The organism is Pricia antarctica (assembly GCF_900101815.1).
Lineage (GTDB): Bacteria > Bacteroidota > Bacteroidia > Flavobacteriales > Flavobacteriaceae > Pricia > Pricia antarctica.
Map to the genome: position 1 here is coordinate 288,358 of NZ_FNAO01000001.1, position 115,343 is coordinate 403,700.

Sequence of the window (115,343 nt, forward strand, 5' to 3'; positions counted from 1 at the left end):
TGACGATGACGATTTCGAAGGCGCCGGAAATTCCATTGTCGGCTACATCAGTGCCATAAAAAAAGCCGAAATACATGAACTGCCTAAGATCAACGAACTTTTGGTGACCAAGGCCCATTTGGTTTCCAGATACGATACGGGCAGCATGACTATGTGTACCGTTACCTCCTCCACTTTTAGAAATGACGATTTAATCGTAGATTGTACCTTCAATTTTCTGATTCACGAAGTGGAATGAAAAAAAAGGAAGTCCCACAAGACAAGAGCAATCTTGAAAAGGCCAACATCAAGGATATGGTTTACGCCGTCGATGAGAATGGGGAGTATACCACGGCGCTCAGCACCGGATGGGAACCTAAATCCATAGCGCTCGATAATGCAATTAAAGATATTGAAGAACGTACCGCAGCTGCAAAAGCCCGTTTTTTCAATAACGAATCAAGCTCCATCGAATATTATATGGAACTGCATAAAATGGATATTCCTATTTTGGCCAGTTATGTGGGTTTATGGCAATGGCGCGTGAAAAGGCACCTCAAGCCATCCGTTTTTCGTAAACTCAGCACAAAGACCCTTCAAAAATATGCCGATGTTTTTGAAATTTCAATCGACCAGTTAAAAAATATCGACTGAAAAAAGACTAAAGATAAGAATACAACCTCTCTGGACAGGAAAGCACGTAGGCACGCAGGCACGTAGGCTGCGTAAGCACGTAGGCTGCGTAAGCAAAAAAATCATAAATTCAATAAAATCCAATTCCTTGAAAATAGATTTCTCCCATAAACAGGCGGCTCACTGCGAAAATGGCGTGGTATCGAACCTCATGCGGCATAACGGTTTCGATGTCAGTGAACCCATGGTATTTGGCATCGGATCGGGACTGCTGTTCAGCTATCTTCCCTTTATTAAGGTAAACTATGCCCCGGTGTTCACCTACCGCGTTCTGCCCGGCCTGGTCTTCAACCGCTTTGCCAAGAGGGTGGGCGTCAAGGTAAAAAGAGAGAAATTCAGGAATCCTAAAAATGCCAAGGCTAGACTGGACGAAAATTTGAAAAATAACAACCCGGTCGGCCTCCAAGTCGGAGTGTACAACCTTATTTATTTTCCAGACGAGTACCGCTTTCATTTCAATGCCCATAACATGGTGGTCTATGGAAAAAAAGAGGATCGGTATTTGATCAGTGATCCGGTCATGGAGCGCGTGACCTCCTTGACCGAAAAGCAATTGGAAAAAGTCCGTTTTGCCAAAGGAGCGTTCGCACCAAAGGGGCATATGTACTATCCCACCGCCTTTCCCGAAAAATTGGAGCTCGAAAGCGCTATCGTTAAAGGTATCAGACAAACCTGTCGCGACATGACCGCACCCGTTCCGATCGTTGGGGTAAAGGCCATGCGATGGGTCGCTAAGAACATCCGGAAATGGCCTAAAAAAATAGGTCAAAAAAAAACCAATCACTATTTGGGCCAAATAGTTCGTATGCAAGAAGAGATTGGAACGGGCGGCGGTGGCTTTCGCTATATCTACGCGGCGTTTCTGCAGGAAGCCGCAGTCGTGATCAACAACGAAAAACTCAAGGAATTCTCCAAAGAAATGACCGAGATTGGGGATCTATGGCGTGATTTTGCGTTGGATGCCTCTCGTATCTACAAAAACCGTAGCGGCGAAAGTGATGGCTATAATAAAATTGCCGATCAATTGGTAATCATTGCAAATCGGGAAGAAAATTTTTTTAAGCGGTTGAAAAAGGTGGTTTAAAGGGATTAAAATCCTCAAAACTGTAAATTTGTTGAATGGAATCACCATTTTTAAATGAAATTCGGCAATTACCCTCACCGAATTCATCTTTTGCAAGTAGTTATGCCTTTATGATCCAAATCAATAAACTCGCCAAAAAATATAAGTATGCCGAAGGCTATTCGGTCAATCCGTTAGACCTCACTATCGAAGAAGGTGCGGTTTTTGGATTGTTAGGTCCCAATGGAGCCGGTAAAACTACCCTGATTTCTATGTTAAGTTCGCTGCTTAAACCCACGTCAGGTTCGTTCACTATCGACGGACTTAATTATCGGGAACATAAAAACGAACTGAAACAACTCATCGGTATCGTACCCCAAGAATATGCCTTGTACCCTTCGCTGACCGCCTATGAAAACCTGAGCTATTTCGGAAGCATGTACGGATTACAAGGCAACTCATTGAAAAATAAAATTCTTGATCATATAGAAATTTTAGGGCTTTCGAAATTCGCCCATACAAAAATCGTCAACTTTTCGGGAGGCATGAAACGCCGCATCAACCTAATCGCCAGTATTTTACACCGGCCAAAAGTTTTATTCCTTGACGAGCCCACAGTTGGGGTCGATGTACAGTCCAAAAATGTCATCATGGAATATTTAAGGCAGCTTAACGCCGAGGGTACCACCATTCTCTACACCTCCCATCACCTGAATGAAGCGGAACAGTTCTGCACCCGTGTCGCCATTATCGACCAAGGAAGTATTGTCTGTAAAGGCACCCCAAAAACCTTGATAGCACAACAAGAAGGAACAAAGAACCTAGAAGACGTATTTTTGGCACACACCGGCAAAGCCCTACGCGACCATGCATAAACTTTGGGCCTCGACATACAAAGAATTTTTGCTGCTGGTGCGGGATTTTGGAGGCTTGGCCATCCTTTTCTTGATGCCCCTGCTATTGGTCATTACCATAACCCTTGTCCAAAACGATACCTTCAAGACCTTGAGGGAAACAAAAATTACCATTCTTTTAGTAGACAACGACCATGGAAAAGTGTCTAAAAACATCCAGGAAAACCTTAAAAATTCGCCTCTTTTCGAAGTGCAAATGCAAGCTTCAGAAGCGTCGGTAAAAGAATTGGTACAGACCGGAACGTATCAACTGGGCATTGTCATACCTGAAAACCTATCCAAAGACTTAAACCTTAAAGTAGCCGAAAATGTAGAAGGTATCCTAGAAAAATTCGGCGCGGAAGAGGAGCGTATTCCCTTGGTGAAATCAAAATTAGAGCCCAAGGAAATCAAGCTCTATTTTGATCCTGCCACACAATTCGCCTTCCGGAATTCCATAAAAAGTGGCATTGATCAGATGGTATCCAAAATCGAGACCCAGACCATCTACAAGGCTTTTCAGGAAGAACTGACCGACAACCCTTCTGAAGATATCTTCGATACGGAACCCTTTTTGCTTTTTAAGGAAATAGTACCCTCCGATGGTGAAAAGGCAATTATTCCCAATTCCACCCAACACAACATCCCTGCTTGGACGCTCTTTGCCATTTTCTTTATCATCTTGCCCCTTTCAATTAACATGGTCAAAGAAAAAAATCAAGGGACTTTCGTTCGCTTGCGCACCCATCCCGTTTCTTATGCGACTTTTCTAGGTGGGAAAACGCTAGTCTTTTTAGCAGTGGCACTGGTTCAGTTTGCCTTGATGCTGTTGGTCGGTATTTATCTTTTTCCGTTGATCGGCCTTCCAAAACTCGATGTTTCGGGTAAACTGCACCTACTCTTTTTCGTAGCCTTTTTTGTCGGATTGGCCGCGGTAGGACTCGGGCTATTATTGGGCACTATCGCAAAGACACAAGAACAATCCGCGCCGTTTGGCGCTACCTTTGTGGTCATTCTGGCCGCTCTGGGCGGGGTTTGGGTTCCCGTTTTCGCCATGCCAAAATTTATGCAGGTACTCTCGAAAATTTCCCCTATGAACTGGGGCCTCAACGCTTTTTATGACGTTTTCTTGCGGAATGTCGGAATAACGGAGCTGCTGCCCGAAATCGCATTGTTGTTTTTATTTTTTGTGGTTACGGTAGTGCTTTCCGTAATATATAATGAGCGGAAGAATGCGGTTTGAATTTCCAAGGAAGTCTTATTTTTGAACAATGAAAAATGAAATCAGCCACACCAGCGAAATTCGGATACGATTTGCGGAGTGCGACCCTTTGGGTATTGTCTGGCACGGCAACTATATCCAGTTTTTTGAGGATGGCCGCGAAGCTTTCGGCCGTCATCACCACATTTCGTACCTCGACCAAAAGGCAAATAATTTCTCGACACCTATCGTTTCCTCGAAATGTGAACATAAACTACCCCTCCGCTATGGGGATGTCGCTACCATAAAGACGACCTATATCGATTCTCCCGCGGCCAAGATGATTTTTAAATATGAAATATTGAATCCCGATCGGCAAGTGGTATGTACCGGTGAGACCGTTCAGGTCTTTGTGGAATTAGGAGGGGAACTTTCGTTGGTCATGCCCGATTTCTTTAGGCAATGGAAAATAAAAATGGATTTGTTGGATGAATAGCACCTATCTATCACAAAACAATATTATTTCTTCGCTCGGTTTTGACAGCCTCAGTGTTGTTAGTCATATTTCTGATGAAGTTGGTGGGCTACGACTGATAGACGAGCCCAAAATTTTGGACCGTCCTTTTTATTCCTCCATAATTTCCGAGGAAGTCTTGAACGACGCGTTTGACCGGTTGCCTTCGAAATCACCCAAAACCCGATTGGAAAAAATGCTCATAGTATCGCTCAATACGATTCTAAAAGCATCGGAACTAGCACTGAATGATCGGGTCGGACTCCTGATTTCTACGACCAAGGGCAATATCGATGTGCTTGAAAAGGATACTAAATTTCCAAAAGAGCGAGCCTATTTAAGCGCTTTGGGGGCGGAACTACAAAATTATTTCGGCTTCACCACCCAGCCCATCGTAGTATCGAATGCCTGTGTTTCAGGAATTTTAGCGATAGTAACCGCACAAAGATTGATCGATGAAGGTAGATTCGACCATGTTTTCGTCGTGGCAGGCGACCTGGTCACAAAATTCATTATTTCGGGATTTAATTCCTTTCAGGCCTTGAGCGATGTGCCTTGCCGCCCGTATTGCAAGTCCCGCTCCGGCATCAATATCGGGGAGGTTGGGGTGAGCGTTCTGGTCACCAAGGATGAAAACCTGTTGGTCGACGAATCCGTCGAAATTTTAGGAGGGGCGTCGTGCAACGACGCCAACCATATTTCCGGACCCTCCCGTACGGGGGAGGGGTTATTTCGCAGTGTTACTTCAGCTCTAAAGGAAGCCAATCTATCGCCAGGGGAAATCGACTACATTTCAGCCCACGGCACGGCAACGATGTACAACGATGAAATGGAAGCCATTGCCTTTAATCGTGCCGGTTTGGGCGATACCCCTTTGAACAGTCTCAAAGGCTATTTCGGTCACACTCTAGGGGCATCGGGCCTGCTGGAGACTATTATAGGCATGCACTCCTTAAATCAAAACACGTTGTTTGCCTCTAAAGGATTTCAAGAATTGGGAGTTTCACAGCCCTTGAATATCATCGAAAAAACAACATCCAAAAATATCGATACTTTTTTAAAAACGGCTTCGGGTTTTGGGGGTTGTAATACTACGGCGATTTTTAGGAAAGTTTAGTTTAATTATCCCAATCAACCTACAATCCGTAAATTTGTCCCCCAAAAAGAATTGAATCCAAGCATGCCCAAAAAAAAGATAAAAGCCATCGAAGCCTTGGAGGAGGCACAAAAAATTGCCTTTGCCCCTTTTGTGTTCCAAACCACGGTGTCTTTGCGCAAGTTGGGTGTTTTGGATTATCTGTTCGAGAAAGGAAATGACGGCGGAGTACTGCTTGAGAACCTTTCCCAAGCACTTTCCATTAGCGAATACGGTCTAAGTGTGTTGCTTGAAATAGCGGAAAGCTCGGATATCGTCGAGAAAAATGACAAAGGAGGTTATGAGCTGACCAAAACCGGGTATTTTCTCAACTACAACAAGATGACGGAAGCCAATTTGAATTTTACACAGGATGTCTGTTATCAGGGACTCTTTCACTTGCACGAAGCCATTCAAAAAGGCGAACCCAGCGGACTGAAGGAGCTGGGGCCATGGTCAACGGTGTACGAAGGCCTGTCACAATTGCCGACGCATATTCAAAAATCATGGTTCGAGTTCGACCATTTTTATTCCGATGAAATTTTCGGCGAAGCCTTACCGCTCGTATTTCGGCACAAACCCAAAACCCTTTTCGATATTGGGGGAAATACGGGTAAATTCGCGGTACTCTGCAGCAAATACGACCCCGATGTTCAGGTTACCATATTCGATTTGCCGGGCCAATTGAAAAAAGCACTGGCCAATGCGGAGGAAAACGGATTTAAAAGTAGGATATCGGGACAGGAAATCGATTGGCTTTCCGAAAATCCGGAAATTCCTGAAGGGGCCGATACCATATGGATGAGCCAATTTTTGGATTGTTTTTCCAAGGAGGAAATCCTGAAAATATTAAAAACCTGTGTACAATCGATGGACGATTCTACCCAGCTGATTATCATCGAAACCTTTACTGATCGCCAGAAATTCGCCAATGCCCGCTTTACTTTGGAAGCGACATCTTTATATTTTACCGCCCTGGCCAATGGTAATAGCAAAATGTACAAGGCAACTGAGTTCATCGACCTCGTGGAACTAGCAGGCCTGACGCTAGAGGAAGACGTACAGGTAGGCGAATTTCATACCATGTTCGTTTGTAAAAAAACATAAGAGGTTCTGCAGCTTTCCGCCAGTCCCGTTTTGGACTGGGGCCAATGGGCTGCCAATCGCCAATCGCTGACCGACCATCGTCAAACTTTTAAAGTGCATTAGATTACCAACTTATACCTGGTTTTGAACAAAACTTCCCACATATCAACCTATTGCCATATTACGGAAAATGCCGTTTCACTGGATGGGAACCTCCTTTTCAAAAATACTTCCGGCGACTTTGCCATGTTCATGAAATCTGCCTACAAACATTTCGAAATCGATTATCCAAAATTTTTTAAGATGGATCGATTGAGCAAATTGGCGGTTTTGGCAGCGGAAGTGCTGTTAGGGCATCCGAATACATCCAAAGAAAACCGGAATATGGCCGTTGTGCTTTCCAATAAGGCCTCAAGTTTGGATACCGACCGAAAATATCAGGAATCTATCTCCGATGCACACAATTTTTATCCGAGTCCCGCCGTTTTCGTCTATACCTTGCCCAATATATGTATCGGCGAAATTAGCATCCGGCATAATCTGCGTTCCGAAAATAGTTTTTTTATCTTTGACACGTTTAATCCGGGGTTTTTAAAGGATTATTCCGAAAGTTTGTTGCATTCGGATAAAGCGGACGAGGTACTCTGCGGGTGGGTCGATGTAGATGAAGACAGCTACGAAGCGTTTCTATACCTCGTATCGTCGACCGGAAACCACTTGCACAACGAACAACAATTAACCAAATTATACCGTACCCCATGAGCGAATTAAAACAAGAGTTGAAGGAAAAAATAATAGAGCAACTGAACCTTGAAGACGTTGCCATCGAAGAAATCAAAGACACCGACCCGCTCTTCGGTGAAGGCCTGGGTCTAGATTCTATCGACGCATTGGAACTGATCGTAATGCTCGATAAAGATTACGGCATCAAATTGGCAGACCCTAAACAGGGCAAATCGATTTTCGAATCGATTGAGACCATGGCGGGCTATATCAAGGAGCACCGCAGTCGATAGTATTTTTATGACAAAAGGCGTCGCAATAACTGGTATGGGTATCATTTCTGCCATTGGTAACAATGTTGCGGAAAATTATGCGTCGCTTATTGCCGGCAAAAGGGGGATTTCAAGGATTTCACAGATCGAGACTATCCATAAGGATGAGATTATGGTGGGAGAAATCACAGGTACCAACGCCGTTTTGGAAAAGCAGCTTGGATTTACCGAAAACGAGGTTTCCCGCACGGTTTTAATAGGATGTATCGCCGCTGACGAGGCTATCTCAAATGCGGGAATCCTCGATATCAACAACGCCAGAACCGGATTGATTTCCGGCACCACCGTTGGCGGAATGGACAAATCAGAACAATACTTCTACGATTATTTCGACCGGCCAGAGGTCAGACAGCACATTACCGGACTTCACGCCGGTGATTCCACAAAAAAAATTGCGACCCATTTAGGGCTCGAAGAAAGCTTTGTGACCACTATTAGCACCGCCTGTTCCTCATCGGCCAACGCCATCATGTTGGGCGCGCGGATGATTAAATCCGGAAAGCTGGACCGCGCCATTGTCGGTGGCACCGATTGCCTTTCCAAATTTACCATCAACGGCTTTAAGACCCTGTTGATTTTGTCCGACACATACAGTGCCCCTTTCGATGAAGAACGCAAAGGTCTCAATTTAGGGGAAGCCGCCGCCTATCTTGTCTTGGAATCAGACGCGCTCGTGCAAAAAGAGAACAAAAAAGTTCTGGGCTATGTTACCGGCTATGGCAACGCAAACGATGCCTACCACCAAACGGCCTCCTCCGAGCACGGTGATGGGGCGTTACTGGCCATGGAAAAAGCCCTGAAAACGGCTGGAATGCAAGCCTCCGATATCGATTATGTCAACGCACATGGTACGGCAACACCCAATAACGACTTATCCGAAGGTCGGGCACTGATCCGATTATTCGGCGAAAAAGTGCCGGAATTCAGTTCTACCAAAGCCTTTACGGGCCATACTTTAGCAGCTGCGGGTGGGGTCGAAGCGGTATATTCGGTGCTGGCATTGCAAAACGATACGATCTTTCCCAATCTGAACTATACCACTCCCATGAAAGAATTCGCCCTCGACCCAATTACGGAGGTCACTAAAAAACCGCTGCGCAATGTGCTGTCGAATTCCTTTGGTTTTGGGGGGAATTGTTCGACATTGATATTTTCTAAGGATAAATCATAAACTTAAAAATGCCCGTCTACATAAACAGCATAGGATCCGTTTCCGCCCAAAAGACGTTCGACAACTCCCTTTTTTTGGAGGAAATCGTACGCTATAACGATACCGTGCTGGAAATTATCGCTCCAAACTACAAGGATTATATCCCGCCGGCTGCGGCGCGAAGAATGGCTAAGGGTATCAAAATGAGTACCGTCAGCGCCAAGACCGCCATGATCGAAGCCGGTATGGAAGAAGACGAAATCGATGCTATCATCGTAGGTACCGGATTGGGCTGTATCGGTGATTCTGAAAAGTTTGTCAGCGATATTCTTGATAACGACGAGCAGTTTTTGACGCCTACGCGGTTTATTCAATCATCCCACAATACGGTGGCGGGACAGATTGCCTTGGGCATGGGCTGTAAGGGCCATAATTTCACCTATGTACATTCCGCCATTTCGTTCGAATCTGCGGTGATGGATGCCAAGATGCAGTTGGAAAATGAGGAAGCCAAAAATATTCTGGTCGGCGGGGTCGATGAACTGGTCGACCATCATGTCAACACCCATCGACTGATCGGACATATAAAACAAGAACCTGTAGAGACGATGTCCGTCTTGACGTCCGGTACCAAAGGCGCAGTTTTCTCGGAGGGGGCACATTTTTTTACGCTTTCGAATGAAAAACGTTCTTCCTGCTACTCCGAACTTTTGGCGGTCGAGACATTCAATACCTTGGCGGAAGATCAAGTTGCCGCAAAAACGAAATCCTTTTTATCCGAAAATGGGATGGGACCGGATGCCATAGATGTTATAATTCTCGGCTATAATGGTGATGTGGAATTTGACGGCTACTACGATACACTCGCTACCGCCTTATTCAAAGACACAGCGCAAGTGTACTATAAACACCTCTCCGGTGAATTCGATACGGCTTCGGGTTTCGGATTTTGGCTGGGGAACAAACTATTGAAACAGCAGCGCATACCTGATGCGGTTCGGCTGAATTCCGTACCAGCAAATTCGGCACAAAACGCACTGATCTACAACCAATATAGGGGTGAAAATCATAGTCTTACCTTGCTCCGAAAATGTTGACGCGCAGGGTAGTCAATCCCATCGCCCTACTGTTACTTCTGACCTTGACGACACTGGCTTTCTTTTATACCATACCTTGGTGGACGTATACCCTAGTGGTTCTCTCTTGGCTCTTGATTACCCTATGCGGTTCGTTTTTCGTTGGATGGGACTATCATCTAAAGTCCCTGCACAAGAACAAAAAGAGCAGCGGCAATTGGTTGTCCATAACCTTTGACGATGGGCCGAATCTTGAATTTACGCCGAGGGTCTTGAAACTACTAAAAAAACAGGATGCCAAAGCGACATTTTTCTGCATCGGGAAACACGTTGAAAACCATCCGGAAATCCTAATGCAAATTCTTGCCGATGGGCATACCGTTGGAAATCATACCTATTCCCATTCCAACTCTTTCGGTTTTTTTGGATTTGAAAAAGTAAAGGCCGAACTGCAACGGACGAAATCCTTAGTGAATACTTTTACAGGGTTGAAAATGAATCTGTACCGGCCGGCCTTTGGCGTGACCAATCCACAAATCGAAAAAGCGGTTATAGACCTTGGTTTACAATCCATCGGATGGAGTGTTCGTTCATTGGATACTACACCAAGATCCACAAACAGCGTCTTGGACCGAATCACCTCAAAGGTTTCGAAAGGCGATATCATCCTATTACACGATACCAGCGAAAAAACGATAGCGGTTTTGGAACGGTTATTGGTATTTATGCAAGAAAAAAATCTAGAGTCCGTTCCGGTGGAACGGCTGTTGGAAATCGAAGCTTATGAATGACTGGAAAACGAGTTTTATTTTTGCAAACCTTTGCCCTTACGTCAAAGACCTCTGCGCTATTTTTTCCGACTCCTTCGCTTTGTTGGGAGCCAGCAGTAAACTCATGGGGGAAAAACGTAACATTGCCGTTTTACGAAACAGTTTCGTCATCGCAATCATCTTTCTATTTTCCGCGACCCTTTCCGCTCAAACCAAAATGTCAACAACCGAGGCCAACGCCTTAAAGACTTCTGTAAAGCGACAGGCCGATGCCACAACCACGATCACCAGTGATTTCACGCAGTACAAACACCTCGATTTTCTATCCGACGATATTGAATCGAAGGGTAAACTGGCCTTCAAAGTACCTGATTTGGTCAAATGGGAGTATGTTGAACCCTTTTCCTATTCCATAATCTTTAAAGACAATACCTTGTACATCAATGACGACGGCAACAAAAGCAATATGGACGTTGGCGGAAACAAAATCTTTACCCAACTCAACCAATTAATAACGGCAAGCATTCGCGGCGATCTGTTCGATGACGACCAATTTGATATTTCCTATTTCAAAAAAGACCGCAACAGTCTGGTATCTTTCACCCCCAAGGATGCCCAATTCGCTGAGTTTATCAAAACATTCCAAATGATTTTCAACCCAGCGGGGGAAGTAATCCAAGTAAAAATGATCGAACCTTCCGACGATTACACCCAAATCGTCTTTAGCAGCCGAAAAACCAACCAACCCTTATCCGATGCGGATTTTTCTCAGTAGCCTTTTCGCCTTGGTATTTTTAGGATGTGCCTCCTATCCCAGGAAAAATGGATTTGAATCCGTAAAAACCATTCAAGAAGAAACCTTGAATCCCTATTTTTCGGATGTTTCAAAAGATTATATCTACAGGGCAAAAATTGAGGCTTTCGATAAAACCTTCGGTGGCCTTTTTATCGTCAAAAAATTAGGGCCGGCCCAACACCGTATCGTATTCACGACCGAAATGGGTAATACGATTTTCGATTTCACTTTTCAAGGGGATGACTTTAAGGTGAACCGCATTTTGAAGGAAATGGACCGTAAAATACTCCTCAACATCCTAAAAAGAGATTTAAAAGCACTTATTGCCGAACATTCTCCGGTACTGCAAACTTTTAATGATAATGGGGATATCGTTTACGCAACCAAAATCCTTTCCAAAAAACATTATTTTTACCGTACAGAGGGATTACTGAAAAAGATTGTTAGGGTGGGTAACGGAAAGGAAAAGGTAAACTTTATATTTTCCGGAATAGAAGAAGATTTGGCAGGTAAAATCGAAATTTTACACAACATATTCCCCCTGACCCTAACTTTAAAACGAATTTAGCCGTAACACCAACATCATGTTGATAAAAGAATTATATAGCATACAATCCTTTACTGAAACCGATGGAATGGTGCAAGCCTCGGTAAAACTGAACAGAAGTCACGAGGTATTCAAAGGCCATTTTCCCGGGAACCCCATAATGCCAGGGGTCTGCACCATTCAAATCGTCAAGGAACTTACGGAAAAAGCCTTGGATAAGAAATTGTTTTTATCCGTTGTCTCCAATGTAAAGTTTATTTCCATTATCAATCCTGAAAAGAACGAAACGATACAGGTCGTGCTGAATATTTCGGAGGAAGAGGACGCGGTCAAAGTAAAAAATACCGTTTCTTATGAGCATACCTTGGCGTTAAAACTGAACGCAACCTTTAAAGTACTATCTTAATCCATGAAACTGAAATTGCTATTGTTTTTCGTAGGATGGATGACAGCCGGATACGTTTCCCCAGATTTAGAGACCGTGCGGCAAGACTATCGCAAAGCCTCTGAAAATGCGGAGGCCACCAAGAAACTGTTCGAAGGCTTAACGGAAATCGGAAAAAACGATAACGTGGTCTTAGTCGCCTACAAGGGCGCCGTAACCACGATGATGGCAGAATATGCTGAAGGTATCAAGAACAAAAAATCTTTTTTTAAGGAAGGTAGGGATTTGTTGGAATATGCCATCAAAACGGAGCCCGAAAATGTAGAGATCCGCTGTATCCGACTGAGCGTTCAGGAAAATGTCCCAAAAATTACCGGATATCATAAAAATAAGGAAGCGGACAAAGCGTTTATCCTTGCCAATTATGCCTCCATGGAAGAGGCCGGAGCCAAGGAATTCGTAAAAAGGTATACCTCGGCATCGGACAGTTTTACCGAGGCGGAAAGGCAACGTTTCTAGCGTTTGAATTCTTATCTTTGCGGCAAAGAGCCACCCATTGCCAACCCCTGCACCGCACATACAACATACCATGCAACGGCTTAAATGCTGTGTGCTCATCCCTACGTTTAATAATATTGGAACTTTATCAAGAGTGCTGGATGGTGTTTTGGCAATGACACAAAACGTCGTTGTCATTAATGACGGGGCGACCGATGGCACAGCGGAAATCTTGCACGCGTATTCCGAAATACATCAAGTACATCTTCCTAAAAACAAAGGAAAAGGCAACGCCTTAAAGAAAGGATTTCAAGAGGCGCTAAAACTGGGCTATGATTTTGCCGTAACCATAGATTCCGACGGGCAACATTTTCCCGAGGATATTCCCGTTTTTCTCAAAGCTTTACAACAAGAAGAAACCAAAAATGTGCTTTACATCGGGTCTCGCAATATGAAGCAACACGATGTTCCCGGATCCAGTAGTTTCGGCAACCGATTCTCAAATTTCTGGTTCTGGTTCGAAACCGGCACATGGCTTACCGATACCCAATGCGGCTACCGGTTGTATCCGCTCAAGGAAATCAAAAAATTAAACCTCTACACGCCAAAATTCGAGTTTGAGATCGAAATCATTGTCAAGGCTGCCTGGAGCGGCACTTTGGTCAAAAATATTCCCGTAAAAATCTCGTATGATGACGTGGAAAGAGTTTCCCATTTTCGAAAAGGACCCGATTTTGCCCGTATTAGCGTACTGAACACTGTGTTCGTTTTCATAACGCTTTTCTACATCAAACCCCGGGACTTCTTTCGAAAAATCCAGAAAAAAGGAATTCGAAACTTTTTGACCGAAGATATTTTGGGAAGCAAGGATTCTCCTAGAAAAAAAGCTCTTTCCATTGCTTTGGGGTTTTTTATCGGGCTGAGTCCGTTTTGGGGGCTACATACGTTATTGGTGCTCGGGCTGGCTTTTTTGTTCAAGTTGAACAAGGCGATAGCTTTTGCGTTTTCGAATATCAGCCTTCCGCCATTCATTCCTTTTGTACTGTATTTGAGTGTTCAGACGGGTGTTTGGATAACAGGGGAAGAGAATTTCTTTAACCTGGATACCATTATGGACAATCTTTTGGCAGTAAAGGGGTTGAAAACCTATCTTATAGGAAGTTTTGCTTTGGCAACAGTAGTTTCGATACTAACCGGAATTATAGGCTATTTCGCCCTGACCCAAATCGCCAAACGAAAAATAGCCGTGGAAAATGGGTAATTTCTTTTTATGGGCCTACGAGACCATCGCCAAAAAACGATGGGCGGTACTTTTGTGCCTATTGGGGTTTGTCGGCGTACTTCTGGGAATTGCGAGACAGATTGAATTTGATGATGATATATCCTCCCTAATTCCCGCCAACGAAGAAACGCAGCGTACACTGCAAGTTCTGAAATCCATTGCGTTCACGGATAAAATCGTAGTCAATATTCGAAAAGGGGAAAAGGGCACAGTGGATGATCTCACCCATTATGCCTCCGATTTTTTGGATAGCCTAGAAGCAAGCCAAAGCGAATTCATTAAAAATATTCAGGGAAGGGTCGCTTCCGAAGATGTATCCGAGACCCTTGATCTGGTCTACGAAAACCTTCCGCTTTTCTTGGAGGCTTCCGATTATGTGGCCATCCAAAATAAACTATCCCAAGACAGCATTGCAAAGATTACCGCCGAGAACTACCGTACCTTGGTATCCCCGACCGGTATCGTTGCAAAAAAAAGTATCGTACGAGATCCGTTGGGACTATCGTTTATAGCCCTTAAAAAATTACGCCAACTTGGTATTGGGGAAGGTTTCAAACTCAAAAACGGATTTCTTCTCAATGATCGGGAAGAAAACATTCTACTTTTTATCACTCCTACATTCGGTTCCGGCGAAACCAATAAAAACCTGCCCTTTTCAGAAGCGCTCTATTCCCTACAGGATGTTTTGAACGCCGCATATGGAAAAAAGGCCAGCAGTGAATATTTCGGGGCGGCCCTGAGTGCTGTTTCCAACGCTAAGCAAATCGAACGCGACATAAAATTTACCGTGGGCATTGCACTGACCTTACTCATTGTTTTGCTCATCTTGTTCTATCGTAAACTGATCCTGCCGTTGATCCTCTTTTGCCCTACTCTTTTTGGGGGTTTGTTGGCCATCGCTATCCTATGCCTGATCCGTGATAAAATTTCGGCCCTTTCTCTAGGTATCGGTGCCGTATTATTGGGCGTAACTTTGGATTACGGGTTGCACATTTTGACCCACATACGCAATGGAGAGGATATGAAAAGCCTCTTTAAGGAAGTTGCGCCATCGGTAATGATCAGTAGCCTTACGACGGCCAGCGCTTTTCTCTGTTTGCTGTTTTTGGATTCGCAGGCCTTACAGGATCTGGGCCTGTTTGCGGCCATCAGTGTACTGGGTGCATCCGTCTTTGCACTACTTTTTATTCCCCAAGTGTACCAAGGCAAAAAAGCGCTGACGGCCCAGAAAACGATACTGGATCGATGGGCCAATTTTGAATGGCATAAAAGCAAATGGGCTATCTCTGTATTGGCCATTCTTTTTGTCACCAGTATGTTTACCTATAACAAAGTCATCTTTGATCAAGATATTGCCAAGCTCAACTATGAGACCCAAGCCTTATTGGATGCCCGTGAACGCCTTGAAAAGCTGACGGATATCGGCTCGAAATCCCTTTACCTCTCCACCTACGGAGAGAACCTTCAGGAAGTTTTACAACGTAACGATAGTCTTTTCCTGCAACTAGAATATCTGAAAGAACACGGCAAGGTCATTAGTTTCGGATCTGTCGGCACCTTGGTAAAATCAAATCGTACGCAGCAGAAAAAAATCGAGGCTTGGCGACGGTTTTGGGATACGGCGAAAATCGAATCCCTTAAAAACAATTTAACAAAGAGCGGGTCCGAATTGGGTTTTAAACCATCCACCTTTTCCCGGTTCTACTCCCTTTTAAATACCGATTTCGAACCTTTATTGCTTGCCGATCTGGCAGCAATCAAATCGTTTTCGGTCGACGATTATGTAGTCAACGATACAAACGGCACCACCATCACGTCTTTGGTAAAAGTCGATGATAGCAACACATCCGATGTTCGCGAACAGTTTGAAGATGTTCCCAATACCCTGCTTATCGATCGGCAAAACGTTAACGAGACTTTTTTGGGCCATCTCAAAAACGACTTTAACCGGCTGCTGGGCTACTCGCTTATCGTGGTGCTCTTGATTTTGTTCCTCTTTTACCGAAGCTTTACGTTGACGCTGGTTACCAGCATTCCTATTTTCGTTACCTGGTTTCTGACCGTGGGTATCATGGGAGTCTTCCATATCGAATTTAACATCTTCAATATCATCATCTGCAGTTTTATATTTGGACTGGGCGTCGATTACAGCATTTTTATGACCAACGGCCTTTTAACAGAATATCGCGCGGGCGAGAAGACCCTCGTAACCCACAAAACATCGATTATACTCTCCGTGATCACTACCATTGCCGGTATAGGGGTCTTGGTGTTTGCCAAGCATCCGGTGCTGTATACTGTTTCTGTGGTCTCGCTTATCGGTATCGGGTGTGCCCTGTTCGTCGCGTTTACCCTACAACCCCTATTGTTCCGGCTTTTTTTAGGGGATACCCACAAAAGACCCATTCAGCTAAGGGTTTTGATACAATCCCTTTTATCGTTCGCGTATTTTGATTTGGGCGGATTGCTGCTTTCCGTGTATTCATGGATTGTCCTAAAATTAAATCCTAGGGCAAGGGCAAAAAAACAGTTGGGGCTGCACAAGGTGACCTCGAAGTTTATGAAATCGGTGTTGTACACGAATCCTTTTGTAGCCAAAAAAGTAATCAATAACCACAACGAAACTTTTAAAAAGCCAGCGATGCTCATCGCCAACCACACCTCCTTTTTAGATATTTTGGCCATGGGAATGCTGCACCCGAAATGCATCTATCTGGTCAAAGACCATGTTTATAATTCCAAAACGGTAGGCTATGCCGCCAGATTGCATGGGGCCTACCCCGTTTCGGGGGGCATTGAGGGGGGCGAGGCCTTCCTAGCGCAAAAATTGGAACAAGGCTTTTCCATCATTGCGTTTCCGGAAGGTACCCGTTCGGCGACGAACAAGATAGGGCGGTTCCACAAAGGCGCCTTTTATCTGGCGGAACAGCTAAATTTGGATATTTTGCCTATTTTGATACATGGCAGCTCCGAAGTCTCGCCCAAAGGGAGTTTTATCATCCGAAACGGTAGTATAACCGTCGAGATTTTACCAAGAATTTCACCGACTGATCCCCAGTTCGCAACAACCTACTCAAAACGGCCTAAAGAAATCGGCCAGTATTTTAGGTCGGAATTCCGCAGGCTGCGCGGCCAAATCGAAGACAAGACCTATTGGCACCAATTGATTTTGGACAACTATCGATTTAAAGGGGATACTCTTTACAAAGTGATTAAAAAGGACTTAAGGAATAATGCGGAAACCTATAAAAAGATTTTAGAAAATGTAGGCGTCACAGATATTATCGTCCATTTATCCAAAGATTTCGGACAATTAGATCTGCTTTTGGCCTTGGATTCCGTCGACCGGAAAGTCATCAGCTATCTCGAAAATCAGGAAGCTAGAGCAGTGTTGAAGAATAATTATTTGACCTATAATTATAGCAAAATTAAGGTAGTGGATTCGGTGGAAGAGGCTTTGGGAAATACATCAAATGTTCTTATCCTCAATGTGGAGGGGTTTGATGTGAAATCCATTTCAAAGAAAGATTGGGATGAAATCACTATCTTGATTTTGTTGAAAGAAGTTAGAATGTTAGTTAAAGATGCCAAAACATTGGGATTTGAGATTGAAAAGGAAGGCAATCAGTACGTGGTTTTGGTTAAAGCCGCAGGCAAAAAAACAATACCTTAAAAACGGCTTTAGCCAAAAATAGGCATCCCAACTGCTTGACCTTTATGCCTTCGGCCGAAAATCAAACCTTTATCGTTTGCTGCAAGCCCTTTTAATCATTGAGGCCTAGTCAATGAGCTTTTCGAAGTTCAGCACTCGTTTTTTGCATTTCGATTTTAGGTAAACCATCATCGACAAATAAGATGAACGATGTTACCGGCAAAAGCGACGTAACGTACAAATCTTGCCTGCCGTTGACCATCAAGCTGAATTGTCAAAATTATCCTTATTTTGTCAAAGTTTCGAAAACCATGAAAAAACAGTACGACATCGTAATTATAGGCAGCGGAATGGGGGGTCTGGTCGCGGCCAATATTCTGGCGCGCGAGGGGAAGTCCGTGTGTGTGCTCGAAAAGAACAATCAGTTCGGGGGCAACCTGCAGACATTTGTGCGTGAAAGGACCATTTTCGATACTGGGGTTCATTATCTGGGTGGACTTTCGGAAGGCCAAAATCTCTACCGTTACTTCGATTATCTTGATATTTTAGAAGGATTGCATTTTAAAAAGCTCGACGAAGATGGTTTTGACAAGATTACTTTTGATGACGATGATACAGAATATCCCCATGCACAGGGATATGAGAATTTTGCATCCCGCTTAACGTTAAAATTTCCGGAAGATGCTGATGCAATTCAGGCCTATTGCAACAAATTACAGGAAGTCTGCCAAAAATTCCCGCTTTACAACCTTGAAGCCGGCAAGCCCTACCATCAAGATTCTGATCTGTTCGCCCTTGGAGCAAAATCGTATATCGATGCATTGACTGAAAACAAACGTTTACGTGCGGTACTGGCCGGTTCCAACCTCTTGTACGCGGGCGACCCTGATAAAACGCCCTTTTATGTACATGCGCTTTCGGTCAACTCGTTTATAGAAAGCTCCTACCGCTGCGCCGATGGAGGAAGTCAAATCACCAAATTGCTTATCCGTAGGTTAAAGGAAAACGGAGGAAATGCTTTAAAGCACCAAGAAGTCATTAGTATCAATGTAGCCGATAAAAAAGTAGTTTCCGTAACGACCCAAACGGGACAGAAAATCAAAGGCGACCTTTTCATCTCGAATATCGATCCGAAAAATACCCTGAACCTTACCGAAGGCGTACCGTTCAGAAAATCGTTTACCCAACGCATCGAAGAAATGGAAAGCACCATTTCCGCCTTTAGCATTCATATTGTACTAAAACCGAAGTCGTTTAATTACCTGAACCACAATTACTACCACTCCAAAGACCTCGACGCCGTTTGGAACGGCCACAAATACACCCAAGAGAATTGGCCCTTGGGATACATGGTTTCCATGGGCGTCCGTAAAAATCAAGACCAATGGGGCGAACAGTTGACCGCCATAGCCTATATGCGTTTTGAGGAGGTAACCCCGTGGGCGAGAACATTCAATACGGTCGCCAACAAAAATGATCGGGGCGAGACCTATGCGGAGTTCAAAAAGAAAAAGACGGAGGTTTTTTTGAACGAATTGGAGAAGAAATTCCCGAATATCCGGGATTGCATCCAATCCATCCACACGTCGACGCCCTTGTCGTATCGTGATTATATCGGTTGCCACCGGGGTTCAATGTATGGCTATGTAAAAGATGTAGAGAATCCGTTAAAATCCTTCATCGCGCCCCGGACAAAATTAGAAAATCTGTATTTTACCGGACAAAGCCTTAATATGCACGGTATTCTAGGGGTAACCATCAGTGGGGTAGTCACATGCTCGGAAATTTTGGGTGCAGACTATCTGTTGGACAAAATAGTGGCAGGTAGTGAAAAAGTAAGCGGTAAGCGGTAAGCGGTAAGCGGTAAGCGGTAAGCGGTAAGCGGTAAGCGGTAAGCGGTAAGCGGTAAGCGGTAAGCGGTAAGCGGTAAGCAAAAATGAATAACTGAACCTTTTAAAATCTCGTAAATTCATAAAATTATAAACTTTTTTCGATACTTGAACTATGGGACAATTCACAACCACCCCCGTTGACCGGGTAGAAAATATATCAAAAGCAGATTTTGTAAAAAACTATTACAGACCGCAAAAACCTGTTCTGATTACCGGGCTGACCAAAAAATGGCCTGCCTACACGAAGTGGAAGCTCGATTACATTCAAGAACGTGCAGGCGACCAGATCGTACCGCTCTACGACAACGAACCCGCCAAGGACAAAGAAAGTGTGTACGCCCCTAAGAGGGAGATGAAACTCTACGATTACATCGAAATATTAAAAACCCGGCCGACCGACTTGCGAATTTTCTTCTATGAAATCTTAAAGAAAATGCCGGAACTCCTGAACGATTTTGACTACCCCGACATCGGTCTAAAATTCTTTAAAAGACTGCCCGCCCTATTCTTTGGTGGGGGCAGATCAAAAGTCTTTATGCATTACGATATTGACTTGCCCGATAGCATGCATTTCCACTTTGACGGTGACAAGGTTGTCAATCTGTTCTCGCCCGAACAGACGAAATTTTTATATCGGATACCCTTTTCGATTCACAATCTCGAAGATATCGATATGGATAATCCCGATTTTAAAAAATATCCGGCCCTGCAATACGCCCAGTGCGTTCGTGCCGAGATGCAACACGGCGATGCGCTCTATATGCCGAGCGGCTACTGGCACAGCATCCGTTACCTGAACGGTGGCTTTTCGATGACCCTTCGCGCATTACCACGGCATCCCGTACGATTTGCGAATATGCTATACAATGTGGTCATCATGCGAAACTTTGATAACTTTACCCGAAAATACTGGGGCCAAAAATGGTTGGATTATAAGGATGGCCTGGCGGTCAAAAAGACGGAGCGGAATTTAAAAACTAAAGAACATCTGACTTGAAAAGAACCTGCCTTCCGTGGAGACAGGTTTAGGAATTATACATCTATGAGTTTATCCAATCGGTTTTGCCTTGTACAACTAATACCTTTCCCTTCCTTCATCGGGACTAGGCTAGGCTGGTGCACAATCCTTCAAAAAATTCAATTATTTGGAGTACTGCTTTTGATCCTAAGCTCTTGCGGTGTCAAAAAATCCTTGCACGATATACCGAACGTAAGCCAATACGAATCCGAAATCCCTGAGCGAACAAAACGTAACGACTCCACTTTCACATTGGGCAATGATTTTCTGACCAAGAACCGACAGGGTCAATGGGAGTTATATGTCAGCGGTAATCCGTACGAGCTCGGATTAAAAACAGGGAGCCTAACCCAAGAACTCTTTAACCAACAGGAAAAGATTTTTGTCAAGAAAATTGATGAACTTGTTCCGTCTAAAGGCAAACAAAAACTACTCCGAAAGTTTTTGGCCTGGTTCAACCGTAAAATGTATCGCAACATCGACGAGCAATACAAAGCAGAAATCTATGGAATGTCGCAGTATGCCTCAAAAGATTTCGACTATATCGCTAAACCCTATCAAAGGGTCATGTACTTTCACGGGGCACATGACATAGGCCATGCCCTGCAAGACCTAGCCTTGGTCGGCTGTTCCAGTTTCGCCGCATGGGGCGACCATACCGAGGACGGCAAAATGATTATCGGCCGCAACTTCGATTTCTATGTGGGGGATGAATTCGCCAAGAATAAGATTATCACATTTGTCGAACCCGATCAAGGACATAAGTTTATGTCAGTCGCTTGGGGTGGATTTATCGGGGTACTATCGGGAATGAACGACCAGGGCCTGACCGTCACAATCAATGCGGGGAAATCAAAATTTCCGTTGGTCGCCAAAACTCCCATATCACTGGTTACCCGAGAAATCTTACAATACGCGTCGACAATTGAAGAGGCAATAGCCATTGCCAAAAAACGGGAAGTCTTTGTCTCGGAATCCATTTTCGTTGGAAGTGCCAAAGATAAGCGAGCGGCCAGTATCGAGGTATCACCGCATAATTTTGGCGTTTACGAAGTCGAAAGCTCGAACCAATTGATTTGTTCCAACCATTTTCAGAGTGCGGCCTACGTCAACGACAAAAAAAATCAAAAACACATACTCGAAAGTCATTCGCAGTACCGGTACGAGCGGATGGAAGAGCTGCTGGACGAAAAGCCTAAAATAACTCCCAAAATTGCCGTTGACATCCTTCGTGATAAAAAAGGCCTTGATGAAAAGCACATCGGTTACGGTAACGAAAAGGCACTGAACCAATTGTTGGCGCACCACGGCATTGTTTTCCAACCTGAAGACTTGAAAGTGTGGGTATCCAGCAACCCGTATCAATTGGGGGAGTTCGTGGCCTACGACCTTAAAGAAATTTTCGGTAAAAAGGATGGTGATGGTAGGGTAAAATCGATGTCCGAAGACGAATTGAACATTCCTAAAGACCCTTTTGTTAATACTTTGGCCTATCAACACTATATGGATTATCGGAAGCTCCGAAAACAAATTGTAGATGAGATTTCTTCGGATGGACATGTGGGACAAAATCTGCTGCAAAAATTTATCCTCTTAAACCCGGATTTTTGGGAAGCATACTACCTAGTCGGGAAGTACAACTATGAAAAAGGTTATGACCGCTTGGCCCTGAACGCTTTTTTGGAAGCCGAGGCCAAAGAAATCACCACCGTTCCGGACCGGAAAGAAATAGAGCATTATATTCGCAAGTTAAAACGGTGAAAGAAATTAGTAGATATGGATTGTTTCACATGGTTCCAGAGATAGAAAAAGCATCCTTACCAGAAATCAAGACCTTCCAAGAAGAAAAACTGCGGGAGCTTTTGGAATATCTGAATACGAATTCACCGTATTATCAGCGGTTGTTCCGTAAGCATAAAATAAGTTCCAATGCGGTCTCAACTTTAGAAGATCTGAGTCGTATTCCTACTACTTCAAAGGAAGATCTTCAAAAGTATAACGATGACTTTTTGTGCGTTCCGAAAAAAAAAATCGTTGATTTTGTAACCACATCGGGTACACTTGGCGAACCTGTGACCATTGGTTTGACTGATGCCGATCTTGACCGATTGGCCTATAATGAGGCGATTTCGTTTGCCTGCGCCGGGGTGACCGACGAAGACGTTTTACAATTGACCACAACTATCGACCGCCGTTTTATGGCGGGGCTTGCCTATTTTCTCGGCGCCAGAAAGCTGGGGGCAGGAATCATACGCGTCGGGGCAGGCATCCCTGAATTACATTGGGATACCATTCAAAAATTCAGGCCTTCCTATTTAATTGTGGTACCCTCTTTCCTATTAAAATTAATAGAGTACGCCGAACAACATGATATCGATGTGAACGCTTCACAAATAAAAGGAGCGATTTGCATCGGCGAATCGCTGCGCGACCAAGATTTCTCGCTCAACGTCTTGGCCAATAAGATAAAATCGGCTTGGAACATTAAACTATATTCCACCTACGCCTCCACCGAAATGAGCACAGCGTTCACCGAGTGTTCGGAGCAGCAAGGTGGTCACCATCACCCGGAACTGATTATCACGGAAATTTTGGACGATGAAGAGAAACCCGTTCCCGATGGCACCGAAGGCGAGCTGGTCATCACGACTTTGGGGGTTGAGGCCATGCCCCTATTACGGTTTAAGACCGGCGACATGGTTGTAGCCCATACCGCGCCCTGCGATTGCGGAAGGAACACCTTGAGACTGGGCCCCGTTGTAGGCCGTAAAAAACAAATGATCAAATATAAAGGCACCACACTCTATCCGCCCGCCATGCACAATGCATTAAACGGTTTTCCCGAGGTGGACAATTTTGTTATCGAAATCTACCATAATAGCATCGGCACGGATGAAATTCGAATCAAAATCGCTACAAAAACGCCTTCCGAAGAACTTTTGCAAACGATAAAAGATCACTTCCGTTCGAGGCTACGGGTAACACCAGGTATCGAATTTGTTCCAAAGGAAGAAGTGCAAAAACTGCGGATGTCAAAATTAGGGAGAAAGCCTATTAGCGTCATTGATAAGAGAGGCTGAAGCACGAAAGTATTTCCGAAGAGACTAGAAAATTTCTCCGAGTTGTCAAAAATTTATGGCGACATTACCATCTCATTAAGACGCCTTCCCAGTAACCAGATCCCTTCGCCGCATTAAAATTCAGTATTTAATTTTGAGAAATCCACGAGCGTGGCGTAAAGACAACTATTTCAACAAATAAAGCCCCATCTTAATCTTCCAATACGGTATCTTTTCCTCAAAATAGTCAAAGTAGGGGCTCAATCCTTCTGGATCTTTTAGTTTTGATTTCGCGTGTTTGATATTTTCTATTTCTTGGTCGGATATGAATTGATACAAATCGATGGACTTTCCTTCATCGGCCATCTTTAACAAATGACCATAAACGGTATTCTCTGCGATTCCCCTATTCCTAGCAATTTCTTTGACAGAAACGCCTTCATTGAACAAATTCAAGGAAAGTTCATGCGTAGTCACCTCTTTGGATTCCAAAGTTTTTTTATGCCTATTAATTTCCTTAAGAAAAGCGGTGGCATATTTTTCAAGTTTAGCTTCCCCTACTCCCGATATTTCCAAAAAATCAGCCTCGTCGTACGGCATTTTTTCTTCCATATCCCTTAAACTGGCATCGCTGAAGACTACATAGGCGGGTACATTAGCCTCCTGAGCGATCTGCTGTCTGAGCAAGCGCAGTTTTTCGAAAAGTCCAGATGGTTTTGCCGCAGTCTTGCCTTCTTTTTTAGTCTTCAATTTTTCCTTTTCCAAGACGGCCAAGCGGACCTGTTTTCCTTCGAAAAGCACTTGCTTCGCAGAAGAAGTAAGGGCTATTCTAGAACCTTCCCTGAAATTGATTTCCAATATGCCTTGATTCAATAATTGAATGACATATTGCTGTAAATCGAGCCAGGAGACTTCTTTAACCGCTCCGTAAGTTTTTACATTTTGATAGCCGTTATCAAAGACCTGGGCGTTCTGGGCACCCCGCAATACGTCGACGACCATACCCATGGCCTCGTTTTCTTTGAGTCGTGCCACCGCCGAACAGATTTTTTGGGTCAGCAACGTACCGTCGAAGTATTTGGGCGGGCGTTTACAAATATCGCAATTGCCACAATTCTCATAGATTGGCTCGCCAAAATAATTGAGCAAGGCGATGCGGCGACAGCTTAAGGCCTCCGCAAACTGCTGCATACGTTCGAGCTTGGCATATTCCACCTCTGCGTTATCGCTATCGGCAATAAATCTGCGCAACAGGGTGACATCGCCATAACTGTAGAACAACAGCGCATGTGCTGGCAGACCGTCACGGCCGCTACGGCCGATTTCTTGATAATAGCCCTCGACATTTTTCGGAAGGTTATAATGGATTACGAAACGAACGTTGCTTTTATCGATACCCATTCCGAAAGCGATGGTGGCCACGATTATCGGTATTCGATCGGTAATAAAATCCTCTTGCACGGAAGACCGTTCTTCCGAAGTCATACCGGCATGATACGCTTTGGCCTGAAAACCGGAATCACACAAGCGTTCGGCGATCTTTTCGGTATTCTTTCGACTTAGGCAATAGATGATTCCGCTTTCTCCGGGGCGTTGCGCTAAAAAATCGACAATTTTTTTTATCCGGTTTTGAGCGGGGCGTACTTCTAGAAAAAGATTCGGACGGTCGAAAGATGCCAAATGCCGATCCGCATCCGGGATGCTCAATTGATCCACAATATCATCTTGGGTAGTCTTGTCCGCCGTAGCGGTGAGCGCCATAATCGGAACGTTCGGAAAACGTTCTTTCAAAGTTCCCAATTGTGTATATGCAGGTCGAAAATCGTGTCCCCAGGAGGATATACAATGGGCTTCGTCGATCGCGAACAAGCTGATGTGAATATCCTTGAAAACCGAATCAAACTGGTAGAGACTTTCGGGGGCGACATAGAAAAGTTTTAATTCGCCCTGTCTAAGCGATCGCAGTATTTCTTGCTGTACCTCATAGGGCTGGGAACTGTTATAATAAGCTGCGGCTACTCCATTGGCACGTAGCGCATCTACTTGATCTTTCATCAATGCAATCAAAGGCGAAACGACCACGGCCGTGCCCTCGTTCGCCAGAGCAGGGAGTTGAAAACAAAGCGATTTTCCGCCGCCCGTAGGCATAATGGCCATCACATTTTTTTTTGATAGGATATCGCCCATCACCTCCAACTGGTTCGGACGGAAAGAATCGTAACCGAAATGGGTTTTTAATAAGGGCAGGAGTTCTTGTTGTATCGTAGAAGTCATAATCGTAAAAATAAGGATTGTTTTAAAATATTGGAGGACGCAAATTGCGTCCTCCAATTTTCTAATTCCACATAGGGTCAATAAACAGGGTCTACTTCCCCAACATCAAAAGCTCATTACATTTAATTTCGGTGAAGTATTTCTTTTCGCCCTCTTTGGTTTCATAAGTGCGATGGATCAATTTGCCTTCTATGGCCACCTGCTTGCCCTTGGTGAGATAACTCTCCACAATTTCAGCTGTCTTGCCCCAAGCGACAATATTATGCCATTGGGTGTCCTCTACCTTTTCACCATTGGCGTTCTTATAGTAATCGCTCGTTGCAAGTGAAAATTTTGCGAGCTTGCTCCCGCTTTCCAAGGTTACGATTTCTGGGTCTTGGCCCAAATTACCGATCAACTGTACTCTGTTCTTAATTGCGTTCATAATACCTAATTTTAAAGGTTAAACAGTTAATGCAATCAAACGTCTTTCGTTCGACAGGGCAAACATAGAACGCACTCCAAATTTTATTCGGTTGAGAAATAATTACTTTCGTTTGTAAACGTTTGAAAATGGTTTTGTAATTGTAGGTCAGATGTTTAAATAGTCTAGCGTTTTTTGATAATGTGATGAATCAATGTAAAATCTGTAAACCAAAAGATTATTTATCCCTATCTTCGTTGCCATTGCTGCCAAAAGAAACTATGAGACATGTAACGATCATTTTGTTCTTTATTTTATTTAGCTGTAACAGCGAAACAAAACCCTTATTCATCTTCACACAATCTCAAAAACCATGAAAAAAAGACTTGTTTATTTCTGTTTCGCACTCTTCGTTTGTACCTCTTTTCTATTCGCACAAACCACAGATGACGTGGTTGCGGCCATCCAAAAAGAAGCCAATGAAAATTCACAATTGGAACAGCTCGCCTATGAACTTATGGATGTTATCGGACCGCGTTTAGTAGGTACCCCTCAAATGGAAAATGCCCACAAATGGGCCGTCGAGACCTATAAAAAGTGGGGCATAGAAGCCAAAAACGAAGAATGGGGCAAATGGCGCGGCTGGCAAAGGGGCATTACCCATATCGATATGCTCGAACCGCGATTGGTTACCTTAGATGGAATGCAACTGGCCTGGAGCCCTAGTACAGGCAAAAAAGGGGTCACGGCAAATCCAATTGCATTACTGACAGTTTCCGATTCCCTAGCATTTGATAAATGGTTGCCTTCGGTAAAAGGAAAATTCGTGATGGTTTCGATGGAACAGCCAACGGGAAGACCTGATGAAAATTGGGAAGAATACGCCACGGAGACTTCCTTCGAGAAAATGAAAAACGAGCGTCAAGAAAAAGAGGATGCCTGGCAGCAAAATTTTAAAAACATGGGGTATACTTCCAGAAATATTAACGAAGCGCTGGAAAAAGCAGGCGCGGTCGGTATTATCCAATCCCGCTGGTCGGAAGGGTTCGGGGCGAACAAAATTTTTAGCGCCAATACCGATAAAATTCCTGTAGTCGATCTATCCCTCGAGGATTATGGAATGCTTTATCGTATGGTAGAACATGGCGTTACGCCCACGATCAAATTGGTCGCCGAATCAAAGGAATTGGGCGAAGTACCGACTTTCAATACGATAGCTACTATTCCGGGAAAAGAGCTTCCCAATGAATATATCATCCTCTCGGCCCATTTTGATTCTTGGGACGGGGCCACCGGAGCCACCGACAATGGCACGGGTACGATTACCATGTTGGAGGCGGCACGGATTCTTAAAAAAGTATATCCAAATCCAAAACGCACGATTATAATCGGGCATTGGGGCAGCGAAGAACAGGGACTCAACGGATCTCGAGCCTTTGTCGAAGACCATCCTGAAATCGTGAACAATGTACAGGCGCTCTTTAACCAAGACAATGGCACCGGAAGGGTTGTCAGTATCACCGGCCAAGGTTTTTTGAACGCCTACGACTATATCGGACGATGGCTTCAAGCCGTTCCTGACGATATTACGCAACATATCGAAACCTCTTTTCCGGGTTCTCCCGCCCGAGGTGGTTCGGATTATGCTTCTTTCGTAGCCGCAGGAGCTCCTGCTTTTTCACTGAGTTCCCTAAGTTGGGATTATGGGAACTATACGTGGCATACGAATTTGGATACCTACGACAAGATTGTCTTTGACGACGTGCGCAACAATGCCATTCTGACTGCGATTCTGGCTTACAAGGCCAGTGAAGACCCTGAAAAAACATCCCGGGAAAAAGCGGTTCTTGGAAATGATTCGAAAACAGGCGAGATTCGTATTTGGCCCCAGGTGAAGTCGCCCGAACGCGCAGGCATGATTGAGGAATAAAATCAATCTGGACACAGCTATTGCCAGCCTGCCACGGTAGGCCTCTCTGGCAATTCAGAAAAGTAAAATCAATTTTGGCTTGGTGAGTACTAACAAATTCATCTGATAGTACTAATCTGAATGCTCAACGTTCAAATCCAACGGCTTACCGATCAAAAATCCATTTGTAAACGGATAATTGTTATCTTAATCCACGCTAAGAATTCCAACCGATGAAATCAATCGTTATATTTCTCTTTTTTGTTGGACTGAATTCCCATGCCCAAAACACCGTATCTCTTCCCGAAAACGTCAGCGCTACAAAAACAGATATTTCTGAAAACAAGTGGATGGAAGGCCACTGGAAGGGCTTGGAAGAAAAGGCGAGGTACAAAGTTTTAAATTAGTCAAGTCGGACGAAAATCGAATCTATTTCGATGGATTTACTTTTGACAAAATAAACGACAACGAAATCAACATTTATGCCTTGATCGAGAACGAGGGTGGAAGCACGGAGGAAGTAAAATTCAATTATATCCGTTACAAAAAATAGTGAGTTTTGAAAAAAAAATGCGAGGAATGCGGTACCGAGATTATAGGCCGGGTAGACAAGAAATTCTGCTCCGACTACTGCCGCAATGCCTTTCACAACAAGGTCAACAAAGACAGCAAAAATCTAATTCGTAACATCAACAACCGCCTTCGTAAAAATTACCGAATTTTAGATGGCTTCCCTTTACGCGACGGCAAGACCCGAACGACCCGCACCCGGTTAGTGGATAAAGGCTTCGATTTCGAATTTATCACCAATCTCTACACCACCAAAAAGGGAACTATCTATTATTTTGTCTATGATTTAGGCTATTTACCGTTGGATAATGATTATTATATGATCGTAAAGAGGGAGTAAGAAGCCTTGTCTTTCCCTAGTTGCTTGCCCTCGGCGAAAACGCTTCAGTACTAAAAACACCGAAAGTTTCTCAATACACTTGGAACCTTTCTAGGATTTAAATTTTTGACAATCCCTCTCTGTATAGATGTGGGAAGAGACCACAAAAACCCTCCCGTTTTCGGTTGAGATGACTTTATGCCATAGAGCAATAGTCCTTTTCCTCGGATGGAAGTTAGTCGGGGCTTGTCGCCCCTACCAATTCTGCCCGCTCAATCTTAAAGCCGCCACCACAATATCTTTCCGACTGATTTGACCAACTATGAGCCCGTCTTGCATTACCGGAAGTCGTCTTCTATTGTGCTTGTCGAAAACGTTCGCGGCATCGAATATGCTCATATCGTGCGGAATGGTCTCCACCTCTTTGGTCATAAACTTCTCCACACTTTTATCCAATATGGGTTGGTTAAAATAACGGCTTTCCGAAATTGTTTTCATACAATCGGCCTCGGAAATAATCCCTACCAAAAAACCGTTATCGTCCAAAACCGGGCCACCGGATATGTTGTGTTTTGTGAAAAGTTCCATTACGGCCAGAATGGATTGGTCCGGTGTAAAGGTGACCAGTTTTCGGGTCATATAATCGGTTACCAATATCGGAGCCTTATATTCCTTCTTCGTCGTTGTCTTGGCCCTAGGCCCCATAAAACTCTTGATTCCCATATCGATTTGGTTTTTGTGTTAATCACTAAAGATAGATAAATTTTCGTTATGTTTTATAATAATTTAACCTCTTGACTATAAATTTGACACATTTCCTTTAGGTACTATGCTAAATTCTTTGTGCAATAAGGGCCTCGTCACATGCATTACCGACTTGAATTAAGGATGGGTATACCGGCATGTACGCGCTGTTTTCGAAATTTTATACCTTTATCCTTCACCACCGCACATGAAAAAATTAGCTTCCGTCCTATCCCTACTGCTTGTTCTGCTGGCCATTTACTGGAGTTTTCGGGCGTCAATGCCAGTTTACAAAAGCGACGCTGCTCTCTCGGACACCTTGTTTTCAACGGATAGAGCCCTTACACATGTAAAAGCGCTTTCCCAAAAGCCGCACGGGGTGGGTTTTCCGGCACATGAAAAGGTCCGGAAATACCTAATTGACGAATTGAAGAAAATGGGGTTGAAAACTTCGACCCAAGAAGGGTACTCCCTCGGAAAAGGCACCAACCTTAGCAAGGCAAAAAACATTTTGGCCCGAATCGAAGGTACCGGTAACGGCAAAGCCTTGTTATTGCTTTCGCATTACGATAGCAGTCCGCATTCTTCCCTCGGCGCTAGCGATGCGGGTAGCGGGGTCGCTACTATATTGGAGAGTGTGCGGGCATTTCTTTCCACAGGCAAACAACCAAAAAACGACATCATCATCCTAATTTCAGATGCGGAAGAACTAGGGCTGAACGGCGCACAGCTATTTGTCGACAAACATCCGTGGGCCAAGGATGTCGGTCTGGTCTTGAATTTTGAAGCCCGGGGCAGCGGTGGCCCGAGCTATGCCTTTATCGAAACAAATCGCGGCAACCAAAACCTATTGCTGGAATTTATTGAAGCGCATCCCGAATATCCGATGGCGAACTCGCTGTACTACAGTATCTATAAAATGCTGCCCAATGATACCGATCTGACCGTTTTTCGTGAAAATAGGGATATCGATGGCTTTAATTTTGCCTTTATCGACGATCACTACGACTATCATACCGCCCAGGATGCTTACGAACGGCTCGACAAAAACACCTTGGCCCACCAAGGAAGCTATCTGATGCCTTTACTCCACCACTTTGTGAATGCCGATTTGAACCACCTAAAAAGTCTGAACGATTTTGTGTATTTCAACATGCCGTTTTTTGGTATGGTTTCCTACCCATTTGAATGGATATGGCCGATGTTCGGGCTGGCCGTCATCTCGTTTATAGTCCTTATTATATATGGGTTCCGGCGACAAACTTTGAAGGTCCGCGGTATTTTGGGCGGGTTTCTTCCGCTTCTGATCACCTTGGCCATCAATGGAATCGTGGGGTTTTACACATGGCCGATGCTTAAATCGATGTACCCAGGGTACCAAGACATACTGCATGGCTTTACTTATAATGGCCACACCTATATTGCCGCTTTCGTACTGTTCGCAGTATCGGTCTGCTTCGGAACCTACTACAATTTCCGAAGAATAGCCGTCGCCGATCTATTGGTAGCACCCCTGTTACTTTGGATTGTATTGTGTGGACTATTGGCCGTTTACTTAGAAGGCGCAAGCTTTTTCATAGTACCCGTATTCGGCCTATTGGCCGCGTGGTACGTCGCCATGGACCAAAAACGACCGAGCCTGTTTTTGATGGTTTTTTTGGCACTTCCCGCTATATGGCTCTACAGCCCTTTGATTGTTGGGTTTACCGTCGGGCTCGGCCTAAAAATGCTAGTAGCCTCTACCCTATTGACCACCTTGACCTTTTTTCTATTGCTTCCCGTTTTCGGATTTTATAGGAACAAAAAATCCCTCGCCTATATCGGTTTGGTTCTTTTCTTTGGATATTTTGTTTCCGCCCATTTTAATTCCGGTTTCGATGCCGATACCGCCAAACCCAGTAGTCTTGTCTATATTATAAATGAGGATGCCAATTCAGCGCAATGGGCGACCTACGACCAAGTCTTGATTGATTGGAACAACGCATTTTTGGGAAAGGAAAAGCAGTCGGCGGAAACAGGAAGTCTTCCTATCTTGAGTAGCAAATATAATTTAGGATTCAGTTACGTGGCCGATGCCGAAATGAAGGGAATCAAAGGCCCATCCCTAGAAAAAAAAAGGGATACGATTATCGGAGAGGAGCGTCTGCTTGAAATACGGATAGTTCCGCAGCGAAACGTCAATCGCCTCGAGATATTTACGAACAATTCGCCTATTATTTCGGCCTCGGTAAACGGCCTACCGCTCTCTTCCTATGATCTGCCGAACAAAAACACCCATAGATTGGTTACCCATTACATCAGCGACAATGATGCTACGGAGCTGCGATTGACCATTCCCAAAACAGAAAGACTGGTCCTTACCTTTAATGAAGCGTCCAACGACCTTTTACAGCATCCGTTTTTTGAGGTTCCTCAGCGGCCGGCGAACAGTATCCCGATGCCGTTTGTGCTGAACGATGCGATTATAACGGTCAAAACCTTGGTATTTGACATCGGGGAAGAGTAAGATTTAGCGTTGGGTGCCCGGTAAAAATACAAACTGATCGAAAAACGAAATGATATTCTAAAATACAAACAGGGCAATATATGACGAACACAATAGCCATTATGGGCTGCGGATGGCTGGGGCTGCCTTTGGCCAAGGTTTTGATAGCGGATGGATGCCAAATTCACGGCAGTACGACATCCAAAGAAAAAATGGGAAAGTTGGCAGCTGCAAGTATCCATCCTTTTTTGATCTTGCTTTCAGAGGAGGGTATCGAAGGGGATATCGAAGGCTTTCTATCCAATGTGGATGCACTGGTCATCAACGTTCCGCCCAAACTGAGGGGCGGCCATAAAGAAAACTACGTCAAAAAGATGCAACTGCTATATGAGGCAATAAAGGCATCGACAGTAAAAAAAGTCATTTTCGTGAGCAGCACCTCAGTGTATGGGGATATCGATGGCGAGGTGACGGAAGAGACTACACCCGAACCTGTAACGGAATCGGGCAAACAGCTTGTTGTTTCCGAGGATATCTTCCGGAACGACTCTTCGCTCATGGCTACCATAATCCGATTTGGCGGATTGATAGGTCCGGACAGACATCCTGTAAGGATGCTTTCCGGAAGAAAAAATCTATCCAACGGGAACGCCCCGGTCAATCTTATCCAATTGGACGATTGTATCACGATCATCACCGAAATTCTGCAAAAGAATTGGTGGGGCGAAACCTTTAACGGGGTCTATCCGTACCATCCGACGAAACAGGAATACTACACTTCAAAAGCCATCGGAAAAGGATTACAAGCTCCTGATTATAATGCCACTAGCTTAAAAAAAGGTAAGATTGTGTCTTCTTACACACTTACAAATGTTAAGAATTTCGAGTTTACTACACCGTTGTAGTAAACGTACACCACACCTTTTCGCCTTTTTACAACAAAGTCCGCCGATTGTTGTTAACGAAGCCTGTATTTCATCGATTTAGACCTAAATTTGGTTATTAGTTTAAAACTCTTTGCCATGGAAAATTCAAGTTTACGGAGGCGGGTTTTGATGGAAATCGAAAACTTGGTCGCCAGTAGTTGTCCGAAGCAAAAAGTTCCCCAGAAATTTGAAAACTTACATGTAGCGATCTTGAAAAATCACTATAATGCGACGGATGTCATTTTCGATTATCACAGAAAAAGGGTAGTATTGGATATCGTAATGGACGATAGGGATTATGATCCGAAAACAATCAACCTCTATATCCCTACCTTGCATGCCAATCTATGGTTCCGGAACCTCTATGATTTTTTACAGACCTGTATCGACAGGGATTCGAAAAGCGTGGCGTTTTATGCCGGACTTTTACAATCATACCAAAACAACGGGATGCATCTCGTTGTCTGACAAGTAACAACCAAACCTACCTATGAAAAAGGATGTCTTCGGGCATCCTTTTTCTATGGTTATCCAAGTAGATTTGGTATAATACCGGTATGTGCTTTTAATCATTGTTCTTGCCCCTGCTCTCTTACTAGAAACAATATACAGCGCCAATCGAAGGTGGTTTGCTATCCTCTCATAAATTCATCTTTCAGTCTTTGAACTCTTTAACAGATTAACAGCGATAATTATATTAATTTTGCGCACCGAAAATAGAAATAGACATCCTATTAAAATCGAACACATGAAAAAATTAGCAACGCTATTACTTTTTAGTATTTTCTTCACCGCGACCGCCCAGACCACTAACGATCTGCAAAAACACTTTGAGGCCTTTTATCAAGAGATGCGTCAACAAGGCGATGTCGATGGAGTGGTCAATGCGTTGACTCATTTGAACGTACTGTCGCCATCAAAGCAACGCAAAGATACCCTTGCCTATGTTTATGCCAATAATAACCAACACTTACAGGCCCTGAACACCATCGGTATCGAGTTGGACTCCTCAGACTCCGATATGGCGGTGCAGGTCAAGGCGATTTCTCTAAAGGCCTTGAACCAGCCCAAGCGCGCCCTCGAGCAGTTTCAGGAGCTTTTTGATCGACAGCCGAACGTGTATCTGGCCTATGAACTTGCCGACCTTAAGATACAGACTGGCGACAATGCAGGGGCGGTCACCAACATCGAATATGGCATCACCAATGCCAAAGACGATATGAAATACGCGTTTTACGAACGACAGCAGCCCTACGAAGTACCTCTAAAAGCGGCCTTTTTACACCTAAAGGCCTTAACGCAATATAATAAGGACAAAGATAATGTTGATGCCGCCATTGCACTCATCGACGAGGCCCTGGCCATCGACCCGAATTTTAACTTGGCCAGTCTGAGCAAGCAAGCCTTGGTGGCCCGCAAAAATCCGCCTCCCGCTACCCCAGCTCCCGATTCCGTGAAAACTAAGACGAAGGTCGAAGAGCCCACCGTTCCTGGAAAAAAAGCGAAGAAAGACAAAAATAAGAAGGATGGGGATTGAGTAAATGAGTAATAAAAGGCTCATGGCCTTTATAACTGCCCGCTCCGTTTCACTCCTCCAATATCAGATCGGTATCCAAGGTATTGTTCACCACAACGTTGAACTGGTTGCGAAAGGCGTTGTAGGCCTTTATCATTTCGACTACGGATTCTTGGGGGTCAATGCGGTAGTAGATATCGCCCTTGACCTTTAAAATATAGGTCTTGAACACTTTTTGACGGCTTTTTACCTGCGGTTTATCAAACACTTCGGGGTATTTAGACGCTTCTAACGCGTTCTGTTTTTCAATCAAATCCTCGATCGTAAGACTAAGATCATCGCGATTCGCTACATTGTAAAGCGCATCAAAACTGGTTTCAAAAACAGTGAATTCGGGCCAATCTTTTAAGATGTCTCGCGCTTTTGAATCAACCTCCAATTTATCAGGCCATTTTTCGGTGGATAGTTCGTAAGTGGAAGTATCGCTAGAGACCAGGTCCGCTTTCTTATCCTTACACGATGTAAAACCGAAACAAATTAGTATTAAAAGGATGAATCTTACCATAAATCAAAGATATGAATTTTAGGAAACGGTATCTTTGCGCCCCTGAACTTATCTTGGGTTCAAGTTTCATTTAAAGAGATTCCATGCAAAAATCCATTTTAATAGTGGGTGCCTGCGGCCAGATAGGTACCGAACTGACCTACGCACTAAGAGACAAATACGGGAACGAAAACGTCATCGCCAGCGACATACGCGAAGGCAACGATGATCTGATGGGGTCCGGACCTTTTGAGATACTCGACGCGACCGATTACGATGCCTTGGAAGAGGTGGTCGCCTACTACGAAATCGACGAAGTTTATCTGATGGCGGCGATGTTAAGTGCAACGGCGGAGAAATTTCCCATGCGGGCCTGGAACCTTAATATGAATTCCCTATTCAACGTTCTGAATCTGGGCAAGGAGAAGAAAATCGAGAAAATATTCTGGCCATCGAGCATCGCCGTTTTTGGAATGAATACGCCGAAGTCCGATACGCCTCAAAGCACGATTATGGAACCTAGCACGGTATACGGTATCAGCAAACAATCGGGCGAACGCTGGTGCGATTATTACCATCATAAATTCGGTGTAGATGTGCGTAGCGTACGTTATCCGGGACTCATCAGTTGGAAGACCAAGCCTGGAGGCGGTACCACTGATTACGCCGTGGAAATTTATCATAAGGCCTTGGCCGAGGCAAAATATACTTGCTTCCTAAAAGCAGATACCGCCTTGCCCATGATGTTTATGGACGATGCGATCCGCGCCACTTTGCAAATTATGGATACCGATTACGAAAAAGTAAAGATTCGATCCTCGTACAACCTGTCTGCAATGAGTTTTACGCCCTCTGAAATAGCAGAAATTATCAAAAAACATATTCCGGATTTTGAAATTTCTTACGACCCTGATTTTCGGCAAGCCATCGCCAATTCTTGGCCGAGTAGTATTGATGACTCTAGCGCGCAGTTGGATTGGGGCTGGAAAGCGGAATTTGATTTGGAAAAAACTACTGAAGAAATGTTGGGGAATTTAAAGAAATAGGATTTATGGGATTTGCCGCGTCATTTTCACTTAGAGAATTGGGAATACTTTTGCAAAACTTCCTCCTGTGTAAGCTTACCAAGAAGGCATTGCTCAACAGGATTGATCAGATAACGCTTGTTCAAAGCTTCCCGTCCTAAAAGCATTCTGTAGTTCATGGTATCTCTACTGGCGAGGGTCAGTTTAATTAGATACGTATCCTCACCTAAAGTTAGTGCCGTTCGAATCATCAAACGCTCTTCGGAGGCTCCCATACTGCTCTTGATCATTTTACTGCGGAGCAACTTGGCCTCACATTTGATCAAGATACTCGAATCATCCTGGATGGGATCAACTTCGAACCGCACCCAATCAACGCCATCTTTACTGAAAATTTCGATATTGGACGCATGAATAGACGAGGTCTTCGCCCCTGAATCGACCCTTGCCTTGATGGCGGGTATACCCAATTTTTTAAATACACACCATTCGTCACTTCCGATAATCTTTAAATTCTCCAAGCCCTTATCAATTTTCGAATTACCCTTATTTTTCGTCTTTATTCTCTTTTTCCTACAGGCAGGTGTTTTCAAACATCACTTCCTCCGCAACTCATAAATATCCGTCCGTCTATCTTTCAAATTGCGTACGGCGCCGAATTGGTTCAGCTCACGCAACAGGTCGATATCGACATCGGCTATGAGGATCATTTCGGCATTAGGCGTCGCTTCAGCCTTCACACCATTGGTGGGGAAGGAAAAATCACAAGGTGTGAACACCATCGATTGGGCGAATTGTATGTCCATATTATGCACTTTGGGCAGGTTACCTACACTACCGGCTACGGCTACATAACATTCATTTTCGATGGCCCGGGCCTGGGCGCAGTGATGAACCCTTGAAAATCCGTTTTGGGTATCGGTCAGAAAAGGTACGAAGAGAATGTCCATTCCGTCATCGGCCAAGAGTCTGCTCAACTCCGGAAACTCTACATCGTAGCAAATAAGAACGCCAATCTTTCCACAATCCGTATCGAACGTTTTCAAACCTTTACCGCCCTGCATGCCCCAGATTTTCGCTTCGTCGGGGGTAACATGTAATTTTTCGTAGCGTTCTACCGAGCCATCCCTTTTACAGATATGACCGACATTGTAAAGACTTTCGCCCTTCATCTCGGGCATACTCCCGGTGATGATATTAATGTTATAGGATACCGAAAACTCGGAAAATTTCTGAACGATGGCCTCGGTATGTTTCGCAAGTTCACGAATAGCCTCCGCTTCGGGCATGTGATTGTTTTCAGCCATCAAAGGTGCGTTGAAAAATTCGGGGAACAAGGCGAAATCGGACCGGTATCCGGAAACGGAATCAATAAAGAACTCCGCCTGCTGCAAAAGGTCATCCAAATTCTTGTAGGACCGCATCTGCCATTGAATCAATCCCAAACGCACCACCTTTTTCTTGGCGGCCACTTTTTTCGATGGTTTTTGGTAATAGATATTGTCCCATTCCATCAAGACCGCAAAATCGTTGGAGGCTTCGTCGCCTGCTAGATAGTTCTTTAAAATTTTTGCGGGATGAAAATCGTTGTTGATTTGAAAACTAAGTACGGGGTCATGAATTTCTTTCCGCCTTACCTTTTCGATGTACTTTTTGGGTGTTAAGGTATCGGCATATTCATGATAATTCGGAATTCTACCGCCGAATGCGATACTCTTCAAATTCAACTTCTCGCAAAGTTCCTTTCGGTAATCGTAGAGCCTTCTTCCCAACCGCAATCCACGGTATTCCGGCTTAATAAATATATCGATTCCGTAAAGTACGTCACCGTCTTCGGTATGTGTACTGAATGTTTCTTGGCCGGTAATCTCTTGATAGGTATGATTGTCTTCGAAGCGGTCGTAGTCGACGATAATAGAAAGGGAGCAGCCTGCCAATTGCCCGTTTACCTTAATGACCGCTTGACCTTCGGGAAACATTTTGATCAGTGATTTGATTTGTTTTTCTTCCCAGTAGTTGTCAGGTATATTTTTATAAATCTCTTTCATGGCCGTTTTCAGTTCCTGATAATCCTTCAGGTCTAAAAACTTCAGTTCAACATTTTCTATATCCTTTGCAATCATATGGTGTATTTGGTGTTTGAACTATCAGTCCTCATCATCCTCTTCTTCTTCCATGGCCTCTGGATCTGGCTCCAGGATCGCATCCGGATCGTCGTCTTCAAAATCCTCGTAGTCGTCTTCATCGTAGTTTTCCATGGTGTATTCGAGCTTGGCGCTGATTTTTACCAGGTATTTGGTATCCTCGGTAAGCACCTCAACGGCCTCGACGCGTTCGCCTTGGGAATTCTTAAAAGTGATGATATTTCTATCGTCATAACCATCGGGATACCTTTCGACCAAAAGTTTTAGCACTTCTGGCGTCAGTTTTTTGAAGTCGACGATTACACGTTTTAAATTTGTATTGTTCTGTTTACTCATAAGTCTAAAAGATAGGCAAAAATTAAGGGCGCAACAATAGTGGCGTCGCTTTCTATTATAAATTTAGGGGTGTTGATGTCCAGTTTCCCCCACGTGATCTTTTCATTGGGCACAGCACCGGAATAGGAACCGTAACTGGTTGTCGAATCGCTGATTTGGCAGAAATAGTTCCAAAAGGGCGTATCGGTACGTTCCAAATCTTGATAGAGCATGGGTACGACGCAGATGGGAAAATCACCGGCAATGCCTCCACCGATCTGAAAAAATCCTATTCCGTTGTGAGAATTATTGGTGTACCAATCGGCCAAAAATGTCATGTATTCGATTCCAGATTTCATGGTGCTGGCCTTAAGTTCGCCCTTGACCACGTAGGAGGCAAAAATATTGCCCATGGTACTGTCTTCCCAACCGGGACAGATAATAGGCAAGTTTTTTTCGGCCGCGGCGTACATCCAAGAATCCTTGAGGTCAATTTCGTAATGTTCTTCAAGAACTCCCGAAAGCAACAATTTATACATGTACTCATGCGGCAGGTAGCGTTCCCCATTTGCCTCGGCATCCTTCCAAATCTTGACAATATGCTCTTGAATTCTTCGGAAGGCTTCTTCTTCAGGAATGCAAGTATCCGTTACACGGTTCAATCCTTTTTCCAACAAATCCCACTCATCCTGGGGGGTCAGGTCGCGATAGTTCGGAACGCGCTTGTAATGGGAATGCGCCACAAGGTTCATAATATCCTCCTCTAAATTAGCTCCCGTACAAGAAATGATATGTACTTTATCTTGCCGTATGATTTCCGCAAAAATCTTGCCCAGTTCGGCAGTGGACATCGCCCCCGCCAAGGAAACCAACATTTTTCCGCCTTTTTCAAGCTGCGCTTCATAGCCCTTGGCGGCATCGACCAGCGCGGCAGCATTGAAATGCAGATAATACTTTTCAATAAATTTTGATATTTCTCCTTTAGTCTTCGTCATCATCAAATTTTGAAGGGGTGTTGCCCGAACGTTGATCGACATCATAGGTGTTGTCATATTCCACGTCCGCAGCTTCGCCCATAAATTTATAGCTTAACATCTTGTAATACAATTTTGCCGCCAAGAAATCGGAGGATTTGTCGTTCGGATTCGGACAAAGTTCGACAATATCGAAACCGACCACATTTTTCTCTTCAAAGACCTGTTTTAAGAACTCCAAGGTCTCGTACCAGAATAGTCCTCCTGGCTCGGGAGTTCCCGTCGACGGCATGATGGAAGGGTCCAACGCATCGAGGTCAAAAGTGATGAGTACGTTATCGGTCATTGCCTCGATTACCTTATCCATCCAAAATTCATCATTGACCGTGTCATGGGCGAAGAAGGTCTTTTCTTCGTCCATAAAGGTTTTTTCGATAATATCCATGGAGCGGATACCGACCTGAACCAGATTGGTAGTCTGACTGGCCTCATGTACGGCACAGGCGTGATTGTATTTGGAGCCCTCGTACGATTTCCGTAAATCGGCATGGGCATCGATCTGAAGCACGGTCAGGTTATCGAAACACTCGTTAAAAGCGCGGATAGTTCCGATGGAAATGGAATGTTCCCCACCAAAAAGGGTAACGAACTTGTTGCGCTTGATATGTTCCTTCACCGTTTTATGCACCGCATTGACCACGGCTTCCGGAGATTGGTTTTCGGTAATGGCGTCGGCCAAATGGATACCCTGTTCGTAGACCTCGGTATCGGTCTCAATATCATATAGCTCCATATTTTCAGAGGCGTCCAAAAAAGCCTGTGGCCCCTTATCGGCCCCTTTGCCCCAAGTGCTGGTGCCATCGTAAGGCACGGGTATCAAGACTACCTTTGCCGTTTCCAGTTGTGCGAATTCGTCGGGTATGCCCGCGTAATTCTTTGATGTGCTCATTGTAATAAAGTTATAATGGTTATTTCTTTTCTTTTTTACCCGGTTATTTAAATCATTTCTCTATACCTGCCTTCTCCTTTTTATCCTTTACTATTTCTTTTTTCCGATTTTCATCTCCTTCGGCACCATACCCTAATATTCCTAAAAGGTCCTCGGCTTTCTGTTCCGGACTAAAAAGTTCATAGGTGAGGTTACCTTTTTTATCCTTGTCGATCAAAATATGCTTAGGTTGGGGAATCAGGCAATGCTGCAACCCGCCATATCCGCCGATGGTCTCTTGATAGGCACCCGTATTGAAAAATCCTATATATAAAGGCTTGTCCCTTTTATATTTTGGCAAATATATGGCGTTCATATTCTGTTCACTGTTGTAATAATCGTCGCTGTCGCAGGTGAGTCCGCCCAACAGCACCCGCTCGTACTCATCATTCCACCGGTTGATGGGCAGCATGATAAAACGTTTGTTGATGGCCCAGGTGTCGGGCAAGGTGGTGATAAACGACGAATCGATCATGTTCCATTTTTCCCGGTCGTTCTGTTGTTTTTGATAAAGGATTTCGTAGATGGCGCCACCACTTTCCCCGACCGTAAAACTTCCGAATTCGGTGAAGATATGAGGTACCGGCACCTCGGCTTCCGCACAGGCAATATTGATCTGGTTGATGATCTCATCGATCATATATTGGTAATCGTATTCAAAGTGCAACGAATTTTTTATGGGAAATCCACCGCCGATGTTCAGACTATCCAAAGTTGGACATATCTTTTTCAACCGCACGTATACTTTAAGGCATTTTACAAGCTCGTTCCAATAATAGGCATTGTCACGAATTCCCGTATTGATAAAGAAATGCAACATTTTCAGCTCTACCTTATCATTGTCCTTGATTTGATTTTCGTAGAACGGCACGATATTTTTATACCCGATGCCCAAACGCGAGGTATAGAACTCGAATTTCGGCTCCTCTTCGGATGCAATGCGTATTCCTACTTGAAAATCACCTTCGATAGCCTCCGACAATAGCTCTATTTCTTCATAGTTATCGATGATGGGGATGCAATTCTTATGCCCCTCGTTCATCAACCTGGCAATATTCTCGACATATTGGTCCCGCTTAAAACCGTTGCAGATGACATACGTGTCATCTTTGATTTTTCCATCCTTTTTCAGCTTTTCCACAATATTGATATCAAAAGCCGAAGACGTTTCTATATGGATGTCGTTCTTTAAAGCCTCATTCAAAACATGCTTAAAATGGGAGCTCTTGGTACAATAACAGTACTGATACCTGCCCTTGTACGCATGTTTTTCGATAGCTTGGGCGAACCAGTTCTTGGCGCGGCCAATATTATCGGATATCTTTGGCAGATACGTGAACTTTAAGGGACTACCATATTTTTCCACGAGTTCATTTAAGGGGATGTCGTGAAAACGAAGGTATTCGTCGTCAAGGGTAAATTCCTCTTGCGGAAAATAATAGGTCTGATCAATAAGATCAATATATTTGGTGTTCATGCGCTATTTGGATCGTGTGAGATTCTTTATGGAAGGAAAATATAAATATGATTCTTAAAAATGCATAGTACGATTGCTAAAAAAACTGCTTCAATGCGTATGGAATACTAGTTATATGAGTCATTATCGCGCCTCGAATCAAGGTCAGCCCGTTCGGCATAACAAATGAAAACAAAAAATCGCACAAAACAAGGGTTTCGGTAAAATTTACCAAGAATTGACAAGTTTGGGTTTCAATCGGTATTTCATTTATTTCTATATTTAAGGATAAAATCACAACGCATGAAGACCATAAAACACATCCGCATTTTGACTATCGGTTTTTTCTTTGGATGTACCGTCGCAATGAACGCCCAGATCCAGCCCGGCGTCTATATTTCGGATACGGACAACACACGCCACGAACTGAAAATCGATGATGACTACATGGTATATACCGAATATCGGCAATCCCCACCGAAATTCATTAGGACACTCGGAGGATTCTCCCATGTCGAAGAAGCTACGGGAAAACGCTTGGTGGTCGTGCTTGAATTCAATTCGAACTATGAAAAAGATTCGTTGCGCACGCTGAGCATTCCCATGGAAATCAATGGCAAAAACTTGGTGCTGGATTGGAATTTAAAAATGACATTCAAACCTTTGGGGAAAAAGGAGCAAGATTTAGACGGTGCATGGCTTTTCGCCACACGGGGACCGGATGAAGGCCAAGAACGGCGCGGCGAAGAGAACCCCAGAAAGACCTTAAAATATCTTCATGATGGCCGTTTTCAATGGATTGCCTACAACACCGACACCTTCGAGTTCTTCGGTACGGGCGGTGGTTCGTTTTCTTCGGAGGATGGAAAGTACATAGAAAACATCGATTTCTTTTCAAGGGACGATTCCCGCGTGGGGGCGACTTTGGACTTCGGTTACGAAATCAAGGATGACGATTGGCACCATACCGGCAAAAATAGTAAGGGGGAGCCGTTGTATGAGATTTGGGCGCAGCGGGAGTATTAGGCCCCAAAAATTTCGAGGGTGACCGTTGGCCGTCTTGTATGAAATGTCAAATTGTAATACTAAAACCCTCAAATAAAGCGCTCAATCAAAATATGCTCACCGACTTTCGGCCATGACCTTTTGAATTTGGCTGTCATCCATCTTCTTATCCCCTTTATCAGCTTCCATATCCATAATCAAATTCGCGATTAGCGCAGTCCATCCGGTTTGGTGGGAGGCTCCGAGGCCTTTACCGGTATCGCCGTCGAAAAACTCGTAGAAGAAATGCTCGTTCTTGAAATTTGCATCTTTTGAAAACACCTGGTTCGGACCATCGGTATGATAATGGAATTTGCCCGATTTATCCTTCTCAAAAAGTTTTATTAGCCGTTTGGTCAGGGCATTGGCAATCTCACGAAGATTCAGTTTGACGCCCGATCCCGTGGGAAATTCATAAACATATTCCGGCCCGTAGTACGTGTAATACTTGCGGAGGGACTGTACGATCATATAATTCAAGGGCATCCAAATAGGGCCGCGCCAGTTCGAATTACCGCCGAACATGTTCGAACGGCTTTCGCCGGGTTCGTACTGTATCTGATGGTGACCATGGTGTCGGAACACAAAAGGATGCTTTTCATGATATTTCGAAAGGGAGCGAATGCCGTAATCGGATAAAAACTCGTCTTCATCTAACAGTCTCTTCAGTAGATGCTCTAATCGAAAGCCACGCATTATTGAAAACAGATGGTCTCCATTGGCGTTTTTTTCTTCGATTCGGGAAATTAGGGATGCGAGATCAGGTCTTGTCCTGATAATTTCTGCCGCCCTGACCTTAAAATCCTTTAATTCTGCAAACAAGTTACTGGGAATAATTTCAATCGCGAAAAGGGGTATGACCCCCACCAACGATCGTACCTTCAGCCTATCGGTCATACCGTTCGACATTTCGACCACATCATAATAAAAGCTATCGGTATCGTCCCAAAGCGATATATCCTCTTTGCCGATATGATGCATAGCCGAGGCAATATTTAAAAAGTGTCTGAAAAATTTGGATGCGGCCTCTTCGTAGTTTTTATTCGTTTTGGCCAGTTCTAATGACATCCGCAGCATGTTAAGGGTGAACATGGCCATCCAACTGGTTGCGTCGGCCTGTTGCATGCGAGCAATGCCCGAGGGCATGTGGTTGCGGTCGAACACCCCTATGTTATCGAGCCCCAAGAATCCTCCGTCAAATAGATTGGTACCGTGTTTATCCTTTTGGTTCACCCACCAAGTAAAGTTGATCATCAGTTTTTGGAAGGCCCTTTCCAAATAATCGGTATCACCTTTCCCGGTGCGCCCCTTATCCTTTTCATAGACATTCCAAACGGCCCACGAATGTACGGGGGGATTCACATCACTAAAATTCCACTCATAAGCGGGAATTTGTCCGTTCGGATGCATATAATTCTCCCGAAGTACCAACAACAGCTGCTCTTTGGCAAAATACGGATCGATTTCAACGAACGATGCCATGTGAAAGGCCAAATCCCAAGCAGCGTACCAAGGGTATTCCCATTTATCGGGCATGGAGATAATGTGTCGGTTCGTCAGGTGGTGCCAGCTTGCGTTTCGAGAATCTACCCGATAGGGCTTCGCTTCCCCAGAGCCTCCGAAAAGCCATTTATAAACATCGTAATAATAGAATTGCTTCGTCCACAATAGACCGGAGAAGGCTTTTCTTGCAATCTCTTGATGCGCCTCCGGTAAGTCTTTTTGTATAATGTCATCATAAAAATCTTCACATTCCCGGATTCGTTGTTCAAATATACTGTCAAAATTAGCAAAAGGATCTTTCAATTTCTTTTTGCGCAAGCGCACACGTACCGTCTTTTTTTCACCGGCCTGTAGATTGAAAGTATGCCAAATTGCCATCTTTGAGCCTTTCTTATCCGGATTTACAGTTGCTTTTCCGTTTATGACATGATCGTTGATACCATCCTTAACATAATCTACCTCGTTAGGAACGCCATAAATATGTTGGTTGTTGGTCTCGTTTTCACAAAAAAGCTGTTCGCCCTTCTCATGATAGAAATAATATCTTCCGTTGCGTACACTGCGTGAACGCACACAGTCTTCAGACAAGGATTTCATACCCGGTCGCTCGAAACGTTCGTTGTGTTTCCAAAAATTTCGGAACCATAGGTGTGGCAGCACATGTATCTTCGCTTTTCGAGACCCCCTGTTTACTACGGTCACTTTCATGAGAATATCGCCTACGTCAGCTTTGGCATACTCTATAAAGCAGTCGAAATAGGCATTGTTCTTGAACACACCAGTATCGAGTAACTCATACTCCGGTTCGTCTCGGCTTCTTTTGTTTTTCTTAACCAAGTCGGCGTACGGAAATTTCTTGTGCGGATACTTGTACAGATACTTGCAGTAGGAATGAGTCGGGGTAGATACCTGATGGAAGTAGAGTTCTTTGACGTCTTCCCCATGGTTGCCTTGGTCGTTGGTAAGGCCAAACAGGCGCTCCTTTAGAATTCTGTCCTTACCGTTCCAAAAGGCAGGGGCCAGGCAAAGTATCTCCCGCGAGTCGCAAAAACCGCCAATACCCTCTTCCCCCCATCGGTAGGTATTGCTACGCGCTTTTTCATGGTCTACAAAATTCCACGCATGCCCGTGTACGCTGTAATCCTCACGAACAGTACCCCATTGTCTTTCGGCGAGATACGGCCCCCATCTTTTCCAATTTTTATAATTATCGGGAAAGGCCAATCTTTCGGCCTCGGCATTTTTGTTGTTCATATAATGGTCGGTACGGTTTTTTGATTTGGTAGCCTCGGCAAGAATCGAACTTGCATCTAAAGTTTAGGAAACTTCTATTCTATCCATTGAACTACGAGGCCGTATATTAGGGACGGCAAAAATAAAGTTTTTTTCGGGAGCCATGAAAATCCGCCACAACTTATTTAATTCCAGTTAGCAAGTTATCGAAAACTGGGATATCTTGAAATGCTGAAAGCCAACCAAAAGCCTAAAGACCCTTTTCTTTGTTGATATCGTAATCGCATAAGTCGTCGGCGTGCTGGCACTAGATTTGTACCTTTCTGATAAATCATCGAAAAACCTTGAATCATACGGTTTAGTAGGGAACTAACTACCTGATATTAAGTGGCACTCAGCAATGCCTGGGGCATGTTCGATATTTCATGTACGATGCGGTCGGTGAGAATCCTTTTTGTTTATGGCTTAAAAAGTGCTCGGCTACCTTGGCTATGGTCCGTGTGAAACCAGGTTTTGGTCATCGTTTACCTCGCCATTTCGATTCGCCGCTCCAACCTAATGACCGGTGGGGAATCGATTATCTTTTGTTTCGGCGATGGCAAGGGCGCCAAACAGTTCAGATTATTCAGGTGACACACTGGCTGGGATACATGCTAAGGTCTTCGAGCGTTTATTCCATCGGCGGTAACCAAAAAACTCCTCCTCAACATAGCACGAAACTATCTTTTATCAATTTTTGCTATTTTAGGGAGGCGTATCAATAAGATTACACCACAAACGATAGTAAACGACCACAAGAGAAAATCCATAAAATGTTCAAAATAGATGAAAGGCGCATAATTGTGATAATTGTAAACCGGAAGATCGGTAAGAAGTACCGTGATTTTGAAGACTGCCATAATCATCGCCGCATATATAAAATACTTGACCTTGTCAGCGTATGAGTTCCGATATTTTTGGTATAGCAAAGTGAGTACCGGTGAAACCAAAAAAATACCATAGCACAATACGTTCAGGGCAAAACTTAGATTGAGGACCAATAGGTTCGTTAGGTGAAAAATACTGGCCACGGTCAGATAGAACAGCCAGTACTTTCGTCCCTTCAACAAGAAGAAAAAACCGGAAACTTCGAAGAGCGCGGCCAAATAATCGAGCGGCTCGAACAGATAACCGGGTACTTTTAAAACATAGGGCGCTAAAAGATACTGGTTTTCACTATTGAAAAAACAATAGTAGACCCAATCTAAAAAACCACTGGTGTTCGAATCAAAATCGATCCAGCTAAGGCATTTCGCCAGTCCGGCATTAAAATAACCGAAAGCGATGATGATGCCCATAACGATAAGCGAAATTGTTTGTGTTCTGGCGGGTAATGCCTGATCCTTTCGCAATGCAAATTGTGTTCCCGAATTGGTAAAGCCCAAAACAGGATAGGTGAACAAAAATAAATTGGTGTAGTGATCGACCTTTCCAAAACTAAACGAATAGGAATAGAGCATACTGCTTAAAAGGAAAAGTAGCAAAAGACAGCTTCGCGTATAAATTCCTAACGTAATAAGGAGCAAGAGAATGATGACGACCACATCAAAGAAAACATACACGGAGCCCGGTAGAAAGTCGTCGGTGAGGTAGGCAAAACTCAGAAACTGTGGATCGAAAAAACCAGGGGGCACCTCGTTCAACCAAGACCAGGAAGGTAAAAAATAGGATAATAAGAGTGCCCCAAAAAAAATACGGAACAAGGCCAGCTGCCGAGTGCTGACACGGGTGGACAACTCCACACGATCGAAAAAACGTTTTAAGGCTAAATCAATAGAGGTCAAGAATCGTATCATTCATTAGTGTTGTTTCCTCGTAATAGGTCCCATTCCTTGGGATGACAATTAGGTCTTTTTTCAATATCAATACCGAGTCGGTGCAACCTTGCTCCAGTAATCGTTGCCTTATCCAAATTTTTGTAGCTTGTATGTCCGTTTCCGATATTTTCGATTTTAGCTTTACGGGTATGCCCAGTCTGGTAGTTCTAAAGGAATGTCCGTTGAAATCACGTAACCCAAAACGGTCTTCATACAAATAATCGAAATACCCCACGCGTATATTTTGGAGAAATCGGGACTTTTCCAACTTTTTAAGCTGCCCATCCATCGTGTATCCATAGATTTCATTGGATGGTAATCGGACTTCATCGCCCAAAGCAGTTTTATTGGAACCAAAAGGAAGAATGATTGAGGGGAAGGGTTCCAAGCGATAGTCGATCAGCCTTAACGTATAGGGTATGCCCAAGATTACGATCAGAAAAATAAGAAGACGAATATGTTGGAATTTGGATAACACTAAAACTTATATTTTTTGCATGCCCATTCTTGGGAATTAGCAAGTGTGGGATCGCCTAGAACCGATGGATCAAGGCCACATTCTTGCTGTTTCCCTGCAATATTCAGATTAAAATTGGCCACTATTTACATATAACTTGGATGAATATGTTGAAATTACGAAATTTAGTGGTGTGCAAAACGAACGGAGCCTTATTAACCTTAACTGAAAAAACATAGTGAAGCTCACATTTGAAATAGCTAAAAAGACGTGAACATAAAAAGTAAGTCCCTTGCAAAAACAAATCGATTTTCAAGGTAGCTGAAAAGAAAAGTCGTTTTAAAAGAATATTCCTATCGTCCGTTAACATAACAAAATCATATCTTGTAAGCAGAAAAAAATCAATACCATGAACGATAAGTTAAATCAGTCCGCCGGTGGAGCAACAACGTCTTCTGAAAAGGGAGACCTTTCTGCCGGCGAGGCAAGTTCCAGAAGAAACTTTGTAAAAAAAAGCGCCTTGGCTTTTATGGCCGGTAGTATTTTACCACAATTCAGCGCAAAGAGCTACGCGAATATTTTAGGGTCAAACGAGATGATCAACGTTTCCGTGATGGGCGTAAACAGCCGTGGCAAAGCCCTGGCACAGAATTTTGCGGCGCAGAACAACTCCAATGTAATACACATTTGCGATGTAGATAGTAGGGCAATTACGAACTGCCTGACTGCGCTAAAGGAACGCCAAACAGTGGAAGCCAAGGCCTATACTGATTTCCGGAAATCTTTAGAAAGTAAGGATGTCGATGTACTGGTCGTTGCAGCCCCCGATCATTGGCACGCGCCGGCATCGCTAATCGCCCTGGAAGCCGGTAAGCATGTCTATGTCGAAAAACCTTGTAGCCATAACCCGAGCGAGGGCGAAATTTTGGTCAAGGCAGCCGCAAAATATGGTAAAATAGTACAAATGGGCAATCAGCGGCGTTCGTGGCCTAACGTTATGGAAAGCATTCAAGCGGTAAAGGATGGGGCTATCGGTCGTGTGTATTTTGGCAAGGGATGGTACACTAATAATCGTCCCTCGATAGGCATCGGTAAAGAGACGGCGGTTCCCGAATGGCTCAATTGGGACCTGTGGCAAGGGCCGGCTCCCCGAAAAAAGTTCAAGGACAATATTGTGCATTACAATTGGCACTGGTTTTGGCATTGGGGAACCGGGGAAGCCCTGAATAATGGCACCCATATGGTAGATCTCTTGCGCTGGGGAATGGAAGTCGACTACCCCACCCAAGTAAGTTCGAACGGCGGCAGGTACCGCTATCAAGATGATTGGGAAACCCCCGATACGCAAATCATCAACCTCAATTTCGATGATAGCAAAACTATGTCCTGGGAAGGCAGAAGTTGCAATGGCAAACCCATCGAGGGAAGTTCCGTAGGAGTAGTTTTTTATGGGGAAAATGGAAGCCTGCTCATTCCCGCCGGAAATAGCTATACCCAGTTCGACCTCGACGGAAAAATCGTCAAAGAGGTAGAGAACACCGAAGTGATCGATGCGCGCAACAAGAGCAATCCCGCAGAAAAATTGGATGCCTTACACATCCAGAACATGTTCGACGCCATAAAAAATGGAGGAAGTTTACATTCCAATGTGGATTCCGGACATAAAAGCACCCTTTTGGTACAACTGGGAAATATTTCTCAAAGAGTCGGGCGGTCTTTAGAAATCAATCCAAAAAATGGACATATTAGTAAAGACAAGGATGCGCAAAAATTATGGAGCCGGAATTATGAGAAGGGCTGGGAGATGAAACTTTAACCAAACTAGTAAACCCATGAATTCCAGAAGAAAATTTATAGAAAAACTCGGAAAAGGTACAGCTTTCTCCACTTTGGCAATGGCGACGCCCCTGGACGCTACTTCGCAATGGTTCGCCAAAAAAGACAACGAAATGAAACCCTTTACAATCGGTATCATCGGTGCAGAAAACTCGCATACTGCCGGTTTTGGCCAGCTTTTTAATGTGGAAAAGGCATTTCCTAACATGCAGGTGAAATATGTCTGGGGAGAGACCCAATCCTTTGCCGAAAAAGCGATGCAAGAGGGAAAAATACCAAACCGGGTCGATGATCCGAAAGATATGCTCGGTAAAATCGACGGACTCATCGTAGACCATCGGCACGGCAAGTTTCATCTTGAGCCCGCTATACCGTTTATCGAAGCCGGGGTGCCGACCTTTATCGACAAGCCATTTTGCTACCGTGCGAAAGAGGGCAAGTCCTTTTTGGAATTGGCCAAAAAGCATGGTACTCCCGTGACCTCCTTCAGTTCGGTTGCGAATAGCTATGAGACCTTTGATATCATGGAACAACTAAAAAATTGGGGCCCTATCAACCAAGTGGTGCGCTATGGCCCAGTCAGTCTGGGTTCTGAATACGGCGGCGTTTTCTTTTATGGCCCTCATATTATTCAGCCCCTGCTCTATATGTTCGGTGATACCGTTGAAAAAGTAAGAATCCAAAAAAATGGGGAAAACAGTAGTGCCAGTCTTATTTTCGAAAACGGCATGATGGCGAGCTTGGTCTTTACCACCAAAAAATATGGATGGCAAACCTTTGTGGAAACTGAGGAGGGTGTTGTCGAACTCAAATCGAAGTTGGAAGAAAAGACACCGGGCAAAAATTATGTCGATATGGTACACATGTTCAAAACGGGCGAAACTTCAAGGAGCAATGAAAGTATAATCCATTGCGTTGCCGTGCTCGAGGCCCTTGAGAAATCGACTGCCACTGAGCAATGGGAAAAAGTGGCGAAATACGACGAAATCTAAAAAATGATCATGAAATCATCTAGCACATACCTATCTGTTGTTCTTATTTTTACCCTCTCCATACCATCCAATGCACAAACGATAGAAGGTCTATTATATTCCGATGGAAATCCGGTTTCGCTTTCTTTGGATAAGGGAAGAATTACGAAAGTGTCTCCCTTGAAAATGGGTAGTAATGTTACCAAAACCCATATCGCCCCAGGATTGATCGACATACAGATCAACGGCTATGTCGGGGTGGATTTTTCCGGCCCCGATCTTACCGTGGAAGGGGTGAAAAAAGCAACCAAGGCATTGTGGAAGGCCGGGGTAACCTCCTATTATCCCACGGTCATCACCAGTGATATCGAGCGTATCAAGACCAATTTCGCCATCCTTGCCAAGGCGAAGGAAGACCCCGAAATCGGCCCGTCCATTCCGGGGTTCCATTTAGAGGGTCCTTATATTTCGCCTATCGCAGGCTTCCGTGGCGCCCATTTGGAAAAATACATCAAGGTCCCCGATTGGGCCGAATTTCAGGAATTCCAGAAAGCTGCCAACGGCGGTATCAAACTGATAACCCTTGCGCCCGAACTGGAAGGTGCCATCCCGTTTATCCGTAAACTTGTCGAAAGCGGCGTTACCGTATCCCTGGGCCACCACAACGGTTCGGCCGAAGACATTGCCCTTGCCGTAGAGGCCGGCGCCAAATTGTCCACCCATTTGGGTAACGGCTGCGCCAATGAGATCAATAGGCATAACAATCCGCTTTGGCCGCAGCTGTCGAACGATGCGCTGAGCATATCAATTATTGCAGATGGGTTTCACTTGACCCGTGAGGAGGTACGCACCTTTTACAAGACAAAAGGTGTCGAAAAGACTATTCTGGTGTCGGACGCCCTTGATCTTGCGGGACTCCCCCCTGGGGAATACACCCGTGGCGAGCGTACCTTGTTGCTGACCCCGAACGTGGTAAAACTTCCTAAGGAAAACGTATTGGCCGGGGCTGCATCCCCTATCAGCAAGTGCGTTGGCCAGATTATGGAATTCACGGAATGCTCCTTGAAGGATGCCATACAGATGGCCAGCACCAACCCGGCCGAGTTTTTTGTCTTAAAAGAACTGGGCGCGATCGAAATAGGCAAACGTGCAGACCTTATCCTCTTTACTATGGAAAATAATGAAATGGTTATTGAACAAACCTATGTGAACGGAGAATTGGTTTACACCATTAAATAATCCTTTAATTTTATCCTATAGCTAATAATTGGAAAAGTTGATTTTTATAAAATAACATAAGACAAAAATAGAGGCTGTCCAACTAGTGACCATATCATAGGCGAACGTCAAATGAATAACCAACCACTCACAAAAAAAATACTCCTAGCCCTTAGTGCCGTAGGCCCCGGACTTTTCCTTATCGGTTACAACATCGGTACGGGCAGCGTGACCACTATGGCCAAAACAGGGGCCGAACATGGTATGGGCCTGTTCTGGGCACTTATACTTTCGTGTATTTTCACCTACATCTTAATGGTGGCCTATGGTAAAGTTACCTTGGTGACCGGCAAGACCGCGCTCTTCAATATCAGATCGGAATTCAAATATGGTTGGGTGCTGTCCCTTTATATCATCATTGCGCTAATAATCGGAGAACTGCTGGCGCTCATAGGTGTGATGGGCATCGTCGCCGACCTAATCCAGGAAGGTATCCGGCTTGCGTTCGACGGTGAAATCGTCAACACCTTTTGGATCATCCTGTTCTTTGTGGTCAATCTTTTTTTCCTTCTTTGGTACGGACGTTACCGGACCTTTGAAAAAATACTGACCGTTCTGGTAGTCTTGATGGGGCTTTCATTTCTGGTCGTTTTCTTTATGGTAAAGCCCAGCTTCTCGTCTTTAGTGGAAGGTATCGTACCCAGTATCCCCGATACGCCCGGGGCATTCGGACTTATCGCCGCCATAGCGGGCACGACCTGCTCGGCCGCCGTATTTATTATGCGAAGCACCGTGGTCGCCGAAAAAGGATGGGGCATAAAGAATTTAAGGGAAGAGAAAAAGGATGCCGCGGTATCCGCAACTATGATGTTGCTATTGAGCGGGGCCATCATGGCCGTTGCCGCTGGGACTTTATATGTTTCTGGGCAGACCCTTGAAAATACCGTGGAGATGATCGGCCTTTTCGAGCCCATCGGCGGAAAGGTGGCGGCCTATATTTTGATTATCGGTATTGCCGGCGCGGGACTGTCGACGATATTCCCCATAGTGCTGATAGCCCCCTGGCTGATAGCCGATTATCAGGGTACCCCGAGAAACATCCACTCCACTTCATCGCGCATCCTTATTTTCATAGCCCTTTTGTTTACTTTCGGAACGGTATTTTTAGAGGAACGTCCGCCTGCCCTTATGGTTTTTTCCCAGGCTTTTCAGGCCTGTATCCTGCCGGCGGTAGCCATTCCCATCTTTATACTGATCAACAAGAAAACACTCATGAACCAATACACCGCTAAAATGAGATGGAATATAGGGATTGTAGCCGTTATCCTCTTTTCGTTGCTGACGAGCTGGTTCGCCATTGCCGATTTCTTTTGAAGGGGTAGAAGTGGCGCTGGTCCGTGGTCAATGGTCAGTGGTCAGTGGTCAGTGGTCAGTGCTCAGTGGTCAATAAACATCTGAAGTTTAGGGAGTTTCCATTCCCATTACTGGTATAAGACATGAATCCAAAGAACAATAACAGAAAAGCTCAGTTACACTATTACCCTAAAAAATGACAAAAATCCTAAAAGTAGATAATCTAGACGTCGCCATTTACGAAACAACCGTCGACATGGGCAAGGCAGCGGCCGATTTTGTGCAACGAAAGCTGTCCGAGGCCATCGCCGAAAAAGGAAGTGCTAATTTGATTTTGGCCACCGGTGCGTCGCAATTTAAATTCCTCGAGGCCCTCAAGGAAAGAGAAATCGATTGGCAAAAAATTACGGTCTTCCATTTGGACGAGTACAAGGATATTTCCGATACGCATCCCGCCAGTTTCAGAAAGTATCTGAAAGATAGGATACTCGACGCGGTAAATCCCAAAAAAATCCATTTTTTGAACGGGGATGCCGAGGATATCGAAGCCGAAATGGACCACTATGCGGAGGCACTGAAAAACCATCCGATAGACATCGCTTGTATCGGTATCGGCGAAAATGGACATATCGCCTTTAACGATCCACCGGTAGCGGATTTCAATGACCCCAAATTAGTTAAATTGGTCACCTTGGACGAGGCCTGTAGAAACCAACAATTGGGGGAAGGATGGTTTCCGACATTTGACGATGTGCCCGAACAGGCTCTTACGCTTACCATCACGTCTATCTTAAACTGTAAGGCAATTAGTTGCGTGGTACCCGATGAACGAAAAGCGGAAGCCGTCTACAACACCTTATACCATGATATCAATACCGATTGCCCCGCCACTATTTTAAGAAATCACAAGCAGACCAAGTTGTTTTTGGATAGTGCTTCGGCATCGAAAATTGATAACTGAGGCGTAAGACGCCAAAAATAAGTGATGAATGTAGGACATTGAAATAAAAATCATATCTTTGTTATGTTATACATAATACAAATATGAAAAATCTGATTGCCGCTACCTACGCTCCCATGCACCAAGATGGTTCCCTTAATTTAGAAATCATCAAGCCTTACGGACAATTTTTACAATCTAATGGAGTCGAAGGTGCCTTTGTGAACGGCTCGACGGGTGATTTCGTGTCGCTAAGTACAATTGAGCGCAAACAACTGATTGAGGCTTGGGCGAAAAACAGGCTAGATACTTTCTTTGTCACAAATCATGTAGGGCATACCAATATCAGGGAAGCCCAAGAACTGGCGGCACACTCGGAAAACTTGGCGGATGCCATCTGCGCCCTTCCCCCTTTTTACTTCAAGCCAAGAACACTGGATAGTCTTTTACTCTATTGTTCCGAGATAGCGAGGAGTGCCCCCAGTCTACCATTTTATTACTATCATATTCCCATACTGACCGGTGCGGACTTTCCGATGATCGATTTTTTAAAGAGGGCTGTCGACCAGATTCCCAATTTTGCAGGGATCAAATATTCTCAGTACAATCCCAAGGATTTTTCCCAGTGCCTGCATTTTGATCAAGGTTCGAAGAACATTCTTTTTGGCGTCGATGAAAAAATGCTGTCCAGCTTGCCACTGGGCACTACTGGATGGGTTGGCAGTACCTATAACCATTTGGCCCCGCTCTATTACGAAATCATCTCCTCTTTTATTAAAGGTGATATACAAAAAGCGGAATCGCTTCAGGAAAAAGCGGTCTTTTTCGTAGAAACTTTGGACAAGATCAGCGGCTTCAACGGGGCTGGAAAAAGCTTTATGCGACTCTTCGGGTTAAATTTGGGGCCATCCCGTTTTCCTCATAAAACCATGACTGACCAACAGCTGAAGACCGCTATACAAGCTTTGGACCAACATCGGGTGCTCCCCTTTTTAAACACATCATTTTCCGAAAAGTACCTTTCTATTTAACCGTTATCAGTAGGTTCCAAATCAATTCGAAATGAAACGCTTTACCAACTAAATAGCCCAAAGTGTTAAAAATCATTATTTTTATTTTATTATGTATAACATAATACAATATTTTAGTATCTTGCGCCAATCTAAACTAATGTTAACTCAATTTCCTTAGTATGAAATACCCTAAAAAACAGACTGATACAAGGACGAAAGTACTCAAGAAGCGTTCTTGCCATTTCTCACGGCCAAAATCACTTTACGTTCTGGCCGCATTCTTGTTGCTCTTCTGTACAAGCGCCTTTGCACAACAAATTGAGATTACGGGCAGCGTTTCGGATTCTGAAGGCGTGCCATTGCCCGGAGCAAGCATCGTTGTCAAAGGGACCACAAACGGCGCACAAACAGACTTCGATGGGAATTACTTGATCGAAGCCAATACCGACGATATCCTAATGTTTAGTTATATTGGATATGCACCACAGGAAATTCCCATTGACAACCAATCCAGCATCAATGTGGTACTTCAAGAAGATTTTGCGACATTGGACGAGGTGGTCGTAACGGGATATGGAAAACAATCAAGGGCCAAACTAACTACCTCGGTCGCCAAGTTGGATACCCGGATTCTGGAAACCTCAAGCAGATCAAATGCTGCAACCGCATTACAGGGTACCATTGCCGGTCTTCGGGTCACCAATACTACAGGACAACCCGGGTCGACCCCAAACATTGTACTGCGCGGAGGCACCAATTTTGACGGCTCAGGTTCCCCGTTGATTTTAATCGATGGAATTCCCGGAAGTTTTTATGCCCTGAATTCAGATGACATAGAATCCATTGAGGTATTAAAGGATGCTGCTGCAACGGCAATTTACGGAGCTCGATCCGCCAATGGAGTGGTCTTGGTTACCACCAAATCAGGGAAGATAGGTCGATCGAATATTAGTTATAAGCAAAAATATAGTGTCAATCGCAAAAGGGAAACACCGGATTACTTAGGTGCTTCCGATTTTATTAGATACAACCGTCAGGCTGTTCAGTATTATAGACAGGCAACAAATAATGATACGGGTTTTGCTGCTTTTTTAGATGGGCCTTTAGCTTTTGGCACCGGTGGTAATACTACCGATTCGCCCTTTACCACACAGTTCCTTTCCGATGATAACCGGTATTTGTTGAACCAACCGGGCTGGAATACGGTAGAAGACCCTCTAAATCCTGGTCAACAAATTTTATTTCTCGAAAATAAGGTAAGCGACAATATCTACCAACCTAGTCAAACCATAGACCATTATCTCTCTTTTGATGGGGGGAACGAAAAAGGCACGTATTATTTGGGATTAGGTTATTTAGATAACGACGGCCTTATATTAGGTTCTGGTTTCAAGCGATATTCTGGGAAGTTTTCCGCATCCTATAATATATCCGATAAGTTAAAAGTATCTTCGAATATCCTGTATTCCCATTCTAACTTGAGCACAAGTCCCTTGGGAGGCGACGACACGGTATTTAGACGATTCTCCGGACAGGCCCCTACATCCAGAACCTACAACAACAACCCTGACGGTACGCTTTCCGATGATTTGAATCCAGGTACGAACAGTGGGTTCGGAAATCCTTTGTACTATATTGATAAGTTTATCAGAAAAAATTTGGAGCAACGCCTGTCCGCTTCCATTATATTAGATTATGATATTACGAAAGACCTGGCCTTTTCATTTACCGGGAGCCATTTTACGATCAATAACCATAACGAAGCTTTCAACAAGGCATTTCTAGATGGCGGTACATTAATAACCAACAGAAATGCTTCCGCCAGTCTTGACAGAACCTTACGAAATCAATTAACGGCTACCTTAAATTATACCAAATCAATAAAGGACCATACCTTCAGTCTTCTTCTGGGAGCGGAATATTATAAAAATAACTTTTTTGGATTGAATGCGGCTACGAAAGACTCCCCAACTGATCTTATTTTCACACTAAATGCAGGTAGTGAGGCAAACGGTGTTCCTTCCAGCTTTGAATCCGAAAACATCATACTGTCTACATTTGGTCGCTTGAACTATGATTTCGCGGATAAATATTTGGCGAGTTTTACCTATCGCTATGACGGTTCATCGCAATTGGCAAATAATAAATACGGTTTCTTCCCCGGGGTTTCCTTGGGATGGAATGTACACAAGGAAGATTTTTTTATGGATTCATCCTTGGGTAAAGTCATTTCAAACTTTAAGCCAAGGTTGAGCTACGGGGTCAATGGCAACCTTTCATCTTTGGTTCCTGCCGGACAGGCTGATCGTGTAGCGAACTATGTAGTGTTCGGTTCCTATGGTTCCCAAGGTATCTATGATGGTCAAACGGGTTACGCCAATACAGGACTCCCTACTTTGGACCTGCAATGGGAACGTTCCACAACGTTTAACGTGGGATTGGATGTATCGTTCTTCGATAATAGATTGACCCTTATCGGTGATTACTTCATACGGGATGTAAAGGATAAGATTTCCGATCTTACGTTGCCCTTTTGGACAGGGTTTGGATCCATCCGAACCAACAACGGCACCTTGCGCAATAAAGGTTTTGAGCTTCAGCTGACCGCCGATGCCATTAGAACCGATGTGGTGCAATGGCAATTAGGGGGAACATTGTCCCACAGCAAGAATTTTGTCGTAAAATTACCCGAAAACGATAACGAGCTTAACCGTCAAGGCGGGGTGCAGATCAATGACCCCAATACCGGCGAACAGATATGGGTCGGTGGTCTTCAAGAGGGTCAGCGTGTAGGCCAAGATTTGGTAACGGCCTATATACAGGATTATGTTTATGCCGATCAAGCGGCCGTTGATGCAGATGCGACCCGACAGGATGAACTATTGCCGAATCCCACGCAACGCTATCCGGGGGATGTTGCTTGGGTAGATACAGATGGGGATAATGTCATAAATAGTTTTGATAGGCGTGTCATTGGTCGTACAACTCCTGATTTCATCGGTGGCTTCACCTCCAATTTAAAATACAAGAATTTTGGACTGTTCGTCAAGACCGATTTTGCTACGGGACATATTATCTATAATCACATTCGCGGAAAAGGTTTTGGGCAGACCCAAGGGAATTTGAACCAAGACGCCATCGTGTTACAATCATGGACGCCTGAACATCGGAATACCGATGTTCCTAGATTCGTCTTTGTTGACGCCCAAAGGAATATTTTTAGGGGTAATGAAAGTACGATCAGCAGCCGTTTCTGGGAAAAAGGTGATTATTTGGCGTTACGTGAGGTAACCTTGAGTTATGATATACCCACGAAGGCTTTTAATGACAAGATAAAGAGGCTGAGCTTATACTTGACCGGCTCTAATTTATATTATTTCAAAGGATATAGCGGAGATACTCCCGAACAAGGGGGGTTTCAAGCAGGTCAGTTTCCCGTTCCCAGAACATATACTTTAGGACTCAATCTAACTTTTTAAAAATCTTCAACATGAAATATCTATATATAATTATCGTTCTAGTAGCCTTTAGTTCGTGTGAAAAAGAGCTGGAACTCGAAGCCCCAAGTGAACTGACCGTTGCCGGTTTTTGGGAATCCGAAAATGGTGCACGTGCCGCACATACAGGTCTCTATGGCTCCTTTAGGGGCACAAATAATACCCAATGGCTATTAGGTGAGATACGAAGCGATATGTATGGTGGCCAGACTTTCGAGTCGCCGGCCAATGTGGAGCTTATTGAATCGAATATAACCGTATCCACCGCACCCTTTGGAGGTTGGGCGGGTCTGTATAACGAGATTCATAAGTTGAACGATTTTCTGCTTAATGTGCCGAACATCGAATTCAATAATGAGGCGGATAAAAATCACATGCTGGGCCAAGCCTATGGAATTCGGGCATTTCATTATTATACCTTGCTAAAAACATGGGGTGCGGTACCCATTAGTACGGAACCTTTGGCCACTACAGACCCTCAAGGTCTGAGCAAGCCAAGAGCCCCCCAATCCGAGGTTATGGCATTGATAAAGGCCGACATACAGGCCTCTTTGGATGCTTTTGGTTCAGACGGGTCTTATTGGCAAGACAAGCGCGTCTATTGGTCAAAGGCAGCTACCTTAGGTCTTAAGGGAGATGTCTATATTTGGTCTGGCACTTTGCTGGCCGGTGGCGATGCCGATTACACCGAGGCCAAGAACGCGTTACAGGAGGTTGCTTCCTTAGATGTAGAATTGGCGCCAAATTTTGCCGATCTATGGTCGGTCGACAATGAAAATAATAAAGAATTTATCTTCGCCTTTCAGTACGAACAGGACCAAGCAACTAATTTCTACAGTTTACTGACAGGGCGAACAACGGAAATACAGCCCCAATTTGATAGCGAGGGCAATTCGATGTCAGATTTTATAGTCAATGGCGCAAATAGATATGGGCCTTCCGAAAAAACGCTGGTTCTTACCGACGATAATTTAGATGCAAGAAAAGATGCGACTTTCATTCGCTTATTCACGGATGACAATGGAGGAACCGGCTATCCGACCTTTAATGCCGGTACCTATTTTGGATCGGTTATCAATAAATTTGGGGGAACTGTGGATGGCAGTATCCGAATTTCCGATAATGATGTGCCTATTTACCGATATGCCGATGTGTTGCTGTTATTGGCCGAGGCCAAAAATTTACTGGGTGAAGATCCCTCTGGGGAAATTAACCAGATCAGGGAAAGAGCCTATGCCGAAAACTATGAGGCTGCTACCAACGGCTATGTAAATGGCACAAAAGTGCAAAATACGGAAGCCATTCTGGAAGAAAGGTACAAGGAATTCGTAGCGGAAGGGAAAAGATGGTGGGATTTGAGAAGAGCGGGTGACAGCTATGTCATTGACAACGTAAGTTTTTTGAATCCAGGGGATGAATTTAAATTAGTATTGCCCATCACATTAGACATGATCGGTAGAAACCCCTTGCTGGAGCAGACACCGGGATATAATTGATATCATTTGTTGAGTTAGTTGAGTAGCAAAAAGGTCTTGGCTGAATTAGCCGAGGCCTTTTTTATTTGTTCCCGTCCCTTTTGAAAGTGTGGTCAAAGTGCGGTTCTAGATGTCGGCGCATGGCATTTCTAAACGTTTCAGGTGTACCTACTTTTAAATTTTCGAATAACATGCGATGGCTAACGAACTGGCCATCCGAAAAATGATACCCGTCTAGATCGGTATTCTTTGTATCGTTTAAATAGACATAGTTAAAGACGGGAAGTAAAAGATTTTGGAACTTTTGTAAGGTAATGTTGTGCGACATTTGGTACAGTTTTCCGTGAAAGGCCACCTCTTTGTCCAGCGTAAAACGAATTTTACCGGTACCTGTTGCCTCCTCGGCCTCGACGATTTCTTCCAGCTCGTCCATATCTTTTTGGGTCTTGTGCTCAAACAGAAAATCGGCCATGCCCATCTCTAAAATCAGCCTAAATTCGAACAGTTGTTTCAAAGTATCCTCGCCCAAAAGGGTCGGATCCATCATGCGCGCAAAGTTATTGATGATGTCGGGCCGTTTCAAGGTCATGCCCCTGTGTTTTTTGGAATCTATAAGACCCAAGGTGCGTAAACGGAGTAAGGCCTCGCGCACCACCGTCCTGCTTACGCCCAACGACTCGGCGAACTCCAATTCCTTGGGGATGGCATCGCCGGGCTTGAGTTCGTTCTCCTTAAAAAAGGATAACAGGCGGACTTCCACTTTGTCAACAAGGGATCCGGTATCTACGGGCTTTAGATTTTTTAACTTTTTCATCGTGGTTTTGATAGGATGTGAATACCGATTTCCATAGGCAATGATTTTAAATTCCAAAAAAATATGCGCACAAAAATAGGTATAGTTATTTTCTCTTCCCCATAAAATTGGATGACCGACATTAATTACCTTAGGTCCTACGAAGTTAAGCAAATAATGCTTAATTTTGTATTATGTTATACATAACAAATGAATTACGCTGAGGATTACAAAAACGCACTATTTAACGATGTACTTCCATTTTGGGAGCGAAATTCACTAGATACCCAAAACGGCGGCTATTTCACCTGCCTTGATCGAACGGGAAAAGTGTACGATACCGACAAATTCGTTTGGCTTCAAGGCCGGCAGGTGTGGTTGTTCTCCATGCTCTACAATAAAATAGAACAACGGGACTCGTGGTTGGAAATTGCAAAGTCGGGAGCGGAGTTCCTAAAAAAATACGGTATGGATTCCGATGGCAACTTCTATTTCTCACTGACCCGCGAAGGGAAGCCCTTGGTACAGCCGTACAATATTTTTTCCGATTGCTTTGCGGCGATGGCTTTCGCGCAATATGCCAAGGCTTCCGGCAACGAGGAATTCAACACCTTGGCCAAACGCACCTATCTCAATATTCTGGTTCGAAAGGATAATCCGAAAGGAACTTATGAAAAGAGCACCGGCGAACGATCGTTAAAGAACTTCGCCCTTCCTATGATTTTGTCGAACCTAGTCTTGGAACTGGAAGACATCCTTAAACCGGAAGAGGTACAGCAGACAATAGATTTTAGTGTCAACGAAGTCATGGAAGTCTTCCTTCAAAAAGATTCCGGATTGATTTACGAGAACGTGCTTTCCGACGGTTCGCTGAACGATAGCTTTGATGGCCGCCTAATCAATCCCGGCCACGGTATCGAGGCCATGTGGTTTATGATCGATATCGGCATACGGCAAAACGACCAGGACCTCATCCAAAGGGCAACAGATACCATTATACGGATTTTGGAATATGGATGGGACAACGAATTCGGTGGCATCCTCTATTTCAAGGATGCCCAAGGCCATCCGCCCCAACAATTGGAGCATGACCAAAAACTATGGTGGGTGCATTTGGAAGCCTTGGTCGCTTTATCCAAAGCATATGAACACCATCCAACGAAAAAAATAAAGGACTGGTACGAAAAAGTTCACGAGTACTCGTGGTCGCATTTTCCCGACCCCGACAACGGGGAGTGGTTCGGCTATTTGAACCGGCAGGGGCAACCCTCATCAACCCTGAAAGGTGGGAAATGGAAAGGGTGCTTTCATGTACCGCGGGCGTTGTACCAGTGCTGGAAAACCTTTGAACGGATTGAAACCGCTAAAAATTCTATTGTACCATCCAAATAAGACTGGAAAACAACAGCTTTATAAAAACTCAAATACATCAACTTGATATCTATACGATTATGAAATTATCTCCATTTTTCCTCCTAATTCTTCTGGTTTTTTCCACCAACGCACAAGACCAAGCCTATCAAATGGCCGAAGGTCTTGATCATTACGAAGATCTTTTCAATGCGTCGAACAACGATTCGATATCCTGTTTTCGGATTCCTGCACTGGTGACCGCGCCCAACGGCGATGTTCTTGCGGCCATCGACGAACGGATTCCATCATGTAACGACTTGCGGGGAAGCGACGACATCAACATTGTGCTGCGTAGAAGCACCGATAATGGCAAAACGTGGTCGCCTATCGAAACTGTGGTCGATTTCCCGTTGGGCGAATCGGCCTCGGACCCATCGATGATCGTTGACGAAATGACCAACGAAATATTCCTGTTCTACAATTTTATGAATCTGGATACGGAAAAAGATATTTACTATCTGCACGTCGTAAAGAGCGACGACAACGGTAAAACCTGGAGCAGGCCCCAGGACATAACTGATCAGATCGCAAAACCCAAATGGCGCAAAGATTTCAAATTTATTACTTCCGGTCGTGGCATCCAGACCCGCGGCGGTAAACTTTTGCACTGTATGGTCAACCTGAACAGTGGCATGCATATCTTTGGAAGCGATGATCACGGCAAGAGCTGGTTCTTTATCGACACCCCTATCATGCCCGCCGATGAATCAAAAATAGTCGAACTGGAAGACGGAAGATGGATGGTCAATGCCAGGGCCAACGATAAACAACGCATTAGATATGTACATATTTCCTCGGATGAAGGCAAAACATGGACCACGGAACCGGAACCTCAACTCAAAGACCCTGGATGCAACGCAAGTATCATCCGCTATACCTCGATTAAGGACGGCTATAAAAAGAGCCGAATGTTATTCGCTAACGCTAACTCGGTCGATGAACGCACCAATTTGACGGTTCGCGTGAGCTACGACGAAGGAAAGACTTGGTCAAATGGCAAGACTATCTACAGGGGTAGTGCCGCCTATTCGTCGCTTACCATTTTAGACAATGGGAATATAGGTGTGTTCTTTGAGAAGGACGATTACACCCAGAATATGTTTGCCAGCTTTTCCTTGAACTGGCTGACCGATGGCAAGGACAAATACCGTAAACCCAAGAAAGGGAAATAACGTTCACCAGCACCGTGCACTTGATTCAAAACGACTATGAATAGCCAAGCATTCCGTATGAGCAAGATTAACCGATTTGTACTCACGGCACTTGTACTTTTGTTCCCTCTGATATCGAATGGCCAGGAGATTCAACAGGTCGGGATAGCCCAGTTACCCGACCTTCCCGCAATGGCGAACGATTCCGTTTCCTTCGGCTATGCCGGTATGATGGGCGGCACACACAACGGGGCCATTCTGGCGGTCGGCGGCGCCAATTTTCCTACCGGTTTGCCTTGGAAAGGCGGCAAAAAAGTCTATAGCGATGCGATTTATGTGCTAGGTGATGCTCAAGATGCTCATTGGATCGAATCCGATCAGACCCTTCCTTCTCCCCTAGCCTATGGAGCTTCAGTATCCACTTCCGAAGGGATTCTGATCATCGGCGGCGAAAATGGAACTACAACAAGCCATGATGTTCTTTTATTAAAGTATAATACTGCTTCAAATAGTGTCGATATTACCGATTATCCTCCCTTACCCGAACCCTTGGCCTATACTGCTGCCGTAGTAGAAGAAGACTATGTGTATATCGTTGGCGGCAAAAATGCCAACAAAAGCGTCAATTCTTTTTATAGAATGCGGTTGGATGGGTCTAAAAAATGGGAAAAACTGGCCGATTTCCCCGGTGCTCCGCGCGCGCTGCATACTGTGGCGGTTCAGGAAACCAAGGATTCCAGAAAACTCTTTGTCATTGGTGGGCGTAATCAAACAGTCGGCAAGAAATCGGAAACCTTGACCAATTATCTTTCCTATGACCTTAGGGATGGTCTTTGGAAGGATGAAGGTGACATCTCGATAGATGGAAGATCGAGAGTCTTGATGGGCGCTTCCGTCGAAAGTATGGGCTCGATGAGCATCATGGTCTATGGCGGTTCCGACGAGTTGCTTTTTAATCGATTGGAGGACTTTGCCTTGCGTCTCGAAGAACTCGCTTCGCCGCTCGAAGACCGCGATCCGCAGTCCGACACCGAAAAAAGGGATTCCTTGATTACCCAACTGACCGAAAAACGGGATTCCCTCCTAAATTCCCATCCCGGTTTTTCTAAAGAAATATTGGGCTACAATAGCATTACCAAAAAGTGGTATGTGTACGAAACCCTGACAGATAATATCCCCGTTACCGCATTATCCTTTAAAAAAGACGACGATTTTGTAATCATTTCCGGCGAGGTTTCCCCGGGTATCCGAACGCCTGAAGTACGGGAATATGCTATTGCCGACGAGACCAAGCCTTTCGGCGTCGTTAATTATACGGTTTTGGCGCTATACTTAATGATTTCGCTTTTGATCGGGGTTTATTTTGCCCGGAAACAAAAGTCCACCGAAGATTATTTTGTAGGCGGCGGTCGTATTCCTTGGTGGGCATCGGGACTCAGTGTTTTCGGCACTTTATTAAGCGCGATTACTTTTATGGCCATCCCCGCCAAGGCCTTTATAACGGATTGGTCTTTCTTTTTTCTCAACATCACGGCGATTTTGATTACGCCTGTTATCGCCTTTATCTTTATTCCCTTTTTCAATAAACTCAAGATTCGAACGGCGTACGAATATTTAGAAGACCGTTTCAACTACGCAGCACGTGCCTTCGGCAGCCTGTCGTTTATTCTGTTCCAGCTGGGGCGAATCGGTATTGTGCTGTTGTTGCCCTCGCTCGCCATTTCCATAGTGACGGGCATCCCCGTGGAGACCAGTATTATGATCATGGGCCTACTCTGTATCTTCTATACCACTTTTGGGGGCATCGAAGCCGTAATCTGGACGGATGTATTACAAGTAATCGTTCTCTTGGGCGGTAGTATTCTAGCGGTCGTTTGGATCATGGTCCATACGGAAACTTCGTTCGGCGAAATGATTAGCTATGCTTCCGAACGCGATAAATTCAATATCGCCAACATGGAGTTTGATTTTACCGAATCCACTTTTTGGGTAGTATTCATCGGTGGTCTCGCCTCGGCCATGGTGACGCAGGGCACCGACCAAACCATCGTACAACGGTATTTGACCAGTAACAATGTAAGAGATTCCCAAAAGACCCTCTATACGAACGCCGTCCTGACCTTACCGGCCACCATTATCTTTTTCGGTATCGGCACCCTGTTGTTTATTTTTTATACGGAAATGCCCAATGCCCTATCCCCGGCCATTTCGAACAACGACTCTATTTTCCCATGGTACATCGTCCATGAATTGCCCATCGGGGTTTCGGGTCTTTTGGTAGCCGGCATATTTTCCGCGGCCATGTCGAGTATCAGCAGCAGCCTGAATTCAGTATCCACGGCCTATTGTAACGATTTCCATCAACATTTCAGACCGAAAACAAAGGACAAAAAATTATTGAAGATTGCCAGGGTAGCAACTATTCTCACTGGGATAGCCGGAATTTTATTAGCCCTTTGGATGGCCAATTCGAACATCAAATCCCTTTGGGACCAATTTTATCGATATTTGGGCCTTTTTACGGGAGGCCTGGGAGGCATGTTTCTTTTAGGGATGCTCACCAAACAGGCCAATTCAACAGGCACATTAATCGGATTGGTTGCCAGTGCCATTCTAATCTGGTACATCAGCGTTTTTACAGAAATCAACTTTCTGATGTATGCATTCTTCGGGGTGGTGTCCTGTTTTAGTTTTGGGTATATTTTTAGTTTGATTTTTAAGGGGAAAACGTAAAATTCTGTCTGATTAATGCAAATCAATCTCTACTGATCAAAAACTGCCTGTCTTGGTTGGCAGGTAGGCAGATGGCAGATCGGAAAGCAATTTCATCTGAATATCGCGAAAGAAAAGAAATCTCCTAAGTCTTATAGCTAATTTTGACATTTTTAAACAAAAGTCCAAATAAAACTAGAACTACTCCGGCGAATGCAGCTGGATAGAGCCAAATCGTCTGCCAATCATGAACGCCGTCGGAAAGCAGATAGGCATCCGTAATCTTACCGGCCGCCCAAAAACCTATTAACATGCCTATCCCGTAGGTCGCCAAGGTTATCAGCCCTTGAGCCGAGCTTTTATACGCATTTCCGGCCTTGCTATCGGTATAAATCTGTCCGCTGACAAAGAAAAAATCGTAGCAGATCCCATGGAGGGCAATCCCTAACAACAATAAAACGACAAGATCGCCCGTATCGCCATAGGCAAATAGCAGGTATCGAACTCCCCAAGCCAACATAGCCACCAACATCGTCATCTTGAAACCGAACCGTTTAAAAAAATACGGCAGCAAAAGCATAAAGAGGATTTCCGAAATTTGCCCAATGGTCATTTTACCCGCGGGATTGGCCACCCCGATTTCCCCCAAAAATTGTCCGGCATGTTGATAATAGAATGCTAAGGGAATGCATATCAGCACCGAGGCCAAAAAGAAAATCAAAAAATTACGGTCTTTTAAAAGGGAAAGTGCATCCAATCCCAAAATATCGGAAAGCGTCACTTTTTTTGAGATATCGGCCCTTGGTGGGGTTTTGGGTAGCGTAAAACTAAAGACCCCCAAAACGGCAGAAGAGATGGCAGCCATCAAAAAGGTGTTCCTAAGAATGCCTTCGGAGATGCCCGTTTCAGAATCCCAATTTAAATAACTGATCAGCAGGCCGGCCACAATCCATCCCAAAGTTCCGAAAACGCGAACGAACGCGAACTCTTTTCCCGGATCCTTCATTTGGTTGAACGAAACCGAGTTGACCAAGGCCAACGTACTCATGTACATAATCATATAGGCCAATAAATAGGGGAAAAATAAGGTGAAATCGGTGGTTTGATAGAGCAAATACATCAATATAGCACCTAAAAGATGAAGCACACCCAAAATACGTTCCGCATTAAAATATCTATCTGCTATCAGCCCGATTACGAACGGCGCCAAAATTGCGCCGTAGGATTGTGTGGAGTAGGCCATCGCGATCTCTCCCCCATTGGATCCCAAGGTATTCGGAAGATAGATACCCATGGTCACATACCAACTCCCCCAGACAAAAAATTCAAGGAACATCATTACAGAAAGCTGTGATCGTATCGTGCCGTTCATAAAATGGTTTTACGGAGATGGCTTAAAAAGCTCGACCTAAAGGACATTGAACCATCGATAAAGCTTCATCTTTTATAATGGATATAGTCCGAGGCCAACGGCTCTAGTCCGTTCACCCTGAAATCCATTGCAATCTGGCCGCGGTGGTGCGCGGAATGGTTGATGATGTGAAAAAGCATATCCTGCAAGGTATTGGTAAACAATCGACCTTCGGTATTTTCGTAGTCGATACGTTTTTCGAAATCTTCGGTGCTCGAAGTAATCTCAAACGAATTCCGCTGATTTTCGTAATGGATATCGCCCAAAGCCTGTATATTGTGCAACTGCCAAACCTTGAATTCCGGTTTTCGCTCGCGTATCCTCGCATTCCATATATGGTGGGCATTGAGAATGTGACTAAATAAAAGTAGGCTCTTATCGGGCACCGTATCGATAGTGCCCAAAGTCTCGATCAATTGTTTATTGCAGTGGAAATTATAGTCGAAAATGGAATTGAAAAATGCTTTCACGTATGGCTATGTCTTAGTATAATAGAACCCTATCAGGTCATTTCTTTGGCTGCTTTGAGCATCAGTTCCTTAGTGGCTATGATACCGGCCTCTTCACTAAGTTCGCTGCCTTCGTATTCCACACCGATAAAACTGGTATAGCCTTGATCTTTGACCATCTGTAACATTTTTACATAATCGATTTCCGTCTCGTTGCCGTCGGCGTCGAAATCATGGGTCTTGGCACTGACCGCCTTGGCGTAGGGCATCATTTCTTTCACCCCTTTGTACTTATCGTATTCGTCGGCGCAGCCAGTATCCGAGCGAGTGATACAGAAATTTCCGAAATCGGGCAGGGTGCCGCAATTGTCCATATCGACAGTGGCCATCACATCGGCGAGCATGGCACCGTTCGATGAGAGTCCCCCGTGGTTTTCTACAAGAATCTCGATATTTTTTCCTTTGGCATAGGTGGACAACTTGGTCAATCCATCAACGGAATTGGCTTTCCATTCTGCTGGGTCGTCGCTTCCCCTTAGGTTTACCCGTATGGCATGGCATCCCATTGCTTGCGCGGCATCGACCCATTTATGGTGTCTTTCTACGGACTCATTTCTTTCTTTTTCATCGTTTACCGCCAAACTTCCCTGGCCGTCAATCATGATTAAAACATTCTGTAACCCGTGTTTTTTGGCTTCTGCATTCGATTTTTCAATGAAATTGGCCATCGCCTTCTCAGAATATTCGTCATTGTCCAAATCGGCGGGATATAGTTGGCTTACATATTCCAATCCTGAAAATCCCCAATTTTTAGCCTTTTCGGCAAAGGTATAGGGGTCGACGCCATCATCCTTGATCATTTTATGAATGCTCCATTGCGCCAGCGAAAGTTTGAAAAACGGATCTACTGCTTTAACGGTCAGATTGGCATCCTCAGTAGTTTCATCTTCCTTTTTCTTGGTTTCTTTACAGGCGTACATACCTAAAAGTGAGAACGCAATACCTGCTTGGGAGCTATTTCTGATAAAATTTCTTCGTTTCATTATTGTTTGGATGTATTGGTGAATAATTATAAAAATATAAGTTCAAAACTTCAACGAAAATACTATTGTCACAAGAAGTAAAGCGACTAAATGTAGATAATTAATTTTATATTTTTTACTTTTAGGGACTAAACAATTCATTTCCATGGGTAAATTCTATTACAATCAAGAGCAAGATTCCTACGACGCCATCGTTGTAGGTACAGGTATAAGCGGTGGATGGGCAGCTAAAGAACTTTGCGAGAAAGGCCTAAAAACATTGGTACTGGAAAGGGGCCGAATGGTCAAGCACATCGAAGATTACGAGACGGCGAATATGGACGATTGGGATTTTCCGTTGCGCGGCGACCTTCCGCTGGAAGAACAAAAAAAACAACTGAAGCAAGCCCGTACCGGTTACACCACCAAGGCACCCAGTGCTATGTGGTTTGTAAACGACCTTGAGCACCCCTACAATGAAATCAAACGTTTCGATTGGATGCGCGGCTACCACGTTGGAGGGCGATCTTTGCAATGGGGGCGGCATAGCTACCGTTGGAGCGATATCGACTTTACCGCTAATCAAAAGGACGGAATATCGATCGATTGGCCAGTACGTTATAAGGATATCGCCCCTTGGTACGACAAAGTGGAATCGTACATAGGAGTAACGGGAGAGAACTTAGGATTGCCCCAGTTGCCCGACGGCCAGTTCGAACCCATGATGGAACTGAACTGCGTTGAGCAAGAATTCAGGGAAAAGACTGCCGAGAATTACGACGGCAGGGTGGTTACCGCAGGCCGGGTCGCCCATATCAACAGCGATAAGGCCTATGATGGGCGTAGTCGTTGCCAATATCGCAACCGCTGTATCAGGGGCTGCCCTTTCGGCGCCTACTTCAGCAGTAATTCGTCTACCTTGCCCGCCGCCGAGAAAACGGGCAACATGACCCTTCGGCCAGATTCGATCGTACACGAAGTGATTTACGATCCCGATACCAAACGGGCGACCGGGGTAAAAGTCATCGATCGCGTTACCAAAGAAACCCATGAATTTAAGGCCAAGGTCATATTTCTTTGTGCCTCGGCCATTGCTTCTACCTCTATCTTGATGCAGTCTAAATCCGATACTTTTCCTGATGGTATGGGTAATGCATCGGATCAATTGGGCCGTAATATCATGGACCATCATCTAGGTGTCGGCGCATCCGGCAAATACGATGGTTTTGAGGATAAATATTATAAGGGAAGAAAGCCCAATGGCATCTACCTGCCCCGTTTCAGGAATTTGGGTGGCGACACGAACCGAACCGACTACAAAAGAGGCTTCGGCTATCAAGGCGGTGCTTCACGAGGTGATTGGGAAGATTCGGTAGCCGAACTATCTTACGGCAAAGACTTGAAAGACGCCATCCTAAAACCCGGAGGCTGGAGATTCGGTATGACAGGCTTTGGGGAAACTTTGCCCTACGAAGAAAACCGGATGACCATGGATTACGAGAAATTGGATGGTTGGGGATTGCCCACGGTTACCTTCGACGCAGAATTCAAGGAGAACGAATGGGCCATGCGGAAAGACATGAAGGAATCCGCCGTTGACATGCTCGAAAAAGCAGGGTTTCGTGATGTAGAGCCTTACGACAATCCAGGTGCGCTTGGTCTTGGCATTCACGAAATGGGTACCGCCCGTATGGGAAGAGACCGACGAACTTCTGTGCTGAACGCCCACAACCAGCTTCACGACGTACCCAACGTGTATGTTACCGACGGTTCGTTTATGACATCTGCCAACTGTGTCAACCCATCGCTGACCTATATGGCATTTACCGCACGGGCCGCAGAACATGCAGCCAACGAACTTAAAAAAGGAAATATATAATGGAAAGAAGAAAAGCACTCAGAAATATGGGATTGGCCTTGGGATACACCGTAGCCACCCCTACCTTGTTAAGCATCATGCAGAGTTGCCAAAACGAAACGGTACTCGAATGGACGCCCGATTTCTTTACTCCGGACCAAGGGTCTGTCCTGACCAAGTTGGTGGACATAATCATACCAAAAACCGATACCCCGTCGGCATCGGAAACCCAAGTACACTTATTTATCGACCGTTTTACCGATCAGGTCATGGAACCTCAACAGCAAGATTTCGTAAAAATGTCCCTAGGCCGCTTTATGGAAAAAGCTTTAAAGGATTCAAATAAGGAAAAAGCAGGCGAACTGACGGCAGAGGAACTTGAACCGGTTTTGGCTGCCGCACTAAAAGCAACGCCAGAAAACCAAACGAAAAACTTCGAGGCCATACAGCAATACCAAGAAGCGATTTCTGAAGGCCAGGAAGCTCTATTAGATGATACCATCTCCCGGTTCGCATTTGCCAACAACTTAAGGGGACTGACCATTATGGGCTATAAAACTTCTGAATTTGTCGGGGAAGAAGTGCTGGCATATCTTCCCGTACCCGGGGAATATATCCCTTGTGGTGACCTGCAAGAGCTGACAGGGGGCAAAGCTTGGTCGATTTAGAAAAAACAAAAACCAATGAAAAGAAGAAATTTTATACAAAAAACCGCACTAACGGGCGGAGCGATTTCCATGGGCGGAGCTTTAACGTATGCAAAAAACAGCAATAGCACCCTCCTAGCACCCCATAAATTCAACCTCAAGTATGCTCCACATATGGGTATGTTCGAGAATCTAGCGGGCAAAGATCCCATCGATCAGCTCAATTTCATGGCCGATCAAGGTTTTACCGCTTTTGAGGACAATGGCATGATGGGCAGGGATGTTGCATTACAGACCAAAATGGGTGAAACCTTAGCCAAACGCGGTATGACCATGGGCGTGTTCGTCGTCCAAAAAGGTGGAAATATGGCCAATACCTTGGCTGCCGGTAAACAGGAATACATCGATATCTTTTTGGACGGTTGTAAGAAGGCAGTGGAGACCGCCAAGCGATGTAATGCCAAATGGATGACCGTTGTGCCCGGCGGATTTGAGCGCAACCTGCCTATAGGCATCCAAAATGCCAATGTCATCGAGGCCCTGCGAAAGGGTGCGGAAATTTTAGAGCCCCACGGACTGGTGATGGTACTCGAACCGCTCTCCGATTCGCCCGATCTCTACTTGCGGAACTCGGAACAGACCTATTTAATCTGCAAAGGAGTAAATAGCCCTTCCTGTAAAATATTGTACGATATCTATCACATGCAGAAAAATGAAGGGAATCTGATTCACAACATGGAGCTTACGTGGAACGAAATTGCCTACATCCAGCTTGGCGATAACCCCGGGCGTAATGAACCTACTACGGGTGAAATCAACTACAAGAATGTTTTTAAATGGATTCATGAAAAAGGCTATACAGGTGTTTTGGGTATGGAACACGGTAACTCCAAAGAAGGCAAGGCAGGTGAGCAAGCGGTTATCGATGCTTACAAGCAGGAAGATGCTTTTATGTAAATCCCGATAATTACAGAGATCAGATACAATACATCCACCCTACACTTGAGGGCAATTTGAGCCTGGCATCAACACTTCATATATTTTCTTTGGCCGCATGTAATCTAATTGCAAGCTATATAGCGTATATACTGTATTGTTACATCTTTGGCAATGGATAAATACGTTATTATATTGTTGATCTATATCGTGGCCTATATTACATCGGTCGTGACCAGGCCTTATATCGAGAAATAAAACTCTCATTTCTTTCACGAATTGATATAAAAAAAGCCCCACTTTCGAGGGGTATTTTTTATATAGCAGGTTTGCTGCGAACGGTGCCGGCCACTTCTAAATTTGTATTTGTGTTTTGGGTGCCTATACCTAAAGCGCCATTGTCCGCAACAGTCAATCTCGGAAAAGTACTCGTAACTAGGTGAACCTTGCTGCACCTATTTTTAGCTTTTTAAAAACAGCTGTTAAAAGACTGTTTCTGTCTTACATGAAGAATTTTTGTTACAACTGGAAAATCAGCTCAAGGCATGTAATCAGACTTAGCCCCGCAATGGCAAAAAGGACGATGTAAACGAAAATGGCTTTCATAAATCTATTGTTTGGGGCAGAATTGTTAGGGAATATGAAAAAAAACTTTACTAACAGGAAATGTCATCCTGCCATCGTATTTGAACACAAGATAGGGCACGGCACGCTTCTATGAGGCAAAGATGTATGGATTGCATGTAGTGGCGTATAATTGGTAGGCTATCGAAATTCGAAAGCAATTAGGGCTTCCTTGTTGATAAAACTGCAAATAATAGGGAAGACCAATAAAAAAAGGTTGTATACGAAGGATTTTTTCATGGTTCCTTTTTTTAGGTAAATGGTTCTCGAGTCGATTATAGACCCTTGAACCAAATCTCGTATTTGTTCCCCAAAATCGGTGCGGGCTTTTCCTTTTCGTTGATGGCGTTCATCAAGGCCATGATCCACATATAGAGTAGTACGAAAATACCAACCATATTGATAATCCATCCCAAAATGGGAATGATGCCGATGACACCTAGGGCCAGTCCCGTTACACAAAGTCCGATGGACTGTCGGATGTGGTAGTTGGCAAAATCGAGTTTTTTATCGTTATTCATAACAAAAGCGATGACCAGACCTATAATAGTGATATAAGATATAATCGCGATTTTTTTGGCTTCTTCGTTTACGGCGACCGCTTCTTTGGTGCCCAATTTTGTTTCTGTTGTTTCCATTTTTATTCGATTTGTGATTTAATCCGTTAGTACTGTTTTTTAAGGAAGGTAAATAGGGTAGACATGTTAGTGACGTTGCTATTCACCTGCTTCGCTTTTTTACTCTTTACAACCAATAAGCAGAAATAGGGTTAGTAGGGTGCCGCCATAAAAGAGTTTTTCGTTTTATTTAGTATGGATTTTAAGGTTTTAGTCGCAACCCTCGCTATCGACTTCGGCCTTGGCCTCGTTTATAGACTGTTTGATTTCGGCCCTACTGGTTGTAGGTACACACTTGTAAATGGATTCCAAGGCATCGAGATAGCCCTTGGCCGCCTTTTTATACTCGTTGCAATTGGCCTGGTTTGGCTCTTCATTATATATCGTAGCAGCGTTCGACCATGCCTGTAGTTCGTCGGTATATTGCTCCGCCCAATTTCCGTCGAAACAGTTTCCATTTGGGTTCAAAGGATTGTCTTTACTACATCCGCTGGTCAGTGCGATCATCGCTGCGCCGCAGCCGATTAGATAAAGTCTTGTTTTCATTGGTTTTAAAGATTTCATGATTTTTGGTTTTTATAAAAGTTAGTTCCATTTTCTGAAAATGGTAAACATGGTTTTTTTATCCTATTCGATATCTTTTGTCTGTGTGGTACGCGACGACTGTGTAAATATTAACATTCAGGGCTAACACCTCAAGTACATTTGTACAGATGGTGCAGTTTAATGTATACATCGTAATTAGGGTCGGATTTGCGCTATCGTCAGAAGATTAATAGGGGTGTGAGGTTAAGGCTATCACCACCATACCCATCGCTACGATCAGTATAAAGAAGAAAACCCACGTAGCAGCGTCCATTTTTTTTAATAGTGCCATTGTTGTTTGGTTTTAATGTTAGTTGTTTGTCTTTTTCTGTAACAAAAATGTCCCTTAGGTTTTTAATATCAGCTCACCTTTTTTGCTCGATACGACCTCGGCTTTGATCTTCCCCAAATCAAAACGGTCGCCGGGCAATAGCTTATCCGCAGGGAAAAAATAGCTTTCGGGGAAAATCTGCTTTTCGGTATACATGATTATAATCGTGTTTTCCTTGGGTTCGATATAATTATCGTTTACCTCGTAACTGCCCTTGAGCAGACCTACATAGAACTTGCAGCCCTTATTTCTTTCAAAAAGATGTGCATTGTCCATTTTTTGCATCTTTGTGAACAATAGTATATGTGACACAACTTCGGAATCGACCACAAGTACCACCTTGGCCTCTTTAGTACTCAAAGTTTGTCCAGGGCATACACCAGATATAAAGAGGATAAAAATCGGTATGAGTATTTTGGTTTTCACCAGCGTTTTGTTTTGACATCCATAGATGCACCTTTCAAAACTAAGCAAACATGTGTGTCGGGTTTGCTACATATGTAACAAAGCATGGAACATATGTAACAGGGGCTCTTTTAAGTAGTCTGAAGAAACTCCGAAGGTGTTTTTTTATAGGTTTCCTTAAAACATTTGATAAAATAGGAAGGGGTATTGAAACCGACCTCGTAAGCCACTTCGCTTACGGAGGCATCGGAGGTCTTTAAAATATGCAAGGCCTGTTTTAAACGTTGTGATCGGATGAACGCGGTAGTGGATAATCCCGTAAACGCCAGTAATTTTCGATGTAGTTGCATACGGCTCATACCGACTTCCTTACAAAAGGACTCGGCGTTGAATTCGGAATCGGAAAGATGTTCGTCCAGCACTTTTTGTACCCGGACAAAGAAAATTTTGTCGGTAGGCGTAACCGCAATGTCCTTGGCCTGTAACACCATTTCTTGGCTATAACGGTCGCGTAGGGCCCTTCGTGTTTTGATCAGGTTCTCTACCCGTGTCTCGAGAACGGGCAGCCTAAAGGGTTTGGTAACAAAATCATCGGCCCCGGACCGTAACCCCCTTAATTCTTGCTCCTCTCCGGCATCCGCGGTAAGCAATAGAATGGGAATATGGCTGGTACGCTCGTCTGACTTTAAGGTGTGACAGAGCTCGATACCGTCGCATACCGGCATCCTTACGTCGGAAACTATCAGGTCCGGTACCGTTTCCAAGGCTTTTTTGATACCCATTTTTCCATTTTCTGCCTCGAATAGCCTATACCTATTTTTCCAAGCGGTTTTTAGGAACTCGCGTACCTCTTTATGGTCTTCCACTACCAAAATGATAGGAAGTTCTTCAATCTTTACGTTTTCTTTGGAATTTTGGAAAGGAAGGTAAGTGGTATCGGAAAAATCTTGCGGAATCTTAGCCTCTATTTCAGCGGATGTTTTTACTGAACCCCTATTTTTGATTTCCTTAAAATCGATGGGAAGCTCAACCAGAAAAAGGATGGTTTCGTCCGTTCCCATCCGGACGCTTATTTGGCCTTGGTAAAGCTTCACCAGCTCTCTGACCAACGAAAGTCCCACCCCGGCACCTTCGGCAAATTCGTCTTTTTGGTAAAAACGGGCGAACCATTTTTCGGTATCGATATCGGAAGATTCCGTTAGCGTATTCATCACTTTGATCTGCAACTTCCCCACTTGTTCTATAGCCTCGAACCGGCATATTCCTCCATCGGGACCATATTTAAAAGCATTGGAGAGCAGGTTAGTAACGATCTTTTCCAAGGCATCTTCATCGTAATATGCACTTTCAAGAGGATCGATATGGATGTCGTATTCCATATTATTTTGGGATGCACGGTATTCGAAGGAAGTGGCCAGCATGCCCAGAAAAAGGCCAAGGTTTCCCTCTCTCATTTTCAGTTTCAATTTTCCCCTTTCGAGCTTGGCCAAATGCAATAGTTGGTCTACCAGCGTAATCAAACGATTGGTGTTACGTTTGATCATCGAAAAATTTGAAAAATCGGTATCCGAGAGTCCGCTCTCGCCCAATTTGGCGTCTATCGGCCCCGAAATCAGGGTCAGAGGCGTTCTGAACTCATGGGATATGTCGGTATACAGTTTCGATTTCAGGTCGTTCAGTTTCTTCAATCTCCGTGCCTCCTCTTCTTTCAACTGCAGGTCGAGCTGCATACGCCAACGCCATTTGAAGTAGCCGTATACCCCTAATAGGGTTGCCAAGATCAAAAGAACATATATAAATTTGGCATAGAGAGTGGCATACCAAGGCGGCGCAATGGCAAATGTATAATTAACGAAATCATCGTTCCAGATACCATCGTAATTGCTCGATTTGACCTGAAATCGGTAATCCCCGGGTGGCAACTGAGTGTAGCGGGCAAAATTAGTATTGCCCGCCTCTACCCAGGCCTCATCATAATTGACCAATCGGTATTGGTACCGGTTTTTTTCGGGAAGCGAGTACTGTAAACTCGAAAAACTAAACGATACCGTATTTTGATCATGCCGCAATTCATGGCCATCCGTCAAGGGGAAGGCCTCATCGAAAATGCTTAAACCGGTGATGGTCGTTTTGGGCAACAGGGTATTCTGCTTTATTTCACTGGGCTTGAACCAATAGAAACCCTCCAATCCGCCAAAATAGAGGTTGCCGTTTTCATCTTTATAAGATGCCCCTGTATTGAACTCGGTGGCGAGACCGGCGTAGTTCGTATAGTTGGTAATTTCGGGGACAGCCTCAAAAGTATCGCCCGGCACGAATTTGGTGATGCCCTTGTTGGAGCTCAACCAAAGATTAGCGTTTTCATCAGGTAAAATGGAATAAATCACGTTGTTGGCCAAGCCCTGTTCGACGGTGTACGTCCGGAATCTTTCGTTCTTTGTATCGAATGCGTTGAGGCCGCCGCCATTGGTGCCGATCCAAAGCCTTCCTTTTGGGTCATAGTAAAGAGATTTGATTTTATCGCTTGACAGGGAATTGCCATCCCCATTTTGCCGATAGGTCGTAAAAGTCGCTTTCCCGATATCGAAATGGGCTATTCCGTCGGTTTCTGTGCCTATCCACAGATTTCCCTTTTCATCAGAAACCATGGCACGGATATTATTGCTGGGAAGGCTATTTTTTTGTTCTTTACGATATACCCAATTTTTAATTTCCCCCTTTTCCTTATCGAAATGGATAAGGCCCTGCTCGCGGGTACCCAGCCAAATACGGTCGGCATCATCCCTATAGATACACCAAATGGTATTGGCTGACAATGGGGTTTCCGAATCGGGGGAAAAATGTTCAAATTTTCCATCGGCGTCCCTAATATCGAGGCCGCCACCCTGAGTTCCTATCCAAAGGTCATCATCCTCATCGACGAAAAGACTCATAACCCGATCCGAAGAAATGCTAGTGCGATTTTCCGGTTCGGCGTTGAAGGTCTGCCAACTGTTGGTCGTCGGTTCATATCGGGTGAGGCCCTTGCCCGAAGTACCGATCCAGACCGCGCTCTTTTTATCGACTGCGATTGAACGTACCACATCGATATTGATGTTTTCGGGCGTCTCATAATTGGTTAGGGAATTGAATTTTTCGAGGTATTCGTCGTAGTAACTTGCCCCCGCCCCATCGGTACCGAACCACATTGTACCTGAATAGTCCTCATAGATGCAAAGGATATCGTTATAGTGGAGTGCCTTGGGATTGTGTTTTTCTGCGCCGAAATGGGCAATGGTCATCTCGTCGAAATCTATCAAATAAAGCCCCCTGCCATAGGTAGCGATCCATAACCTGCCTTTCGAGTCGATATGTAGGTCTAGGATGTTCAGGTTCACGGGAAGCGGGTCCGTAAAACGCAGTTCGGAGATACGGTGAAAACCGTCGCCATTTTTTTCCTTGAAATAGAGCCCGTCTCCAAAAGTGCTGATCCACTCACGGTCTTCGGTGTCGAACACAATATCGCTAACATTGGCTTCGACCCGTTCACCATAGTTTGCTCTTGGCTTTATGCTTGTTGTTTTTTTGGATTTGGGGACATATTCCAAAAGCTGGCGGTCGGTCGCCAATACTACCGTGCCGGCACTGTTTTGGGCAATATTGTAGATTGTTCCCGCTACTTTCGAAGAGGTCAGTACTTGCTCGGGTTCGATGGTATTTGGTCTTAAAACGTAAAGTCCTTCTGAATAGGTGCCGATATATACGTTCAGGTCACTCCCTTGGTAGATGACGCTGGCATCATCGATTTCGGGCAAAGGTTCAAACGTTTGATTTTTAGGGTTGAATTTCCGAGGAATTTTATCGTAGGGTATGATCCACAGCCCTCCTTGCCTATCATTGTACACCTTTCCGAGGTTGCTATAATCTGGCTTGGTTATATCCAGAAAGGTGTAGGGGAAAACACTGAACTTTCTGCCGTCGTATTTGTTCAGGCCATCTTGGGTAGCTATCCACAGGTAGCCGATACTATCCTGCGTTATTGAAATGGCACTGTTCTGCGAAAGGCCTTCCTTTACTGCTAATTGCCTGAAGGTAATCTGCGATTGGGGGAAAAAGGGCTGAACCCCGCCCAAAACTACCACCAAAAAAATAAGGTTGACCTTGTTCGCTATACATTTTGCAGATTCCATGTTTTGGAAGGTGGTTTGGAGGTCTTTAAAGATAGGAAAATTAAGGATCAAGTAACCTTGAGTAAAGAAACATAAAAATCAAAAAAGCCGGAACGACTTTCGCTCCGGCCAAATCCAATTTTTAATTTTTATGATACCGCCATTCCGTACGGTCCTTCCGACATATCGAAAATCGATAGTACCACGAGAAGGTTGCTGATTCAGGTAGTTCCCCCGAAACCTATAATCGAGCAAATCACCAAGTTCCAAATAATTGGTTAGGTGGCCCAAAACTGGTTTCATCAGAAGGAAAATAATACCATGTTCCAATTAACAACATGATGCTTAGAGCCGTACCTTGTGGAATGGCAGTTTCATAAAACTGTAAGATTGTTCCCCATAGATGAGTGTTATATTCTAGGATATGAATCCGAAAAAAATATAATTTTAAAGTGTACTTTTTATCTTCATAGCAGCAATTTCGGGACAATAAAAATACATAAATAATTCACAATGAATACAATACATTGATAAAAAAATTACATTATCCTTAACATTTGTATCTTTTTTAATCCCTATCTAGTATTTTAAGCGTCATTTGACACTGTCATGGCTCGTTGTACCCAACATCGTATTTTCTGTTAGGTCTTTCCCAATACCTAGTTCATGTTCAAACTCCCGGTTTTTTTTCACATCCGTAAAAACGGCCAAGAGCAAGACCATTACCAAAAAGGCGAACATCAGTATGCATTTTCTCATGACTTGTTTCATTTGTTGAACTGCATTGGAGTTGGCCACAAACTCTCCGTGGAAAACCAAGGCTCCGAATGATTTGAGACTAAAGTAATTCGATGCCCACTATAGCCAAGACAATTATGTATGGATGGTATTGTTTTGTGTATGAGTGGAAAATTGGGCAGGCTTGGATTTAATACTGATCGAGATGCTCAGGATATAGAAAGTTGTTGTACGGAAAACGGGTAACATGAATTTCCCGTACCTCGTCGTATACCCTTTTTCTAAATTCGTCGAGATTCTCTTTGTTCAGGGCGGAAATGAAGATTGCCCTATCGCCTACCCTCTGCATCCACGTACGTTTCCATTCCTCGATGGAGAAGTGCCGTTCGGTTCTCTCGGTGACGAGATCATCCTCTTCTATCGTCTCATGTTTGTAGAGGTCTATTTTATTGAAGACCATGATGATATTCTTATCGGCACTGTCTATTTCGCCCAAAATTTTATTTACCGAATCTATGTGTTCCTCGAATTGGGGGTGCGAGATATCAACCACGTGCAGCAATAAGTCGGCCTCCCGAACCTCATCTAAAGTACTTTTAAAACTTTCGACCAATTGTGTGGGCAGCTTACGTATAAAACCAACGGTATCACTTAACAGAAAAGGTAGATTACCAATAACTACTTTGCGTACCGTGGTATCCAAGGTAGCGAAAAGTTTGTTTTCAGCAAATACTTCGCTTTTGCTGATGACATTCATCAAAGTGGATTTTCCCACATTGGTATATCCTACCAAGGCCACACGTACCAGGGAACCTCGATTACCACGCTGGGTCTCCATCTGCCGGTCTATCTTGCTCAGTTTCTTTTTCAACAATGAAATCCGGTCGCGGACGATACGCCTATCGGTCTCGATCTCTGTCTCTCCAGGGCCGCGCATACCGATACCGCCGCGTTGGCGTTCCAAGTGCGTCCAAAGACCGGTCAATCTAGGCAACAGGTATTCGTACTGCGCAAGCTCGACTTGGGTTCGGGCGTAACTGGTCTGTGCGCGCTGGGCGAAAATATCAAGGATTAGGCTGGTACGATCCAAAATTTTACACTTGAGCTGCTTTTCGATATTGCGCTGTTGTGCAGGGGTAAGTTCATCATCGAAGATTACCGAGCCGATGTCGTTTTCCTTTACGAACTTTTCAACTTCGTTCATTTTTCCGCTGCCGATAAAGGTTTTGGGATCGGGCGGATCCATCCGCTGAACGAAGCGCTCCATGACTTCTCCCCCGGCCGTAAAGGTCAAGAATTCAAGCTCATCGAGATATTCGGTGACCTTTTCCTCGTTCTGTTCGCGATTCATGATCCCGATCAAAACGGCCTTTTCGTGTTCTATGGTCTGTTTTTCCAACATAGTAAGTGGCAAAATGCGAATTTAAATAATACCGGCCAAGCTATTTTAGTGAATTTAGTGGCTCAATCGAACATATAATGGCGCATTTAACGACGGACCCCATTCAGAAATCGAAAAAGCTTGATTAAAATGGGAGCATTTACATAATCCCCTCACTACTTATTTGACCGAGAGAAGCTCAATATCAAAAATCAATACCGAGCCACCGGGTATGCCATTATAGTTAAAACTTCCATATCCCAGATGGGCCGGTATCAGCAGCACACCCTTACCCCCTTCCTGAAAATAGGGAATACCTTCCGTCCACCCTTTGATCACTTGTTGCAGATTAATGGTTATGCCCTGGGCCGTACTTTCATCAAATGACTGGCCGTTCAGATAATAGCCTTTATAAACGACTGTAACGTCCGAGGTGGCTGTAGGTTGGGGCCCATCGCCAGGTTCGGTAATGGTGTAATACAGACCGGTATCGCTTCTTGTGGCATCTAATTTATTTTCTTGAATATACCCTTTTATATCCGCTTCGTTCTGCATGGTGTAGTCCACTGGTTCCGGGGGTTGCGAATCGGTTGAATTGATATCGTCTCCACAGGAAACCAGAACGAACAAAAGACAAAAAGGTAAAAGAAATTTCATTGCGGTATATTTTTGACCGCAAATATAGAAAAGAACGACATAGGATTGTTCAATAACAGTATTTCATCGAAATGTGCACCATCCCTTCAATTTCTGGACCTCCTTAAGCGTTATTCCCTAAACAATCAATTCCCTATATACTATGCGCATACCCATTTCAACCTTCCGGACTTCACTATTTTTACTTCCGTTTCTTTGTATTTCGATGACCTTGATGACCGCTTGCAGTGAAGATGCCTTGGACAAAGAATTGGAAGATTCCCTAGACACTGATAAGATGACGCCCCCTGAGGATTATATGGCCGACAACCCTTCAAATACCAATGAAAAAGACGAAAACGGCAAAGACGGATTAGCATCGTGTCAGAATGTCTCCGACTATATTTTTCAAGAAATTGATGGATTGATCAAAATAGAATTCGAGAATGCCGAATTTTCGGATAATTGGAAGCTAAAGACCGATGGAACCAATTTTTCGGGCAAGGGGTATATGGTTTGGGAAGGCGCTCAACAGCTTGGACAGCCCGGGAACGAAAAAACAGCCTTTACATTGCAAATAGAGCACCCTGGCACCTATCAATTTCTTTGGAAATCTGCAGTAAAAACAGGGGACAGCGGATCTGACCATAACGACACTTGGTTGCGGTTCGGCGATGCCGATGATTTTTATGCGCAGAAAGGAAATAGTGTGGTCTATCCGATGGATACGGGGAAAAGTTCGAATCCCGACGGTGCCTCAAAAGACGGTTGGTTTAAGATATATCGCAGTGGTAACGATTTGGACTTTAAATGGCAGGCGAAAACTTTTGATAACAACGCCCATGATATCTTTGTGGTTTTCGAAAATAAGGGCCTATATACCATGGAAATTTCGGCGCGGTCATCAGGCCACGCCATAGATAAATTCGTGCTTTTTAAGGATATACCACAGGAGGATGCCATCGCCGATACGACCGACCTCAGTGAAGTTCGTTGTCAGTGAACCTATTTGGCAAAAATGGCATAAACCGACCGCTTAGTCTGTAGACACATTCAAGAATAAAAAGGGATGCCTCCGGATTTCTATATAATATAATAGGAGAATTTATCGGTGAATCGCTGGTTTGCGAAATTAATTGCGTAGGAAACAGAACCCAGAAACCGGTCAGTCGGTAACAATCAGAACAATCGCTGTTTTTTTAGTAGCGGCCCTGATTTTCCTTACCCGATTTTCCTTTGGGATTTAGGGGAATCGGCCCGTCGTCTTCCTCGAGCACGCCGGACCGTTGTGCCCGTTCCTGCCAGTTTTTTCTGGCCAGTTCCTGAAGATCGGCAACACTGTCGCTTTCATCCATTATTTCAAGTCCGAGAAGGGTTTCGATGACATCCTCCATCGTCACCAGACCGCTTACCGAGCCATATTCATCTACTACCAGGGCCACATGTTCCCGTTTTTTGACCAAGGTGTCGAACAATTTTGGAATAGGGGTGTTGCGTTCGGTAATTAGAATATCGCGCTTTATTTCGGAAAGCGGAATATCACCCTTATTATTGATCATTTCTTCAAGAATAGTATCTTTTAGCACAAATCCATCAATATGATCGAGCTTATCGCCGTGCACTGGAATACGGGAAAAGCGCATTTTGGGGTTATCCTTATAAAAATCGGCTATGGTCTTTTTTTCAGAAGCTATCTTCATCACGGCCCTGGGTGTCATGACATCCTTTACCAGAACCCTGTCAAAACGGAGCAGGTTCTTGATTATGGTGGATTCGGATTTCTGGAATACGCCTTCCTCTTGGGCAACTTCGGTCATGACCGTAAAATCTTCGCGGCTCAATACACTGCCCTCATGAGCCTTGCCGCCTACTAATTTTGTAAATAACTGCAATACCCATAAAAGTCCAGTGTATTTGAGCGCCAAGACCATGAATTTCAAAGTTTTGGATGTAAAATTCGCTAAGTTACGCCAGTAGGTGGCTCCGATGGTCTTCGGTATAATCTCGGAGGCGACCAAAATCAGTAGGGTCATTAATGTGGAAACAATACCCACCATCAAATCTTCGGTAAAAGTCACCCCGAAAACCGTTTGTTCCGAGCTGCCGTACAATTCGGCATATGCGACCTTGGCCTGAACGCCCACTAAAATGGCACCTACGGTGTGCGCTATGGTGTTCAATGTCAAAATGGCAATGAGGGGTTGATCAACATCCTTTTTGAGCTCTTCGAAAGTTAGGGCATACGACTTTCCTTCTCTTTTCTTAACGCTAATAAAGGTGGGAGTGATGCTTAACAGTACCGCCTCGAGTATGGAACAGAGAAAGGAAAAAAAGATGGAAATGAATGCGTAGAATAAGAGTAGTCCCATGAACTGGTTTTGTTGCCCAAGATACCAATTTAATCGCTACGGGCTTACCTCAAATCGCTCGTTGCCGTGCGGTTTTGCATTCTATCTTGAGCCAAATCATATATTAAAGCGGTAATTGAAGTTTTGTGTAACTTAAATATAAATTTTGGCAAGTACTGAATAATCCGCTTTTCACATGGCACAGGGCTATCAATGCTTAGCGCGACCCGCTTGATAAAAAACCTGCTGTACTGCCGAGCGGATGTTCAAATCGTAAATATTTTGATGGTCGCGTGACGGATATACCCGATTGGAAAGAAAAATATATACCAATTGGTTTTCCGGATCCGCCCAAACGAAGGTCCCTGTAAAACCACTATGGCCAAAGCTCTGTGCGCTCACTTCCGGAGCGGGATAGGCATCCTTTAATTGCAGCGTGTCATTGCCCAATAAGGGTTTGTCGAAGCCCAGCCCCCGCCGATTTTCGTTTTCGGGATATTGCACGCTGCTAAATTCCTTGACCGTATTTTCCGAAAAATAGCGTTTGCCATCGTAAATACCGTATTGCATGTACATTTGCATCAGTTTGGCCAAATCGGCGGCGGTGGCGAAAAGTCCCGCATTACCGGAAACACCGCCCAACAATGAGGCGTTTTCATCATGTACCCAGCCTTGGGTCAGTGTATGTCGGAATATGGTGTCCTGTTCCGTAGGAACGATCGCGTTGGTAAAGGTTTTGGTACTAGGCCCAAACCCCATGGTCGGGACACCTAATGGCAAATAAAAATTCTTCTCCAAATAGTATTCATAGGAATCGCCGGTCAACTGTTCGATAAGTTCGGGAAAGATGAGAAAGGTGAGTCCGGAATATTTGTATTTCTTTTCTTCGGATACCTTCGATCGGTCGATCATTCGGTACATTTTCCGGTTGAACCGGTCTTTTATGTAAAGCCCATCATAGGCCTGATGCCGGAACCGGTTGTTCGGTTCTGTTTTGACAAAACGATGTTTTAGGGTGCCGTTCTTTTTGATGACCTCGTTTAGAAAGATGATATAGGGCTCAAGACCGGATTGATGTGCCAAGATTTCGCGTAGGGTGATATCCTTTTTGTCTTTTACTTTTTGCCAGCGTTGCCAATATGTGCTAAAAGGCTTGTCAAGGTCTAACTTACCTTCATCGACCAATTTCATTATCGCCGGCAAGGCCCCTGCGACTTTTGTGACCGATGCCAAGTCAAAGAGGTCGTCTTTTGCGGTGGGTTGGATACTGTCATAAGTGTGGTAGCCGTAGGCTTCCTCGAAAATAATTTCACCCTGTTTGGCAACGAGCACGACAGCTCCGGGAAAGGCTTCCTTTCTTATACCGATCGTTAATATGGAATCGACTTTGGTGTGCAGGTAGGTGTAATCGAGGCCTGCCGATGATGGGTCGGCACGTACAAGGGCATCTTTGGGAATTATATCTAATTTTACCGAAGCACCTCCCTGTGAAAAGACGGAATTAATAAATAATCCGACGAGTATGTAAATAGTTGTTTTCATGGTTGTAATCCTAATGGTCAGCGCACCGTTTTATTTTGTCATATTAAGGGCCGCGAAACATCTTGCGGGGTTTTTAATTAATAAAGTTGGCCTATTACGTGCTACAAACATTGGAGCAAACGTCTGCCCAACCTACTGGTTGAAAATCTCCTCCAGATTCTTCAGTGTGCCATCAGAATGACCAATTGATGGCTATCCCATCAATTTGACCGCATCCTTCGCAAAATAGCTCGCAATAATATTGGCCCCTGCCCTTTTGATACTAATCAATTGTTCCATCATGACCGCATCGTGATCGAGCCATCCTTTTTCAGCGGCGGCCTTCAGCATGGCATACTCTCCACTAACCTGATATACGGCTACCGGCACCTCTACGGCATCTCGGATTTCGCGGACGATATCCAAATAACACAGTCCGGGTTTTATCATTACGATATCTGCACCTTCGTCAATGTCCATTTGGGTTTCCTTAAGAGCTTCTCTACGGTTGGCGGAATCCATCTGATAGGATTTTTTATCCTTAGGCACATTTTTTAAATCTACGGGCGCGGAATCAAGGGCATCGCGAAACGGGCCATAAAAGGCACTGGCGTATTTCGCACTGTAGGCCATGATACCGGTATCGTTGTGGCCTTCGTCTTCCAAAGCTTCGCGAATTGTAAGGATACGGCCATCCATCATGTCACTAGGAGCAACGAAATCAGCGCCAGCGTTGGCATGACTGACACTCATTTCCGCCAATATTTCAGCGCTTTCATCGTTTAGTATCCTACCGTTTTCAACTATTCCATCATGCCCGTATGACGAATAGGGATCCAAGGCAACATCGGTCATGACCAGCATATCGGGACAAGCGTTCTTGACCGTCTTGATGGCTAGTTGCATCAACCCGTTCGCGTTCAGTGCTTCCGAACCCTTGTTATCCTTCAAGTCGTCTGGTACTTTAACGAAAAGTAGTACGGCACAGAGACCCATGTTCCACAATTCCTTGACCTCTTTTTCAAGATTGTCCAAGCTCAATCGGTAATAATCGGGCATGGAGGGGATTTCTTCGTGGACACCTTTGCCCTCTACTACGAAAAGCGGTACCAGAAAATCGCTTGGGGTCAGTATTGTTTCACGCACCAAATGACGAACGGCGTCTGAAGTTCTCAATCTTCTGTTTCTTCTAAGGGGATACATATATTTCGTTTTGTAGATTCATAGTTACTCAACTTCAACAGATATGGATTTATCTGGATTTTCCATTTCTTTCCGACACGCTATGAGGTCTTCCAAAGCCCGTCCATGGCCGTATGTGGCCCATAACCCAACATCTTTTTTGATTTTCAGAGGATTTTCATCAGTGTCGATATATTTTCTGATGGATGCCACGGCCTCATCGTCAAAGGTGTCGATTTTCAAAATAGAACCTGATCCGGGTATGGTGTAGGCATCCTCATAATCGTAACAGACCACTAGGACTTTATCGCCGGTGCCGAGTCCGGATTTATAAAAGCAATCCGTGGCGAAGAACCTTTGATTTTTATAAGTGTTTTCACCAAGTTCCTTGATTTTAAAGACTTCTTCAATTGCTATAATCCCATTTTGCGGAGTGTACAAGGGCCCCGCTTCGTTGTTAGGCGCTTCCAATTCTTTTATAGTGCCCGAAAAAACGAGCGAAAGTTCTTGACCGCAGTTGCCAATAAAAGGGCCTGATTCAGGCCACCAGTAGGTGTAACCAACTTCTAAGGTGTCGAGCATAAACTCGATTTCGATGTCGCTTTTTGATTTTTTGACCAGGTCGCAGGAAGCAATGGAAAAAACAATAAAAATGATGCCGACTATACCTGCCGGATTTCTGATTGCCCATTGCGATCCACACGTTCTTAGCTCTCGAACCCGCTGTGCCGGCCCTACCGGAATTTTTTCTGCCGAGTTCGTGACTTCGGTCGCCTTCTTTAGACCTGTTAGGTATATATCATACTTTACACCCATTCCCTTGGAGTTTTAAGTACATCAAGTAATCGCTCTTCCTCACTTCCCGCTGTCGCCCGATGATCATACCGCCATTGTACAAAAGGGGGAAGGCTCATCAAAATACTCTCGATACGGCCATTGGTTTTTAGACCGAACAGGGTGCCTTTATCATGAACAAGGTTAAACTCCACATATCTACCACGCCTTATTTCCTGCCAGTCTCGCTGATCCGCAGTAAAATTGATGTTCTTACGTTTTAAAACAATTGGTATATAGCTGTTCAGAAAACTGTTTCCCACTTCCGTAACGAAATTATACCAATCGGTAATTGCCATTTCATCGGTCGCTTTGCAATAGTCGAAGAAGAGTCCCCCGATTCCCCGGGATTCGTTTCGGTGTTCGTTCCAAAAATAATCATCACATTTTTTTTTGTACAAGGTATAAAAATCGGGGTGATGTAGATCACAGGCGGTCTTGCAAACGGAATGAAAATGCACGGCATCTTCTTCGAAAAGATAATAGGGCGTCAAATCTTGCCCCCCGCCGAACCATTGATCCACAAGATTCCCATGCTTATCATACATCTCAAAATACCGCCAGTTGGCATGCACCGTAGGCACCATGGGGCTTTTTGGATGCAGCACCAAACTCAGTCCACAAGCAAAGAAATCAGCGTCTTCAACTCCGAAATAGGCCTGCATGCTCTTCGGAAGCTCTCCATGTACCGCCGAGATATTGACGCCGCCTTTTTCGAAGATTTTCCCATTCTCGATAATCCTTGAGCGTCCGCCGCCGCCTTCCGGGCGTTCCCAAATATCTTCCCTGAAGTTGGCCTCACCGTCGACTTCTTCGAGTTTTGCGGTTATCGTATTTTGAAGGGTTTTTATATAGTTGTGGAATCTTTCTTTCATTTTACGGTATTGCTTTCTTAGTATAAAGCACAAAGCATGAAGTACCAAAAATTATCGTCCTAGCTATGCAATCGGCATTTTAATTCATACAACTCCATATCCAAGGGCTCTTCTCCTGGCGGGGTATGCTCTTTCCTTAAAGTTCTTTTCCAAAGATAACCACATTTTTCGGCGACTTTAATACTTCCTACATTACTTTCATTTGCTATGATCTGTAGCACCTTCAAACCTAGAATATCGAAAGCATACGTCGATAATGTCATGACGGCTTCGGTCATCCAACCCTTTCCCTCATATTGGTATCCGATGCAATAGGCCAATTCGGCTTGTCTGGCTTTCCAGTCGATCTCTTTGATATAGACCAGTCCGATGACCTTATGGTCTTCCTTCTCTTTTAAGACAAAAAGGAATTCTTCTTTGTGGTTGTATTGCCTTACTTTTTCTTCTACAAAGATATGTGATAGCCCTGGATTCAGATTTTGTTCCAAGGTCTTTGGAAAATAACGCTTCAACCTATCGGAATTGGCGACCATCAAATCACAGATACGCCATGCATATTTTTCATGGATGGGCTCGATAGTGTACTTCGTGAAGGTCAAGATCATTCTGTTAAACTAAGGAGGTCTTGATATTTCGTGTTGATTTCTTGATAGTAAGCAAAAGAACGGAAATTTATGCTTTACACTTCGTACTCCTTTACAGCATCCACAAAAGCTTTTGCGTTTTCCACCGGAATATTCGGCAGTATACCATGCCCTAAGTTCGCCACATACCTATCCTTTCCGAATTCGTTGATCATTTGGGTCACCATTTTTTTAATATCCGCCGGGGGCGAAAGCAATCTTGCGGGATCAAAATTACCCTGTAATGTAATATTTCCGCCGGACAGATATCGTGCGTTTTTAGCTGAGCAGGTCCAATCTACCCCAAGGGCGGCCGCTCCGGATTTTGCCATGTCGCCCAGCGCGAACCAACAGCCTTTTCCGAATACGATTACGGGCGCCTCATCCTTTAGGGCATCGATGATCTGTTGGATATATTGCCACGAAAATTCTTGATAGTCGGTCGGGGATAGCATACCGCCCCACGAATCGAAGACTTGGACCGCATTTACACCTGCCTTTACCTTTGCTTTTAAATAGGCAATGGTGGTGTCGGTTATTTTTTGCAGCAACTCATGGGCCGCCAAGGGTTGTGTAAAGCAGAATTCCTTGGCCTTATCGAAGGTCTTGCTGCCCTGCCCTTGCACGCAGTAGCATAGAATCGTCCAAGGTGATCCGGCGAAACCGATCAGCGGCACCTCATCGTTCAGCTTTTCTTTGGTCGCCTTGATTGCTTGCATTACGTAATCCAATTCCACGTTGACATCGGGCACGATTACATTATCCACGTCCTTTTGAGTTCGAATTGGTTGGGGTAGATACGGGCCGAAATTGGGTTTCATTTGCACTTCGATATCCATTGCCTGCGGAATCACGAGTATATCGCAAAACAGGATTGCCGCGTCCATACCGTATCTGCGGATGGGCTGAACGGTAATTTCCGAGGCCAGTTCAGGGGTTCGGCACCTGGTAAAGAAATCGTATTTTTTCTTGATTTCCATAAACTCAGGAAGATAACGGCCGGCCTGGCGCATCATCCAAACAGGCGGGCGTTCTACGGTTTCGCCCTTTAGGGCTCTTAGGAATAGGTCGTTTTTTATCATCGTTTTATATTGTTCATTATTGAGGAGCCCTTTTTGCTTCAGGAAATCCGGACGTCGTAGTAATCTGTTAAAGTCGGGTGGGAACTTCACACAGATTCCTTCTTCGTACTTTAAATTAGCGCAATCCCATTTGGGCGTTCGTTCCAATATTAAAAGGAGTCTCGACCGAGTTTCTAGGGTAGACTAAATTGGCGAAACACTTCGACTGGCTACGTGCACCGCGTAGGTCTGTCCACTCACGTTCAATTTCCGTCATCTGCTCCATTCTTCTGCAAAAAGGATTTGATATCCTCATCCTTTCCAAAAACAAACAAAATATCGCCCCGCCTAAGTACTGTTTCGGGTGTTGGCATACCAATCACCTCTTTTTTATCATACTTGCGCCTAAAAATATTCCGACCTTCCTCTTCTCGCATTATGGTCACGATATTAAGGTTGTGATTTTCCCTGAAATGGCATTCATCAATAGTTTTACCGACCATCTTTGCCGGTAAGGCCAACTCGGAAATAAGGTATTCATTATCGATCTCAAAATTGTCAAGACTGCCACTGAGGTTGATGGTCTTGGTGAAACGTTCGGCAAATTCCCTTTCCGGGTGTATAATCTGATCGACACCCATGGCCTTCAAGATTGTATCTTCAAGGGAGGTGGAAGCCCTCGAAATGATTCTTGCGTCCGTCAGCTTTTTCACGATGGCCGTGCTCATTATGGCCACCCCGTTTTTCTCGCCTATGGCCACCACTACAATATCGGTGTTCTTCAGGGGTAAAGCTTGATAAGCGTTCTCGTTTTTAGCGTCGAATGCCACGGCATGGGCCACCTTATCCTTTATCAGCTCTATTTTTTCTGGGTCGATATCCGTAGCGATCACCTCGTTACCGGTTTCGCTAAGGTTTATGGCCAAAGACATTCCGAAATTTCCCAAGCCTATTACTATTATCTTCACAATTTTAATTTAAGAATTATGTTTTGTATTTACTACTATTGGAACCCAGCATATCGAAAGGTCTGTCCTCTAATATCTCATGTAACTCATCTAACATCTATCAGTTGATCATAATGTTCTCTTCAGGATATTGGTATGCGGATTGGTTCATACTTCGCAACAGTCCGATCATAAGATTCAGCAATCCTATCCTTCCTAAAAACATTATAAAAATGATTACGTATTTACTATGTTCCGAAAGGGATGCGGTAATACCCATCGAAAGCCCAACAGTGCTATAGGCAGAAAAGACCTCGAAGGCAATCTGAATCAATGAAAACTCGGGATTAAAAATAAGCAATAACAGAATGCCCGTTCCTATGATAACCAAAGAGATTGAAATTATCGCAAATGCCCTTTTTACGGCATCGGATGCAACCCTTCGTGTACCGATCTCGATGTAGGGACTATCACGGGCAACGGTAATAATATTAAGTGTCGCCAGGGCGAAGGTAGTTGTTTTGATACCCCCACCGGTCGAAGCCGGGGAAGCCCCTACCCACATTAAAAATATCATAAAAAGGATACCGGGGATGGTAAAATCGGCCATATCGACGGTATTGAAACCGGCCGTACGTGAGGTAACGGATGCGAACAGGGCCGTGGTCAGCTTTCCGAAATTTGTGGTATGTTCCTGTAATACGGTGGGTTGCTCGGAAAACAAAAAGAAAACAGTACCTGCCACAATGAGTATGGCGGTCGTCACAAGCGTGATTTTGGTATTCAAGAGGACGACCCTTGCAATAAATTTTTTTCTCCTGCCTTTAAAAATATTCGCAATAAAATGACGCAGATACTGCATTACGTTGTAGGCAATATGATACCCCAGGCCGCCGAAGACAATCAAAACCATCACCGTCCATTGCATAAAATAATTGAACCGGAGCCCGACATCGTACAATCCGTCGGACGCCAATGAAAACCCAGCATTACAGTATGCTGAAATAGCATGAAATATGGCGAAAAATCCTCTTTCCTCGACTGCCTCCGGTGAAAGCGATACATAGATAAGCAAGGCACCGAAAGCCTCCACAATTAAAGAAAACACTACAATCTGCATCACCCGGGACATTACCCCGCCCAATTGATCGTGGCCCAAGATATTCTGCATGTAAAGACTTTCGCGATACGAGGCGCCCGTTTTGAAAAAATAGGCAAAAAACGAAGTAAACGTTAACATGCCCAGACCACCCAATTGAAACAGCACCATGATTACAGTTTGCCCGAACGGCGTAAAGTCGAAAGCCGTGTCGACTACGATCAATCCCGTGACCGCCGTAGCACTGGTGGCCGTAAAAAACGCGTCGACAAAAGAGATTCCGTTTACGGTAGCCGCGGGCAGCATCAGTAAAAAAGTGCCAACAATTGCAATCAAGCCAAAACTACCCACAAAAAGAATGGCGGGATTAAAATAGAGGGCATATATTCTTCGTAATAGAAAGGAGAGCCTCGTAAGAAAGTAGAATAATAATCCGTATTCTAGTATGTAGCGGGCGTTGAACATATCTTGCGCCAAGGTCTGTTCAGAATTTAAAAGCGCAAAAACCATTTCGAACACGACCAAAAAAGAGAGATAGATCAGATTGATCTTGGGTATCGTTCCGTTTTGCCCGCGTTTTTTAAAAATACGGTATTTGTAGACATTGAAGGCAATTAAGGCGAATACGAGGCAAGGCAGGGCAATGATTTTATATTCCCTAACTTCCTGAAAATTCTTGAATCCGAAATCGAAAACCAAGAAAACGATCAGAATAAGATCAAGAAACAATAAGGCGATATTGGAAAGTGTGAGTCTATTCCACATATAACGGTTACTTATACGCTTCGTTTACCAATTCGATGACACTCTCTATTGTGGGCATCTTGGCCACCCGAACATCTTTGAAATGTTTCCGCGCTTCCGCTGCGGTAGTATCCCCAATACAGTAAGCGATTTTATCCGGGGCATTTTTGATAAGATAGCTTTCGACGGTAGATGGACTGTAGAACATGACACCCTCAACACGGTCATCGACCCTTCTAGGTGCATGTTTCGTTTGGTATGCCTCGATTTCGTTGACCTTGATATTATTTTCCGACAAAATCGTAGGTATCGTATCCAGCCGTAGATTACTACAAAAATAAGTGACCTCGAGGCCTTCCATATATTCCACCAGATGCTCGGCCAGTTTTTCTGCATATTTTTCCTGATGCTTGACCGGGCCGATGTGCCGTTCGATGAGACGTTTGGTCTTTCGGCCGACGCAGTAGATATTTTCAAATTTAAGGTCGCTCGCGTCTACGTTTTTCAACAGAGCCTCGACCGCATTTTGACTCGTAAGGATGACGTTGCGCTTTTCTTTCTTAAGCTCATAGGCAGAAATTCGATTGGGACTCACCTTTATAAAATCCTCCGATTTCACCCGAACGGCATCGGTAAAAAGCGCCAATTGTTCATGGGTCAGGTCTTTTGTGGAAAACAGGTTCGTCTCTAAAGTGGCACCTTGAATCTCGTTCATTAAGAGCTTCCCGCCACGGCTCAAAATACTGTTCGCGCAATCGCGACCCAAAAATTCGTGCCGACCCAATGGAGCACTGAATTCCGATTCCAGCTTTTTCTTGCCGTCTACCGTTAACAAGACTCCCTTTAAGGTGACTTCGTTCTCTTTGTTGATATAGGCCAGGGCTCCGATAGGCGCCGTACAGCCTCCTTCAAGAATACGGAGGAACTCCCGTTCTTGCCGCGTACAGATTTCGGTAGGTTCGTGATTAAGCTGGGCACAGGCTTCACGGACGAATTCGTCATTTTCCATGGCTACGACCATAATGGCTCCTTGTGCGGGGGCGGGCACCATCCAAGTAAGTCCCACGGTATTATCCGGCTCGAGACCGATACGTTCCAGTCCAGCAGCGGCAAAAATGGCGGCGTTCCAGTCGTTAGTTTGCAATTTTTCGTAGCGTGTGTTCACGTTTCCCCGTAGATCGACCACCGTATGGGTCGGATAACGGTTCAACCACTGCGCTTTTCTGCGTAGGCTTCCCGTTGCGATAACAGCTTCCCGTTCGGCCAGGAACTCCTCGTTCCTTTTAAAAGCAAGGATATCGAGAAAATTGCCGCGTTCGAGTACTGCGGCCTGAACGATACCTTTGGGAAGTTGTGTAGGTACATCCTTCATACTATGCACCGCAACATCGATTTCACCGCGCAGCATGGCAACATCCAAAGTTTTGGTAAAAATACCGGTGATGCCCATCTCGTGTAGGGGCTTATCGAGTACCAGGTCTCCAGTAGATTTGACGGGGACAAGCACGGCGCGATGGCCGAAACCTTCCAATCTATCCTTAACGGTGGTCGCCTGCCACAGCGCCAATTCGCTGTCGCGGGTACCTATGCGAATGATTTTGCTCATGGGGTATCCAGTTCGAGTTGAAAGACACTGCGAATTAGCTCAAGGCTCATATCGGAATCAACATCATCGCCTTTCAGATGATTGGCGAACTGTTTGGTGATTTTTTGGATGATGCGGTTCGAGATGACATCGGCCTGTTGTTCGTTGAAGTCGGCCAGTTTTTTTGATTGATAGTCCATCTCCTCGTCCTTCATCGTTTTCAATTTCTTTTTGAGGGCCTTGATCACGGGTGCAAATTTGCGAGTCTCCAGCCATTGACTAAAATCGTGCCGTACCTCGGCAATGATCTCTTCTGCATGGGGCACGTACTCTTTTCTCCGTTCCAGCGTCTTATCGGTCATTTGGGAAAGATGGTCTAGGTGAATCACCGTTACGTTCTCCAATTCGGATACATTGTCGGATACGTTTTTGGGGATGGACAGGTCCAAAATCAACAAAGGTTTGTTGGTGTAGATCAATTCTTTGGATACCGTCGGCGATTGGGCACTGGTAGCCACGATCAGCACATCGGTATTACGGATTTCAGTTTGCAGGTCGCCATAATCCTTGACCGTCAATTGGAACTTTCCGGCGATTCTTTCAGCCTTTTCCTTGGTGCGGTTGACAAGCGTTATATGATCGTTCTTGGTGTGCTTTATAAGATTTTCACAGGTATTACGTCCAATTTTTCCTGTTCCGAAGAGTAGAATGTTCTTTTCGGAAACATTGGGAACGTTTTCCAAAATATAGCGGACGGAAGCAAAGGCGACGGAAGTAGCGCCCGATGATATTTCCGTTTCGTTTTTTATACGCTTACTGGCCTGGATAACCGAATTGCAGAGCCGCTCGATAAACGGATTGGCAATACCGAATTTTTTTGAACGGTTAAAGCTTTGTTTCAGTTGGCTTATAATCTCGAAATCCCCGAGAATCTGGCTGTCAAGCCCAGTACCTACCTTAAATAAATGACCAATGGCATCGTTGTTCTTATAGACATAGGCAACTTCCTGAAACTCCTCTACAGAGCCTGTGGTGTTATCACAAAGAAGTTTTATGAGTTGAAAGGGATGCTGGGCGAACCCGTACAGCTCGGTACGGTTACAGGTAGAGGTCGCCAAAAGCCCGTCGATGCCCTGTGCCTTCGCCTGCATCAGCAGTTTTTCGGCGGCCGCTTTTCCGAGGCTGAACTTACCGCGGGTCTCGGCATCCGCTTTTTGGTAGCTGAGCCCTATACTGTAAAATGAGTTATGTCGCGAAATATGGTAGTCTTTCATCAACTGGAATGGACGTTAAAACGCTAGAGGAGTATACCATCTTACGTTTTCGGTATGCTAGAAGAATAGATTTCGGTGTATCGGGCTATTGAGCCGTTTGAGCCGTTTGAGCCGTTTGAGCCGTTTGAGCCGTTTGAGCTTCAAGGTATTCCCCAAAAACAACATGCAAAAAATTCTTTCCACAAACAACAGCAAAAATACAGGCTGTTTGCTTTAAAAAATAACGCTAGCGGTACAATTAGTATCGATACCCGTTTTTTAGTCGGATTTACATGTAAATTCCCCTAAAATCGGTATTTTTGTAGGAAACACAACGCTTAACAGGGACTCTATTTAGAATCCTTCTAAATAAAAAAGCACAATCTACAATAGACTATGCAAGAGAAAAATGTCGCTCAAGGTTCGTTTCAGGAAGTTTTTATCGAAGATGGTTTTTTCGTGCTAAAAATCCAGAACGATACTACTGAAATTCAGCGCATAGCCCGTGAAATCGACAGTAGCTTTATACAGTTCCACTTTTGTTTGAAGGGCAGTGCCAAGTTTGTTTTCAACCAAGGAAATTATGCCTTAGAGGTATCCGAAGAAAACTCCCTTTTGTTGTACAATCCACAAATAGATCTTCCGCTCAACCTCGAGCTGTATCCCAATTCCTGGCTGGTCTCCGTGGTCATGACCATCCGAAAATTCCATTCGCTTTTCTCCAGGGAGGCGGATTACATTCCGTTTCTAAGCTCCGAAAACAGGGATAAAAAATACTATTCGCAAGAAGGGGTCAGCCCAGCTATTGCCGTGGTGCTCAGTCAAATTATGAACTACAATCTACATCCCTCCATAAAGAAATTATATATAAAAGGGAAAGCCTACGAACTTATTTCCCTCTATTTTAATAAGGGGGAAGGTACCGATGTGGAACAATGTCCGTTTTTGGTCGATGAGGATAATGTACGGCGCATCCGCAAGGCCAAGGAAATTATGATCGCCCGTATGGCCGAGCCGCCTACATTGTCAGAACTATCCGAAGAAATCGGGCTATCCCTTAAAAAACTGAAAGAAGGTTTTAAACAGATCTATGGCGATTCGGTCTTCAGTTTTCTTTTCGACTATAAAATGGAATACGCCCGAAAGATGCTCGAGACCGGCCGGCACAACGTCAATGAGGTCGGTTTAAAGGTGGGCTATAGCACGGCGAGCCACTTTATTTCGGCTTTTAAAAAGAAATATGGGACTACCCCGAAAAAATATTTGATGGCCATGGCCGGTTCGTAGGTACTTTGAACTAGTAGACAGCTGAGAAGCCGAAAGATACTTCTCTAGTGGCTGAGGGTATTTAAAGACAATGCTCCAGGTTTAAACTAGGGTTTATAATTGCGATTCCAGTTGATAATTTAAGTTTATAGTTGTCATTTTTTCTGCCGAACGAGTTCAAAACCTTTACATAGAGGAGTTTCAAGAATGATAGCTGTTTTAAATTAGAGCCAAGAAAATTTATAAAAGCCTGACTTTCATCGGCTTTTTTTAGGTGGTGTTTTGTATTATTATTCGGGGACGTAGGGGCTAGGAGCTTGGTCGCGCCACCATAATGCCCGTATTACTTTTAATTTTTTTCAAGTAATCTACCAAAGGAAGTTCGGAAACCTCAACTTCCATAGAACCAGTCGAAGCGTGCAACAAATGGATGCGCCCATCTTTCTCACGGGTCGCAATACCGGTATGGGTGATATCAAGACCGGCAATTGAAGTAGTAAGTGCGATAATATCGCCTGTTTGAATCAGATGTTCGTTCACTTTGATTTGATTCTGCGGAACAATACAAATAGGCTGGTCGTTCAAATTATTTTCGGAGGCTTGAATCATTTTAAAATTTTCGTCATCGCTTAAAAACGGATACAGATTACGATGGGTACTCATAAAATCGATGTTCTTTGTGATTTCCGTTCCTCCAATTTCAGCTGTGATGTCTTTTAACAAACCTTTCTTTTGGTTGTTGGCGATCCATTCTGAGAAATAATGCAGACGTGAGGCATACCCTGCGAGTTGGCCGTCTTTGTAACGGATGTTTTCCAAGGTTTCGGTAAAGTTATCGAAGCCCGCTTTGCCTTTTTCGAGCATAAGACTAAAGGCCAATATGTTTTCGACATACGTGGTACAGTCTAGGCCTTGAAGGTTGATGACCAAAGTTTCGGTGTCTCCTATTTCCAAAGTTTTGGCGACATAGGGCGTTCCCATGAATGTTTTTCCTATTGCCACGATGGTCTTGCCAAAATCGTTTTCGAGCAGACCGTCGATTTCCATGATCTTGTTCTCGACCGCTTTTTTGTCGGCGGGGGAGCAGGTAATCTGTTGGGCGTTGACTGTTGCAAAAAGGAAGGTACAAACAAATAAACACCAATTTCTTTGATTGATCATAATAAAGGAAAATAGACACACTTGACAAATATACCCCATCAAATTAGAACTAGTGCAAAAATTGATTTTTCAATCCATTATTCATTAAAAACCGTTATGGTTTGATTCGAGAGATATTCAGATTCTTCTAAATACAAGCTAAAAGCGCTTCATTTATATTTCAACAAATCAAGATTTGGTGTAGGATATTTTTAATAATTTCTTTAGAAAGGCAGCCATACCCATTTTGAAGTAAGCGATACAAATAATAAGTTAAGTTTCATGATTTTGGAGCGTTACGGAGATTATTTGGAAAGTATTGTTGCATACAACGATTACTCGAACAAGCTAAATGTAAAATTAAGCGGACGGGGAAGAACCAAACAACCTTTTGCTTTCTAGGTAGTGTTTATTCGATAAAGCGAAAATCAAAACCCATAATGACCATATCCCCCACCATACCCATTCGGCCGATACACATCGGCACGCTGCCGGTCTTTCAGCAAAAACGCCTCGGTCACAAATCCGACGACGTCTTCATCGGTGTCGGTATCCTCGATTCGCATGCCGCCGTTGTCATAGAAAGATTTGGTCTGTAAGCCTTTATCATTCTCAAAAACTAAAAGATGCAAGTTGAAGTTCTTATCGTAGTCTTCGTTGTTGCGTTTTTTAAAATAATAGCCGGTCAATGGCTTATCTTTATATGTCAGGTTTTTTTTGCCAAGAAAAGCAATAGAGTCTCTGTTCGCCGAATAGTTGCCACTTGGAAATAGAAGGGCTTCCGCCAAATCTTTTTGTGTTTTAAATAGTTCCGGAAACAATTCCAGTTTTCCGGCTTTTTTGAGTTTGTCGAACAGCAGCTGTCGCGAATTTATATCGGCTGCCATTGCCATTAGCTTCTTTTGAGGAATAGCTCTGTTGTTTTTCGCCAAAAGGGCAAAATACGTAGTGCGGATATCCGAATCTTCGATAAGGGCCACCTTTTCAAAGAAGTGTTGTATTCTTCTTTCACCGTTGAACGGGTACAACAGCGTCACATAATCTTCAAGCACACCCTTATTTTGTTTTTGGGTTCCGGGACTATAAAAATCCTGCGCTTTCGGAACCACGTCCCTACTCAACTGACGCTTCAACTGAATTTTCGCATCGTTTAATATTTGGGATGTATATTTTTTATAGACTTTCGGTTTTAGTACACCTTCCGCCACCAATTTGGTCAATAAAGAGAAAATGGGAGCTTTGTACTCGCTTATCGTACTGTATTGCAGTAATTCCGGGAAAAGTTTTTTAGCCAACGTGAGGTTTTCCCGGTAGGGGGCGAAAATGTAACTGATATGAAAAGTATTGGAAAGCAAAGGCAAATCGGTGGCCATCAATTCGAGCAATAGTGCTGCCGAAGCTTCGTCGGATTCTTGTGAAATCGACTGTAATACCATCGCCTGTGCGGTCGAATTGTTATAGGATTCCGCATAGAAATCTCTGTAAAATGACGAGGCATCCACATCTTTTAACTGTCCCAATTGCAAGATAAGGTAGGACTGTATCTGACGCATATTCGGACTAAACTCATGCTCGGAGATATAGTATTGCAGCGAATCAACGTGTTTTTTATTAAATTTCAGATACCTATAGCCATCAAGTACTATACTGTCGTTTTTGCGCAGGGCCGCAAAGAAATCCGGGACTTTATCCTCAAGTATACCCCGTCCGATAACGGTATCTTTTGGTTTGAAATTCTCGAAGAATTCGGTTACAAAACGGCTCGGTCTTTCGATGGTGTCCACAACCGCTTTAAGTTCATAGAGCAGCCCATCCTTAATAATGTTCTTGACTAAAATACCTCGCGTACTTGCCGTATCGGTAAGGGTCAACTGCATTTCTTGATAGCCTTCCGGCGAAGTCAGCGTTCGCTCGTTGATGATGTTGAACTGCTTATAGGCATACATCTTCTTTCGCAAGGCCCAGGCGGAATCGAGCGAACTAAACATCAAAAAATCATGGGTCTTGTTCAATTCTACGGTGATAGCTTCATCATTTTTGTTGCGGTAGACCGTTTTTTTATAGAAAGGGTCGTAGGCCTTCGCTTTGGGCGCACCACTGTAATAGCCATTACTGCTTTCCACAAATTTTGGCGGTTTGACTATGCTTTTGGTGCTAAAATAGAGCGCGGTATCAACAATCGTTTCAAAGGGAACCTTGTATTTCGTCGGTTTTAGCTGAAAGGATTCAAAAAATTCTTCCGCTTCTTTACCATATTCCGTCAAGATGCCCAAAAGATAATATTCGCCCGCCCGGAAGGTAGTCATCAAATGTAATCGTTTGCCGGAATCCGTATCGAAAATTGCGGATGAGATCAAACGTTTTCCGTTGCCATCCCGATAACGGGGTTTCAACTCCAGATCTTGATAAAATCGTTTTTGTATCTGTTTCAGTTCGAAGGTATCGGCCTCGATAAAACCGAAATCGTTCAAAACGGACTTTCGAAGAAAATAATAGGATTCATTATTTTGATCATACCCCTCGATTGAGCGGTCGCCAATACGGCTTTTATTGGTAAAATTGTACAAAGCAGGCATTTCTACCTCGAAATCTTCAAAATCGGAAAAAAGTTGTACCGGTCCTTTTGCTAGTTTTCTAAACTGCAAACTGCTAAAAACGGCATCTGAATGGGCCGTTACGTAATCGCCCTCGCCGCCCATTTTAATGATAAGTATCTCAAGAGGTGTCCTAAAAATTTGATAGCGTTGTCGGTCGCCATTTTTGAGTTGATTTTTGATGTCCAATCCCTTAAAGCCATCTTTTTCTATTTTCGACTTCTCTAAAATCTTTCCAGGGATATTTTCGAACAACAACTTATCGATATCATCCAAAGTATAGACCGCATCCTGCTTTAAGAACGAATATGTGGGGACACGGTTTATGACGACAAAGCTACCATTGGCCAAGTCAGGGGAAACATAGGTGGTCTTGCCCTGATCGGATACCGGATAGAGTTTGTTGGGAAGATGTATCGTAAAAAATCCGTCTTCGGGACCATAGGATGCATTCTCGTTTTCACGCTTCTTTTCTTCGAACTTTAGCTTCAGAACCTTCCCGTTCGCCGATGATTTAGAGACTAAAGGAGCCACGGTATATCCTTTTTTTCGCAAGAGGTCGATAACCCCTTTTTCTCCGGGGAGATGGGCCGCTCCGATTCCGGCAAACACCTTGCCCTTATGCATTACGGAATCTAAGCGCTCCGTCATGTTGGCATTGCGGATGTGCAACATATTCTTCATATAATGGCCGGTATACATGGCGCGATCGATAGAATCGAGCAAGGCGATATTTCGCTCGCGGTAGGCATCCTGCAACAAAAACATAGGGTCGGATTGCTGCATTTTTTTTTGCAGCCATTCATCGGGCCTTTGTTTCATGGCGTTCATACTGGCGCGGCCGACCAAAGCGGCCGACTCCTCCATGTCTTCAAGTGCAATGATGGGCTTGTCAAACTTTTTGCCTGCCTGGTAGATAAACATATCGAGATAGGTCTCCTCCTCAAAATTTTGGGAGAATTCGTCGGTACGGTATAGGATATTGTTGACGATACGGTCTTCATAGGCGAGGTAGGCGCCTAAAAACTCTTTTTTCGGGTTTTCTACCTTGAAGCTATTGGCATAAAATCCTTTGGCAACATATCCGCCGCCATATCCGAAGACGTTGCCGCCCATGGCATCGTTGTTATCGAGCCAGAGACCGGGGTCGGATTCCAAAGCTATCATCTCACTTTTATCCAAGGCCTCGTAGAAAACATCGTCAAGCCGAAAGGCTATTTTTTTGCTGACGTGCATGGTGCCGTATAGATAAGAGGATTTCTCAAGCCCGTTACCCGATATTTCCCAGAGCAGACTGTTCTTTTCTTGGGAATATCCCGAAAGGGTAAAAAAACAGCATGAAATGATAAGTAAGGGGCGCATAAACTTCTTTTTCCGCTTTACGCATTTTGCCTTAAAAAGGGCGATTTACGGTAAGCGTATGGCTACGTAGTAATGATACACAAATGTAAGGAAGTACGCGTCAAGACCTATCCCCAAAAATTTTTAATCATTTAGCAAGTCTAGGATATAACGGCTATTGTTCCGACGTATTTTCCGAGAGATCACTTTTTTCTATTTGAAGTCGGGTACGGGGCAGACTTTCGGGATAATTTTCCTGTAGAAAGCAAATCAATTTTTCGCGTACCAGAACCCTAAGGTCAAAGACCGCAGAAGAATCTTTGGCACTCATCAACGCCCGAATTTCAATACTTTCGAGTTTTGAATCAGTTACCTGCACGACGTTCACCTCACCGTCCCAAAGATCGGTACCGTTTAAAATCCTTGTAAATTCTTCCCGTATGGCATCAAAAGGCACATTATAATCGGTGTAGAGAAAAACGGTTCCCAAAATATCGGATGAAGTTTTTGTCCAGTTTTGAAAAGGTTTTTCGATAAAATAAGTTGTGGGTACAATAAGCCTTCTTTTATCCCATATTTTGATGACAACATAAGTCAGCATGATTTTTTCGATACGGCCCCACTCCCCTTCGACAATGACAACATCATCCAATTTTATGGGCTGTGCCAGGGCAATCTGTATTCCGGCCAATATCGTACCTATCATTTTTTGGGCCGAAAACCCAATGATAATGCCCGCGACCCCGGCAGAAGCAAAGATGCTCACCCCGATCTCACGGATACTTTCAAAACTCATGAGCGCAATTCCCATGGCAATTATTATGATGATAAACACAAAGATGCGTTCCAATATATTGAATTGGGTTGCCACTTTTCGGGCCTTTAAGTTATGGGAAGCTTCTACATCATATTTTTCGATGATATGATGCTTCACGATTTTAACGATACTCAACAACAGCCAAGTAAAGGCAAAGATAAATATCAGGGCACTTGTTTTCCGGAACCAATACGTATAGTCTTCCAGACCGAGAACCTGCCGAAGTGCCTGCAAACGAATTAAGATGGACAGAAATATGATAAAAATAGGTTTACTTACCCGCTTTACAGCCGCTATAGGCATCAGATATTTCGGGTTTTTGCCCAGACGTCTCAAGAAGGCCAACACCATTAAATAGGTGACAAGAAGACCTATCAAGGTACCGATTACCAAAAGTATTGACTGATTGTTTATACTAAAAATTTCGTTGAGCATTAAGACCCGGATTTTAAGGATTCGTACGTTTTCGGACTAGTATAGCAATGTTGTGGTGGTGAATTTTTAAAGTATATGAAAAAGTAATGGTTTTTTAAACAAAAAGGCGAAAATTGATGAAATCTATTATACTATCAAAAAACAATTAGGCCGATATCTCGACGAGATGGTTTTCAAGGCTTATTTTTGCAATTGGAAATTCTTCTTTCCGAAGTCTATCTTTTCCAAAGTAGATTATCATCTAAAAAGGACTCCCGCCTGCCTTTAAACAAAGGTCAGGCGATATGCGAAAATTACTAAAAAGAAGCTAGAATGAGATTTCTGCCTAAGTTTATGCCGAGCGTAGCCGAGGAGCAGAATGACAAAAATGGAAGTTATCTATGAAAGGCGTATTACTCGTAAATCTCGGTTCCCCCGAAAGTCCCACCGCAAAAGATGTCAAACCCTATCTCGATGAATTTTTGATGGATGAAAGGGTAATCGATGTCAACAAAGTACTTCGCAATATTCTGGTAAGGGGTATTATTTTACAGACCCGACCCAAGAAATCGGCCAAGGCCTATGCCAAAATTTGGTGGGATGAAGGCTCACCTCTTATCGTTCTCTCGGAGCGTTTTTCCGAGAAATTGAAAACCCATACCGATATGCCCGTAGCCCTTGGTATGCGCTACGGTACGATGACCATAAAGACTGCGTTGCAGGAATTGAATGACAAAGGCGTGGACGAGGTGTTGTTGGTACCGCTGTATCCACATTATGCTATGTCATCCTATGAAACCGTGGTGGTAAAAACTATGGATGTACAAAAGGAATTTTTTCCGCAAATACATTTGACCACGCTACCTCCCTTTTATCACAATTCCGAATACATTAAGGCCCTGTCCCAAAGTATCACCGATGGATTGAAGGATTTTGAGTACGACCACATCCTGTTTTCCTATCACGGCATTCCCGAACGGCACATCCGAAAATCGGACCCTACCCGTTATCATTGCAAAATTGACGGCAGTTGTTGCCATATCAATTCCGTAGCACACCATACCTGCTATCGCCACCAGGTCTATGAGACGACCGAGCTGGTAAAAGCGGAACTCGGTTTGGATGAAACTAAGGTCAGCTCGTCGTTTCAATCGCGCTTGGCCGGCGATCCTTGGTTGAAACCTTATACCGATTATGAATTCGAGCGGTTGGCGAAAGAAGGCAAAAAGCGACTAGCGGTAATCACGCCCGCCTTTGTGTCGGATTGTTTGGAGACCTTGGAGGAAATTGCCATGGAAGGTAAAGAGCAGTTTACTGAAGCCGGGGGCGAAAGTTATAAGCATATACCTTGTATGAACGATAGCGACACCTGGGTTCAAGTGATGGCCGATTGGGTGAACGCGTGGGAAGAAACCGGGGCGTTGCCCTCGAATTGACCTGCAAAGTGATGGACTGACGTATGGCAAACGTATCTGCAGAACAACTTGGCTCAGAGCCTATCGGCAAATTGTTGATCCGACAATCGGTACCGGCATCGATCGGTATTTTGGTGATGTCGCTCAATGTTTTGGTCGATTCAATTTTTGTGGGCAATTGGATCGGTTCCATCGCGATTGCAGCCATAAATGTGGTGCTTCCCGTATCCTTTTTTATCGGTGCACTGGGCATGTCCATCGGTATCGGGGGGTCTAGCATCATATCCCGTGCCCTCGGTGCCAACAATACGGAAAAAGCTCTAAAGACCTTCGGAAACCAAATTACCCTGACCCTATTGGTGACGGTGATCATGGTCGCTCTGGGATTGTTCTACGTCGATACGCTGATTCCCGCTTTCGGGGGAAAGGGCGCCATTTTCGATCCAGCAAAGGTATATTATAGGATTGTGCTGTACGGCGTTCCTTTTTTGGCACTCTGTATGATGGGCAACACGGTCATCCGTGCCGAAGGGAAGCCTAAATTCGCGATGATCGCCATGATCATTCCCTCGGTCGGAAATTTGTTGATGGACTATGTTTTTATCTATATCTTCGATTGGGGTATGGCAGGGGCAGCTTGGGCGACTACTATCGGCTATTTTTTGTGCTTTGCCTACATACTATACTTCTTTCTATCCAAAAATTCCGAACTAAAAATAAGTCTATCCCATTTTGGATTGGACACACCTATTCTAAAGGAAATCGGTTCCCTTGGTTTTGTTACCCTCGCCCGCCAAGCCGTCGTCAGCATCACTTATCTGTTGATGAACAATATACTTTACGGTTTGGGCGGGGAGGCTATGGTCGCGGTCTATGCCATTATCGGTCGGATGTTGATGTTCGCCCTCTTTCCCGTTTTCGGGGTGACCCAAGGATTTTTACCGATCGCCGGGTTTAACTACGGGGCTGAAAAATACCAGAGGGTACGGGAAACCATTAATACCGCTATAAAGTACGCCGCTATTTTGGCAAGCGTCGTTTTCGTCGGCCTGTTTATTTTCCCTGCCGAAATCGCGGGATTATTTTTAGGAAGCGGTCCCGATATGTCGGCCGAAGACCTGGCCACAAACGCCTATGTTTTGGAACATACCCCGCTTGCCATGCGGCTTGTATTCGCCGCGACCCCTATAATTGCACTACAACTTATCGGGGCTGCCTATTTTCAGGCTATCGGGAAGGCCATTCCCGCTCTTCTTTTAACCTTGACCCGGCAGGGTTTCTTTTTTATTCCCCTGATACTGATCCTGCCCCATTATTTTGATGAACTGGGGGTTTGGATATCGTTTCCGATTGCCGATGTCTTGGCTACTCTAGTTACGGGATATTATTTGCGGCGGGAGGTGAAGCGGACGTTGATAAACAGTGAGGGATAAATTTTCACTCCGCTGGGGCCGCATGCAGCAGCTCCATCCCCGTAGAAGACCTGGGCTTGAACCCCGGCCAATCTTGAGCATTCGAATTTTCGGGGATATCTAGATATTTGGAGGTGTCCTTACCCTTTAACTGGGCATCGATAAAAGCGGTCACGAAATGCTGGTTGACGTTGTTGATCTTGCGCTGGTCCCAAGTGGCATCGGCGTAGCGGTAGTATTCGTCGATATGGAGTCCGGGGGCCAAAGCTTCCTTTGGAGGCGGATTCGGGGCTATATTATGCCTGGCATCGGTATATGTCAAAAGATAGCGATCGGCATTAATGGCGCCTTCATAAATGGCTTTGATTCCCTTTTCATAGCCCGAGATATCGTCTTGGCTTCCGGCGACGAAAAAAGTGGGTTTTTTTAATCCCTTTAAACCTTCGGCATCCCAGACGCCGCGCTCCATTCCCCACGGGGCAAAAGCGACTACGGCCTTGATTCTAGGGTCGGATCGGTTCTGATACTCCGCATTGCTGGCGGCCAGCACTTGGATTGCAGTGCTTCCGTCGGCCATTCCTTTAAAAAATTGCACCATGCCATCGCTATATCCCGCACCGGCAACGTTCAACACCCCATAACCGCCCATGGAATAGCCGACGATGGCAGTGTTATCGGCATTGACTTTTCCGGATAAATTATCTTTGCTATCCGATTTTCCCAGCCGTTCCATTTCATTGATTACAAAGCGGATGTCCTTGGCCCGATTGAGCAAGGTACTTTGAAAGGCATTGGCATCCTTGAAGGTGGAATCGGTGTGACCTATGGCGACCACAACGTATCCTTTCGAGGCCAGGTTTTCGGTCAAATAGGTCATCAAATATCGGGAACCCACGTATCCATGGGAAACCACGATTAAAGGAAAAGCTTTTTCCGAAGCTTTGGGGGCGGCATCTCTAACGGCTCTTCCGTTGAATGTAAACGGAATCAATGGGCGGAGAGAATCACCACGGGTACCCATGACCTCATTATAGGTCACCAAGGCCTCTGTACCCGAGGATATCTCTGCGGGATACCATACTTCAACGGTCAAGGGGCGGTCGTACATGACCTCTTTACCTGCTTTCGAGTTCAAAATATCCACTTGATCGGGATGGAGCAAATCTAGGGTCCGAACTCCGACCGTGTAAGACCCCCTTTCCGAAAGTTCTGGGGCATCGGGTAGCATATCACCGTACAGAAATTCCTGGGTCTGGGCCTGAAGCAAGACGCTTGCCCCTAAGGTCAGAACGATACAACAGACAATACATTTAATGGAAAAAAGGGATTTACTTTTCATAAGTCATCAATTTATTCGGAGAACCTTTTTATAAGATTCAGTGGTATTGGACGGATAAGGTAACAATTAAATTTTATGTTTAAACTATCTCCCTAAAACCAATAGCCCAAACTAAAAAAGAAATTGCTGTTCTTGCCTTCGGGAGACCATGCATAGTGCACCTGCATCGGTCCTAAAAAAGATTCCCATCCGTAGCCGACACCATACCCCGAATAACTCGGAAGGGCAAACCAATCGCCTGTTCTGAAAAGATCATCATCGACATTGGCGAAATTGGCCGTGAACATGAGGTGATTTTTAGGTATGAATTCATAATCAAGCCTTCCGTATGCCTTTACGAAGCTGTTGCCCGGCAGACTTATAAAATCATAACCGAAAAAAGGAATGAAATTATTGATCAGATCCGTGCCGTATCCGCCGAGTAAAAAATCAAACGAGGTAACATCGGAGGTGCCCAGTTTAAACCCGCCTTCAGTTTCCATAGTTAGGGAAAGATTTTTTAAAATGGGAATAGCTCCGCCCATACGAGCCTTCGCAATTGAAAATTCCTTAAAATTATCGTTGAAATCAGAAGAAAATACGTAAAAATGAAAGTCACCGGCGAAAAGAAGTCCCCTCGAAGGAAAATAGGCATTATCGTACGTATCGAGCGTTAACTCGCCGAAGGTGCTGAAAAAATTACTGTTTTCGAACAAGGTCTTCCCATCCGAGGTTTGCTGGGCGAGCGGAGCCTCTTCATCACCGCGCTGTGCCAAGGTTCTTGTACTATACTTTAACAATTTATGCTCGATTCCGGTCCTGAACGCAAATTCTTCGCGCAGTACGGTCTCAACGTAAATCTGGTTGGTCAGGTCGGAAACATCTAGGTTTATAGTGTTGACATTGACCCCCGGCGGTACTTCAAAATTACTGCGGATAAGATCAAAATCGATTTCCTTTCCAAAATCGTTGAACCTGGAGTTCAAGCCGAAGCTCCAATAGGAACCCTTATCCACATAATACTGAAAATTATAGCGCACATTATCGCCGATGATAAAGTCGAAGGAGGCCACATCGTCGCGGGTCAAGATCTGTTTTTGGGTCACATTGAGAATGGCGGCCGTTTTGTAAAGATCATCGTAATGGGCGCCCAGACGGACAAAAGTCTTGACGGGGTTTTCAGAAAGATCTAAAATAAGGTCTTCCCCGGCCCCGTCGTCTTGCAGTTTATAGTGTATGGTCTGAAAGTTTCTGGTCGCTGCCAAATTGCCGATTCCCTGTTCCAGCCGAGAAAAGGTAGTCTCTTTGTGCTTGCCCAAACGCAATTTTCCCTTTACGTAGCCCCTGGGGTAATCGGCGCTGCCCGTCACGGTCAGCTTATCGATTATCAACTTCTCCTGAGGTTCGATTTTGGCCCTCTTTCTTTCGCTATCATTCTGTTTTATCGCAAGCCTTCTAAGATCACCATAGCTTTTTTTAGCTGCTTCGGTACCACTTTCTATTATCCGGTCGTAGAGATTGAAATCGATGACCGAAAAATTAGCGACCTCGGGCTTGATGTAGATATCGGTCAGTTTCGATTTTTCTTCCATATCGAGAACGGTGCGGTAATTGTTGATCTGCAGAAGAATCTCGGTGGCCGAAATTAGGCCATCCCTATCTCGGAGTCCGTGCTGAACATCGACGCCAATGATTACATCCGCGCCCATTTCCTTGACTTTTTGTATAGGATAATTGTTGACCACCCCCCCATCGACCAGTAAGCGATTACCGATCTTAACAGGTTCGAAAAGCGAAGGCAAGGCCCCACTTGCCATAACGGCCTGTGGTAGATAGCCTTCTTTAAGAACGACCTCGTCGCCCGTCTCAACATCGGTCGCCAAGCACAGAAAGGGAATCGGCAACTTATCGAACTCTTTTATGTTCTTTACAGGGTAGAGTAATTTTACCAATTCGTTGTACACGTTCTGCCCTCCCGAAAAAGCGGGAGGCACCGAAATTTTGAACTTATTGAAAGGCAAGGTAATCGCATACCTTTCCGAATCTTCCTTTTCATAGAATGTTTTGGCACTTCGTGGAAGATTATCCTCTATTAGGTTGGTGAAATCGGTGGTGCGGAAGATTGAATCAAGCTCCGTAGCGGTATATCCTGCAGCGTACAACGCTCCGACAATCGCGCCCATGCTCGTGCCACCAATGTAGTCGATTCTGATTCCAGCCTTCTCAATAATCTTGAGCGCCCCGATGTGGGCTAGACCTTTTGCCCCGCCACCGCTTAGCACCAGGCCTATTTTAAGGTCTTTTTTATCGGCGTCTTGTGCCGATACAAAAAGGCCTAAGCCTAGAAATGCAAAAAAAAATAGAAGCTTTTTCAAGATACCAAATTTAGGCAGACTAATCGATTTATTACCGCCAGAACAGATAAAAAACCTACCTCTTCGTTATAAAGGTGTGTTCAAAAATTACCAGTACATTTCTACTGGTAATTTTTGAGCAGACCTTGAGCAGGAAACAGGTAGAAACCCCAATTTTTATTTAACTTAGGACTTTGTCATTCAAAACACTTGCGTTCTTGTCTGACGCCTCATATCCTATGTTTCTAAGGATGAAACGTTCCGTAGATTTTCTTGGCTTTGACCATACCTACGATTTCCGCCAGCTTTTCTAGGGATGCCTCTTTAACGCGCTTGACCGATTTGAAAGTTTTCAACAGATTTTGTGCGGTTTTTTCGCCGACCCCGTCAATACTTTCCAATTCAGAATTAATGGCGGCCTTACTGCGTTTGTTCCGGTGGAAGGTAATGCCGAAACGGTGCGCCTCGTTGCGCAGTTGCTGGATAATTTTTAGGGATTCCGATTTCTTGTCTAGATACAGAGGGATGGGATCTTCCGGAAAATAGATTTCCTCGAGACGTTTTGCGATACCTATGATAGCGATCTTTCCTCTGAGATCCAGAATATCCAAACTTTTCAACGCAGATGACAACTGCCCTTTTCCTCCATCTATAACAATCAACTGTGGTAATGATTCCTCCTCGGCCAATAAACGCTTGTACCTTCGATAGACGACCTCTTCCATAGATGCAAAATCGTCAGGGCCGTCAACGGTTTTGATATTGTAATGTCGATATTCCTTTTTTGAGGGCTTTCCGTTTCTGAATACCACGCAGGCGGCTACAGGATTGCTACCTTGAATATTGCTATTGTCAAAACACTCGATATGCCTTGGCTCGGCTGAAAGGCGTAGATCTTTCTGCATCTGTACCATAATTCGGTTCGTATGCCGGTCGGGGTCGATAATCTTGATCTGCTTGAAACGCTCTTGTCTAAAAAACTTGGCATTGCGTTCGGAAAGATCGACAATCTTTTTTTTGTCCCCCAGTTTGGGCACGGTTACTTTCAAGTGGGGTTCGGCAGTAACTTCAAAAGGCAGATAAAGTTCGGTAGACCGGGAGTCGAAGCGCTGCCGTATCTCTACAATAGCCAATTGCAAAAGATCGACGTCGCTTTCATCGAGTTTCTTTTTGATTTCCAAGGTATGGGAGCGGATGATCGAACCATGTGACAACTGTAAAAAATTAACATACGCATGCGATTCGTCGGAAATGATCGAAAAGACGTCTACATTGTTGATTTTAGGATTGACGATGGTCGATTTCACCTGATAATTTTCCAAGACCTCGATTTTCTCTTTGATAAGCTGGGCCTCTTCGAACTGCATATCGACGGCCAAGGATTTCATTCGATGTTTGAAATAGTGTAACGAGGACTTAAAATTTCCTTTGATAATTTCCCGTATGTCTTCTATCTGGGCATGATAGTCCTCCGCATTTTGCAGACCCTCACAAGGTCCCTTGCAATTGCCTAGGTGATATTCAAGACACACCTTATACTTACCCGAATCTATTTTTTCTTGGGAAAGATCATAGTTACATGTCCGCAGCGGGTAAACGCTTTTCACCAAGTCTAAAAGCGTACGTACCGTTTTCATACTGGTGTAGGGGCCATAGTATTCCGAACCATCCTTTATGAGCTTTCGGGTCGGAAAAATCCTAGGGAAGCGCTCATTTTTGATACATATCCACGGATACGATTTATCATCTTTGAGCAAAACATTGTAACGGGGTCTGTACTTTTTGATTAAGTTGTTCTCTAGCAGTAGCGCGTCAGATTCGGTGGGCACCACTATATGACGGATACCGCGAATTTTTTTGACCATTACCCGGGTCTTACCATATTCATGGGTCTTGGTAAAATAGGAGGCGACCCGTTTCTTAAGGTTCTTTGCCTTGCCTACATACAATATCTTTTCGTCGGCATCATAAAATTGATACACCCCCGGACTATCGGGCAAGGTACTCAACTGAATTTCTATGGACACCTGGGACATTCGGATTGCGAATTAAATAATAAAAAGCAACGGGTGCTACAAAGTTAGAGACAAATCATCAACTAAATCAATCAAAAATACTGTAAGAATAAAATGTAAGTCTTTCCTTAACAATTCTAATCTTGAAAATTATGACCATCAATATTCGAGTTCACCAAGGCTTTTAACACTAAAATGTTAATATTTAACTAAAAAATGCATTTCATCGGTAAAAACTTCCCCTTGACAGTTTAGATAACGATTTTTTTATCTAAGTTTAACGTATCAAAATCAATTACCCCCATGGACAAATATATCATAACCTTAGTTTTATACTTACTTTTGATGATTTCATTCAAGGTGTATTATTATGTAAACGCCAAAGAATAGGTTTCATCGACCCTTCCCGATACCGTTTTTGATTCGAATCATGCTTAAACAGGATTTACGGTCGGAATATAGAAATCGAAGGAAATCAATTTCTGAAAGTTCCCTTTTAGCTTCAAGCTTGGCTATTGCCAATGCTTCGCTCATACTCCCTATATGGGGTTTCAGTTACTATCATATTTTTCTGCCTATTTCCTACCAAAAAGAAATTGATACCCATTTCATCCTTACCATCCTTCAAGGCAAGGATAAAAATGTTGTACTTCCCAAAGTGACCGGCGACGATTCGCTGAAACACTATTTACTTACCGACGCTACCAAATTCCGAACCAACAGGTGGAAGATTCCCGAGCCCATTGACGGCATCGAAATCCCAATCGATAAAATTGATGTGGTATTCATTCCTCTTTTAGCCTTCGATAAAAAAGGAAACCGTGTAGGATATGGCAAGGGATTTTACGATACTTTTCTAAAGGAATGTCGTAAGGATGTAAAAAAAATAGGCCTGTCCCTATTTCAAGCGGAAGATACCATTGAGGATATCAATGCATACGATATCCCACTTGACTATTGCATCACGCCAAAGAAAATCTATTCTTTTTCTGTTCTGGCTACATAGTCGTCCCAGCTATCGGAATAGGCATCCGCCTCTTTTTTTCCAAACGCACTTTTATTAAAGACGATTAAAATACCTACGCCTGTACTGATGGCCATATCGGCAATGTTGAAGACAGGTTCGAAAAATCGGAAATCCGACCCCCCAAAATAGGGCACCCATTCGGGCCATGTGGAGTCTATAATAGGAAAATAGAGCATGTCGACCACCTTACCATGGAAAATATCGCCGTAGGGTTCCGCTGAAAATGCCGTGGCCACCTGTTGGTAACTATCGTTAAAAATCATTCCGTAAAAAACGGAATCGATAATATTGCCCAGCGCTCCCGCAAAAATTAAAGAAACGGCCCAAATTAAAGTTTTCGACGATTTCTTTCGAACCGTATCGTAAAGCCAATAACCAATGCCCGCTACGGCAAACAATCGGAATACGGTCAGTATTAGTTTTCCCGTCGATTCCGAAACCGGTAAAAAATCACTGAGTTTCGCGCCCCAAGCTGCCCCGGAATTTTCGATGAACAGTATTTTAAACCAATTGAAAACATCTACCGATTCTCCCAATACGAAATGGGTCTTTATGTAGTATTTGCTTCCTTGGTCTATCAGCAATAGTACCGCTATGATTAGCACCGATTTCTTTAAACTCATAGTTCCGGATAGAAATTAAGGGCAAAAATAGGAATATTGCGGCATATTATTCGATTTTATCAAGAAGGATGTCGCCAGTTACCGAACTGACATCATAAAACGTATCACCGGATGGAATTTGATTTCGCCCTACCCTGCCATACTTACTCGTGGCCTTGATTTTCGCGTTTCTGGCCAATACTGAAATAGTTCCGCTTTGGGTGGCGACTACTGCGGTCCCGGAAATACTTTTTAGATGGCAGCTACCGTCGCTAAGGGTGATTTTTAGCTTTTCATAGCTGCCTTTGGCCGTTACATGGCATCCTGTTCCGAAAATCGTTACTCTTTTCTGTTCTGGCAGTAACAACTTCAACGCAATGGAAATTACTTTGTGGGCACTGAGTTTGTCGTTCGGTTTTTTGAAATTCGGCTGAAATTCGGTGTCTATAAAAAGGGTATTACCCGATGTCTTGACATTTACCAATAAGTCGTTACAATACTCACCATCGATGGCCGCTTCGACTAGTACCTCATTACCCGGCGCCGTATCGACGAACAGTTCGAAACTGTTCGTGACATTTAAGATTATCGCCTCAATTTTTGGATTTATGAAAGATTTTTTTACAATTTTTTGGGCGTAGAGGGTATGCGCTAGTAAGAAAAAGAAGAAGCAGATCCATTTCATTACCAACCCTTACTGCTGCATATTCTTGGCCTCTATGCTAAGGGTCGCATGCGGCACCAGTTTGAGACGCTCTTTGGCAATAAGTTTACCGGTTACGCGGCAAATACCATAGGTCTTGTTTTCGATACGCAGCAAGGCGTTCTTCAAATCACGTATAAATTTTTCTTGACGAATGGCTAGTTGCGTATTCGCTTCTTTGCTCATGGTCTCCGACCCCTCCTCGAAGGCCTTGAAAGTAGGCGAAGTATCGTCCGTACCATTATTGCCATCATTCATATATGA

General features: G+C 44.3%; 95 protein-coding genes and 1 tRNA gene (2 of these 96 only partly in view). 51 read left to right on the top strand and 45 right to left on the bottom strand.

All coding sequences use genetic code 11. The annotated features are described in order from the left end of the window. The 23 genes from BLT07_RS01185 to BLT07_RS01295 all read left to right on the top strand — a co-directional run. A protein-coding gene (locus BLT07_RS01185; protein ID WP_091864891.1) for a hotdog family protein crosses the window boundary here: on the top strand, nucleotides 1-238 show its 3' portion. Its footprint begins 224 nt before the window's first position; 238 of the gene's 462 nt are visible here — the last part of the coding sequence; its start codon lies off the left edge, out of view; the stop codon is at nucleotides 236-238. Further along, nucleotides 235-633, top strand: a complete 399-nt coding sequence (locus BLT07_RS01190) for a flexirubin biosynthesis protein DarG (RefSeq protein WP_091864893.1) — start codon at nucleotides 235-237, stop codon at nucleotides 631-633. The genes BLT07_RS01185 and BLT07_RS01190 overlap by 4 nt, the downstream gene beginning before the upstream one ends. Nucleotides 634-760: 127 nt before the next feature. Then, on the top strand, nucleotides 761-1,756 hold the full coding sequence (locus BLT07_RS01195; protein ID WP_091864895.1) for a BtrH-related acyltransferase DarH: 996 nt from the start codon (nucleotides 761-763) through the stop codon (nucleotides 1,754-1,756). A 110-nt stretch (nucleotides 1,757-1,866) separates the two neighbouring features. Then, a complete protein-coding gene (locus BLT07_RS01200; RefSeq protein ID WP_091865591.1) occupies nucleotides 1,867-2,610 on the top strand; it encodes an ABC transporter ATP-binding protein in 744 nt (247 codons plus the stop codon). Next, nucleotides 2,603-3,871 (top strand): ABC transporter permease, encoded by a 1,269-nt coding sequence (locus BLT07_RS01205; RefSeq protein WP_091864897.1) that lies wholly within the window; start codon nucleotides 2,603-2,605, stop codon nucleotides 3,869-3,871. The genes BLT07_RS01200 and BLT07_RS01205 overlap by 8 nt, the downstream gene beginning before the upstream one ends. A gap of 28 nt (nucleotides 3,872-3,899) precedes the next feature. Next, the gene (locus BLT07_RS01210; protein WP_091864899.1) at nucleotides 3,900-4,325 is read left to right on the top strand and encodes an acyl-CoA thioesterase; all 426 of its coding nucleotides are present in this window, start codon (nucleotides 3,900-3,902) and stop codon (nucleotides 4,323-4,325) included. After that, a complete protein-coding gene (locus tag BLT07_RS01215) occupies nucleotides 4,318-5,460 on the top strand; it encodes a beta-ketoacyl-[acyl-carrier-protein] synthase family protein (RefSeq protein ID WP_091864901.1) in 1,143 nt (380 codons plus the stop codon). Before BLT07_RS01210 ends, BLT07_RS01215 begins: the two co-directional genes overlap by 8 nt. Before the next feature lie 63 nt (nucleotides 5,461-5,523). Next, a complete protein-coding gene (locus BLT07_RS01220; protein WP_091864903.1) occupies nucleotides 5,524-6,585 on the top strand; it encodes a methyltransferase in 1,062 nt (353 codons plus the stop codon). 123 nt (nucleotides 6,586-6,708) lie between these two features. Then, complete coding sequence (locus BLT07_RS01225) at nucleotides 6,709-7,326, top strand: 3-oxoacyl-ACP synthase (protein WP_394331301.1); 618 nt, start codon at nucleotides 6,709-6,711, stop codon at nucleotides 7,324-7,326. Beyond that, nucleotides 7,323-7,580 (top strand): phosphopantetheine-binding protein, encoded by a 258-nt coding sequence (locus BLT07_RS01230; RefSeq protein ID WP_091864907.1) that lies wholly within the window; start codon nucleotides 7,323-7,325, stop codon nucleotides 7,578-7,580. The genes BLT07_RS01225 and BLT07_RS01230 overlap by 4 nt, the downstream gene beginning before the upstream one ends. A 7-nt stretch (nucleotides 7,581-7,587) precedes the next feature. Further along, nucleotides 7,588-8,790 carry a beta-ketoacyl-[acyl-carrier-protein] synthase family protein gene (locus BLT07_RS01235; protein ID WP_091864909.1) on the top strand — a complete coding sequence of 401 codons (1,203 nt, stop codon included), beginning with the start codon at nucleotides 7,588-7,590 and terminating at the stop codon, nucleotides 8,788-8,790. An 8-nt stretch (nucleotides 8,791-8,798) separates the two neighbouring features. Then, entirely contained in the window at nucleotides 8,799-9,866 is a 1,068-nt protein-coding gene (locus tag BLT07_RS01240; RefSeq protein WP_091864911.1) for a beta-ketoacyl synthase N-terminal-like domain-containing protein, read from the top strand. Then, complete coding sequence (locus BLT07_RS01245) at nucleotides 9,860-10,636, top strand: polysaccharide deacetylase family protein (protein ID WP_091864913.1); 777 nt, start codon at nucleotides 9,860-9,862, stop codon at nucleotides 10,634-10,636. Before BLT07_RS01240 ends, BLT07_RS01245 begins: the two co-directional genes overlap by 7 nt. Beyond that, a complete protein-coding gene (locus tag BLT07_RS01250; protein ID WP_245726416.1) occupies nucleotides 10,629-11,390 on the top strand; it encodes a flexirubin biosynthesis/transport protein LolA2 in 762 nt (253 codons plus the stop codon). The genes BLT07_RS01245 and BLT07_RS01250 overlap by 8 nt, the downstream gene beginning before the upstream one ends. Next, the gene (locus tag BLT07_RS01255) at nucleotides 11,371-11,979 is read left to right on the top strand and encodes a flexirubin biosynthesis protein LolB2 (RefSeq protein WP_091864915.1); all 609 of its coding nucleotides are present in this window, start codon (nucleotides 11,371-11,373) and stop codon (nucleotides 11,977-11,979) included. Before BLT07_RS01250 ends, BLT07_RS01255 begins: the two co-directional genes overlap by 20 nt. A 16-nt stretch (nucleotides 11,980-11,995) precedes the next feature. After that, the gene (locus BLT07_RS01260; protein ID WP_091864917.1) at nucleotides 11,996-12,364 is read left to right on the top strand and encodes an ApeI family dehydratase; all 369 of its coding nucleotides are present in this window, start codon (nucleotides 11,996-11,998) and stop codon (nucleotides 12,362-12,364) included. Between the two features lie 3 nt (nucleotides 12,365-12,367). Beyond that, a complete protein-coding gene (locus BLT07_RS01265; protein ID WP_091864919.1) occupies nucleotides 12,368-12,862 on the top strand; it encodes a hypothetical protein in 495 nt (164 codons plus the stop codon). Between the two features lie 70 nt (nucleotides 12,863-12,932). Then, entirely contained in the window at nucleotides 12,933-14,102 is a 1,170-nt protein-coding gene (locus BLT07_RS01270; protein ID WP_091864921.1) for a DUF2062 domain-containing protein, read from the top strand. Next, nucleotides 14,095-17,796: an MMPL family transporter gene (locus BLT07_RS01275; protein WP_091864923.1), complete on the top strand. Its 3,702-nt coding sequence runs from the start codon at nucleotides 14,095-14,097 to the stop codon at nucleotides 17,794-17,796. The genes BLT07_RS01270 and BLT07_RS01275 overlap by 8 nt, the downstream gene beginning before the upstream one ends. Before the next feature lie 290 nt (nucleotides 17,797-18,086). After that, the gene (locus tag BLT07_RS01280) at nucleotides 18,087-19,628 is read left to right on the top strand and encodes a phytoene desaturase family protein (protein WP_091865596.1); all 1,542 of its coding nucleotides are present in this window, start codon (nucleotides 18,087-18,089) and stop codon (nucleotides 19,626-19,628) included. A 151-nt stretch (nucleotides 19,629-19,779) separates the two neighbouring features. Then, entirely contained in the window at nucleotides 19,780-20,664 is an 885-nt protein-coding gene (locus tag BLT07_RS01285) for a cupin-like domain-containing protein (protein ID WP_091864925.1), read from the top strand. A gap of 195 nt (nucleotides 20,665-20,859) precedes the next feature. Then, entirely contained in the window at nucleotides 20,860-22,446 is a 1,587-nt protein-coding gene (locus tag BLT07_RS01290; RefSeq protein ID WP_245726417.1) for a C45 family autoproteolytic acyltransferase/hydrolase, read from the top strand. A gap of 29 nt (nucleotides 22,447-22,475) precedes the next feature. Continuing rightward, nucleotides 22,476-23,765 carry a flexirubin biosynthesis putative acyl-CoA ligase FlxY gene (locus tag BLT07_RS01295; protein ID WP_091864929.1) on the top strand — a complete coding sequence of 430 codons (1,290 nt, stop codon included), beginning with the start codon at nucleotides 22,476-22,478 and terminating at the stop codon, nucleotides 23,763-23,765. Between the two features lie 165 nt (nucleotides 23,766-23,930). On the opposite strand, the gene recQ is transcribed toward BLT07_RS01295, so the two are convergent. After that, the gene (gene recQ, locus BLT07_RS01300; RefSeq protein WP_091864931.1) at nucleotides 23,931-26,018 is read right to left on the bottom strand and encodes a DNA helicase RecQ; all 2,088 of its coding nucleotides are present in this window, start codon (nucleotides 26,016-26,018) and stop codon (nucleotides 23,931-23,933) included. Between the two features lie 91 nt (nucleotides 26,019-26,109). Continuing rightward, entirely contained in the window at nucleotides 26,110-26,442 is a 333-nt protein-coding gene (locus BLT07_RS01305; protein WP_091864933.1) for a single-stranded DNA-binding protein, read from the bottom strand. A gap of 352 nt (nucleotides 26,443-26,794) precedes the next feature. Here BLT07_RS01305 and BLT07_RS01310 point away from each other — a divergent pair, with 352 nt between their 5' ends. The 3 genes from BLT07_RS01310 to BLT07_RS01320 all read left to right on the top strand — a co-directional run bounded on the left by BLT07_RS01310 (nucleotide 26,795) and on the right by BLT07_RS01320 (nucleotide 29,240). Next, complete coding sequence (locus tag BLT07_RS01310) at nucleotides 26,795-28,351, top strand: M20/M25/M40 family metallo-hydrolase (RefSeq protein WP_091864935.1); 1,557 nt, start codon at nucleotides 26,795-26,797, stop codon at nucleotides 28,349-28,351. 212 nt (nucleotides 28,352-28,563) lie between these two features. Continuing rightward, nucleotides 28,564-28,737 carry a hypothetical protein gene (locus tag BLT07_RS21270; RefSeq protein WP_245726418.1) on the top strand — a complete coding sequence of 58 codons (174 nt, stop codon included), beginning with the start codon at nucleotides 28,564-28,566 and terminating at the stop codon, nucleotides 28,735-28,737. A gap of 152 nt (nucleotides 28,738-28,889) precedes the next feature. Then, nucleotides 28,890-29,240, top strand: coding sequence for a hypothetical protein (locus BLT07_RS01320; protein ID WP_091864939.1), 351 nt, complete (start codon nucleotides 28,890-28,892; stop codon nucleotides 29,238-29,240). Nucleotides 29,241-29,474: 234 nt separating this feature from the next. Here BLT07_RS01320 and BLT07_RS01325 read toward each other — a convergent pair whose 3' ends face one another. Beyond that, nucleotides 29,475-29,942 (bottom strand): CBS domain-containing protein, encoded by a 468-nt coding sequence (locus tag BLT07_RS01325; RefSeq protein WP_091864941.1) that lies wholly within the window; start codon nucleotides 29,940-29,942, stop codon nucleotides 29,475-29,477. Nucleotides 29,943-30,171: 229 nt separating this feature from the next. Here BLT07_RS01325 and BLT07_RS01330 point away from each other — a divergent pair, with 229 nt between their 5' ends. The 4 genes from BLT07_RS01330 to BLT07_RS01345 all read left to right on the top strand — a co-directional run bounded on the left by BLT07_RS01330 (nucleotide 30,172) and on the right by BLT07_RS01345 (nucleotide 34,911). Next, nucleotides 30,172-32,469, top strand: coding sequence for a M28 family peptidase (locus tag BLT07_RS01330; RefSeq protein ID WP_091864943.1), 2,298 nt, complete (start codon nucleotides 30,172-30,174; stop codon nucleotides 32,467-32,469). A gap of 80 nt (nucleotides 32,470-32,549) precedes the next feature. After that, a complete protein-coding gene (locus BLT07_RS01335; protein WP_091864945.1) occupies nucleotides 32,550-33,353 on the top strand; it encodes an SDR family oxidoreductase in 804 nt (267 codons plus the stop codon). 117 nt (nucleotides 33,354-33,470) lie between these two features. Further along, nucleotides 33,471-33,842 (top strand): hypothetical protein, encoded by a 372-nt coding sequence (locus BLT07_RS01340; RefSeq protein ID WP_091864947.1) that lies wholly within the window; start codon nucleotides 33,471-33,473, stop codon nucleotides 33,840-33,842. Between the two features lie 280 nt (nucleotides 33,843-34,122). After that, nucleotides 34,123-34,911: a tetratricopeptide repeat protein gene (locus BLT07_RS01345; RefSeq protein WP_245726419.1), complete on the top strand. Its 789-nt coding sequence runs from the start codon at nucleotides 34,123-34,125 to the stop codon at nucleotides 34,909-34,911. A 49-nt stretch (nucleotides 34,912-34,960) separates the two neighbouring features. Here BLT07_RS01345 and BLT07_RS01350 read toward each other — a convergent pair whose 3' ends face one another. Beyond that, a complete protein-coding gene (locus BLT07_RS01350; RefSeq protein ID WP_091864949.1) occupies nucleotides 34,961-35,455 on the bottom strand; it encodes a hypothetical protein in 495 nt (164 codons plus the stop codon). 83 nt (nucleotides 35,456-35,538) lie between these two features. Here BLT07_RS01350 and BLT07_RS01355 point away from each other — a divergent pair, with 83 nt between their 5' ends. After that, complete coding sequence (locus BLT07_RS01355; protein WP_091864951.1) at nucleotides 35,539-36,480, top strand: NAD-dependent epimerase/dehydratase family protein; 942 nt, start codon at nucleotides 35,539-35,541, stop codon at nucleotides 36,478-36,480. A gap of 26 nt (nucleotides 36,481-36,506) precedes the next feature. On the opposite strand, the gene BLT07_RS01360 is transcribed toward BLT07_RS01355, so the two are convergent. The 6 genes from BLT07_RS01360 to BLT07_RS01385 all read right to left on the bottom strand — a co-directional run bounded on the left by BLT07_RS01360 (nucleotide 36,507) and on the right by BLT07_RS01385 (nucleotide 42,357). After that, nucleotides 36,507-36,980, bottom strand: coding sequence for an ATP-dependent zinc protease family protein (locus BLT07_RS01360; RefSeq protein WP_091864953.1), 474 nt, complete (start codon nucleotides 36,978-36,980; stop codon nucleotides 36,507-36,509). Nucleotides 36,981-37,055: 75 nt separating this feature from the next. Further along, the gene (locus tag BLT07_RS01365; RefSeq protein WP_175455225.1) at nucleotides 37,056-38,582 is read right to left on the bottom strand and encodes a bifunctional GNAT family N-acetyltransferase/carbon-nitrogen hydrolase family protein; all 1,527 of its coding nucleotides are present in this window, start codon (nucleotides 38,580-38,582) and stop codon (nucleotides 37,056-37,058) included. Between the two features lie 24 nt (nucleotides 38,583-38,606). After that, nucleotides 38,607-38,939, bottom strand: coding sequence for a hypothetical protein (locus BLT07_RS01370; protein WP_091864955.1), 333 nt, complete (start codon nucleotides 38,937-38,939; stop codon nucleotides 38,607-38,609). After that, nucleotides 38,936-39,913, bottom strand: coding sequence for a deoxyhypusine synthase family protein (locus BLT07_RS01375; protein ID WP_091864957.1), 978 nt, complete (start codon nucleotides 39,911-39,913; stop codon nucleotides 38,936-38,938). The genes BLT07_RS01370 and BLT07_RS01375 overlap by 4 nt, the downstream gene beginning before the upstream one ends. Next, a complete protein-coding gene (speB, locus tag BLT07_RS01380; RefSeq protein WP_091864959.1) occupies nucleotides 39,900-40,841 on the bottom strand; it encodes an agmatinase in 942 nt (313 codons plus the stop codon). The genes BLT07_RS01375 and speB overlap by 14 nt, the downstream gene beginning before the upstream one ends. A 52-nt stretch (nucleotides 40,842-40,893) precedes the next feature. After that, nucleotides 40,894-42,357 carry an arginine decarboxylase gene (locus tag BLT07_RS01385; RefSeq protein WP_091864961.1) on the bottom strand — a complete coding sequence of 488 codons (1,464 nt, stop codon included), beginning with the start codon at nucleotides 42,355-42,357 and terminating at the stop codon, nucleotides 40,894-40,896. 282 nt (nucleotides 42,358-42,639) lie between these two features. Between BLT07_RS01385 and BLT07_RS01390 the strand changes: the two genes are divergently transcribed. Further along, nucleotides 42,640-43,362, top strand: coding sequence for a hypothetical protein (locus BLT07_RS01390; protein ID WP_245726420.1), 723 nt, complete (start codon nucleotides 42,640-42,642; stop codon nucleotides 43,360-43,362). A 96-nt stretch (nucleotides 43,363-43,458) separates the two neighbouring features. On the opposite strand, the gene BLT07_RS01395 is transcribed toward BLT07_RS01390, so the two are convergent. The 4 genes from BLT07_RS01395 to BLT07_RS01410 all read right to left on the bottom strand — a co-directional run bounded on the left by BLT07_RS01395 (nucleotide 43,459) and on the right by BLT07_RS01410 (nucleotide 48,450). Beyond that, nucleotides 43,459-46,137, bottom strand: coding sequence for an MGH1-like glycoside hydrolase domain-containing protein (locus tag BLT07_RS01395; RefSeq protein ID WP_091864963.1), 2,679 nt, complete (start codon nucleotides 46,135-46,137; stop codon nucleotides 43,459-43,461). A gap of 26 nt (nucleotides 46,138-46,163) precedes the next feature. Further along, nucleotides 46,164-46,238, bottom strand: a tRNA-Arg gene (locus BLT07_RS01400). A 597-nt stretch (nucleotides 46,239-46,835) separates the two neighbouring features. After that, the gene (locus BLT07_RS01405) at nucleotides 46,836-47,951 is read right to left on the bottom strand and encodes a hypothetical protein (RefSeq protein WP_091864965.1); all 1,116 of its coding nucleotides are present in this window, start codon (nucleotides 47,949-47,951) and stop codon (nucleotides 46,836-46,838) included. Beyond that, nucleotides 47,926-48,450, bottom strand: a complete 525-nt coding sequence (locus tag BLT07_RS01410) for a hypothetical protein (protein ID WP_091864967.1) — start codon at nucleotides 48,448-48,450, stop codon at nucleotides 47,926-47,928. The genes BLT07_RS01405 and BLT07_RS01410 overlap by 26 nt, the downstream gene beginning before the upstream one ends. Nucleotides 48,451-48,838: 388 nt before the next feature. Here BLT07_RS01410 and BLT07_RS01415 point away from each other — a divergent pair, with 388 nt between their 5' ends. The 8 genes from BLT07_RS01415 (at nucleotide 48,839) to BLT07_RS01450 (ending at nucleotide 60,753) form a co-directional block, all read left to right on the top strand. Next, the gene (locus BLT07_RS01415; protein ID WP_091864969.1) at nucleotides 48,839-50,245 is read left to right on the top strand and encodes a Gfo/Idh/MocA family protein; all 1,407 of its coding nucleotides are present in this window, start codon (nucleotides 48,839-48,841) and stop codon (nucleotides 50,243-50,245) included. Nucleotides 50,246-50,261: 16 nt separating this feature from the next. Then, on the top strand, nucleotides 50,262-51,257 hold the full coding sequence (locus BLT07_RS01420) for a Gfo/Idh/MocA family protein (RefSeq protein ID WP_091864970.1): 996 nt from the start codon (nucleotides 50,262-50,264) through the stop codon (nucleotides 51,255-51,257). Nucleotides 51,258-51,266: 9 nt separating this feature from the next. Continuing rightward, nucleotides 51,267-52,475 (top strand): N-acetylglucosamine-6-phosphate deacetylase, encoded by a 1,209-nt coding sequence (locus BLT07_RS01425; RefSeq protein ID WP_175455226.1) that lies wholly within the window; start codon nucleotides 51,267-51,269, stop codon nucleotides 52,473-52,475. Nucleotides 52,476-52,586: 111 nt separating this feature from the next. Then, entirely contained in the window at nucleotides 52,587-53,828 is a 1,242-nt protein-coding gene (locus BLT07_RS01430; RefSeq protein ID WP_091864974.1) for an Nramp family divalent metal transporter, read from the top strand. A 175-nt stretch (nucleotides 53,829-54,003) separates the two neighbouring features. Next, nucleotides 54,004-54,768, top strand: a complete 765-nt coding sequence (locus BLT07_RS01435) for a glucosamine-6-phosphate deaminase (RefSeq protein ID WP_091864976.1) — start codon at nucleotides 54,004-54,006, stop codon at nucleotides 54,766-54,768. Between the two features lie 83 nt (nucleotides 54,769-54,851). After that, nucleotides 54,852-55,778 carry a dihydrodipicolinate synthase family protein gene (locus BLT07_RS01440; RefSeq protein WP_091864978.1) on the top strand — a complete coding sequence of 309 codons (927 nt, stop codon included), beginning with the start codon at nucleotides 54,852-54,854 and terminating at the stop codon, nucleotides 55,776-55,778. Nucleotides 55,779-55,939: 161 nt separating this feature from the next. Continuing rightward, entirely contained in the window at nucleotides 55,940-59,239 is a 3,300-nt protein-coding gene (locus BLT07_RS01445) for a SusC/RagA family TonB-linked outer membrane protein (RefSeq protein ID WP_091864980.1), read from the top strand. Between the two features lie 11 nt (nucleotides 59,240-59,250). Then, nucleotides 59,251-60,753 carry a RagB/SusD family nutrient uptake outer membrane protein gene (locus tag BLT07_RS01450; protein WP_091864982.1) on the top strand — a complete coding sequence of 501 codons (1,503 nt, stop codon included), beginning with the start codon at nucleotides 59,251-59,253 and terminating at the stop codon, nucleotides 60,751-60,753. 61 nt (nucleotides 60,754-60,814) lie between these two features. Here BLT07_RS01450 and BLT07_RS01455 read toward each other — a convergent pair whose 3' ends face one another. After that, nucleotides 60,815-61,546: a FadR/GntR family transcriptional regulator gene (locus BLT07_RS01455; protein WP_091865603.1), complete on the bottom strand. Its 732-nt coding sequence runs from the start codon at nucleotides 61,544-61,546 to the stop codon at nucleotides 60,815-60,817. A 189-nt stretch (nucleotides 61,547-61,735) separates the two neighbouring features. On the opposite strand from BLT07_RS01455, the gene BLT07_RS01460 reads away from it, so the two are divergent. From BLT07_RS01460 to BLT07_RS01470, 3 genes are read left to right on the top strand one after another with little or no spacing between them, the layout of a single operon-like run. Then, nucleotides 61,736-62,917 (top strand): n-acyl-d-glucosamine 2-epimerase, encoded by a 1,182-nt coding sequence (locus tag BLT07_RS01460; RefSeq protein WP_091864984.1) that lies wholly within the window; start codon nucleotides 61,736-61,738, stop codon nucleotides 62,915-62,917. 59 nt (nucleotides 62,918-62,976) lie between these two features. Then, a complete protein-coding gene (locus BLT07_RS01465; protein ID WP_091864986.1) occupies nucleotides 62,977-64,110 on the top strand; it encodes a sialidase family protein in 1,134 nt (377 codons plus the stop codon). 57 nt (nucleotides 64,111-64,167) lie between these two features. Next, complete coding sequence (locus tag BLT07_RS01470) at nucleotides 64,168-66,822, top strand: sodium:solute symporter family protein (RefSeq protein ID WP_091864988.1); 2,655 nt, start codon at nucleotides 64,168-64,170, stop codon at nucleotides 66,820-66,822. A 124-nt stretch (nucleotides 66,823-66,946) separates the two neighbouring features. Here the strand turns inward: BLT07_RS01470 and BLT07_RS01475 are convergent, their stop codons facing one another. The 3 genes from BLT07_RS01475 to BLT07_RS01485 form a co-directional block, all read right to left on the bottom strand. Continuing rightward, on the bottom strand, nucleotides 66,947-68,173 hold the full coding sequence (locus BLT07_RS01475) for a nucleoside permease (RefSeq protein WP_091864990.1): 1,227 nt from the start codon (nucleotides 68,171-68,173) through the stop codon (nucleotides 66,947-66,949). 65 nt (nucleotides 68,174-68,238) lie between these two features. After that, entirely contained in the window at nucleotides 68,239-68,682 is a 444-nt protein-coding gene (locus BLT07_RS01480) for a DinB family protein (RefSeq protein WP_091864992.1), read from the bottom strand. Nucleotides 68,683-68,714: 32 nt separating this feature from the next. Next, nucleotides 68,715-69,704: a sugar phosphate isomerase/epimerase family protein gene (locus BLT07_RS01485; protein WP_091864994.1), complete on the bottom strand. Its 990-nt coding sequence runs from the start codon at nucleotides 69,702-69,704 to the stop codon at nucleotides 68,715-68,717. A 145-nt stretch (nucleotides 69,705-69,849) separates the two neighbouring features. On the opposite strand from BLT07_RS01485, the gene BLT07_RS01490 reads away from it, so the two are divergent. Genes BLT07_RS01490 through BLT07_RS01500 form a run of 3 tightly spaced genes read left to right on the top strand, consistent with a single transcriptional unit; the run spans nucleotide 69,850 to nucleotide 73,145 of the window. Continuing rightward, the gene (locus BLT07_RS01490) at nucleotides 69,850-71,562 is read left to right on the top strand and encodes a GMC oxidoreductase (RefSeq protein WP_091864996.1); all 1,713 of its coding nucleotides are present in this window, start codon (nucleotides 69,850-69,852) and stop codon (nucleotides 71,560-71,562) included. After that, nucleotides 71,562-72,209: a gluconate 2-dehydrogenase subunit 3 family protein gene (locus BLT07_RS01495; RefSeq protein ID WP_091864998.1), complete on the top strand. Its 648-nt coding sequence runs from the start codon at nucleotides 71,562-71,564 to the stop codon at nucleotides 72,207-72,209. Before BLT07_RS01490 ends, BLT07_RS01495 begins: the two co-directional genes overlap by 1 nt. Nucleotides 72,210-72,224: 15 nt before the next feature. Further along, a complete protein-coding gene (locus tag BLT07_RS01500) occupies nucleotides 72,225-73,145 on the top strand; it encodes a hydroxypyruvate isomerase family protein (RefSeq protein WP_091865000.1) in 921 nt (306 codons plus the stop codon). An 878-nt stretch (nucleotides 73,146-74,023) separates the two neighbouring features. On the opposite strand, the gene BLT07_RS01505 is transcribed toward BLT07_RS01500, so the two are convergent. The 7 genes from BLT07_RS01505 to BLT07_RS01540 all read right to left on the bottom strand — a co-directional run bounded on the left by BLT07_RS01505 (nucleotide 74,024) and on the right by BLT07_RS01540 (nucleotide 82,610). Next, a complete protein-coding gene (locus BLT07_RS01505) occupies nucleotides 74,024-74,386 on the bottom strand; it encodes a DUF4870 domain-containing protein (RefSeq protein ID WP_091865002.1) in 363 nt (120 codons plus the stop codon). Nucleotides 74,387-74,575: 189 nt separating this feature from the next. Beyond that, entirely contained in the window at nucleotides 74,576-74,911 is a 336-nt protein-coding gene (locus tag BLT07_RS01510) for a hypothetical protein (RefSeq protein ID WP_091865004.1), read from the bottom strand. Nucleotides 74,912-75,296: 385 nt separating this feature from the next. Continuing rightward, nucleotides 75,297-75,707 carry a hypothetical protein gene (locus tag BLT07_RS01515; protein ID WP_091865005.1) on the bottom strand — a complete coding sequence of 137 codons (411 nt, stop codon included), beginning with the start codon at nucleotides 75,705-75,707 and terminating at the stop codon, nucleotides 75,297-75,299. Between the two features lie 110 nt (nucleotides 75,708-75,817). Beyond that, nucleotides 75,818-79,855 carry a two-component regulator propeller domain-containing protein gene (locus BLT07_RS01520; protein WP_091865007.1) on the bottom strand — a complete coding sequence of 1,346 codons (4,038 nt, stop codon included), beginning with the start codon at nucleotides 79,853-79,855 and terminating at the stop codon, nucleotides 75,818-75,820. 573 nt (nucleotides 79,856-80,428) lie between these two features. Further along, nucleotides 80,429-80,593, bottom strand: coding sequence for a hypothetical protein (locus BLT07_RS20865; RefSeq protein WP_175455227.1), 165 nt, complete (start codon nucleotides 80,591-80,593; stop codon nucleotides 80,429-80,431). 169 nt (nucleotides 80,594-80,762) lie between these two features. Further along, entirely contained in the window at nucleotides 80,763-81,974 is a 1,212-nt protein-coding gene (gene hflX, locus BLT07_RS01535) for a GTPase HflX (protein WP_091865013.1), read from the bottom strand. 159 nt (nucleotides 81,975-82,133) lie between these two features. Further along, the gene (locus tag BLT07_RS01540) at nucleotides 82,134-82,610 is read right to left on the bottom strand and encodes an FKBP-type peptidyl-prolyl cis-trans isomerase (protein WP_091865015.1); all 477 of its coding nucleotides are present in this window, start codon (nucleotides 82,608-82,610) and stop codon (nucleotides 82,134-82,136) included. Between the two features lie 142 nt (nucleotides 82,611-82,752). Here BLT07_RS01540 and BLT07_RS01545 point away from each other — a divergent pair, with 142 nt between their 5' ends. Further along, nucleotides 82,753-83,592 (top strand): hypothetical protein, encoded by an 840-nt coding sequence (locus tag BLT07_RS01545; RefSeq protein ID WP_091865017.1) that lies wholly within the window; start codon nucleotides 82,753-82,755, stop codon nucleotides 83,590-83,592. A gap of 196 nt (nucleotides 83,593-83,788) precedes the next feature. Here BLT07_RS01545 and BLT07_RS01550 read toward each other — a convergent pair whose 3' ends face one another. From BLT07_RS01550 to hemA, 11 genes are all read right to left on the bottom strand, one after another. Next, a complete protein-coding gene (locus tag BLT07_RS01550) occupies nucleotides 83,789-84,958 on the bottom strand; it encodes a CNNM domain-containing protein (protein ID WP_091865019.1) in 1,170 nt (389 codons plus the stop codon). A gap of 189 nt (nucleotides 84,959-85,147) precedes the next feature. Then, nucleotides 85,148-86,479 (bottom strand): serine hydrolase domain-containing protein, encoded by a 1,332-nt coding sequence (locus tag BLT07_RS01555; protein WP_091865021.1) that lies wholly within the window; start codon nucleotides 86,477-86,479, stop codon nucleotides 85,148-85,150. 192 nt (nucleotides 86,480-86,671) lie between these two features. Further along, complete coding sequence (gene hemB / locus BLT07_RS01565; RefSeq protein WP_091865025.1) at nucleotides 86,672-87,661, bottom strand: porphobilinogen synthase; 990 nt, start codon at nucleotides 87,659-87,661, stop codon at nucleotides 86,672-86,674. A 24-nt stretch (nucleotides 87,662-87,685) separates the two neighbouring features. After that, nucleotides 87,686-88,456, bottom strand: a complete 771-nt coding sequence (locus BLT07_RS01570; protein ID WP_091865027.1) for a hypothetical protein — start codon at nucleotides 88,454-88,456, stop codon at nucleotides 87,686-87,688. Next, nucleotides 88,447-89,349, bottom strand: coding sequence for an oxygen-dependent coproporphyrinogen oxidase (gene hemF / locus BLT07_RS01575; protein WP_091865029.1), 903 nt, complete (start codon nucleotides 89,347-89,349; stop codon nucleotides 88,447-88,449). Before hemF ends, BLT07_RS01570 begins: the two co-directional genes overlap by 10 nt. 59 nt (nucleotides 89,350-89,408) lie before the next feature. Then, complete coding sequence (locus BLT07_RS01580; RefSeq protein WP_091865030.1) at nucleotides 89,409-89,954, bottom strand: GNAT family N-acetyltransferase; 546 nt, start codon at nucleotides 89,952-89,954, stop codon at nucleotides 89,409-89,411. A gap of 74 nt (nucleotides 89,955-90,028) precedes the next feature. Beyond that, nucleotides 90,029-91,054, bottom strand: coding sequence for a uroporphyrinogen decarboxylase (gene hemE / locus BLT07_RS01585; protein ID WP_091865033.1), 1,026 nt, complete (start codon nucleotides 91,052-91,054; stop codon nucleotides 90,029-90,031). 242 nt (nucleotides 91,055-91,296) lie between these two features. Then, the gene (locus tag BLT07_RS01590; RefSeq protein WP_091865035.1) at nucleotides 91,297-92,001 is read right to left on the bottom strand and encodes a potassium channel family protein; all 705 of its coding nucleotides are present in this window, start codon (nucleotides 91,999-92,001) and stop codon (nucleotides 91,297-91,299) included. Between the two features lie 100 nt (nucleotides 92,002-92,101). Further along, a complete protein-coding gene (locus tag BLT07_RS01595) occupies nucleotides 92,102-93,844 on the bottom strand; it encodes a TrkH family potassium uptake protein (protein WP_091865036.1) in 1,743 nt (580 codons plus the stop codon). Between the two features lie 7 nt (nucleotides 93,845-93,851). Further along, the gene (gene hemC / locus BLT07_RS01600) at nucleotides 93,852-95,429 is read right to left on the bottom strand and encodes a hydroxymethylbilane synthase (RefSeq protein WP_091865038.1); all 1,578 of its coding nucleotides are present in this window, start codon (nucleotides 95,427-95,429) and stop codon (nucleotides 93,852-93,854) included. After that, a complete protein-coding gene (hemA, locus tag BLT07_RS01605; RefSeq protein ID WP_091865040.1) occupies nucleotides 95,426-96,682 on the bottom strand; it encodes a glutamyl-tRNA reductase in 1,257 nt (418 codons plus the stop codon). The genes hemC and hemA overlap by 4 nt, the downstream gene beginning before the upstream one ends. A gap of 375 nt (nucleotides 96,683-97,057) precedes the next feature. Here hemA and BLT07_RS01610 point away from each other — a divergent pair, with 375 nt between their 5' ends. After that, the gene (locus BLT07_RS01610) at nucleotides 97,058-97,948 is read left to right on the top strand and encodes an AraC family transcriptional regulator (RefSeq protein ID WP_091865042.1); all 891 of its coding nucleotides are present in this window, start codon (nucleotides 97,058-97,060) and stop codon (nucleotides 97,946-97,948) included. Nucleotides 97,949-98,236: 288 nt separating this feature from the next. Here BLT07_RS01610 and BLT07_RS01615 read toward each other — a convergent pair whose 3' ends face one another. The 3 genes from BLT07_RS01615 to BLT07_RS01625 all read right to left on the bottom strand — a co-directional run bounded on the left by BLT07_RS01615 (nucleotide 98,237) and on the right by BLT07_RS01625 (nucleotide 104,254). Continuing rightward, nucleotides 98,237-99,088 (bottom strand): N-acetylmuramoyl-L-alanine amidase-like domain-containing protein, encoded by an 852-nt coding sequence (locus BLT07_RS01615; RefSeq protein WP_091865606.1) that lies wholly within the window; start codon nucleotides 99,086-99,088, stop codon nucleotides 98,237-98,239. Nucleotides 99,089-99,495: 407 nt separating this feature from the next. Beyond that, complete coding sequence (locus tag BLT07_RS01620; RefSeq protein WP_091865044.1) at nucleotides 99,496-103,023, bottom strand: TraB/GumN family protein; 3,528 nt, start codon at nucleotides 103,021-103,023, stop codon at nucleotides 99,496-99,498. A 154-nt stretch (nucleotides 103,024-103,177) separates the two neighbouring features. Then, a complete protein-coding gene (locus BLT07_RS01625) occupies nucleotides 103,178-104,254 on the bottom strand; it encodes a mechanosensitive ion channel family protein (RefSeq protein WP_091865046.1) in 1,077 nt (358 codons plus the stop codon). Nucleotides 104,255-104,634: 380 nt separating this feature from the next. Here BLT07_RS01625 and hemH point away from each other — a divergent pair, with 380 nt between their 5' ends. Both hemH and BLT07_RS01635 read left to right on the top strand, forming a co-directional pair. Continuing rightward, on the top strand, nucleotides 104,635-105,669 hold the full coding sequence (gene hemH / locus BLT07_RS01630; RefSeq protein ID WP_091865047.1) for a ferrochelatase: 1,035 nt from the start codon (nucleotides 104,635-104,637) through the stop codon (nucleotides 105,667-105,669). 23 nt (nucleotides 105,670-105,692) lie between these two features. After that, complete coding sequence (locus BLT07_RS01635; protein ID WP_091865049.1) at nucleotides 105,693-107,081, top strand: MATE family efflux transporter; 1,389 nt, start codon at nucleotides 105,693-105,695, stop codon at nucleotides 107,079-107,081. 4 nt (nucleotides 107,082-107,085) lie between these two features. Here the strand turns inward: BLT07_RS01635 and BLT07_RS01640 are convergent, their stop codons facing one another. The 3 genes from BLT07_RS01640 to uvrC form a co-directional block, all read right to left on the bottom strand. Then, on the bottom strand, nucleotides 107,086-108,399 hold the full coding sequence (locus BLT07_RS01640; protein ID WP_091865051.1) for an alpha/beta hydrolase family protein: 1,314 nt from the start codon (nucleotides 108,397-108,399) through the stop codon (nucleotides 107,086-107,088). A gap of 92 nt (nucleotides 108,400-108,491) precedes the next feature. Beyond that, nucleotides 108,492-110,753, bottom strand: a complete 2,262-nt coding sequence (locus BLT07_RS01645) for a patatin-like phospholipase family protein (protein ID WP_091865053.1) — start codon at nucleotides 110,751-110,753, stop codon at nucleotides 108,492-108,494. A gap of 224 nt (nucleotides 110,754-110,977) precedes the next feature. Beyond that, complete coding sequence (gene uvrC, locus BLT07_RS01650; RefSeq protein ID WP_091865055.1) at nucleotides 110,978-112,768, bottom strand: excinuclease ABC subunit UvrC; 1,791 nt, start codon at nucleotides 112,766-112,768, stop codon at nucleotides 110,978-110,980. Between the two features lie 409 nt (nucleotides 112,769-113,177). Here uvrC and BLT07_RS01655 point away from each other — a divergent pair, with 409 nt between their 5' ends. Then, nucleotides 113,178-113,753 (top strand): 5-formyltetrahydrofolate cyclo-ligase, encoded by a 576-nt coding sequence (locus tag BLT07_RS01655; protein ID WP_091865057.1) that lies wholly within the window; start codon nucleotides 113,178-113,180, stop codon nucleotides 113,751-113,753. Here BLT07_RS01655 and BLT07_RS01660 read toward each other — a convergent pair. The 3 genes in view from BLT07_RS01660 to BLT07_RS01670 are tightly spaced (at most 46 nt apart) and all read right to left on the bottom strand, a layout consistent with a single transcriptional unit that may run on beyond the window. Beyond that, a complete protein-coding gene (locus BLT07_RS01660) occupies nucleotides 113,726-114,397 on the bottom strand; it encodes a lipoprotein signal peptidase (RefSeq protein ID WP_091865059.1) in 672 nt (223 codons plus the stop codon). The two genes, BLT07_RS01655 and BLT07_RS01660, sit on opposite strands and share 28 nt — an antisense overlap. 46 nt (nucleotides 114,398-114,443) lie before the next feature. Then, entirely contained in the window at nucleotides 114,444-115,061 is a 618-nt protein-coding gene (locus BLT07_RS01665) for a DUF4097 family beta strand repeat-containing protein (RefSeq protein ID WP_091865062.1), read from the bottom strand. A gap of 9 nt (nucleotides 115,062-115,070) precedes the next feature. Next, nucleotides 115,071-115,343, bottom strand: the 3' portion of a protein-coding gene (locus tag BLT07_RS01670) for a TraR/DksA family transcriptional regulator (protein WP_091865064.1). Its footprint extends 111 nt past the window's final position; 273 of the gene's 384 nt are visible here — the last part of the coding sequence; its start codon lies off the right edge, out of view; the stop codon is at nucleotides 115,071-115,073.

Coding starts and splice junctions, on each gene's coding strand:
- BLT07_RS01640 (WP_091865051.1), bottom strand. CDS start 108,399: ATGAAAAGTAAATCCCTTTTTTCCATTAAATGTATTGTCTGTTGTATC.
- BLT07_RS01230 (WP_091864907.1), top strand. CDS start 7,323: ATGAGCGAATTAAAACAAGAGTTGAAGGAAAAAATAATAGAGCAACTG.
- BLT07_RS01570 (WP_091865027.1), bottom strand. CDS start 88,456: ATGGGTGTAAAGTATGATATATACCTAACAGGTCTAAAGAAGGCGACC.
- BLT07_RS01610 (WP_091865042.1), top strand. CDS start 97,058: ATGCAAGAGAAAAATGTCGCTCAAGGTTCGTTTCAGGAAGTTTTTATC.
- BLT07_RS01220 (WP_091864903.1), top strand. CDS start 5,524: ATGCCCAAAAAAAAGATAAAAGCCATCGAAGCCTTGGAGGAGGCACAA.
- BLT07_RS01395 (WP_091864963.1), bottom strand. CDS start 46,137: ATGAACAACAAAAATGCCGAGGCCGAAAGATTGGCCTTTCCCGATAAT.
- BLT07_RS01265 (WP_091864919.1), top strand. CDS start 12,368: ATGAAACTGAAATTGCTATTGTTTTTCGTAGGATGGATGACAGCCGGA.
- BLT07_RS01520 (WP_091865007.1), bottom strand. CDS start 79,855: ATGGAATCTGCAAAATGTATAGCGAACAAGGTCAACCTTATTTTTTTG.
- BLT07_RS01460 (WP_091864984.1), top strand. CDS start 61,736: ATGAATTACGCTGAGGATTACAAAAACGCACTATTTAACGATGTACTT.
- hemF (WP_091865029.1), bottom strand. CDS start 89,349: ATGAAAGAAAGATTCCACAACTATATAAAAACCCTTCAAAATACGATA.
- BLT07_RS01445 (WP_091864980.1), top strand. CDS start 55,940: ATGAAATACCCTAAAAAACAGACTGATACAAGGACGAAAGTACTCAAG.
- BLT07_RS01335 (WP_091864945.1), top strand. CDS start 32,550: ATGACGAACACAATAGCCATTATGGGCTGCGGATGGCTGGGGCTGCCT.
- BLT07_RS01655 (WP_091865057.1), top strand. CDS start 113,178: ATGCTTAAACAGGATTTACGGTCGGAATATAGAAATCGAAGGAAATCA.
- BLT07_RS01415 (WP_091864969.1), top strand. CDS start 48,839: ATGAACGATAAGTTAAATCAGTCCGCCGGTGGAGCAACAACGTCTTCT.
- hemA (WP_091865040.1), bottom strand. CDS start 96,682: ATGAAAGACTACCATATTTCGCGACATAACTCATTTTACAGTATAGGG.
- BLT07_RS01430 (WP_091864974.1), top strand. CDS start 52,587: ATGAATAACCAACCACTCACAAAAAAAATACTCCTAGCCCTTAGTGCC.
- BLT07_RS01365 (WP_175455225.1), bottom strand. CDS start 38,582: ATGATTGCAAAGGATATAGAAAATGTTGAACTGAAGTTTTTAGACCTG.
- BLT07_RS01615 (WP_091865606.1), bottom strand. CDS start 99,088: ATGATCAATCAAAGAAATTGGTGTTTATTTGTTTGTACCTTCCTTTTT.
- speB (WP_091864959.1), bottom strand. CDS start 40,841: ATGAGCACATCAAAGAATTACGCGGGCATACCCGACGAATTCGCACAA.
- BLT07_RS01200 (WP_091865591.1), top strand. CDS start 1,867: ATGATCCAAATCAATAAACTCGCCAAAAAATATAAGTATGCCGAAGGC.
- BLT07_RS01490 (WP_091864996.1), top strand. CDS start 69,850: ATGGGTAAATTCTATTACAATCAAGAGCAAGATTCCTACGACGCCATC.
- BLT07_RS01465 (WP_091864986.1), top strand. CDS start 62,977: ATGAAATTATCTCCATTTTTCCTCCTAATTCTTCTGGTTTTTTCCACC.
- BLT07_RS01580 (WP_091865030.1), bottom strand. CDS start 89,954: ATGATCTTGACCTTCACGAAGTACACTATCGAGCCCATCCATGAAAAA.
- BLT07_RS01500 (WP_091865000.1), top strand. CDS start 72,225: ATGAAAAGAAGAAATTTTATACAAAAAACCGCACTAACGGGCGGAGCG.
- BLT07_RS01555 (WP_091865021.1), bottom strand. CDS start 86,479: ATGAAAACAACTATTTACATACTCGTCGGATTATTTATTAATTCCGTC.
- BLT07_RS01385 (WP_091864961.1), bottom strand. CDS start 42,357: ATGAACACCAAATATATTGATCTTATTGATCAGACCTATTATTTTCCG.
- BLT07_RS01330 (WP_091864943.1), top strand. CDS start 30,172: ATGAAAAAATTAGCTTCCGTCCTATCCCTACTGCTTGTTCTGCTGGCC.
- BLT07_RS01435 (WP_091864976.1), top strand. CDS start 54,004: ATGACAAAAATCCTAAAAGTAGATAATCTAGACGTCGCCATTTACGAA.
- BLT07_RS01405 (WP_091864965.1), bottom strand. CDS start 47,951: ATGATACGATTCTTGACCTCTATTGATTTAGCCTTAAAACGTTTTTTC.
- BLT07_RS01540 (WP_091865015.1), bottom strand. CDS start 82,610: ATGAAATTTCTTTTACCTTTTTGTCTTTTGTTCGTTCTGGTTTCCTGT.
- BLT07_RS01205 (WP_091864897.1), top strand. CDS start 2,603: ATGCATAAACTTTGGGCCTCGACATACAAAGAATTTTTGCTGCTGGTG.
- BLT07_RS01440 (WP_091864978.1), top strand. CDS start 54,852: ATGAAAAATCTGATTGCCGCTACCTACGCTCCCATGCACCAAGATGGT.
- hflX (WP_091865013.1), bottom strand. CDS start 81,974: ATGTTGGAAAAACAGACCATAGAACACGAAAAGGCCGTTTTGATCGGG.
- BLT07_RS01325 (WP_091864941.1), bottom strand. CDS start 29,942: ATGGGAATCAAGAGTTTTATGGGGCCTAGGGCCAAGACAACGACGAAG.
- hemC (WP_091865038.1), bottom strand. CDS start 95,429: ATGAGCAAAATCATTCGCATAGGTACCCGCGACAGCGAATTGGCGCTG.
- BLT07_RS01635 (WP_091865049.1), top strand. CDS start 105,693: ATGGCAAACGTATCTGCAGAACAACTTGGCTCAGAGCCTATCGGCAAA.
- BLT07_RS01305 (WP_091864933.1), bottom strand. CDS start 26,442: ATGAACGCAATTAAGAACAGAGTACAGTTGATCGGTAATTTGGGCCAA.
- BLT07_RS01545 (WP_091865017.1), top strand. CDS start 82,753: ATGCGCATACCCATTTCAACCTTCCGGACTTCACTATTTTTACTTCCG.
- BLT07_RS01340 (WP_091864947.1), top strand. CDS start 33,471: ATGGAAAATTCAAGTTTACGGAGGCGGGTTTTGATGGAAATCGAAAAC.
- BLT07_RS01295 (WP_091864929.1), top strand. CDS start 22,476: ATGGTTCCAGAGATAGAAAAAGCATCCTTACCAGAAATCAAGACCTTC.
- BLT07_RS01550 (WP_091865019.1), bottom strand. CDS start 84,958: ATGGGACTACTCTTATTCTACGCATTCATTTCCATCTTTTTTTCCTTT.
- BLT07_RS01235 (WP_091864909.1), top strand. CDS start 7,588: ATGACAAAAGGCGTCGCAATAACTGGTATGGGTATCATTTCTGCCATT.
- BLT07_RS01280 (WP_091865596.1), top strand. CDS start 18,087: ATGAAAAAACAGTACGACATCGTAATTATAGGCAGCGGAATGGGGGGT.
- BLT07_RS01210 (WP_091864899.1), top strand. CDS start 3,900: ATGAAAAATGAAATCAGCCACACCAGCGAAATTCGGATACGATTTGCG.
- BLT07_RS01250 (WP_245726416.1), top strand. CDS start 10,629: ATGAATGACTGGAAAACGAGTTTTATTTTTGCAAACCTTTGCCCTTAC.
- BLT07_RS20865 (WP_175455227.1), bottom strand. CDS start 80,593: ATGAGAAAATGCATACTGATGTTCGCCTTTTTGGTAATGGTCTTGCTC.
- hemB (WP_091865025.1), bottom strand. CDS start 87,661: ATGTATCCCCTTAGAAGAAACAGAAGATTGAGAACTTCAGACGCCGTT.
- BLT07_RS01595 (WP_091865036.1), bottom strand. CDS start 93,844: ATGTGGAATAGACTCACACTTTCCAATATCGCCTTATTGTTTCTTGAT.
- BLT07_RS01475 (WP_091864990.1), bottom strand. CDS start 68,173: ATGAACGGCACGATACGATCACAGCTTTCTGTAATGATGTTCCTTGAA.
- BLT07_RS01620 (WP_091865044.1), bottom strand. CDS start 103,023: ATGCGCCCCTTACTTATCATTTCATGCTGTTTTTTTACCCTTTCGGGA.
- BLT07_RS01425 (WP_175455226.1), top strand. CDS start 51,267: ATGAAATCATCTAGCACATACCTATCTGTTGTTCTTATTTTTACCCTC.
- BLT07_RS01375 (WP_091864957.1), bottom strand. CDS start 39,913: ATGACGAAGACTAAAGGAGAAATATCAAAATTTATTGAAAAGTATTAT.
- uvrC (WP_091865055.1), bottom strand. CDS start 112,768: ATGTCCCAGGTGTCCATAGAAATTCAGTTGAGTACCTTGCCCGATAGT.
- BLT07_RS01275 (WP_091864923.1), top strand. CDS start 14,095: ATGGGTAATTTCTTTTTATGGGCCTACGAGACCATCGCCAAAAAACGA.
- hemE (WP_091865033.1), bottom strand. CDS start 91,054: ATGATAAAAAACGACCTATTCCTAAGAGCCCTAAAGGGCGAAACCGTA.
- hemH (WP_091865047.1), top strand. CDS start 104,635: ATGAAAGGCGTATTACTCGTAAATCTCGGTTCCCCCGAAAGTCCCACC.
- BLT07_RS01660 (WP_091865059.1), bottom strand. CDS start 114,397: ATGAGTTTAAAGAAATCGGTGCTAATCATAGCGGTACTATTGCTGATA.
- BLT07_RS01350 (WP_091864949.1), bottom strand. CDS start 35,455: ATGGTAAGATTCATCCTTTTAATACTAATTTGTTTCGGTTTTACATCG.
- BLT07_RS01625 (WP_091865046.1), bottom strand. CDS start 104,254: ATGCTCAACGAAATTTTTAGTATAAACAATCAGTCAATACTTTTGGTA.
- BLT07_RS01370 (WP_091864955.1), bottom strand. CDS start 38,939: ATGAGTAAACAGAACAATACAAATTTAAAACGTGTAATCGTCGACTTC.
- BLT07_RS01505 (WP_091865002.1), bottom strand. CDS start 74,386: ATGGAAACAACAGAAACAAAATTGGGCACCAAAGAAGCGGTCGCCGTA.
- BLT07_RS01240 (WP_091864911.1), top strand. CDS start 8,799: ATGCCCGTCTACATAAACAGCATAGGATCCGTTTCCGCCCAAAAGACG.
- BLT07_RS01285 (WP_091864925.1), top strand. CDS start 19,780: ATGGGACAATTCACAACCACCCCCGTTGACCGGGTAGAAAATATATCA.
- BLT07_RS01215 (WP_091864901.1), top strand. CDS start 4,318: ATGAATAGCACCTATCTATCACAAAACAATATTATTTCTTCGCTCGGT.
- BLT07_RS01190 (WP_091864893.1), top strand. CDS start 235: ATGAAAAAAAAGGAAGTCCCACAAGACAAGAGCAATCTTGAAAAGGCC.
- BLT07_RS01260 (WP_091864917.1), top strand. CDS start 11,996: ATGTTGATAAAAGAATTATATAGCATACAATCCTTTACTGAAACCGAT.
- BLT07_RS01355 (WP_091864951.1), top strand. CDS start 35,539: ATGCAAAAATCCATTTTAATAGTGGGTGCCTGCGGCCAGATAGGTACC.
- BLT07_RS01345 (WP_245726419.1), top strand. CDS start 34,123: ATGAAAAAATTAGCAACGCTATTACTTTTTAGTATTTTCTTCACCGCG.
- BLT07_RS01245 (WP_091864913.1), top strand. CDS start 9,860: ATGTTGACGCGCAGGGTAGTCAATCCCATCGCCCTACTGTTACTTCTG.
- BLT07_RS01310 (WP_091864935.1), top strand. CDS start 26,795: ATGAAAAAAAGACTTGTTTATTTCTGTTTCGCACTCTTCGTTTGTACC.
- BLT07_RS01420 (WP_091864970.1), top strand. CDS start 50,262: ATGAATTCCAGAAGAAAATTTATAGAAAAACTCGGAAAAGGTACAGCT.
- BLT07_RS01390 (WP_245726420.1), top strand. CDS start 42,640: ATGAAGACCATAAAACACATCCGCATTTTGACTATCGGTTTTTTCTTT.
- BLT07_RS01455 (WP_091865603.1), bottom strand. CDS start 61,546: ATGAAAAAGTTAAAAAATCTAAAGCCCGTAGATACCGGATCCCTTGTT.
- BLT07_RS01450 (WP_091864982.1), top strand. CDS start 59,251: ATGAAATATCTATATATAATTATCGTTCTAGTAGCCTTTAGTTCGTGT.
- BLT07_RS21270 (WP_245726418.1), top strand. CDS start 28,564: ATGAAATCAATCGTTATATTTCTCTTTTTTGTTGGACTGAATTCCCAT.
- recQ (WP_091864931.1), bottom strand. CDS start 26,018: ATGACTTCTACGATACAACAAGAACTCCTGCCCTTATTAAAAACCCAT.
- BLT07_RS01270 (WP_091864921.1), top strand. CDS start 12,933: ATGCAACGGCTTAAATGCTGTGTGCTCATCCCTACGTTTAATAATATT.
- BLT07_RS01255 (WP_091864915.1), top strand. CDS start 11,371: ATGCGGATTTTTCTCAGTAGCCTTTTCGCCTTGGTATTTTTAGGATGT.
- BLT07_RS01495 (WP_091864998.1), top strand. CDS start 71,562: ATGGAAAGAAGAAAAGCACTCAGAAATATGGGATTGGCCTTGGGATAC.
- BLT07_RS01665 (WP_091865062.1), bottom strand. CDS start 115,061: ATGAAATGGATCTGCTTCTTCTTTTTCTTACTAGCGCATACCCTCTAC.
- BLT07_RS01485 (WP_091864994.1), bottom strand. CDS start 69,704: ATGAAACGAAGAAATTTTATCAGAAATAGCTCCCAAGCAGGTATTGCG.
- BLT07_RS01470 (WP_091864988.1), top strand. CDS start 64,168: ATGAGCAAGATTAACCGATTTGTACTCACGGCACTTGTACTTTTGTTC.
- BLT07_RS01510 (WP_091865004.1), bottom strand. CDS start 74,911: ATGAAAACAAGACTTTATCTAATCGGCTGCGGCGCAGCGATGATCGCA.